The sequence below is a fragment of the Streptomyces sp. NBC_00490 genome, from assembly GCF_036013645.1.
Lineage (GTDB): Bacteria > Actinomycetota > Actinomycetes > Streptomycetales > Streptomycetaceae > Streptomyces > Streptomyces canus_F.
On the sequence record NZ_CP107869.1, the window covers coordinates 9,736,575 to 9,849,043 of the forward strand.

Genomic DNA, 112,469 nt, shown 5'->3' on the forward strand with positions numbered 1-112,469 from the left:
TCGCCCACTACTCGAACATCGCCGCCCAGGGCTTCCGCGAGCTTCAGGAAGGCCAGAAGGTCAGCTTCGACGTCACGCAGGGCCAGAAGGGCCCGCAGGCCGAGAACATCGTTCCCGCCTGACGCTGACGCGCACTTCGTAGCTGGGGCCCGCATCCTTCGGGGTGCGGGCCCCAGCTGCACGTATTTCCGCAGCGGTTCACCTGCCGGACAACGCGGGGGAATACCGGAGCTGCCTTCTTCTACTGTCGGCCGTACCACTAATTCTCCGCGGTGCCCATTGCTGCGGGGGTTTCTCTGGATATGTGCCGTATTGGTTGAAGGTTCCGCATGAACCGCACCTGCGCGAACGATCGTTTTGCCCGTCCCCGGACAGCGCGCTGAGCCTTGTCGGCCGTTGGGACCGATCGAAACTGACGCATCTTTGCAGGAGGCACCTTGTGACGCTGATCCAGATGCAGCCCCTCCCGGCGAACGCTGAGCCCACGCGCGCGACGGTGATCGAGGTCATGGAGACGGGCGGACCGCAGGTCTGTGACGACATGAGCGTCGAGGTGGCGCTGTCCGTCATGACCGCCGCCCGCACGGGTCGGCTGCTCGTCTGCGACCAGGACGGTCAGTGCACCGGCCTGGTCACCCAGACCGAGCTCACCGCCGTCCGCGACAGCGCCGACTCCACGGACCGCGTCCGCCTGCGCGACATCCTCGGTGACCCCGGGTCCTCCGTGTCGCCCGTGACCGCTGCGGCCGAAGCCGAGCACACCATGCGCTCCCTCCGGCTCGGTGCCGTGCCGGTGGTCGACGAGCAAGGCCGCGCTTTGGGCGTCCTCGCCCTCTCCCGCTGAACCGTCTCACCCTGGTCGTACCCGTCCCCCTTTCTTCTCCCTGTGAGGCCACATGCGCTGCGTCATCGCCCGCTTCCCCTTCGAGCTCACCAAGAGCGGCGTGCTGGAATCGATGAAGGGCATCAAGCCCGAGCCGGGCACCGGCGAATCGGTGATCGTCGGCCGCCGCCACTACCCCGTCAAGCAGGTCGGCCAGGTCATCACCCGTCAGGACCGCCGTGACTTCACCGCCGGCGAAGTCCTCCGCGCCATGGCCCAGCTCGGCTTCACGTGCCGCACCCTCCCCAAGGCCGCACCCGTCCGCGCCCTGGATGCCGTTCAGGAAGCTTCCGCGATGCTCGGTACCCCCGTATCCGTCTGACCGGGGGAGACAAGCGCACGCAGGGATTGAACAGCAGTGTGGGGCCGACCGGCGCATGCCGGTCGGCCCCACACTGCTGTTCAATCGCTGCGTTCTGGTTGCTCAGTGATCGGAATAGCTGAAGTCGCCCACGGTCCAGGCGTTGATGTCCTCGATCGCGACGCGGTACATCCCACCGGTTTCCGGGATCCCCACCGTGCCCTGCAGGATGCGGGCGACGTGGAAGTGCAGATGCGTGGGCGGCCCGTTCTTCTCCGCGGCGGTATCGAAGATGACGGAGAACTCCCCGAGATGGGTGGAGTCCGTCAGGACCTCCGAGACACGCTGGCGCCATGCTGTTTCGGGAGCCAGCCGACCGGTGATGACGGCGCCACCGGTGACGACGGTCAGGGACATCTGATTGCTCTGCCCGGACTCCACCAGGGCGGCGATGGAGACGAGCAACTCATCATGCTTCGACATGGGCGAAGTGTATTCGCCGATGCTCCAGTTGCTTCAGCGGTGGGTGCTACCGGACGAGACGCGCGCTCACGGTTCTGCCGCCGGAGGCCCTGCGGGTGACCGTGGTGAGGCGGGCGAGGCGGTGGCCATGGGTCGGCCCTGTCTGCCCTGGCCCTGTGTCCCGGCAGACAGCCCGAGGGCCAGGCACGGATGCCTTGCCGCCACCTCCGTCACTGTTCGAGGCCGATTGTCTCGCTACCGAACATGCAGAAATCTACATTGGCAAGAGTAGACATTGGGCGGTGCTGTGGTTATGGTTTCTCTCGTAGCCGAGATCAAGCAGGGCCCGGCAGAGATGAACTGCCGGGCAGCAGTACCCGCAAGTGCAGTAGCAGTACGCAGGACGGTGCGGTGGTGGAGTTCCGAAGCCAGGGTTGTTGCAGGACGGCGACGGGGCTGACGACCGGACCGGGTGGCCCGCAGTGATCAGGGGCCGCCGCGAGCAGAACCGCAGTTCACGCAAGTGCAGTACCTGATAGTGCAGTTCGCAGTACCCAGCAGCGAAGGCAAGTGAGCAGCACCTCGGTGAAGGCGTCGGCTGCGGGCGCGCGCACCGGGAGGTTCGGCAGTGGGGTTCTAAGCCAGAGCAGATGCAGTACGGGCGACGGGGCTGGCTGCCGGAGAGTGGCGCTTACTCAGGCCACCAGTAGTTCGCATCACCAGCAGGACAGAGCACCATGCAGTACCAGCACAACGCTGTCCCCCTTCGGTAAGTAGTTGATCAAGAGGGAAGAACGGAGCCTCGCGCCATCAGGATCGCCCGGGCGGAATGCAGAGCCCGGGTACCGCAGGACATCGATAGTGAGGTGGTCTCCGGTCACGCAACCGCGATCCCCGCATCACCCCCCTTCCAGGTGGATGTGCGGAAACAGAAGGCCGGCGCAGTAACAGGGCCGGCAGATGGTGTAGCAGTTCCTCCGGGGCCCGGGTGCCAGTTACAGCACCCGGGCCCCTCCGTGCGTTCCACAGAGAGGCGCAAGCGAAAGGCCGGCCATCGCGTCGGGTGGGCGTCGAGCCGGAAGTGCGTCAGTAGCCGGTGCCGCGCTTGACCTGCTCTCGCTCGATCCCGTGCGCCGCGCCCTTGTTGTCCAGCGTGCGGCAGGCGTCCTCGATGTCCTGGCTCAGGCGGTCGACCTGCTCGCGGCTCAGGGTCTCCTTGACCAGGGCGCGCAGGATCTTCACCTTCTCGGCGTTGGGCGGGAGCGTGTATGCCGGAACCATCCAGCCACGCTCGGCCGAGAGCTGCCAGGCGATGTCGGACTCGTCGTAGGCGTGCTGGCCGGCGAGACGGAAGGCGACCAGTGGCAGCTGTTCGAGATCGCTGCCGATCACTTCGAAGCGGCCGCTGCTGCGCAGGTTCTCCGTCAGGGCGCGGGCGTTGTCCTGCATGATCTTCATGACGTAGGTGTAGCCCTGACGGCCGAGCCGCACGAAGTTGTAGTACTGCGCGAGCACCATCGACGCACCGGTGGAGAAGTTCAGCGTGAACGTCGCGTCGGTCTTGCCCAGGTAGTTCTCGTAGAACACGAGATCCTGGGCCAGGTCGGCCTCCTCGCGGAAGATCAGCCATCCGATGCCGGGGTAGACCAGGCCGTACTTGTGCCCGGAGACGTTGATCGAACGGACCTGCTCGAGCCGGAAGTCCCATTTCGAGTCGGGGTAGAGGAAGGGCCATACGAATGCGCCGCTGGCGCCGTCGACGTGGATCGGGATGTCGAGGTCCCGCTTCTTGCGGACGTCCCGGAGAAGCTTGTCGATCCCGACGACATCGTCCTTGTGACCGGTGAACGTGGTGCCCAGGACAGCGACGACGCCGATCGTGTTCTCGTCGAGGTGGGGCTCCACGTCCTCCGGGCCGATCGTGTATTTGCCCTCCGCGAGCGGCACGATCCGCGGCTCGACGTCGAAATAGCGGCAGAACTTCTCCCACACGACGTGGACGTCCCCGCCGAAAACCAGGTTGGGCCGGTCGGCCGGCAGGCCGGCCGCCTGGCGGCGCTGGCGCCACTTCCACTTCAGCGACAGCGCCCCGAGCATGATCGCCTCGGAGGAGCCCTGGGTGCGGCACCCGGTCGTCCGGCCCGGTGCGTGGAAGAGGTCGGCGAGCATGCGGACGCACCGCTGCTCGATCTCGGCGGAAATCGGGTACTCCGCGTGGTCGATGAAATTGCGGTGGAGGTTCTCGGCGATCAGCCGTTGCGCCTCCGGCTCCATCCACGTGGTGACGAACGTGGCGAGGTTGCGCTGTGGGTCGCCTTCCATGGCGAGATCCACATCCACGAGCCTCATCGCGTCCGTCGCGGCCATGCCTTCCTCGGGGAAGGTCTCCGAGGGGGCGGGCACGGTCAAGAAGCGGTTCCCGAAAAGAGCTGCATCATCGCGCTTCGTCATGGTTCCATCAAACAGCGCCGCCGCTTGCCTTGACGAGAGATGCCCCGGGCGGGACGACGGGGCCCCACCCCTCGAACAGGGCTCGCGGAGCGGCGACCTGCATCTTCAGAGGTGTTGAGGTGCGTCGCGAACTACCCTGCCGCCGGTACTGCAATCGGATGGTTTCGTTCGGAGCTCGGCAGCGTTTCGGCTCCGGAGCGAGGCGGGTCTCACGGCTTGAGCACTGCCAAGACGTCGTCGAGCGAAACGTCGGCGGGGTCACTCATGTCGAGACCATCGAACGTCTGCCAGACATAGGACGCCGCGCCGCTCTCCCGCAGGGGATGCAAGTCGGCCAGGTCCGGATCGTCCCGGAAGCTGTTGAAAGCCTCTTCGGACTCCCATTCAACGACAAACAGAACCTGCCGCGGCGCGAGTTCACCGGCAACGCTGTCCCGGAACCGGCCGAACGCCACCATGCGGCCACCGTATTTCGGAGCAGCCTCCGGCAGGCGGCTGAAATACGCAAGGTACTTCTCCACGTTGACCACGTCGAACATATTCAGGGCGTAAAACTTCTTCTGCGAATTCGCAGTCATGGTCAATATCCTCTTGGGTCTCAGGGAACCGGTGTTGCTGCTCTGCGCGGGCGCGGGGTGCGGGGCGTGCTCGGGTGAAGACTGAGTACTCCTGCTGATCGGTCGGCACTTGCCCGCCTCCGCGACAAAAACCGATCGGTTTCCATCATCGTAAACCGATCGGTTTTTGCCCGCAAGCTCCGCCCTGACGGACGGGCTTCGCGGCCGGCTGCCTGAGCGGCGTCATCGGCGCCCCCTACGACGACTACCACCGGGTGAGGCTCCACCACCTCGGCGTGGGCCCTGACCCACGCCGAGGTGGTGGAACGCGGGCGCGGGTGTGTCACTGGAACTGTGCGAAGAACCTCCAGATCTCTCCCTTGGTCCAGGTGGTGACGCCGCTTTCGCCGGAGGAGCCGTCGACCGGACCGGGTATGTGGCCTCCGTCGAACGCGGCCCATTGGACCGGGTATCCGGCACGGCAGCCCGAGTAGGTGGTGGTGATGTGGGTTCGGCTGCCCGGAGCGGGCTCGCGCGGACTCTGCGCGGTGCACCCGTTGTTGCGGACGAATGTGTCGCGCAGGGAGCGCCCTTGCCCGATGTTGAGGACGTTGTCGCTGACTCCGTGGATCCCGAAGTAGGCGATGGGCTGGGTGCCGCCGCTGCATCCGCTGATCTGGGCGCCGGACATGACCGCGACGGCCCTGAAGACGTTGGCGCGGCTGCACGCGAGTGCGTAGCTCATACCGCCGCCCCAACTGAATCCCGTGGCGAAGCGCTGCGCCGGGTTGACACAGAGGCCGCCCTCGATGCGTCGGATCATGTCGTCGACGAAGGTGACGTCCTCACCGCCCGAGTTGGCCCAGCCGTTTCCCAGGCCCTGGGGGGCGACGAGGATGGCGCTGTTGTTGGACTGTTCCTGTTGGCCGTAGTAGGACCAGGCGGTCCCGCTCGTGCCGCCCGAGGAGATCTCGGCGGCGGTTCCGCCGCGCCAGTGGAACGCGAAGATCAGCCGGTAGCGGTGGCTGTTGTCGTAGTTGGCGGGGACCCTGAGGATGAAGCTGCGGCTCTTGCCGCCGCTCTGGATCGTGTGCGTACCGCTCGTCAGAGTCGGGGCGGTGCCGCATCCGCTGCCGTCACCGCCACCGGACGACAGCTTGACCATCTGCCACTGCTGGTTGGCGCCGCCCCAGTCGGAGTACTGGACGACGTTGCCGCCGTCGGCGGTGGAGGCGCCCTGCACCTCCACCGCCTTGCCGCTGGTGCGGTTGATCAGCCGGACGTAGCCCGCGTCGGAGTCCGCCAGGCGGAACTGCTGGTTGGCGCCGTTCTGGTCGGCCCACTGCTGGATCGCGGCACCGTCCGCGGTCGAGGCGCCGGCCACGTCGAGGACCTTGCCCGAGTGCCGGGCCTTGAGCCGGTAGAAGCCGCCGCCGGAGTCGACGAACTGCCACTGCTGGTTGGCTCCGTCGTGGCGCGTCCACTGGCTGACCCGCGCGCCGTCGGCGGTGGACGTGTCCGAGACGTCCAGCGCCTTGCCGCTGTTGCGGTTGACCAGGACGTACCAGGCATTGGTGTCCACCGTCGCCGCCTGGGCGGGTGCCGGGTTCACCACGGCGAGCATGCCGATCGCGAGGGCCGCCGCCACCACGGCGGCGATCCGGGACCACCAGCGATGCCTTGGTGGAGGGGCGGGAGCCGCACCGTAGGTCTTCATCGGTTCACCCTCTCGTTGGTAACAGGGGCCATCAGGTGCGGGTCCAGCGTTGGTTGCTGCCGCCCGAGCAGGAGTAGAGCTGGATCAGGGTGCCGTTGGCGGTGCCGGCCGCGACGGCGTCGAGGCAGAGGCCGGACTGGACGCCGACGATGGATCCGTCCGAGTTGAGGCGCCATTTCTGGTTGTCGGCGCCCCAGCAGCTGTAGATCTGGACCTTGCTGCCGTTGGCGGTGCCGCCGGCGTCCAGGCACTTGTTGCCGTAGACCCTGAGTTCACCGGCGGCGGTGTACGTCCACTGCTGGTTGGTGCCGTTGTTGCAGTCCCACAGCTGGATCTGGGTACCGTCGGTGGTGCTGCTGCTGGGCACGTCCAGGCAGCGGCCCGAGCCGACACCCTTTGTCTGTCCGGAACCCGTGGGGGGCGTGGTGGTGCCGCCGTTGAGTGCGTTGAGCACGGCGGTGTAGGCGGCCTTCTTGCTGCCGTCGCCGTTGAACAGCAGCGGCGTGTCCTGCGCTCGCCAGGAGTCGGTGTCGCGCACACCCCAGACGGTGATGCCGAGGCAGCGCGGGACGGCCAGGCAGTCGTTGGTCACGTTGGCGTACGTCGTGGCCGAGGCGCCCTGGATGTCGAGTTCGGTGATGGCCACGTCGACGCCGAGGGCGGCGAAGTTCTGCAGGGTGGTACGGAAGTTGCTGTTGTAGGGGCTGCCGCTGTTGAAGTGCGACTGGAAGCCGACGCAGTCGATCGGCACGCCGCGCTGCTTGAAGTCCCGGACCATGGCGTACATGGCCTGGGTCTTGGCCCAGGTCCAGTTCTCGACGTTGTAGTCGTTGTAGCAGAGCTTGGCGGCCGGGTCGGCGGCGCGCGCGGTACGGAAGGCGACCTCGATCCAGTCGTTGCCGGTGCGCTGCAGGTTGGAGTCGCGTCGGGCTCCCGAACTGCCGTCGGCGAAGGCCTCGTTCACGACGTCCCACTGGGCGATCTTGCCCTTGTAGTGGCCCACCACGCCGTTGATGTGGTCGATCATCGCCTGCCGCAGCGTGCTGCCGCTGAGGCTCTGCATCCAGCCGGGCTGCTGGGCGTACCAGGCCAGGGTGTGGCCGCGCACCTTCTTGCCGTTCTGCACCGCCCAGTTGTAGACGCGGTCACCGGCGGTGAAGTTGAACTGGCCCCGTTGCGGTTCAGTGGCGTCGATCTTCATCTCGTTCTCGGCCGTCACCATGTTGAACTCACGGCCGGCGATGGACGTGTACGCCGAGTCGCCCAGTCTGCCCGAGGCGATGGCGGTGCCGAAGTAGCGGCCGCTCTGCGCCGCCGCGGCGCCCAGCGTGCTCTCGGCGGCGTGTGCGGGCGGTGGCGCGGCCAGTGCGGCGACCGTGCCCAGGACGCCGGCGATGAGCGCCAGCAGCAGGCCGCGGATCTTCTGGCGGATAACGGGTCTGGGAAGGGCGTACGAGCCCATGACTGTGCCTCCAAGGGGGAAATCACGGAAGGACTGAAGCGCAGGGGAATGTGCCGTCCGCTCCCGCCGGGCAGACGGGCGGGGCGGGCCGGCACCCGGGATCTCAGCCGGGCGCGGGCGGCGCCCGGTCGGTTGTCAGGTGCCGTGTGGCGGGGCGGCGGCGTTTCGACACAGGCATGGGGTGCTCCATCGCGGCTCGATCGGGGGACCGTCACGCGCCATCGCGTACCTCTCCGACCGTGCGAAGAGCCAAGATGCGCTGGTGCGAACCTCACCGGAACGTGACGGGGTGGCGCAGGTGCTGTGGCGCGCGGATCTGTCGTGCAGCACAGATGGCCCAGAACCGCTGATGTTCGATATCCCGACCTGCAGCCGGTTTCTCGGGCGGGGGGTGATTGAAGGGATGATTGAGGCATTGATGATGGACCGTCAATACTCTCTGCAGAACAAATTTCGATTCTGCTTCCGAAACATTCGGAAATCGCGCCGTGAACTGGCGAGCTGCCTCGAACGCCCCTGGACGCTTCTGATCGGCGTGGCGGCTCGTCAGGCTCCAGGAGGGAGGCGCTGTTTGTAGACAGATCGGCTACAGGCCTTGACCGGAAGCCCTCACATTCCTAGCTTGTGGCGTCGAAGCATCCGGGAATTCTTCGAAACTTTCGAGATGCCTCTGGCCCCTACACGTCCCCTCTGCGCTTCACCGGGGTCAACTCACCACGCCCCCAAAGGAGACCCTCTGATGTGGTTTCGCCAACCGTCCCCGGTCCGCCTGAGACGCTTACTCGCCGTCCTCGCGCCCTTGCTGCTCCTGGCCACCTTCCTCGGTGCCCAGCCCGCCAGCGCGGCGAGCGTAGACCCCAACGCCTCGTATGTGCTGGTCAACCGCAACAGTGGCAAAGCCCTGGACGTCTACAACCTGGCGACCAGCGACGGCTCCCGCATCACCCAGTGGTCCAGGAACGATCAGGCCCAGCAGCAGTGGCAGTTCGTCGATTCCGGTGGCGGCTACTACCGCATCAAGTCCCGCCACTCGGGCAAGGTGCTGGACCTCTACAACTGGTCCACCGCGAACGGCGGTTCGATCGTCCAGTGGACCGACCTGAACGCCACCAACCAGCAGTGGCGGCTGGCCGACAGCTCGGACGGCTACGTGAGGCTCATCTCGCGCCACAGCAACAAGGCCCTCGAAGTGCAGGGCGCCTCGACCGCCGACAACGCGAACATCGTCCAGTACGACGACTGGGGCGGCACCAACCAGCAGTGGCAGCTCGTCAAGGTCGGCGCCGACACCCCCGGCACGTGTGATCTTCCGTCGACATACCGCTGGACGTCGACGGGCGCGCTGGCCCAGCCAAAGTCCGGGTGGGTCTCGCTCAAGGACTTCACCGTCGTCCCGTACAACGGCAGGCAACTCGTCTATGCGACGACGCACGACACGGGGACGAGTTGGGGTTCGATGAACTTCGGCCTGTTCACCAACTGGTCGGACATGGCCTCGGCCAGCCAGAACACGATGTCATCCTCCACCGTCGCGCCCACGCTCTTCTACTTCGCGCCGAAGAACATCTGGGTGCTCGCCTACCAGTGGGGCGGGACCGCCTTCTCCTACCGGACGTCGAGCGACCCCACCAACCCCAATGGCTGGTCATCCCCGCAGACGCTCTTCACCGGAAGCATCACCGGCTCCGGAACCGGACCCATCGACCAGACGCTCATCGCTGACGGCACCAACATGTACCTGTTCTTCGCCGGTGACAACGGCAAGATCTACCGGGCCAGCATGCCGATAGGGAACTTCCCGGGCAACTTCGGCTCGTCGTACACGACGATCATGAGCGACACGACGAACAACCTGTTCGAAGCCCCGCAGGTCTACAAGCTCCAGGGGCAGAACCGCTACCTCATGATCGTCGAGGCGATCGGCTCGCAAGGCCGGTACTTCCGCTCCTTCACGGCCACCAGCCTCAACGGCACCTGGACACCCCAGGCGGCGACCGAGAGCAATCCCTTCGCCGGCAAGGCCAACAGCGGCGCCACCTGGACCAACGACATCAGCCATGGCGAACTGATCCGCACCAGCCCCGACCAGACCATGACCGTCGATCCCTGCAACCTGCAGTTGCTCTACCAGGGACGCAGCCCCAGCTCGGGCGGTGACTACGGCCTCCTGCCCTACCGCCCCGGTCTGCTGACACTGCAGCGCTGACGGCACGACACGGATCCGGCTCCGGCAGGGAGCCGGCAGGGCGGGCTCGCCGGTAGGCGAGCTCGCCCGCGTGCTGCGCACTGCTGCCGGGGGTGCGGCCGTGGCCGTACCGTCAGCCCCGTCGGACCGCACCCAGTTGGGCCCGATGCAGGTCCGGGGCGGTGAATCGCTGCGCCACCGTGCGCAGGACGCGGGCCATCGCCTGGACGGGCGGGGTGGCGGGGCGTGCCGCGGCGCGGGCAAGGAGGATGCGGCGGGTGGGAGCCGGGACGTCGGAGGCGAACGGCAGGAGGCGTACGTCGCTGCGCCGGCTGGTGAGGGCCAGGCGCGGTGCGAGCGCGATACCGAGACCCGCGGCCACCATGGCCTGCGCCTCCTGGTAGTCGTGCGAGGAGTAGGCGATACGCGGTTCGAATCCCGCCTGGCGACAGCTTCGGCGCAGGACGTCGGCGACCGGGTGGTTGTCGGCGCGGATGATCCACTCCTGGTCGGCGAGATCGCCGAGGCGCACGGAGGGACGGGTGCGCAGGGGCGAGTCTGCGGGGACGACCAGCACCGTCGGGTCGTCCAGCAGGTGGGTGAGGACCAGCGCCGGATCGTCGAGGCGGTTCCATTCGTAGTCCCAGAGCAGCCCTTGGTCCACCTCGCCGGTGTGCAGCATCTCCCTGAGTTCCGCGAGGACTCCGGCGCGTACCTCGATACGGATCCCGGAATGGCGACGCCGGAAACGCGTGAGCGCCAGCGGGAGGAGGGACGCGCTCGCCGTGGGGAAGGAGCCGAGGCGCAAGGTGCCCTGGTCGAGGGCGGTGAAGGAGTCCAAGTCGGCCTGGGCGGCACGGAGTTCCCGGCGGATGGCGTGACCGCGTTCGGCCAGCGCGGCTCCCGCCGGTGTGGGGCGGATACCGCGTGGCAGCCGCTCGATGAGGGGCTGGCCCGCCTCCTGCTCCAGCAGGGACATCTGCTGGGAGGCAGCGGAGGTGGTCATGCCGAGGGCCTCCGCCGCGGCGGTGAGGGAACCGCGCTCGGCGGCCTCGGTGAGCAGCAGCAGGCGGCGGACGTTGAGCATGGCAACGACTTTAGCTGAGCTAAACCCAGGTGAAGCGAACTGCGATTGTTCCGAAGTCGTGCCTCTGCGAAGGTCTCCGCAATCGCCGAGCGGCGCACCGGTTCGCAGTGCGCCGGCATCCGCCGCCTCGGCCCCTTTCCCTCCCTCCGTTCATCCAGGAAGAGCCTCAGACGTGCACATTCCCGCGACCCTGGTGCGTGGCGGCACAAGCAAGTGCTGGCTGTTCAACCAGGTCGATGTCCCTGCCGACCGTGACGCCCTCGAAAGGCTGCTCGTCGCCGCGTACGGCGCCACCGACCCCGTGGAGCTGGACGGGGTCGGCGGCGCGACCCCCACCACCTCGAAAGCGGCCGTGGTCAGCGCCTCACCCGAGCCCGGCGTCGACATCGACTACCTGTTCGCTCAAGTCGGTATCGGGACCGGCTCGGTGGAGTGGACGAGCAACTGCGGCAACTGCGCCACCGGCGTAGCCCTGTACGCGGTCGCCAAAGGCCTCATTCCGGTCACCGGCGACGGGACGCGCGTGGTGATGCGCAACACCAATACCGGCGCGCTCCTCGAAGGGATCGTCGACACCTCCGGAGGCATGGTGCGCCACTTCGGCCGCCAGACGGTACCCGGCACCCGGGCCGGCGGGGTCGCGGTCGGTCTCACCTTCCGCGACCCCGCCGCCACCACCGCCCTTCTGCTGCCCACCGGCCGGAGCGCCCAGGACCTGCGGATCGGCGCCACCGAGCCGGTACGCGTGAGCATGGTGACCGCAGGAGCCCCGGTCGTCCTCGTCGACGCCGCCGGCGCCGGGCGCACCGGTGCCGAGTCACTGGAGCGGATGAGCGCGGACGTCCCTTGGCTGCGCACCGTCCGCCACACCGCGGCACCTCTGATGGGGCTGCTCCAGCCGGGCGGGGAACCCGGCGACGCGGTGCCCAAGGTGGGCCTGGTCGGCCCGCCGGTGCCGTACACCACCACCCTCGGTGAACGGATCGGCGCCGAGGACTACGACGTGTCGGTACGCATGCTCACCATGAACGCCCCGCACCCCGCCATCGGCCTGACCTCAGCCGTCGCCGTCGCGGCGGCCGGACTGGTGGAAGGATCCGTGGTCTCCCGGACCACGGGCGGCCCGACCGACGAATGGCTGCGCCTCGGCACGCCCGCCGGCGTCATCGCGGTCCGCTGCACCGAGGTGAGGGACGGCCTGCCGCACCGGGTCACCGTGCAACGTGCCGCTCGTCTGCTCGCCGACGCCCGCATCTACGTACCGGAAGCAGGCACGCAAGCCGCCTGAACCGCGACACGCCACACCTCGGTCACACCGGCTCCCCGCCCACCGGACCGGAACACCCTCGCGCCCTCGGGCGCGCCACCCCGTCCCCACCGCACCAAGGACAAAGATGTCTGCTGAAGTGATCTCCATAGGCGCCCTGTTGGTGATGTTCGTGGTCGGCACCATGCTGCCGATCAACCTGGGCATCCTCGCCTTCGTCGCCACCTTCACGGTCGGGACCGCCTCACTCGGCCTCACCGAGGACGAGATCTTCGAGGGGTTCCCGGCGAAGCTCTTCGTCACCATCGTCGGGGTCACGTACCTGTTCTCCGTCGCCCGTCGCAACGGCACCATCGACTGGCTCGTCGCCGCCGGCGTGAGGCTGGTACGCGGCAAGGTCGCGCTGATCCCCTGGGTGCTGTTCCTGGTCGCCGCCCTGCTGACGGCGTTCGGTACGTTCACCCCGGCCGCGGTCGCGATCCTCGCGCCGATCGGCATGAACTTCGCCTACCGCTACCAGCTCAACCCACTGGTCGTCGGCATGATGGTGATCAGCGGCGGACACGCCGGCGCGTTCTCCCCGCTGGCCGTCTCCGGTGCCCTCGTCCTCGGCCTCGTCGACCAGGCAGATCTGCATGTCTCCGCCGTGGCGCTGTTCAGCGCCAGCTTCCTGATCAACCTGGTTCTCTCGATCCTCACCTACGCCCTCCTCGCCAAGCGTCCCGCCCCGCTGGCCGAGGGCGCGCCGAAGGCAGCCGACGACGAGCACCTCGCCGTCTCCGGCAGGCCCGACTGGCGGCAATGGCTCACGCTCGCCTGCCTGATGGCCCTCGTCGTCGGCGCGCTCGGCTTTCACCTGGAGATCGGTTTCCTCGCGCTGGCTGCCGGTGCGCTGCTGGCCCTGGTGGACATGAAGCGGCAGGAGAAGGCCGTGGACGGCGTCAGCTGGTCCACTCTGCTTCTGGTCGCGGGCATGATGACGTACATCGCGATGCTGGAGAAGGCCGGCATCATCGAGGAGATCTCCGCCCACGCCGCGGGCCTCGGCGCCCCGGTCGTCGTCGCCCTGCTGCTGTGCTTCACCGTCGCCATCACCTCCGCCTTCGCCTCCTCCACCGCGATCCTCACAGCGATCATCCCCATCGCCGTACCGCTGCTCCTCGCCAGCCACCTCAGCGCCGCCGGACTCATCGCCGCGCTCGCCGTCTCCACGACGATCGTCGACACCTCTCCCTTCTCTACCAACGGAGCCCTCGTCCTCAGCAACGCCCGTGGGGTGGACACCCGCCGCTTCTACCGCCAGGTCATCGGCTACACCAGCGGAATCGTCGCCCTCGGCCCGGTCGTCGCCTGGGGCGCCCTGGTTCTGCCCTGGTCATAACGCAAAGACCGACGACGGGCGGCGGGGCATGTCGTAGTTGGCGGCGAGGGCGGGGGAGGACCAGCCGGCCGGGCTCATCGCAGCGCACCCCGGCTCAACAGCAGAGCAGGCCGCCGGAGTTGTACGACGCGATCGTGGAGGGGGGCGGTGACCGGCCATGTCCCTCGGACGACTATGAGCCGCCCTGACCCTCACGGTCACGCCGCTTCCTTGAGGGGCACACCCTCGGGCACAGGGGGCTGGCGTCGCGGCATGAACAGCATCGTCGCGGCGGCCAGTGCCACGGTGACGCAGCACAGGTTCATCATCGTCACGACGCCCAGCGCCTCACTCAGCAGCGAACCGGCCAGCATGCCCGACAGGGAGGCTGCCGCCTGGAGAAAACCGTTGGTGGCGCTGACTCTGCCCAGTACGGCGTCAGGGGTGTGACGTGCGACAAACGTCCCGCTCGTGATGCCGAAGCAGACCATGGGCGCCCCGATGGTGAAGAACAGTACGGCGCTCCACCCGATCACCGGGGTGTTGAACGTCGCGGCGAAGGCCACAGCGAGCGCTGCGAGGGAACCCACCAGCACCGTGCGGTCGGAGAGCTTCCGCGTGAGGGCGCGGTTGAGCGGCACCCCGAGCAGGAACCCCGCACCGAAAGCTCCGAAGAGCAGCCCGAGGATCTGCGGTGAGGCGTGCAGGACCCGGTCCATGTACGGGATGAGGCCGACGTTCACGGCGGACGTGGCGACCGCGAAGAGAGCACCGGCTGCCGCCAGCGCCGTCAGCCACGGGCTGTCGCGTATGTGCGCGACTCCCTCGCGGATCTCGGCGACCAGTCTGCGTACCCGTCCGTGTTCCGCCTCGGTGTCTCGGCGCTCGGTCGTTGGCGGCCGATAGCGGACCATCGTGAGGCACAGTGCCGAACACGCGTAGCTGAGCGCGTCGATGGCCACGACTGCCGTGAAACCCAGGCTGCCGTACACGACTCCGCCCAGCGGGCCGCCGACGAGCCGGATGGAGCCGACGATCAGGGCGCTCAGGGAGTTCGCCGCATGGAGGTCACCGTCGCGGCCGACCAGTTGTGGGAGAAGAGCGGAGGAGGCCGGGGAGAACAGCTGGCTCAGGGCCGATTCCAGAACCAACGCGACGTAGATCAGCCACACTTCGTCCGGACCGTCCACCCACAGCATCAGCGAGACCGCCACCATGCGCATCAGGTCCGCGGCGATCATGACACGCAGCCGGTTCCAGCGGTCGACGAGCGCGCCGGCGAGCGGGCCGAGGACCAGCGCCGGGACCGTTCCCGCGGCCAACGAGAAACCCGACGCCATGGCGGAGCCGGTCAACTCCAGGACGTAGTACGGGTCCGCGAGGAGCAGGAACCAGTCGCCGAGGCTGGACAGCAGTTGACCGGACGCGAGAAGCCGGTAGTTCCGGATCCGCAACACACTGAACAAGGCGGTCCCTTCGGGATGGAGGCCAGGCCCGGTCCGGCACCTGGTACGTCAGGCATTCGCGCGGCTTCGATCCCGGTCACCAGAAGGCGGCCGTGCACCTCGCTGGAAGCGCTTCAAGAAACGTACGGGATGTACAGAACGTAAGAAACATGGCTCGGCTCATGAGGTTCCCAGCGGGTGCGGCGTCGGCTAAACCCTTTGAGACGGTTCACGATCTCTCTTAGGTTGGCCCGGGTGACGATCGAGGTGCCCTACCAGCCCATTCCGGTTGACCAGTCGGACGTTCGCTACGTCCACGGTCCCGACTCGGCTCGTCAGCCGGACGTGCCCGTCGGGGAGACGACCGCGTTCGACTGGAACGACAGCGCGGTCTATCCGGGCACGTCACGGAAGTTCTGGGTCCATGTGCCCGCGCGGTACGACCCCGCCGAGCCGGCGTCGCTGATGGTGTTCCAGGACGGTTGGTGGTACCTGGACCCCGGTGGGGAGGTCCGCGGCGCGACGGTCCTGGACAACCTCGTCCACCGCGGGGACATCCCGGTCACTATCGGCGTGTTCGTCGACCCTGGCGTCTTTCCCGACGCTGGGAATGCGAAGAACCGCAACACCGAGTACGACGCGTACGACGATTCGTACGTCCGCTTCCTCCTGAACGAGATCATCCCCGAGGTCAGGAAGCACTACGCGATCGCCGAGGACCCCGATCGGTGGGGCATCTGCGGTGGCAGCAGCGGCGGCAACTGCGCCTTCACCGCAGCGTGGCTTCGCCCGGACAAGTTCCGCCGCGTCATCGGGTACCTGTCCAGCTTCGCGCAGATGCCGGACGGCAACCCGTACCCCGACGCCGTTGCCCGCGTTCCCCGCAAGCCGCTGCGGATCTTCCTGCAGGCCGGCCATCGTGACCTGCGCTGGAACGAGCCCGAGGCGAACTGGCTCGCCGACAACTTGCGTGTCGCGGCAGCGCTCGCAGAGGCCGGCTACGACTTCCGCCTCGTCCTGGGTGATGGCGGCCACAACCCCAACCACGGTGGCGTCCTGCTCCCCGACGCCTTGCGCTGGTTGTGGCGATCCGATGATCGACACGACCAGGCGGTGGCATCGGGCGGAGCGACTTCGTAGAAGGGGCCGTCCCGGATCAGGGCCCACAGGGCGCTGACTCTGCGGCGGGCGACGGCGTTCGCGGTCCTCTTGAGGGCCGGCGCGGTCGGGGCGTCAATGTCCGGCCCAGGGGCAGCGGCCCGCACGTCGACTCTGTCGGACCACGACTCGCCGTGGACGGGGGATGCTACCTGGAGTGCCTCCTGGCCTCGGCGCGTCGCAGTTTGTGGGTGAAGCGGTGCATGTGGGGGTCGAGCAGTTCGTGCGATTCCTCGAGGACTTGCTCGGGGGTCAGCCACCGGATCGCGTCGAACTCGTCTTCGTCGTAGGAGGTGATGGTTTCGGCGTCGGCGTTGAGGAGGTACCACAGTGAGACGTCGGTGTGGGTGCCCTGTCCGCGGGTTTGGGTGACGGTGAGGAAGAGGGGGAGCTCGCCGGTGATCGGCGATGCTTGTGCCTGGATGCCCAGTTCCTCATGGCATTCGCGGACGACCGTGGTCCAGGGGCCCTCGCCCGGCTCGACGTGTCCGCCGGCCGGTAGCCACAGGCCCGCCTTGCGGTGCGCGACGAGCAGCAACTGCCCGCGGATGTCGTCGAGGACGACGAAGTAGCTCACCAGGTGCATCGCAGGAACATCCGGCTTGCGCAGCCGGTAGAGCGGGGCTCCGCTGGAGATCCACTGCGTGGCGGTGGTGAGGTGGATGTGCTCCAGGTCGTCCCAGGCTTCGATCGCACCGACCAGCCCCAGAAGGTGGGCACGGGGCTGATCGTCGTGGTGGGGGAGCGGGGGGCTGGTTGGGGGCATCGGCGCATCCTGGCAGGCGGCACTGACAGACGATGCCGGACCTCGGGGTGCCACGGCGAGGCGGGCCGATCGGCCATGTCCAGCGACCGGAGGGGTCCGGGATGTCGACCACGGCGCGGCCATCGGCGGCCTCGGCAGGGTCGAAGCCGGGGTGCTCGTAGAGGACGTGTGCACCGCGGGTAGCGGCACCGGCGTGTTCGGCCTCGAAGGTGAGGACCTCAATGCTGCCCGGGCGCCTGCACGAACTCGCCAGGCCAGGGCGTTCGTCGCGGTCTCCTCGGGCTCTGATGTCCATGGCGTGGTCGTGGCGGGTCCGCTTCCGCCCAGCGCGTGGGCGGCTGGGCGGAAGCGGGGCGGTTTCCCCTCCGGTGGTTCTTGAGCACGAGGGGGCCGCGCGGCCTTCCAGACATGGAAGGTGCGACGCCGGGGGGCGTCCGTTCTTTATGGTCCGCCTTCCGGTGGGTGTCGCAAGGGGAAGTACGGGTTCGCCATCAAAAGGGTTCATTCAGGCATGATCTGGTGACAATATGGGGGCCGTTGCGGTAACGCGCCCTGGTATGCCGGGGGTTGACGGGGCGTCATCGACACCGTGCGGTCGCCTGGTGACGATGTGTTCACTCGGCAACATTGTTCCGCAATCCCATGATCACGTTGAGTGGCGGCCGTCTCACACAGCATGCTGTCGTGCAACCTCTCCGGGGCGCGTGAGCACCGCCTCGGAGGGGCCTTTCCAGACACTGGTATGTCCTCCCAGGGAAGGTGCCATGACAGGCAAGCAGGTGATGACCGTCCTCGTTCTCGCGGCGGTCCTCGCATGGAGCACGGTGATGACCGTGCTGGGCCAACTCACCGCGCTGATCGCGCTGTTGCCCACGCTGGGGCTCCTCGTCCAACAGATCGTCTCCGCAATCGGCGGTCCGGACCCCCGGGCCACCACGGCGGCCGCCGCACCGACTGCCGTACCGGCACCCGCGCCGGCCGCGGGGCCGGTGGAAAGTCAGGAGCCGCCCCAGTGACCACGTCCCCCATACCGGAGCGGCCCGCTGATCCTCCCCATCGCCGCGGCCGCCCGCCGGAGCCGATCTGCGCGAGTGCCGGTCTCGCGCACCGCACCTGGCTGGAGCCGGTCCGCAGCCGCTTCACCGCCAGTGGCCTGACCCTGGACGACCTCGTCGGCCGGTCCGGCTTCTCCAAGACCCGCTTGTCGGAACTGATGCGGGGCAAAGGCCTCTACCCCACCTGGGAGATCACCTACAGCGTGGTCCGCGCCCTGGACTTACCCGTCGGCCCGCTGCGCCGGCTGTGGAAGGTCGCCGCGATCGAGGCGGACAAGAAGCCGTCCTGGATCGACGACCGGCTCCAGGCCGTCCCGCCCGCCGACACCGACGAACGGCCCCTCGCGCACGTGGCGCTCTACCAGGCCATGGTCGTGCCCTACAACGCGTACGCCCAGGCCTTCCTGCAGTCCCTGCCCCGCGCCCGGCACGCGGTCGGAGAGGTCTTCGACCTGCTGTGGCTGACCTGGGACGACGCCACCTCCAGCCCGGACACGCCCCGGCACGCTTGGCAGCTGCTGCGCGCCACCGTCCTGTCCCGCGCCGCCCAGCGGCCCGCCGGCCACTACGACCTGCGCGCCGCCGCCTTCTCCACCGCCCACCAGGCCCAGGCCTCCCACCTGATCGAGCGTCTGGCCCGCATCGACGTCCTGGCCCGCTTCTTCGACGCGATCGCCCAGCTGCCGGACGACCAGATGGACGTCACCGTCCTGCGCTACCTGTGCGGTATCGACCCCGACGCCATTCCCGCCGTTGTCGGCCTGCCCCCGGCCCTGGTCCACACCCTGGACCACCACGCCCGCTGGGCCCTCAAGCAGCTCTTCCCCGACACCGAACCCCAGGAGTGATCCCGCCGTCATGAGCACCATCGACGACCTCCTCGCCCAGTCGCTACTGCTGCGTGACCCTCACGTCCCGGCCGACATCGTCCCCCACGACGAACCGGTCGACGACGACCTCCTGTTGGGGCGGCATCGGGCCAACGACACGACCGACGCCGGCGCCGCCCACAGCCTTGACGCCCTGTGTGAAACGGTCGTCAGCCACTGCACCCCCGACCAGCTCGCCGACTTCCTCACCGACCAGATCCCCCAACCCCCCACCGCCCGCATCCTGGGCTGCGCCCTGCATCTGGCCGGCATCGACATCGGCGCCCGCTTCTGGTGGCAGTACGCCGCCGGCGCCGAGGACGCCCCCGCCTCCTACTGCCTCCACCTCCAACACCTCGCCCACGGCGAAACCCACGCCGCCGCCCTCTGGCACGCCCAAGCCGACGCCTACACCGCCGACCAGGACAACACCGATACGCCCGAGTACGCGCCGGCCCTGCAGTCGATGAACGCCGACACCAGCCTGGCCACCGTCCTGCGCGTCCTGGCCCAGCTCACCCGCACCCTGCCCACCCGACGCCACACCCCGGCCGCCCGTGCCGTCATCGAGTTCGTCGCCTCCGCCGTTGCCGGCGGCTACACCCGCCACCCCGACCTCGAAATCCCCCTGCCCGGTACCTACTTCGCCGAACAACTCGAAATCGTCGTCGCGGCCACCACCAGCACCCAGGCGCACTTCCGACCGGCCCCCGTGCAAACCGCGCCCACGAACACGTCATCGCCGGCCGATGACCTGCCCAACCGGCTCGACCCCAACGAGGACCGCAAGCACATCCCCACCAAGGCCGCCCCCCGCGGACCCGAACACCTCCTGGTCCAGGTCACCGCCGCCGACCACGAACCCACCACCGCGCACACCTTCTTCGAGAACGCCGCAGCCGTCTGCTGGAAGACCGCCACCGTCACCGAGCAAGACACCCGCGGCAACTCCATGGCCTACCGCCTGCGCCGCTTCGCCCAACGCCTCACGCCGGCGCCCTCCGGCTTCGGCCAGCTCAGAACAGCGTCACCCTCCGGCGGCGCCCCGGCACCCATGTACCGGTTGTGAGCCGACACGCGAGCCACAGCACAACGCGCGCCATCGGGGCACGGACAAAGCTCGGGGAGTCGGCGGCACACTCTCAGGGCCGCCCGGCGGCTGTGCTGGAAGATCGGTTCGCGGGCGTGCTCAGTAGCCGACAGTGAAGCGGCGTTGGACGAAGCGGGGTAGTTCCGCCTCGTCGAGGAGGGCGATGGCCGCGTCCTCCGCGGAGATGCGGCTGCGTCCGTCCGCGTCGAGGACCGGCTGGTCGCCGCCGACTCGGAAGCGGCCCGTACGTTCACCGGGGGAGATGTCCTCCGCGGGGCTGAAGTAGGTCCATAGCCGGTTGGAGGTGCGCAGGACGTTCAGGGCGTCCCGGTGACCGCGCACCGCGGCGGCGTACTCCCGTGGCAAGCCGATCGCGTCGAGAGCTTCGTGCAGGAGCTCGTCGGAGTCGGCTCGTACGACTCCGGGCTCGATCTCCAGGCTGCCGGCGCCGCCGATGACGATGAGCCGGGTCCGGGGGTGACTCTCCAGCGCCTTGAGGAGTGCCCGTGCGGCGGTGACGTAGACCGTGGGATCGGCGATCGAGCGGGCCACGGTGTCAGCGATGTCGTTCGCGGCGTTCCCGGGCTGGAATCCACTGATCAGTACGTCGAGGCCGGGTATGGCGGCGGAGACCGCGTCGGCATCAAGGACGTCGACGCTCTTCCAGGTGATGTCCTGCCGGTCCTCCTCGATCCGGGTGGCGTCGCGACTGAAGGCCACGACCTGGTGGCCCCGGCCGAGGGCTTCGGTGACGACGCGACTGCCGATGGTGCCTGTGGCCCCGATGACTCCGATGCGCATAGCTCTCCCCTGGGTAGTGCCGACGATTCTGCGCGGCATGAAGAAACTATACGGCGTGAAGTAAAAATACGGGGCTCAGTATCGTGACGCTGTAGAGTCGGCGGTCATGGGAAGCGTGGGAAGCACCAAGGGGCGCCGCGAGCGGCTGCGCGCGGAGACGACTGCCGAGATCAAGAGGGTCGCGCTGGAGCTGATGGCCTCGGGCGGACCCGACGCGATCACGCTGCGGGCCATCGCTCGCGAGATGGGCATGACGGCCAACGCCATCTACGGGTACTTCGCCACCCGTGACGACCTGGTCACCACGCTGATCAACAGCGTCTACACCTCGCTGGCCGACGCGGTGGAAACCGCATGGGAGGCCACCCCCGCGCACGACCCGGCCGCCCGGATTCAGGCATGGGCCCGCGCCTTCAGGGACTGGGCGCTGACCAACCCGGAGGGATTCCGTCTCGTCTACGGCGATCCCGTGCCCGGCTACCGGCCCCCCGAGGGCGGTGCCGCCCCGGACGCCGCCCACCGCGTCTGCACCGGGATCACCGCTCTCGCGGCCGCTGCCTGGCCGAAGGCCGAACTCCGTTACATGGACAGCGGCTTCGAGTGGTCCGACTTCGACCCGGGCCTATTGGACAAGGTCCGCCCGGCCTTCCCCGAGCTGCCGCCGGCCGCCGTGGCCCTGGCCCTGCGCATCTGGAGCCATCTGCATGGCCTGGTGTCACTGGAGATCTACGGCCACCTGCAGACGCAGGCCCTCAACCCGGAGAAACTGTTCCGCGAAGAACTGACCCAGCTCATCCGCTCCTTGGGCATCACGCCGCGAACGTAACAGCCCTGTGTGACCGGCCATCCGTAGTGCCCCTGTCACCAGGACCCCTGTCACCGTGGCGGCCGTGCGTGCCAAACCCCCGGCCCGAATCCGGGCGGTTTGGGAGGCGACTGGCTGTTGATCGTGCAGCGACGGCAACCTTGCCGCCACGTCGATGGTCCAGTGTGTGTCTTGGCAACGTCTACGTATGAGGGGCCTGTGAAGGGGATGCTGCAAGGGCTGCGGAAGGCGGAGATGTTGCTGCTGAGAGCCAGCCTGAAAGTCGATCGCTGTCTCGGCAAGAACGAGAGGTACCGGCCTCCGGGGCCCCTCGCGGTTCGCGTCGCCAGCCATCCGCTGCGCTCCGCGGCTGTCCTGGCAGTGCCGATCGCCGCGCTGGGCGGCATGACCTTCGGGGCATTCACCGACGGAACACGGTTCTTGCAGGCGGTCCTGTTGGGCACTGGGCTGACGCTGGTCTTGGCGCTGGGCCTACGGCTGGAGCGCCTGACGCAACTGCAGTACGAGCGCGTCGGCCATCCCCCCGTCCCCCCTCAACCCGCAGACCCTCCGCGTCCCGGCGAGCTCAGACGGGTCCTTGCATACCTCTGCTTGGGATGGGGCGCGCTGTCGGTGCTCTTCTGGGGTGCGGAAAGAGCCAAAGGCACCCCGGTCAGCTGGCTCCTCAGTGGGGTTTTCACCGGACTCGGTCTCCTGGGCGTAACCGCCGCAGGCTACTGGATGGAGCGGAAAAGGCAGCGGGCAAGCCGTCAGGCGGCTGGTCCCGCGGCAGGCGACCTTCGCCCTGTCGACGACGACGCGTAGACGCAGGTCGTCGGCGTGACAGATTCGCCGGAGGGCGTACGGGCGGATCATGCTGACTTGTGGCGCGCGGCCCGGACAGCCGCCGGGCACCGTGGCGGCACCGATGTGTCACAGCTCCCGGCGCATGCAGGCCCGCGGCCACCGGTCCAGGCCCTGTGCCGCTTCACGCCGACGGATCTCCCGCAGACCAGGAGTCTGCCTGCTGTCGTCCAGGATCCGGAATCCCAAGCGCGCGTAGTACGGGGCGTTCCACGGGACCTCGGTGAACGTCGTGAGGGTCAGTGCGGGCACTCCCTGGCTCGTGGCCTGGGCTGCCAGATGGTCCAGCAGCAGCCGTCCGATGCCACGGCGGGCGCTGTCCGGGTGCACCGATACCTGCTCGACGTGGAGGTTGCCGTCGACACTGTCGGCGATCAGATAGGCGACCGGGGTGTCGGCGTCGTCGGCCGCGACCCAGGCCATCCCGGCGTGGCGGTAACGGGCGAGCTCATCGACCGTGAGTGGCTCGTCGTCGGCAATCTCCGGCATGCCGATATCTCGGAAACATTGGCCGGCGGCCCTCTCGATGTCCTGGAGGGCGGCCAGTTCGTCCAGGCGCACGGCTCGGATATGCATGAACGGCATTGTCCAAGGTCAGCCGGATACTGCCACCGAATTAAGGGGACCGTGAGGGCAGTTCACGGGCGTGCGCTCTACACGGTCCTGGATTGATGGGTGCGCTCGGTCCTGTGAAGCTGCAGTGCGACGGAGTTGAAGGCATGGGTGTCGGACATGGCGAAGCCGTGGACGGTGCCGGGATCTGGCCCCAACTGATCATCTGCTCCACGGCAGTGCCGTTGTGATGCCACGCCTGATCAGCGGGTGAACGCTTCGGTCAGGCGCACCCGGTAGCCGTCCTCCTCCATCAGTACGACGGTGACGCCGAACGGGTCGGGGTGGTTCAGCTCGATCGGAATGAAGGCGTAGTTCACTGCGGCTTGAATCGGTGGGACGAGCTCGGCGCCGGGCTGCGGCGCGGGGCTCGGCAGCCAGTCGGGAGCGACCGACGCCCAGCCCTCGGGGCTGCGGGACAGAAGCTGTTCCGTGTAGGGGAACCGGTGCAGCACATGCTGGTCGGGGGTGGCGAGGACCATGTTCAGGCAAGGGGCCGGGCTGACGATGGGCAGCTCGCAGGCAGTGGCGACGTCGCGGGTCTCCCACGTAAGAACGACCTCGTCCGCGCGGGCCGCCGCGGCGATGTTCGAGAGCTGCGCGATCCCGGTGAGCGCGTCTTCGCCGACCTTGAGAGGGCGGGCCCAGATCATCCCGACCAGCTCACCGCCTACGAGCGGCATGATGAGCGGCCGCGGCACAGAGCCCTCGCCCAGGCCGGCGGCGTAGGCGTCCTTCGCCACCTTGACCAGCGCGTCCCACATCTGTACTTCCACGGAAGCCCCCATCGTCTGCCGAATCCGATCACCGCACCCTGTCACGGGGGCTGAGGCCGTGTCAGCGAGAGGCAGCGAAAGCTCGGCGGCCTTGGTGTCCAGTGTGGTGTCGCTGTCCTTGGCGGTGGCCAGGACGGCGATGTGCCACAGACCGCGCGGGGAGGTGTCGGCTTCGTCGCGGGTGACGGGGACCTTGTAGGTGCAGTGCACGGTGTCTGCGCCGCTGCAGACCACGCCTCGGAACAGGCCCAGAAGGTTTCCGAGGCGTCCGTTGAGGTGGTGGGGGAGGGCCCTGAGCGGGAGAGGTTCGCCCATTCTGATGTCAGCGGTCTGCTCGAGCAGCAGCACCGGTCAGTCCGAGGACGGCGTCGGCCAGGGTCGCGCCGCGGGCGCCGAGGTGATCGGTGACGTGGAGGCCTGCGACGGCGGAGTTGCGTGTGGCTCGGCGGCTTCGGTGTGGAGTTGGTGGAGAGCGTTGAGCAGGTTGGTGCGGTAGTGGCTGCCGTAGGCGAGGGTGTCGGCGAGCCAGGGGGCCGGCGGCTGCGCGCGCCGTCGACTGGGCGGGTCATGCCATGCTCGCTGCGGCCATGCGCGTCGCCGCACCGTAGATCGGCCGGGCGTCCTCGGTGGTCACACGCGGTCCGCGCAGCGGTCGGGCGAGGCGGAACCAGATCTCGGGTGGATCTGGCGGCCGCCGCGCTGGGCCCGTATGTCCGGTTCGGCACCCGCATCCCTTGGCGGAGCCGACTGGAGGCGAACGTGGCGCATTCCGGGGTGAGGGACCTGGTTTCCATGCTTCGGAGAGCCGTCAGGAGGCTTCTGCGGAACACGTCGTCGATGAGGCGCCACGGTACCGACCGATCGCGCTGTCGGATTCCTTTCCGTGGCACTCTGCATGCTGTCCGCTCTCACTTCCGTGGCTGGTCAGGGCTGTGGCGGATCGAAAAATCCAGGTGTGTATGAGCCGGTGATCGCTCGTATACTCGTCCGGGCTCATGGAGGGGGAGGTGAAGACGGTGAAGCTTGCTGAGGCACTGGCAGAACGTGCGGAAGCGACGCGCCGCGTAGAACAGCTGCGGGCGCGCGTCGTCAGCAGCGCGCGGTACCAGGAGGGGGAGACGCCCGCCGAGGATGCAGCGCAGCTATTGGCTGAGGCCGGTGAGGTGCTGGATGCTCTGGAAACGTTGATCCGGCGGATCAACCGGACCAATGCCGCTGCGGACATGGGTCCGGACGGCACGCTCACCGATGCCCTCGCACGTCGGGATGTCCTGCGGTTGCGTCACTCGGTGCTCACCGCGGCGGCGGACGCGGCGGCGGGTACGGGCGAGCGCGGATACGGCAGGCAGCTCCGGTCCGAGCTGATGATGCTTTCCGCGCTTCCGGTCGCGGAACTGCGCGGTCAGGCGGATGTCGTCGCCCGGGAGATCCGCGAGGTCGATGTGCGGATCCAGCGTACGAACTGGGAGGTCGATTTGCTGGACTGAGGAGTCCAGCAAGTTGGAATGATGTGGAGCAGGTAGCTGCTTCGGAGGCGTGCACACACCGAGGGCCGGCGGTATTCCAGCCCACTCCTGGCGCGTGAAGAGCAACGCGGGGGTTCGACTCCCCAACAAACAGTGCAGCTCAGCACCGCGTACAGGTAACAGTGCACATCGCACAGCACATCACCACGTGCAGATCCGAGGCGGCGAGGGCGGGTTCGGGGCTTTCCACATCGCAGCACCATAGGGCGACCGGTATAAGGATGGTTGTCGCGCAAAGCCAGTTCGCTACATGTGGAACGGAAGCTCGAGTATCAGCTGCCCTCGCTGCTCCGGCGCGGCTATACCGAAATCGGTGCCAGGGGGTTCGGGCCCGAAGGAGGCCGCCTCCCTGGCGCCGCACCGCATTCCGCACTGGGCGTCATGCCCGCCGCGCCCCCTGCGAGGATGCGCAGCCTATCCAGAACGGAGGTCAGACCTGCCAGTCCAGTTGCGGCTCGGGGACGCCGACGGAGCGTCCGTATTGCTGAGCTTCGCTGCGGCCCTCTGCCTGCCCGCGGGGGTAGCGGAAGACCTTGTTGGCAAAGATCACGAACGTATCGTCAGCGGTGTGGAAGTCGGTGTACCAACCTCCGGATGAGGCGAGGCAGGAAGCGAGCTGATCCGCGAGCCGCTGGGCGTCGGACTCCTCGGCGGAAAATTCCAGGAGTGTCCAGTGCCGTGGCTGCTGATCCCCGGGGTCTGTCATCTCGACCCGCGACAATTTGGTGATCTGCAGAGGAATCCCAGTCAGCTGGGCTCCGACTCGTAGGCTCTCGGCGATCAGTACGCCTTGCAGCATCCGACCCTCCTTGGTGTTGGTGTTGGTGTTGGTGTTGGTGTTGTGAGACTAACTTCCTTTCCTGGGGCGCTCGTTGGTCGTAGCTGGGGCCGGTGATGTTGACTGCTCTGGGGCTGGGCTCCGTCCACTACGGCGGCCAGGGCGACCACGCGCCCATCGTGCCGGATCAGCTCGCGTCCCTCTGGACCGAGCCGAGCAGACGGGTGCGCAGTGCGCACGCCGAACCTTCCGTCGTTCGTACTCGTCCCCGCTGAGGGCGTGCCGACGTTCCTGCGCGCGGGTCGTCATACGGTGGCGGTCGGCGGGATCCACCGGTGGGTACGGGGCACGGCGCTGGTGATGCCGTAGTCCTCCTTGAGAGTTTCGGGGATCGCGTAGTGCATGACGCGTCCCCGGGTGAGAGAGGACAGCTCAAGGACTGTGGTGAGGTGGCCGAGGCGGTCCAGTGCCCAGGCGCCGAGCGGGGAGCGGTCCTCGATGGTCTCCAGGACGCCGAGGAGATGGGGTACGGCCTTGACGAGGGTGTCCCATGACGTGCGCGGGACGTGGAGCCAGTCGGCGCAGGTGTCGCCGACGAGGTGACGGATCAGGGCGGAGACGATCGGGTCGAAGAAGGTGCCGGGTACCACCTCCTCGTAGAGGTCGATCAGCTGCCGGGTCAGATGGGTGCCCTCCTCGGAGGGCCCCATGTGCCGGAGCATGTACAGGTCGAGGAACTGGCGGGCCTCGTCGAGGGTCTCGGGAACGGCATCCTGGTCCACGCCGAGCATGGCGCCGACGACGCGCCAGGCGTAGTAGTAGGCGTCCGCGCCCTCCGTCGACATGTGGATGCCCAGGCGGTGCAGGCTGTCCAGGACGAGCAGGGAGAAGAACATCTGCCCGCCGATCATGTCCTCCTGGCAGATCGGCGTTCCGTGGGCCGCGGTGTCCCAGCGGTTCTCGCGGGTGAGGTGGTGGCGGATGGAGGCGTGCAGGAGGCGGACCTTCTGGGCGGCCGGGATGAAGCGGCTGCCGGCCTCGAACGCGTCGGGCTGCATCAGATGGACGGTGAACTGACCCGTCTCCGCCATCCGTTTGGACGGGTACTTCAGGCCGTGGGAGGCCGACAGCAGCTTCGCCACGTGCGGGACGAGGTAGCAGGCGGGCATGGAGGCGAAGGACAACGCGGTGGAGATGTGCACGTTGTTGTCGATGAAGAACAGCCGGGCCCTCTCCATCTCCGCCCAGTCCACCCAGGCCGGCGGGGTGCGGGTGGCTTCCAGGTACTCGCGCGCGACGTCGGGCAGTCCTTCCGGCAGGGGCGCGCCGGCGGTGGAGACGTAGCGCATCAGGGTGTTGAACTTGCCCACCTCCCCGCGCTCGAAGAGCTCGGCGACGGTTCGGTCGGCGAGCTCGTCTCCGGTCTGCCGCAGGGTGTCCAGCGATGCGTCGGTGTAGATCATGGCGGGGGTTCCTTGTCTTCGTCGAGATCGTCCGCGACGGGCGGTAGGGCCGGCAGCCCGGGACGGGGCGGCGCGGGCTTGCCTCACCTGGGTGCGGGGTCAGGACAGGCGTACTGCCGCGGAATGCGCCAGCGCGGTCAGTCCGGTGGCGGCGTGCGCCGGTAGATCCAGTTCGTGGAGGGCACCGAGAGCCTCCTCGACCCGTGCCCTGATCATGTCCTCGACGCGGTCGGGCGCCCTCAGCCGGCACATCACCTCGCGCACCGCGTCCAGCCCGTCGCCGTCCAGGTCGCCCCGGCCCAGCAGGGAGTTCAACAGGTCGCGCTCGGAGTCGTCGGCGAGGCGCCAGGTCTCCGCCAGGAGCGCCGTGGGCCGATGGCCGCGTACATCGTCGGCATTGGCCTTGCCGGTGTGCGAGGGGTCTCCGAACAGCCCGAGCAGATCGTCACGGAGCTGGAACGCCTCGCCCAGCGGCAGCCCGTACGCGGAGTAGCCCTCGCGCAGCCGGGTGCCCGCCCCGGCCAGGGCACCGCCGATCAACAGAGGCTGTTCGACGGTGTACTTGGCCGTCTTGTACCGGATCACCTTCAGCGACGTCTCGGTGTCCGGGCCCGATCCGGTGCGCAGGATCTCCAGACACTCGCCCGCGATCAGCTCACGGGCCATCACCGCCCACAACGGGCGGGCTCGGGCGAGATACGCGGCGGGCAGACCGCTGGTGGCGAACAACTGCCCGGCCAGCGCCATCAGCAGGTCCCCCACCAGCATCGCCAGCGACCGCGCGGCGGTGTCCGCGTCCGGACGCGCCGCTACGGCCCCGCGCAGGGCGACATGGGTGGTGGGTCGCCCGTGCCGCAGCGGACTGTCGTCGATGAGGTCGTCGTGCACGACCGCCGCGGCATGCACCAACTCCATGGAGGCCGCCGCCCGCACCAGCGCGTCACTGTCCGGCTGTCCCACCGCACGCCAGCCCCAGTAGCAGAACGCCGCCCGCAGCCGCTTGCCGTCCGCGACCGCCGCCTCCAGCCTCTCGGCGACCGTGCCGAGTATCGGATCGATCGCCGCGAACTCGTCGGCCTCCCGGGCGACGAACTGCCGCAGCACCTCGTCCACTCGGACCTTGAAGACCGACCATTCCCACCGCTCAGACGCCACCGGCGGCCTTCCTGGCCAGGACGCGCCGGGCGAGGATCTCCAAGTGCGGCGGGGGTGCGGCCGCGTACCTGTCCAGCACCAGACGTCCCCGCGCCGCGAGTTCGTTCTCGGCGTCCGCAGCCAACTCCGCGGCGTCGGACCGGCGCAGCAGCCCACGCACTGTCCCCAGGACCGAACCCACCGTGCTCACCGCCAGATCGGCCAGTCCGGCAGCCAGTAACAGCGTCTGCCCGTCCAACCCTGCGCGCCGTCCCGCTTCTTGCGTCACACCATCTCCCTCACCCGTCGTACATCCCGGCAGCCCGGGCGCACACCGCCCTTCCGAGCATCGCGTCCGACCGGGGGTGCCAGCGGAAGAACTCACGATCGAGTGATCCATCCGCTCGACCGTGCGGATCGTGGATGCTGCCGTCCCAGATCAGCTGTCCAGGCTGCTCTGCGCAGCAGGCCGAGCGGCTGCGGACCGTCACGGCGCTAGGAAGAACGTGGGCTTCCTGGACGCGGCCCACTTCAGCAAGGGGTGCAATCGAGCGTACGGAATCTCGCCTCGGGCCTGGCGCGATCAGAACCACCCCTCCAGTTGATGGTCTCCGCGCGGCCGCTTTTCGCGTGACCGGCCCTGGCGCTGGGTCCGTCCCGTCCGCTCAGTCGCGGCGCGGCACGGATTCGCTCCTTCCGACCCCAGCGGCGAGCAGGGCGAAGCCCAGTGCGAAACCGAGCATTGTCCAGACGCCGCGGGGCCAGAAGATATGGCTGTCTGTGAAGGACCAGCCGGCCACCAGGAGAACCACCGTTCCGGGAATGACTCGCGCGCCGTGTTGCGGGAAGAGTGCGACGGCTGTGGCCACGACAGCGACGAGGAGGGCGTAGGCACCGACCTGCCCTAGTGACTCACCTGTGTCGTAGAGCGGGTACTTGATCGGCCGTATGTCCCCTGTCCCGGGGGCATGCTCGACCGCGGTCCCCGCCGCGATACCGGCCACCGCGTCAAGACCGGTGTAGAAGGCCGCGTATGCGAACGCACTCGTCCAGGCCACCACCGTGGCGAAGCCCGCGAGGTCTGGTCGGGGGCGGTGCCACAGCGGGACGAGGAGGCCGAGGGCAAGCAGTGGAAAGACAGGCAGCAGCGCGATGTGCAGATGCGTCCAGTCCGCGGCTGTCGCTCTGGACAGGCCGTGCGGGTGTGCGGCACCCGCCGCAGCCAGCACGAGGGGCGCGACCGTACCGAGGGTCATGTTCCGGATCGTCAACACACCGTGAGCGTAGGGGCGTCAGGCTATTCGCGATGGCTGCGTAAGGGCTTCGTAAGATCTCGCGCGGTGCCGTGGAACCGTGGCAAGCGCCGGCTGGGTGCGGCGACTCCGACGCGGCATCGGCCTCGCGGAGCCTGAACCGAGACCAGCAGAGGACCATCAACTCGGTGGAGCGCGAGGGCAAGCCGTGCCTGAGTGGCGCTCGGTCCTTCGGTGCGTTTGCGTGCTGCGGAGCGCTTGACGCGGTGTTGGCCTCGGGGTGTCGTCCCGGGCGAGGGGTGCAGATCTTACGAGAACCTGACGCGGTCGGGAAAGCCTGCCGCCCCGGGCGCCTCAAGGGCAACTCTGGTCACATCCGCCGCCGGCCCTCCCGGGCCGTCCAGCTACTTACGGAGTGACGCATGAGCAGGCACACCAGGCGCAGGTCCCCGTTCCAGGTCCGGCTGCTGACCGCCGGGGCCGGGATCGTCGCCACGGCGGCGGCGGTCGCGACGGTGACCGTCGCCTCGGCCCACGAGCCCGGCGGGCAGGCCGCGCAGTCGGCCAAGGCGGGGGCGGATCACGCTGTGTTCGTCCAGGGCAACGAACTCGACGGCAACACCATCCACGTCTTCAAGCGCGGCGAGAACGGCGCTCTGAGCGCGGCCGGCGACTACGCCACCGGCGGCTCGGGGGGCGACCAGGTCGATGCCCCCACCGATTCCCTCGCCTCTCAGGGCTCCCTCGTCTACAACGATCTCTCGGGGCTGCTGTTGGCGGTCAACGCGGGCAGCGGCACCGTGACCTCCTTCCAGGTCCACGGGCAGAAGCTGACGCACCGCCAGGTTCTGGATTCCGGCGGGGACTTCCCGTCCTCCATCACGGTGCACGGCAGTCTCGCCTACGTCATGAACGCGGGCGGTGAAGGCAGCATCCAGGGCTTCAGGGTGACGGCCAAGGGGCTCAAGCCGCTCGATGGCTCGCACCGCTCCCTGGGTCTGGACAACGGCACGGTGCCGTTGTTCAGCAGCTCGCCCGGCCAGGTCGCCTTCACCCCGGGCGGCCGGGCCCTGGCGGTGACCACGAAGTCCGCCAACACCATCGAGGTCTTTCCGATGCGGCCGGACGGACGCCCCGCGCACCGGGCGACGGTCAACGACTCCGCCGGCGGTGTGCCGTTCGCGATCACCTTCGACGGGAGCGGGCGGATGCTGGTGGCCGAGGCCGAGAAGTCGACGGTCAGCACGTACAAGGTGCGCGCCGACGGACGACTCAAGGTGGTCCAGCGGCCGCTGGCCAATGGTCAGGACACGCTGTGCTGGCTGGAGCGAGCCGGAGACTTCTTCTTCGGCGGCAACACCGGTAACTCGACCGTCACCGGCTACCGCACCGACTCCCGCGGCAGGCTCGCGCTCACCAACGACGTCGGGGTCGCCGCGCCCCCGTCGGCCAAGTCGCAGGGGGTCATTGATCTGGCGGTGACTGACGACGAGAAGTTCCTATACGTGCAGAACGCGGTCTCCGGCACGGTCGACGGTTTCCGCATCGGACACGACGGATCTCTGGCCAAGATCACCACCGTCACGGGACTGCCCGCCTTCGCCGAGTCCGGTATGGAGGGCATCGCCGCGGTGTAAGGAAAGCGGCCACCGCGGCCCGACGCCCGGGACATCCCGTCCGGGGCGTCACGCGTGTGGACGTCCGTGCTGAGGGTGCCCGACGGGGGCGCCGCGGCGGACGAAGGGAAGGAGCGGTCAGCGTCGCGACCGGTCAGGGACTGGCCGGCGAGGTGGGCCGGTCGGCGGGCTGGAACAGCTCGATGAGGTTGCCCGCCGGGTCGGCCAGCAGGATCTGGCGTCCGCCGGGACCGGAGACAACCTCGCTGCGGAAGGAGAGACCGGCGTTGCGCAGTCGAGCGATCTCGGCATCGAGGTCGTCGTACGTGAGGTGGATGCGATTGCCGCCCGCGACGGCAAGTTCCTTCGGGGTGACGCGGGTGCCCGAACTCGCCCCGCCCGACAGCAGCAGCCGCAGGCGGCCGCGGACCACGTCGGCGAAGGCGGGGACGGCGCTGGAGTGCAGGGTGAAACCGAGGTGGGCGGTGTAGAAGTCGATGGCGGCCTGCACGTCATCGACGAGGTAGCGGACACTGACGTATTCGTCGTGAGTGGTCATGGCTCGGACCTCGTAACGGTCTCGGGGGTCTTCAGGACCGGCATCAGGTGCTTGATGCGGGTGTCGATGTCTGCCGCCGTGTGCTGAAAGGCCGCATAGCCGGCCTGGCCTGTGTCACCGCCGGCGCCCGGGTCGGCCATGCTCCAGTGGACGTGCCGTGAGCCGAACTCCGGGCAGACTTCACGGGCTTTGTCGCACAAGGTGATCACGTGGTCGAAGCGGCGGCCGACCAGATCGTCCACGTGCTGGGTGCGGCGGCCGGACAGGTCGATGCCGAACGATTCGCGCAGCACCTGGACAGCGTGTGGGTGTACCTGGGGCTTGGGACTGGTGCCGGCGCTGGCGGCGGTTATGCGGCCGGCGGTGTGGTGGTGCAGCAGGGCTGCGGCGATCGGCGAGCGGGCACTGTTGCCGGTGCACACGAAGAGCACTGCAACACGGCGGGTACGCGAGTGGACGACCGGACGGCCCGGTGGGGAGGGGAGCTGGCGCAACGACGGATGCAGGGCGGAACCGCTGGCCGCCAGTGCTTCGGCGCAACGCTCCAGGTCCAGGCGGTAGTAGCTGTCCCGCCCGTCGAAGCTGCTGCGCCTGGCCGTGACCAGTCCGCCGCCGCGTAGCAGCCGCAGGTGATACGAGACCAGGTTCTGCGGCTCCCCGACGCGTTCCACCAGTTCACGGACCCGCAGGTCGCCGTCGCCGAGTTCGGTCAGCAGCCGCCAGCGCAGCGGATGCGCAGCCAGCCGGACGAACTCCGGCGGCGCTGCGGTCGCATCCGTGGACCGGGATCCCATACGTCGAAAATACATCAAGGCAGATTGATGGACCAGTCGACTGTCCCCACCCCGGCCCTGAGCGCAGCCACACGGCCGGTTTGGCTACAGCACTCGGCGGAACGCCACCGCCTGTTCGGGCAAGACGCTTTGCCGTCTGACGGGGAGGGCGAGCGGGTGACCTGCCAGCGGCGTCACCAGCACACAGCGGGCCACCGGCATTCGCTGAGGGGCCTGGCGGTGATCCGAGTGCGCTTCAGCCCGGCCGACTGCCGCACCGGCCTCCACCTGCGTCACCGCGTATCAGCTCGCCGAAGGCCGCGGCGCGGTGTCCCTGCGCCACCGCCCCGAGCACGAAGCCGTCCAGGCGGCCCGCGCCAGGCGGCAGAGCGACGCTTGAAGGGGCCGCCACGGTGCTGCGGCCTGCGCAGATCCCGCTGCCGCGGCCTTGCCCGGACGAGTCTCCGACACCACCTCACCGGCGCTTCCCCGGATCAGGATGGGCGAGCGGGATGCGGTGCTGCGGGCGCGAAGGTCGTCCGGGCCCGTCGGAGCGACGACCGGGGGAGGCCGTAGTGGAGCCCCTGCTCCTGCACCGCCACTGTGCCCGGTCACTTATCTCGCCGTAGAGCTCAAAGAAATCTGTTCTGGCTGGAGTAGACATTCGGTGGTGGATCTGGCTATGGTTTCTCTCGTAGCCCAGAGAGACAGCAGGGCCCGGCAGACACGAACTGCCAGGCAGTAGTACGTAGTTGAGTAGTACGTAGTTGCAGTACGCAGGACGGTGCGGTGGTGGAGTTCCGAAGCCAGGGTTTTGCAGGACGGTGACGGGACTGACGACCGGACCGGGTGGCCCGCAGTGATCAGGGGCCGCCGTGAGCAGTAACCAGCAGTGAAGTCAGTGAGCGGTACCTCGGTGAAGGCGTCGGCTGCGGGCGCGCGCACCGGGAGGTTCGGCAGTGGGGTTCCAAGCCAGAGCAGACGCAAGACAGGCGAACGGGGCTGGCTGCCGAAGAGCGGTGCTGTCACAGGCCGCTGAGCAGGTCGCATTACCAGCAGTACCCAGCAGTACGCAGTCCCCTGAGTAAGTGATTGATCCCAGAGGGAAAGAACGGAGGAATTGGACACCATCAGGATCGCCCGGACGGCTAGTGAGTCCGGGTACCGCAGGACATCGATAGTGAGGTGGTCTCCGGTCAGGCAACCGCGATCCCAGCATTCCCGGCAGCAGCTCGGCCGGGTGTGCGGTGACAGAAGGCCGGCGCAGCAACAGGGCCGGCAGATGGTGTAGCAGTTCCTTCGGGCCCTGGCGCCGTACGGCGCCAGGGCCCTCCACGTGGTCCAGAGAGGTCAGATGACAGCAGACGATTCGTACCGCCGACTCGACGATGACGACTACCCCGCCTACACCATGGGTCGGGCGGCCGAAATGCTAGGCACTACCCAGGGCTTCCTCCGCGCCATCGGAGACGCCCGCCTCATCACCCCGCTGCGCTCCGCGGGCGGACACCGCCGCTACTCCCGCTACCAGCTGCGCATCGCCGCACGCGCCCGCGAACTCGTCGACCAGGGGACCCCCATCGAGGCCGCCTGCCGCATCATCATCCTCGAAGACCAACTCGAAGAAGCCCAGCGCATCAACGCCGAATACCGCCGCACCGCACCCCGGCACCCGGCCGACGCCTGACCCGCCTCCACGGCGACAGCGCCGGACCGCACTCTCCCCCCAAATCAAGAATATGAGCGCATGATCGCCGACGATGCCCAGCAGCCGGTACACGGACGGGACTTCGAGTCCCGCCCCGGCACCCCGCCCGACACCCTGCCTACCCCCGCGACTGCTGGGCCTGCCGACGCGACCGACCGGCCAACCGCCGGTCAGACCGTCAGCAAGCTGGAAGGCGGGGTGGAGCGGGCGGCCGCTGCACTGAAGCCGAGGATGCGCGGCTGGCTGCACGCCGGCGTGTTCCCCCTGGCGTTGGCCGGGGGCATCGTCCTGATCGCCGTTTCACGCACCGGCGCGTCAGTGGCGGCCTGCTCGGTGTACGCGCTGTCGGCCTGTCTGCTGTTCGGTACCAGCGCGGTCTACCACCGCGGCACGTGGGGCCCGCGCGGGGAGGCGGTGCTCCGGCGGCTGGACCACGCCAACATCTTCCTGATCATCGCCGGCACCTACACCCCGCTGGCGGTACTGCTGCTGCCCGGGAGTCAGCGGCTGGTGCTGTTGACCGTGGTGTGGGCGGGCGCCCTGGCAGGCATCGCTTTCCGCATCCTGTGGATCGGGGCTCCCCGCTGGCTGTACACCCCGTGCTACATCGCCCTGGGCTGGGTAGCCGTCTTCAACCTCCCCGACTTCGCCCGCACCGGCGGCACCGCGGTAGTCGTACTCGTCACCGTCGGTGGTCTGCTCTACACCGCGGGCGCCGTCGTCTACGGACTCAAGCGCCCCGACCCCTCACCGGCCTGGTTCGGCTTCCACGAGGTCTTCCACACCCTGACCATCGCCGCCTTCACCGCCCACTACACCGCCATCCTCCTCGCAGTCACGTGACGGGGTCGGCGGGCAGACGCCGGGTCCGGGCGCACTTGTGAGTGAGCGTTCGTTGTCGTCAGCCTGGCTGTCTTCGTGGGCGAGTGCCGTCTCGGGCGCGCTGGGCGAGATGACGGACGAGTTCGAGAGCAAGCACGGATTCCCGCCCGGAAACAACCAGATCCGCCTGGCCGACCACGGCGATCAAGAAGCGGTGCGTGTTCTGCGCAGCGATGCCCGAGCGTCCGCAGACCTGGTCACCTTCTACGGCAGCATCGGCGAAGTCTCCTGGGAGGACGTCGGCAACGGCTACTTCATTGATCCGCCGCGCGACGTCCTTGAGCACTTCGCGATTTACGGGGCCGTCCGGGTGGGCGATCACCAGGAGCCGTGCGGATTGGTGATTGGATCGGACGGAGGCGGCCTGTTCTACGTCGTGGGCCCTGAAGGCTCGGTCCACCGGACGCGGGCAGCCACGCGGGATGACGCTGAACTCGACACAGTGGCGGACGATCTGCGCCACTTCCTAGGGTTGCTGGAGCGGTCTTTGGCCCGGTTCGTTGCCACGGGAGAACAATCCTCCGCCCCGGCATCGATTCTCATTTGGGAGCTCGTAACACCACCTCGTTGAGGTGTGCTGGTAGGCCGTGACCGCTCCGATTTCTGAGATGCGTGTCAGGCGTCCGCCGCGTACCGCCAGAACTCCCTGATGACCGGCGCAGGCGTCGGACCCATCGCTGCCACCTGAGTCAACAGGATGGTGACCGTACCCTTGGCCGGGACGATGTGCGCCGCTGTGCCAGTGCCGCCGACCCAGCCGTAGCGGCCGGGGACGTTCCACGGATTGGTCCGCTCGATGTCGACCGAGCCGCCGAAGCCCCAGCCTTGGCCCTCCAGGAACAGCCGGCCGATGTCGCGGTGCGCCGGATTCGTATGGTCGCTGGTCATCATGCGTACGGAGTCGGCCGACAGCACCCGGCGGCCGTGGGCCGCCACCCCACCGGCCAGCAGCATCCGGCAGAAGGCCAGCCAGTCGTCGGCGGTCGAGGCCAGCCCGCCGTTGCCGAGCGGCAGCGCGGGCGGACTGCTCCATTCGCCGTCCGGGCCGTCGGCGAGCTCCAGGCTGCCGTCGTCGCCTGGCCGGTAGAAGCTGGTGAACCGGTCCCGCTTGGCGGCCGGCACCTCGAAACCCGTGTCCACCATGCCCAGCGGTCCGAAGATCCGCTCCGCCAGGAACGTAGGCAGCGGCTGCCCGGTGACCCGGGAAATCAGCACCCCCTGCAGTACGGAGCAGGTGTCGTACAGCCAGGCAGCGCCCGGCTGGTACAGCAGCGGGATGCGGCCGAGCGCCGCCATCCACTCGTCGGCCGGTGGGAAGTTGCTCGGCACCCGGCCGTCCTTTTGCACCGTGAACAACTCCTGCACCGCCGGCAGGGTGAAGTCGGAGGGGAATCCGTACCCGGCCTGGGAGGCCAGCACGTCGAATACGGTGATGGGCCGGTCGGCCGGCACAACGTCGTCCACCGGGCTCGCCGGTGTGCGTACGACCATCGGCTTCGCCACCTCCGGCAGCCACATGCCGATCGGGTCGTCCAGCGCGACCCTGCCCTCCTCCACGAGGATCAGCAGTGCGGCGGCCGTGACGGACTTGGTGATCGAGGCGACCCGGAAGATGGAGTCCCTCGCCATCGGGGTGCCGTCACCGGCGTCCTGCGCGCCGACGGCCACGGCCTCCACCTGGTCGCCCCGGGCCACGAGGCCAACCGCTCCCGGCAACGTACCGGCACCGACGTGGGCTTCGAGCAAGTCGAGCAGGGTAGTCATGAGGCCGCCTCCCAGGAGATTGCTGTCGAGAGCTCAGACTCCCGCACGGGCCGGGAATCATCGGCGTCGACAAGTGGGAGACGTTTTTTCCTCAGGCATGGTGCCGTGCCATGGATCGTAGAGCGTAGCGGCGGGCGGTCGGCGGAAGGCCTCCTCGATCTCCGGGGACGCCCGGGCCAGAGTGCTGCCGTGACAACCCCGCACGGCGATGCGGCCCTCGGCCCACCGGCCGGCCAGCGTCCGGTGGCCGTCCAGCTTCAACAGCGCAGCCCACCCCGCGGGCAGCGTCGGCGTGTTGTCCGGTACGGCGTGCATCGGCTTGGGCAGTGACCGGCCGGGGGATGGTGAGGGCGTGGCCACCCCCTTCCATCACCAGAACCGCCTCCCGGCAGGCCGCGCTTCAGGCGGCCTATGAGATTCGCGCGCTGGCTTGTTGACTACGGGTCGGACGGCACCTGGCTACCAGGCCTTGGCGCTCGACAGTCGGCTGGCCAATGGACGGCAGTCCCATGTTGTCGAAGAACGCTCGGTTCGGCGCTCGGCGGCCGCATTGACGAGACGACCGAAGCTCATCACTTCGACCTCACTGACTGGAACAATGAAAGATCTTGCACACGTCACCGGGGAGATGCGGCTGTGAAGGTCGGGCTGGCACGTTCCGCCGCGATCCAATGGGTTGCGCAATACGCCCGACCCGATGCCGACTTCCGAGGGGCATACTTCAGCGGCTCGACCGTCGGGCTGCCGGACGACGCGGAGCTGTCGTCCTCCTCCGACGTCGACATCTTCGTCGTCACCGCCCGGGAGGACCCACCGGCCAAGCCGGGGAAACTTCGCTTCCAGGACGCCCTGCTGGAAGTCAGCTACCTTCCCTGGACTGAACTCGCGTCCGCCGACGACGTCCTGGCGTCCTACCACGTGGCCGGCAGTTTCCGCACTGGCGCGATCATCGATGACCCCACGGGCGAACTGCACAAACTGCAGGCACACATCTCGCGCCACTTCGCCGCACGGACTTGGGTCCGCCGCAGGTGCCAGGATGCCCGGCATCGGATCGAAACCCGCCTCGCCGCGATCGACACCTCGGCGCCGTTCCACGAGCAGGTGCTCGCTTGGCTGTTCCCCACCGGCGTGACCTGCCACGTCCTCCTCGTCGCCGCCCTGCGCAACCCCACCATCCGCCTGCGCTACCTGGCCGCTCGCGAGGTCCTCACCGATTACGGCCACCTCAGCCTCTACCCGGAACTCTTGAACCTTCTCGGCTGTTCACAGCTACCCGCGCCGCGTGTCCAGCACCATCTGCGTGAACTCGCCGCGACGTTCGACGCCACCGTCCAAGTGGCGCAGACCCCCTTCTTTTTCAGCAGCGACATCACGCCCGCCGCACGGCCGATCGCGATTGACGGAAGCCAGAGGCTCATCGACTCAGGCGACCACCACGAGGCTGTCTTCTGGATCATCGCGACCTTCGCCCGCTGCCACACCATCCTGGCAGCCGATGCCCCCCAGCTGCACAAAGCCCTCGCGCCAGCCTTCCAGGCAGCCGTCACCGATCTCGGAATCAGCTCCACCCATGACCTCATCCACCGGGCCGAAGAGGTGACTCGGTTCCTGCCCCGGCTCTGGCAGACCACCGAGGACATCCTGCGCAGCAACCCCAACATCACCGAATAGCAGAGGAAAGACATCAACCCAGCCACCGGCGGTGTCAGTTCGCATCGAAGTTTCACGGCTTGGCGATCGACGATTGCTGTCCGAAGTCGGATTCTGGTTCACTTCGTGCGATCGTGTACGTGGCGCGACTGTCGATCTCCTAGTGAAGCTGGCTGAGGTAGCCCGTGAACCGCGAGCGTCCTGAGGTGATCGCTGCGTGAGCCCGCCATCGCACGGCATGCTGCATCACCTTGAGCTGTGGGTGCCGGACATTCATCGCGCGGTCGCTTCTCTCGGCTGGCTGTTGGAAGCGCTGGGGTATGCCCTCTTCCAGAGCTGGGAAGGCGGACGCAGCTGGCGGCTCGGGGCGACCTACCTGGTCATCGAGCAGTCGTCGGCCCTCACCGCCGCAGACCACGATCGCCTGCGCCCAGGGCTGAACCACCTGGCCTTCCACGTCGAAGACGCCGCCACGGTCGAGAAGCTGGTCGCCAACGCCGCTGGGCACGGCTGGCACCTGATGTTTCCCGAGCGGCATCCCTACGCGGGCGGGGGACAGCACTATGCCGCCTACCTCGAGAACGACGACGGCTTCGAAGTCGAACTTGTCGCGATCAACTCACCTGAACGAAACTGAGATCGACAGGGTCGGCAGCCGCCCCGACGAGGGCAGCACCGGCTTCCATGCCGACGTGGTCGCCCAGGGCGAGACGGCCTACGTCTTCTACTTCGCCCGTCCGGGCCGCGTGGCCCCGGTCACCGACGATGGCGGAATCTACGCCACCCGCCGCTCCTTCCTCCCGGTCGTCGACGGCGGGCTGCTCTGCGACCGCGGCGAGCCTGTACGGCTCTATCTGAATCCTGAGTCCCGGGCGGTCGGTGCAACGCCTCCGTCCGTCGCCACCGACAGCAAAGGAACTTGAACGACACATGCGTTATCGCGAACTCGGCCGTACCGGACTGAACGTTTCTGAAATCGGCTACGGAGCCTGGGGGTTGGGCCAGGGGGCGTGGGTCGGCGCCGACGACGACTCCGGCGTCCGTGCCCTGCACCGGGCCCTCGACCTGGGCGTCAACTTCATCGACACCGCCCGAGGGTACGACCGCAGCGAACGCGTCGTCGGCCGTGCGCTCAGGGAGCTCCCGGGCGGCGGCGACGGTGTGTACGTCGCGACGAAGGCCGGGCCCCGTGTCCCGGTTCCGCTGGAGTCCAGCGGACTCGACGTCACGGAGACGTTCCCCGGCTGGCATCTGCGCGAGAGCGTGGAGACCAGTCTGCGCGAACTGGGCCGGGATCACGTCGACTTGCTTCAGCTGCATACCTGGGAGGACGAGTGGACCGGCCGCGGCGACCTCTTGCAGACTGTTGACGCCCTCAAACAGGAGGGCAAGATCAGGTTCTTCGGGATCTCCGTCAAGGACCACCAGCCCGACAGCGTGCTCACCGTGCTGCGGACCGGGGTGCTGGACACGGTCCAGGTCATCTACAACATCTTCGAACAGGCCCCGTCGGACGCGCTGTTGCCGGCCTGCGAGGAGTACGGCGTAGGCGTGATCGGACGGGTCGTCCTCGACGAGGGCGCTCTGACGGGCTCGGTCCGCTCGGGGGTCACCTTCCCCGAGGGGGACTGGCGCAACTGGTACTTCCGGGAGGACCGGCCCGCCCAGGTCGAGAAGCGGGTGGACGCTCTCCTTGCCGATCTGGGAATCGCCGTCGAGGAACTCCCGTCCACCGCCCTGCGGTTCGCGCTCGCCGGGCCGGCGGTCTCCACCGTGATCGTCGGGATGCGGTCGCTGACGAACGTGGAACGCAACGCGGCGGTCGCCGAGGAACCTCCGCTGTCCCCCGAGCAGCTCGCGCTGCTGTCCGGGCACCGCTGGCAGAAGAACTTCTACAGCTGAGCCGGTCTCGGGGCGACATCAGTTGCCGGTCGAGGTCATGACGGTCGGCCGTACGCAGCGGCGTCGTGCGGTCGATCAGGGGCAGCGCGACACGTCGCAGCCATGTGTCTACTTCGGTGTCGGCGTCCGGTCGTCGCGGCGGAGAGGGAGGCCGTCGGGATGGCGGACCGCAGTGAGGACGGTGAGCAGCCCGCCAGGCCGGTCGCGCTCAAAGCGGCGATTGCGGTCAGCATCGCGCCGCGCAGCACGGTGCGCCAGCCCCGTGGCTCCTGGTGAACCATGGAAGCCAGGCGGGTGCCCCGGGCATTCGCTTGAGGGCACCCGCAGCCGGTGAGGCGTTCAGCTGTCGAGGCGGTGCCTTGCGAGCCTGGTCACCATCTCGGGGTCGTGGTGGTCGAAGAACAGGGAGCTGCCGGTGTCGAGGGTGGCGATCTGGGCCATCTGTTCGTCGGTGAGCTCGAAGTCGAAGACGTCGATGTTCTCGGCCATGCGCTCGGTACGTACGGACTTGGGGATGGCGACGACGCCGCGCTGGGTGAGCCAGCGCAGAACGACCTGGGCGACTGACTTGTCGTATGCCTTCCCGATCTCGGCGAGCAGCGGGTTGGTGAACAGGTCGTTCCTGCCTTCGGCGAAGCCGCCCCAGGACTGGATCCGCACCCCGTGCTCGCGCATGAGGTCCTGGTAGTCGGCGCGCTGGAAGAAGGGGTGGGTCTCGATCTGGTTGACCTGCGGGGTGATCTCGTTGTTGATGATCAGGTCGATCAGCCGGTCGGGGTAGAAGTTGGCGACCCCGATCGCCTTCGTCAGGCCTTCGTGGTTGAAGGCCTCCATGGCGCGCCACTGGCCGTAGACGTCGCCGAAGGGCTGGTGCATCAGGTACAGGTCGAGATGGTCCAGGCCCAGCTTGTTCAGGGACGTCTCGAACGCGCGGCGGGTGTTGTCCTCGGCGGGGGCGTCCTGGACCCACAACTTGGTGGTGACGAACAGTTCCTCGCGCGGGATGCCGCTGGACCTGATGGCGCGGCCGACGGCTTCCTCGTTGCCGTAGGCGGCGGCGGTGTCCAGCAGGCGGTAGCCGGCGGCCAGTGCCTCGGAGACGGCGCGCTCGGTGTCCGCGGCGGGGATCTGGTAGACGCCGAAGCCGAGGATCGGCATCTCGACGCCGTTGTTGAGGGTGACGGTCTGCATGAGCGGGAAGTCCTTCGCTGGAGGCCGGGGACCGGTGGTCAGGGGCGGATGAGGGCCTTGAGGACCTGGCGGTCGGCCATGGCCCGGTAGGCGTCCGGTGTCCGGTCGAGGGTGAATGCCTGGTCGAAGACGCGGCCGGGGGTAATGGTGCCGTCCAGGACGTCGGGCAGCAGCTGCTCGACGTAGGCGCGGGCTGGGCTGGCGCCGCCGGTCAGGGTGATGTTGCGCATGAACTCGGCCCGGCCGATCGGTCCTTGCTCGTACTGGGGGACGCCCAGGCGGCTGATGGTGCCACCGTCCAGGACCGCCCCGAGCGCGGTGTCGAGAGCCTGGCGGGTGCCGACGGCCTCGATCACCTTGTCCACGCCGCCGGTCAGCTCGCGGATGCGGGCGATGCCCTCCTGGCCGCGCTCGGCGACCACTTCGGTGGCGCCGAACTCGCGGCCCAGGCCGGTGCGGGCTTCGTGGCGGCCGGCGAGCACGATCTGCCCGGCGCCGAGCCGCTTGGCGGCGATCACCGCGCACAGGCCGACCGCGCCGTCCCCGACGACCAGCACCGCGTCGCCGCGGCCGATCCCCGCGGTGACGGCCCCGTGGTGGCCGGTGGTCATCACGTCGGAGAGCGCCAGCAGCGACGGCAGCAGCGCGGAGTCGGCGGCCACCGGCAGTTTCACCAGGGTGCCGTCCGCGTACGGGACTCGGACGGCTTCGCCCTGCCCGCCGTCCACGCCGTCGAAGCCGTACCGGCCACCGTTGCGGCACGAGATGTGCAGGCCCTTGGCGCAGTAGTCGCAGGTGTTGTCGCTGTAGGTGAACGGGGCGACGACCAGATCACCGGACTTGAGGCCGGTCACGTCCGTGCCGGTCTCCTCCACGAGGCCGAGGAATTCGTGGCCCATGGGGCGGCCGGTGTCGGTGGCGGACATCGACTGGTAGGGCCACAGGTCGCTGCCGCACACGCACGCGGCCAGCGTGCGCACCACCGCGTCGGTCGGCTGGACGATTTTCGGGTCGGGCCGGTCCTCGACGCGGACGTCTCCGGCTCCGTACATCACTGCTGCACGCATGAAAGGTGTTACTCCAAACGAGGGGCGGGGGGCCACGCGTAGCCCGGCGTGCCGGGGCGGGGTCAGCGTTCGAGCATCCGCGCCTGGGCCTCGGTGTGGGTGTCGCCGGCGGCGGGCGGCAGGCTGGTCAGCGTGTCGAGCTGTTCGGCGGTCAGCGTTACGGCATCGGCGGCGGCGTTCTCCTCGACCCGGCTGACGCGCTTGGTGCCGGGGATCGGGGCGATGTCGTCGCCCTGAGCGAGCAGCCAGGCCAACGCCACCTGACCGGGCGTGGCACCGGCCTTGTCGGCCAGGGCCTTGACCTCGTCAGCGAGCGCCAGGTTGTGCCGGAAGTTCTCGCCGGTGAAGCGCGGGTTGTCGCGGCGGAAGTCGTTCTCGTCGAACTGGTCGATGGAGCGGACGGCGCCGGTCAGGAAGCCGCGGCCGAGCGGGGAGAACGGCACGAGACCGATGTTCAGCTCCCGCAGGACGGGCAGGACACGGTCCTCGATACCGCGGGTGAACAGGGAGTACTCGGACTGCACCGCGGTGACCGGCTGCACGGCGTGGGCGCGGCGGATCGTGTCCGGGCCCGCCTCGGAGAGGCCGAAGGCGCGGACCTTGCCCTCGGCGATCAGCTCGCCCACGACGCCGGCAGTCTCCTCGATCGGCGTGTTCGGGTCCACCCGGTGCTGGTAGTACAGGTCGATGTGGTCGGTGCCCAGCCGCTTCAGGGAGCCTTCGACCGCCGTGCGGATGTTGGCCGGACTGGAGTCCAGGTTCCACGCGCCCTCGCCGGTGTGCGAGACCAGGCCGAACTTGGTGGCCAGCACCACCTTGTCCCGGCGGCCCTTCAGCGCTCGCCCGAGCAGTTCCTCGTTGGTGTAGGGGCCGTAGATCTCGGCGGTGTCGATGAGGGTGACGCCCAGCTCCAGCGCCCGGTGCACGGTCCTGATCGACTCGGCGTCGTCGGTGCCGGAGCCGGTGTAGCCGTGGGACATGCCCATCGCGCCCAGCCCGATCCGGGAAACTTCCAGGTCACGCAGCTTGATGTACCGCATCTCGCCCTCTTTCGATCATGGTGTTGCCTGGCCCCTCGCGCTCACCCGGTCCGGCAGGTCGTGCCGGTCGAAGCCCGGGCGGCAGCCACGGGGCCCGGCGTTTTCCTCATTCACCTTCGCCCGGATTGGTCCGGTGTGGCAGGGCGGGCTCTTCGGGGGTAACGACAGGGCCCCCCTCCCGCCCGCGAAGCGGGTGCCCGGCGGGTGAGACTGGAGTCATGGCATCGACGAGCGCGCACAGCGAGGGCGCCGAGCTGGGCAGCTTCCTGCGCGCCCGCCGCACCCAGACCAATCCCGAACACGTCGGCCTCACCGTCGGCGCCGGCATTCGCCGCACCCCCGGCCTGCGCCGCGAGGAGCTGGCCACCCTCGCCGGGATCAGCATCGACTACTACGTGCGCCTGGAACGCGGCAAGGAGACCCGCCCCAGTCCCGCAGTCCTCGACTCGCTCGCCCGCGCACTGCACATGGACGACCAGGAACACCAGCACCTGCGTGAACTCGCCACCCGTGCGGCCCGCTACGCTCCCCAGCCGCCGCCGGCCCCGAGCCGTACCGTGCGCCCCCACCTGAAGCTGCTGCTGGAGTCACTACGGCCCAACCCGGCCTACGTCATCAGCCGCAGCATGGAGATGCTGGCCTGGAACCCGGGCGGCCTCGCCCTGTACGCGGGCCTGGAGGACTGGCCGGCCAAGCATCGCAACCTAGCCCGCTATCTCTTCCTGCACCCGGCCGCGCGGGATCTCTTCGACGACTGGGACCGCCGGGTCACGGGCTGCGTCGCCCGGCTGCGCGCTGTCGCCGGCACCGCCCCCGACGCTCCCGACCTGACCAACCTCGTCGGCGAGCTCCTGCTCAAGAGCCCCGACTTCGCCCGGCTGTGGGAGCGTTACGAGGTCACCGGCCGCAAGCCCGCGCAGAAGACCTTCCAGCATCCCCGCGTCGGCACGGTCACGCTCACCTCCCAGTCCATGCACCTGGAAGGCACCCCTGGCCAGCGCATCGGCGTCTACACCGCCGAACCCGGCACACCCGACCACGACGCCATGACGCTGCTCGACATGACCGAGCCCGTAGCCGCGCCCAGCCGGGAAATTCCGCACACGTCACCCTGACCGTCGTTCTCACAAACGGTGTCGAGCTCGGTCTTCGATGCCGTCGGCGGCGTGGTGGGCGAGCCGCACGGCCGCCTGCTCCGGGTCGGTGGTGGGTCGGGCACAGTCTGCAGCGCGGCGTAGCGTTCGCTGAAGGGGCGACCGGGGACGCTCGAACGTGAGTCGGCCCGGCTTCCGCACGAGCAGCTCGCCGTCCGGCGCCGTCGTGTCCGGCAGCCGGCTGTTCCCGGATTCGGTCGCAGGGAGCGAAGCCACCAGGCTCGTGCCCCGCAGAGGGAACGGGCGGTGGGCGGCGCACCTGCTCACCTTGGCAGTAGCGCGGTCGAGGGCGTCCTGGCAGGTGACAAGCCGAGTGCGCGTGCGCCCCCGGCTACTGTGCTGACGCGGTAACCGGGGGCTGTGTGTGTCGTGCGGTCTGATGCCGTAGTCGTGGTCGCTCACCGTCCGCAACAGATCTCACCGCCCCGGCGCTGGCGCCGGGGCGGTGAGAGGTCTGGACCGATTCCGGGAATCAGACGGCGACGAGTTCCGGCTCGCGTTCCAGTGCCGGGACCGTGGGCTTCTCGTTCGGCTTGCTCGGCTTGTTCGGCAGGGAGAGCCGGACGACCCTGTGCCACGCGGAGAACACCTGCTTGGGCAGCGGGCCGGTGACGTAGTCCAGCTCGTACTTCTCGAACAGTGCGCGTACCTTCACCGCGACCTCGGCGTACCGGTTGCTGGGCAGGTCCGGGAACAGGTGGTGCTCGATCTGGTGCGAGAGGTTGCCGGTCATGAAGTGCATGGCCTTGCTGCCGCTGATGTTCGCCGAGCCCATCATCTGGCGCAGGTACCACTGGCCGCGCGTCTCGCCCTTGATGGAGCGCCGCTCGAAGACCTGTACGCCCTCGGGGAAGTGCCCGCACATGATCACCGAGTGGGACCAGACGTTGCGGACCAGGTTCGCGGTGAACGTGGCGGCGAGCGTGGGGAGGAACGAGGGGCCCGACAGCAGCGGGTGGATGACGTAATCCTTGAGGACCTGCTTGCGGATCTTGCGGCCCACGGCCTTGGCCCGCGCGCGGAACTCCGGGTTCTTGCGGCGGCGCTTGTTCAGGTTCTTGCCGAGCTCCAGGTCGTACGCGGCGATGCCGTACTCGAAGAAGCAGGCGTTGAGGAAGTTCCACAGCGGCTGGCCGAGGTGGAAGGGGTGCCACTTCTGGTCCTCGTCGACGCGCATGATGCCGTAGCCGAGGTCGTTGTCCTTGCCGATCACGTTGGTGTACGTGTGGTGCAGCTCGTTGTGCGAGTGCTTCCACTGGTCGGCCGGCGAGACGTGATCCCATTCCCAGGTGGTGGAGTGGATCTTCGGGTCCCGCATCCAGTCCCACTGGCCGTGCAGGATGTTGTGGCCGATCTCCATGTTGTCCATGATCTTGGCCACGGACAGTCCGGCGGTGCCGAGCACCCACGCGGGCGGGAAGATCGAGAACAGCAGTACGCCCCTGCTGACCAGCTCGAGCGTGCGCTGCGCCGAGATGACCTTACGGATGTAGGCGGCGTCTTTCTCGCCGCGGTCGGCGATCACCTCGTCGCGGATCGCGTCCAGCTCGCGGCCGAGCTCTTCGATCTGCTCCGCGGTCAGGTGGGCGGTGGGGTCGATGGCGGTCACGGTGCTCCTACCGTTCGATGTCGCAGGGGCCCGCCGCGGCGGACACGCAGGTCTGGATGAGGACGCCCGGTTCGGCCTCGGTGATCTCGCCGGTGCGCAGGTCGCGGACCGCGCCCGCCTTGAGCGGTGTGACGCAGCCGAAGCAGATGCCCATGCGGCACCCGGAGGGCATGAGCACACCGGCCCCCTCGCCGACGTCCAGCAACGGCGTGGCGCCGTCCGCGTCGACGGTCTTGCCGGTGGTGCTGAACGTGACCTCGCCGCCGTCACCGGTGACGACGATGCTGGGACGGAAACGTTCGATGTGCAGACGCTCGGGGACGCCGTGCTCGCTCCAGTGCTTTTCTGCGGCGTCGAGCAGGCCCGCGGGCCCGCAGGCCCAGGTCTCGCGCTCGGCCCAGTCGGGCACGAGTTCGTCGAGACGGGCGATGTCGAGGATGCCGTCGGTGTCGGTGTGCACCTCGGTGAGCTGCAGCTTCTTGTCCGCGACCAGGTCGTGCAGTTCCTTGCGGAAGATCACGTCGTGCGGCTGTGGCGCGCAGTGGACCATGACCACGTCGTCGAACTCGGTGTCGCGCAGCATCCCCATCACGGGCGTGATGCCGCTGCCGGCCGTCAGGTAGAGCACCTTGGCGGGCTTGGTCTTCGGCAGCACGAAGTCGCCGGTCGGGTGGTCGAGGTGGATCAGCGTGCCTGGCTTCGCTCTGCGGACCAGGTGGTTGCTGACCTTGCCGTCCGGGATCGCCTTCACGGTGATCGTGACGCGGCCGTCCTGGCGATTGGTCGGCGAGGTGAGGGAGTAGGCACGCCACAGGCGGACCCCGTCGACGTCGACCCCGATCCGCACGTACTGACCGGCCGTGTGGCCGCGCCAGCCTCGTCCCGGCCTGATCACGATCGTCGCGGCGTCACCCGTCTCGGGGTGCACGGCCTCGATGCGCCCACGCAGGTCAGCGCCCGCACGCAGCGGACTGACCAGGTCGAGGTAGTCCGACGGCAGCAACGGCGTCGTGACCATCTCCAGCAGTTTCCACGCCCTGCTGCGCAGAGCTGTACTCGTCATGACTCCAGCTTGCTGCGCCTCAAGGCGTAAAGTCCTGACCGTAGGACGTAAATCTGGCTGACTGAATTGTTCGCAGGGAATAGAAACGTGAGCCACGCAACCCAAAGAGCCAGCGAACTGGCCCTGGACGAGACGACGGTCACCGCACTTCGGGCCGCGCTGAAGAGCACCGCCGACGAAGTGGTCCAGGCGATCATCGACGAGGTCCCTCCCTACGCCAACGCCCTGTCGGGCCACATGGGCGCCACCATCCGCCGAGCCGTCCGCACCGCCCTGGGACACTACCTGGACCTCGCGAGCGGGAACGCGACCGGCGGCGACGCCGGTGACGCGGCCTACGAACTGGGCCGCGGCGAAGTGCGCGACGGCCGTTCGATGGACGCCCTGCTCAGCGCCTACCGCGTCGGCGCCCGCGTGGCCTGGCGATGTCTGGCAGCGGGTGCCGTACCCGCGGGCCTGCCCGCCGCCGAGGTCGCCAAGTTCGCCGAGCTGACCTTCGCCTACATCGACGAGCTCTCCGCCGCGAGCGCCGCAGGCCACGCCGACGAACTGGCCGCCCGGGGCAGGGACCAGGAACGCCACCTGGAACACCTGGCCCGCGACCTCCTCGCCGGCGCGAGCCCGGACGTACTGCTGGCCTCCGTCCAACGGGCCGGGTGGCAGCCTCCGGTTTCGCTGACCGCGGTCCTGCTGCCCGCCGCCCAGGCCCGGCCCGCCTACCGTGCGCTCGACCCGAACACCCTCGTCCTCGACGATCTGCCGGATGCCACCGGTGTGCTGCTCGTCCCCGACGCCGACCGATCACATCTCCTACGGCAGCTGACCGACCGCAGCGCCGTGGTCGGCCCATCCCGACCTTGGACGCGTGCGTCCGCCTCCTACGCGCGAGCCGTACGCGCGCGTCTGCTCTCCGCTGACATCCGCGACACCGAGGATCACCTGCCCGAGCTGGTGCTGAGCGCCGACGCGGACGCCTTCGCAGACCTGCGTGCCCGCGCCCTCGCACCGCTGCGGACCCTGCCTGCCGCGACCGCACGGCGGCTGGAGGAGACGTTGCGGGCGTGGCTGCTGCATCAGGGCAGGCGGGAGGAGGTGGCGGCGGCGCTGTTCGTCCATCCCCAGACGGTCCGGTACCGGATGTCGCAGGTGCGGGAGCTGTTTCCGGATCTCGCATCGCCGCACCGGGTCCTTGAACTGACGCTGGCGGTCGGTCTGGGGGTCAGCTGACGCGTACGCCGACTGTGCATGACCGCGCGTCCGTGGGCGGTCCAGGAAGCGTGTCTCGCTTCCCAGGGAAGCCCATTGGGGGCGCTGTCTTTGGGAACCGCGGTGGCGGATACGCCTCGGCTGGATCCGGTGGACGACCTTCATGTCGTCGTGGAGGACGCTGTCCCGGTAGGAGCTGCCCCACGGGCGCGCGGCGCGCTGCATCGGGGTGACCGCGTGGCGGCCGGGCCGGGTCACCAAGGGCCGAGGGCCGGGCCGCTCGCCTCTGGTGACCACCTGGTTCTGCCGCGGCCCCGCGCTTCGCCTCCGGCAGGTCAGCCGGACGACCGACCGTGCCGGCCTGGCACACCGTGCGAGGGATGATGGGGAGGGAATGACGGAACATGAGGGCAGGAGCTTGCATGGCACAGCGGGAGCGGGTTCACCGACCCCGTGAGGACGCGGAGTTCGATTTCATCCTCAGGGTGAGCAAAGTCCCGGTCCTCGCCTACTTCACCGGGACATGGCCCAAGGCCATCGAGCCCTGCCGGGTGATGGACCTCGTCGTGGGCGGCGTCGCTGACGAATACGCGGGTCGCCTGACGGCTGTCCGCGCCGACATCACGCGTTGTCCGGCCGCAACCGAGCGATACGGGATCACCGGAGCCCCGTCCTGCGTCCTGGTGAAGGAGGGCGAGGCGGTGGCGCACGCCACGGGGCCCATGACCACCGCCGAGGTACGGAAGTTCCTGGACGACCATTTCTGAGCGGCCGCAACCGCCCCTCACGTCTCGTCTCGACCGGGGGAGCTGCGCCGCCCTGAGACACCTTGAGGCTGGGGCACCGATCGCGAATGCGGTCGCTCGGGTGCCGAGGGAAGTCGTCGGCTGTCTGTGGGACGGCGTGCCGGGATGCGGCTGTGATGGTGGAAGGGCTGTACCGGTCAACGACCCGGCGCTGCCCGCGGGGTGGGCGGTGCAGTTGGAGTGCGATGGCGACCGCGCGCTGGCCGACTGGTGGGCCCGACGACGCCGTATCCACGCTTCCAGCCCTCGCGGCTGGAGCAGGTCGCCCCTACGAAGAAGCTGAATCACCCATATGCCTGCCCCGCGGAAGCCTCTCTACGGTGCAAGGCCAGGTCCTACATTCTCCGGGTTGGGATCAGTCGACGGTGAAGTCGGCGGCCTTGGTGTCCAGTGTGGTGTCGCCGTCCTTGGCGGTGGCCAGGACGGCGATGTGCCACCGACCGTGCGGGGAGGTGTTGGCTTCGTCGGGGGTGACGGGGACCTTGTAGGTGCAGTGCACGGTGTCTGCGCCGGAGGGCTTGCAGTGGGCCGACTCGACGGCGGCCATGTCCTTGGCGGTCAGCCCGTTCTTGGCGAAGGAGGAGTTGGCGGGCCAGGCCAGGACCTTGACGTCCTTGATGCCGGAGGAGGCTGTGACGTCGGTGGTGAAGGTCAGGGAGCCGCTGTGGTCTTCGGTGGGGGTGGTGTAGTGGGCGGTGCTGTGGGCTATGGCGGGAGGCTGTTCGCCGGCGTAGGCGAGGGCGTACGCTCCGGCGCCTGCGAGGACGGCGACACCTGCGGTCACGGACAGGACGACACGTCGAGACATGAGGAATTCCCCTATTCGATATCCGGTGCGGTTAACCGGCGCTCTGTGCTGCGCCGTTGCCCCAATCCTGGCCGCGCGGCGGGCGTGGGGTATGGGCGGACGTACTCAACTCCGGTCTGAGTAGGGCCAGTCCGGACCGCTGGGTGTCGTTGCGGCAGGCACGTTCTGCGGATCGGTTGGAGTGTGGGCCGACGCCGTACAGCTGCGAATACGGGCGACTTTGCTCGGCGTGGGATGCGTGCGTCTCTGCTCGCGGTCGGCGATGAGGCGCTTGCATTCTGGAAGGCGCGTGGCCGAGGTCTTGCCCGCCACGTGACAGTCCGCAGTCGTGGGGACGTCGTGGCGTTCCGCGGGACGGACTTGGCGGCGCGCGGATCGCTGGCAGTCGTGAGAACGGGGAAGGACCGTTTGACCTCCCCAGGTCACGGTCCTTCCCCGTCCAGCGCCGTCCATCTACCCCGTCGAGCCGGTCCCATGCTCACGTACCGACCCTCGCGCATCGCGGCAACCTGGTGATCCAGCAGCCTCTCGGGAAAGGGTTCGCTGCCCGTTACCGCCGCCCGCTTTGCCGAGCGTCAGGTGCGCGTTGGTGCAACAGCCCTTTTGTGCCGTGCCGTTGAAGCCTGCGGGGTGCCGGCCGTGGGCGTAAGGGACGGACTCGCCCAGCGCACGGTCCCGCCGTTCGCACGGCTTTGCTCGGACTGGCGGCCTGCCGATCGGACATCCGGCTGCGCCCGGTACCGTCACCGGGACGTATCGACAAGAGGGGTGGGCCACGGTTGGATCTGGGCATCGTCGGTCAGGCGGCCGGGCTTTTCGCCGTCACCAACATCGACGACATCGTGGTGCTCTCCCTGTTCTTCGCCCAGGGCGCCGGGACCCGTGGCTCCACCCGGCGGATCGTGCTCGGGCAGTACCTCGGCTTCGCCGCGATCGTTGCCGTTGCCGTCGCCGCGGCATTCGGAGCCACTTTCCTGCCCGAGTCCGCTGTCCCTTACCTCGGTTTGTTGCCGCTCGTTCTCGGGCTCAAGGCGGCCTGGCAGGTGTGGAAGAGGCGGCGCGGCGGTGAAGACGGCGACGACGATCAGGTGGCGGAGGGCGGCCCCGGCCCATGGGAGGTCACTGCGGTCACCTTCGCCAACGGCGGCGACAACATCGGCGTCTACGTTCCGGTCTTCGCCACCGCCGGCGTCGGCGGCATGAGTGTGTACGTGATTGTGTTCCTCGGGCTGGTCGGTGTGTGGTGCTTCACCGGCAGGTACTTCGCCACCCGACCGGTCATTGCAAGAGCCCTCAGCCGATGGGGCCACATCCTGCTTCCGCTGGTACTCATCGCCATCGGACTGCTGATCCTCATCGAGGGCGGTGCGTTCGGCCTGGACGGCTGAGGAGCATCACCTCGCCGGGCGCAGGCCGGCTCGCCGACATGCCGGGGCGGGCTGTGGCAGGGCTTGCAACCTGTACCCAGGTACAGGTTTACCGTCGGAAGTGTTCCCAGCGGGGGACGTGACGTCAGGAGCAAGCGCGATGACTGACTCGGACTGGGTTCCGCAGTCCTGCGCCCTGCCCACCGAGGAGCGGCCCTTGCGGGTGGCGCAGTGGGACGGGCTGTTCGCCGGGCGGCTCAGGGAGGTTTCCCGGCCCGGGCCGGGGCGGCTGCGACTGGACCTCGGCACTGACACCAGCGTCGAAGGACAGGTCCGTGACCTGGCGGACAAGGAGAGCGGCTGCTGCTCGTTCTTCACCTTCACCGTCACTGTGGACACCGGGCACCTGCTGCTGGACATCTCGGTGGACGAGGTGCACGCGCCGGTGTTGGACGCCCTGGCGGCCCGGGCGGGCGCCGCCGGTGGGGGAGTGGCGCGGTGAGTGGCGATCTCCTGCGCAGCGGGCAAGTCGCCCGGGCGGCCGGGGTGAACATTCAGACCCTGCGCTACTACGAGCGGCGTGGCCTGCTGGAGGAACCCGAGCGCAGCCCTGGCGGTCACCGTCTGTACGAGGGTGAGACGGTGACCGCGCTGCGGGTGATCAAGGCCGCCCAGCGCCTGGGCTTCACGCTGGAGGAGGTCGCCGAATTGCTGGAAACGGGGCGCCACCGCCACGGCCGCCCGGTCGCGGGCCTCCAGCAGCGCGCGGCCGCGAAGCTCGCCGAGGTCGACGCGAGGATCGCAGACCTGACCACCATCCGCACCGCCCTGTCCGCCGCCGTGGAAGCGGGCTGCGACGACCTCACCTTGTGTGCGTCCAGTGCCTGCTGCCCCATTCCCTTCACCGACCTCGCCGAGGAGAACCGGCATGCCGGACCCTGCTGCTGACCCCCGTCCCCACCGCGCCCCGAAGGCGCTCGGGGGCCTGGCGGCCCTGGCCTGCGTGGCGTGCTGCGCGCTGCCTGTCCTGATCACGGCGGGTGTCGTCGGGGCCGGCGCCGGGGCGGTGGTGGGCTGGCTGCCCGTCCTCGCCGTCGTGCTGGTCGTGCTCGCCGGCGGATCCTGGTGGCTCGGCCGACACCGTCGCCCCTGCACCTGCGCGCCGAATACCGCAGGTGAGGGGGGATGCGCCTGCCAGATGTCCAAGGACCCGATGACGATCACCGACACGGTCCCTCGGTAGGGGCAGCTGCTGTGACTGTCGCCCGTTCCGTTGCCCTGTTCGCTGTCGCCGCCCTGTTCGAGATCGGCGGGGCCTGGCTGGTGCGGCAGGGCATCCGCGAGCACAAAGGCTGGATCTGGATCGGCGCCGGAGTGATCGCCCCCGGGCTCTACGGCGTCGTCGCGACCTTCCAGAGCGACGACAACTTCGGGCGGATCCTCGCCGCGTACGGCGGCAACTTCGTCGCCGGGTCGATCGCCTGGGGGATGGCCGCCGACGGTTACCGCCCCGACCGCTTCGACGTCATCGGCGCGCTGATCTGCCTCGCCGGCATGGCTGTGATCATGTACGCGCCCCGCAGCCACTGATCGCTCAGAACGTACTCCAGCGGTCAGGGGTGCTGTTTCCCTGGTTCAGGGTGCTCTTGGTGGAGGGAGTGTTCACGGACTGCGGCGTGGTGCACATTGTTGCGAGAACCCTGGACGGCACGGCTTCATACCCGGACTGCGAGCTTCCGTCGAGCAACGTGCGCGGCTGGTACGAACGCTGGCTGGCCGGCACTCCGGCCGGTGACCAGCCAGTGGTGATCGCACTGATCGTGCGGACGGCTGTATTGCGATAGCACCTGGTGCGGGCGTCGGCGGGCCGTGGTCCTTGCGCTTGTCGGGTCTGCCCAGCAGCGGTTGCGGGGCGTGAACGCACCCCACTCCGTCGCCCTGGCCCGTTCAGGGGCCCGCTTCGAGCGCGGCCACCTCGTCGGACGTTCCGAGAGCCACGCCACCTGAACGACTTGATCTGCGGGGCATGCCCCCTCAACCCTGCAACAGGTCGACGCGTCGGCCGATGAGTTTGCCGACTGTCTGAAGTCTTCCTTATGACGAGGAGAGATGGAGGCAAGGGTGAAGAATCCGATTCGGCTGTACATGTCGATGTCGCTCGACGGCTATATCGCCGGCCCGGACGATCGGCCAGGGCAGGAGCTCGGACGCGACGGTGGACGGCTGTTCAACTGGCTCGACGACCGGGAGTCCGACGGTCCGAGCGGCCAGGTCTACGGCGAAGCGCTGGCGACCGGCGCGGTGATCTCCGGCCGTCGGACCTTCGAACTCGCCCGGCGCTGGCAGGGCGACCACCACGACGGCGTGCCGATCTTCGTCCTCACCCACCAGGTGGATGACGGGGACGTGCCGCCCGGCCACGCGCGGTTCGTCACCGATGTCGAGGACTGCGCCCGTCAGGCTCGCGCGGCCGCAGGGGACCGGCCGGTCATGGTCCACGGGGCGGGGGCAGCCCAAGCACTGCTCCGAGTCGGGCAGTTGGACGAGATGGAGATCCACCTGGTTCCGGTCCTCCTCGGGAACGGCCGACGGCTGTTCGACCACCTGGGCAGCGATCACATCGAACTCGACCTTGTCCGACGGCTCGAGGACCGAGACGTAACGCATCTCCGCTACCGGGTGCGTCGATCCGAGGAGGGCGCGTGAAGACGCTCTTCGTCTCTTACCGTGTTACCGACCTGGACCGCTCGCTCGGTTTCTACACCGCCTTGGGCTACGCCGAATTGGGCAGGGTCGAGGTCGGCGACGGGGCTCGCCTCGTGATCCTCAAGTTCCCCGACGAACCGGCGGCCTCGCTCGAACTGGTCCACCGGCCCGGCGATGGACCGGTCGACGTGGGCAGCGGTTTCGACCACCTCGCGATCCAGGTGGAGAGGCTTACCGTCACCCTGGAGGCGCTGACCGAAGCCGGCCTGGCGCCCGAACCCCTTCAGTACCCGGGCGGCCCCCACGGCCCGAAGACGTCGTGGCTCACGGACCCGGACGGTTACCGGATCGAGTTGGTGGAGTGGCCGTCCGGCCATCCCGACGGCATCACCGCAGCAGACTTCGCCTGAGGCCCGCCTTTCCTTCTCCTCGGGCGGCACCGGTTCGTCGGCCTTCGCTTCGTGATGGGGGACCGGGATACCGGGACCGAACCGCCCCCACACGCCCCCGACTTCGTCGTGCCGCCAGACACACCGGCGACCGAACGCCCGGCTCTCCTTCTGGACCTGCTCACCGAACGTCGCTTTGTCGTACGGCGTCCCTTGGAGAACCACTCTCAGCCCAGCGTGCCTCGGCAACCTCGACGTACACCACGTTCGGGGACATGACCGTGGCGTCAGGTGAATGCGGCTGCGGGCAGTTCTGCTTCCGTCTCTTCCCAGGGGAGCCAGAGGCCCAGTTCGTCCTCCAGGAAACGCAGGAAGGCTACGTCGCCCGGCTCGTGTCCGGTGTGGACGAAGCCGAGCGCCGCTTCGGCTGGTGTCCCGTGTGTGAGGTGTGGCAGGCCGGGCTCGAACGAGGTCACCAACTCGCCTTGGAGGGCATAGTCGATACAGCTGAAGCCCTTGGCGTTGCGGTGGATGGTCCATGCCCGCCCTCGCCGGGACAGCGCCGCGAGGTGGGCCCCCGTACGGCAGTGGAATTCCTCCAGCGCATACGCCCAACCCGGCACCGCGCCCGCCCGGACGATCGTGTCCGGCGGGGCGGGCAGAAAGCCCCCGTCCGTCAGCCGGGCAATCGCCGTTTCGTCTTCCCAGTCCAGGAAGTCGAGGTCACTGATGTGGTCCTCCGCGTCCCTGATCAGCAACTCGAGTGCCGCGGAGCGGGTCAACGGAACAACATGCTCCTCCTCGGCGCCGACGTTGCGCAGCAGCTCCTGCGGCGAGAGCCCCTCGCTGAGGGTGAGCGCAAAGCTGTCGGGATAGGCGTCGGTTATCCAGCGCAGCCCGTTCTGTTCATGCCCTCGGTCCGCCAAGGCGCCCCCCCCGCATGGCGGTCCGCCGAGATGGCGGAGCCCTCACGAGCAGAACCTAACGCTCGCCACTGACATCTCGGGGCGGACCCGGGGTCCACGCTGCTCTGTGAGCTCCTGGAGCGGCATCGCCGTGATGCGACGCATGCGGCGAGTTCCCGCTGGACATCCCGGATAGCCGGCCGCACCTTGTTGATCCGCCGACCGATCCGGCCCTTCTCCCCGGAGCCCGGGCCCGGCTCGTCCTTCGGCTCGTCGAGCCAGCCACATCCCTCTGCGCTCCGCTCGGTTGGTCTTCAAGAGCCTCGGCGCGGTCGGCGATCGCCTGACACGGCGCGGGGAGGGGCGGCACGGGCTGACCTCCTGGGCGCAGGGATCCCTGCGCCGGCGTATTACCGGCGCGTGCCCCTGGCCAGCCTGGACGTCGTGGTTCCGGCGGTGGCCGAGGAGATCGGCGGAACGCCGGCTCACCGCAGCGGTGCGGGGCACGGTAGTGGTGAATGCTTGACCCATATCCGATCTCTTGAGGCGGGAGCCGCATACCGTGACCGATCTCGATCCTTTCACCGACCTGCTCGACTACCCGATGTACGTCGTGACCGTGGAGGCCGACGGGGAAAAGGCCGGATGCCTGGTCGGATTCGCTTCGCAGTGCTCGATTCAGCCCGCCCGGTTCATGGTCTGGCTGTCCAAAGCCAACCGGACCTACCGGGTGGCCGAGCGCGCCGACCGACTCGCGGTCCATCTTCTGCGCCGTGACCAGGGCAGGCTGGCCCGGCTCTTCGGCGGTGAGACCGGCGACCACACCGACAAGTTCACCGAGGTCTCGTGGCACGCAGGACCGGGCGGCCTACCGATCCTGGACGAGGCTCCCGCCTGGTTTGTCGGGCGCGTGGAGAACCGGATCGACGGCGGCGACCACACCGGTCTTCTGCTCGCCCCGGAGGAGGCGGACAGACTCACGAGCAGCCACACTCCCGTGCTGACGTTGAACGACACGCACGACATCACTCCAGGCCACCCAGCGAACTGAGCGGCACTCCGGCCGGGCTACTGTCGCCGCAGTCTGCCGCCGGAGTCGAGGCTGTCAGGAAATGCCCCAGCTCACGCATTTCCCTCAGTCCTCCGCCCCGCATCACGACGGCGCCGGTCGCCGCGCGTCACGTCACGCGAACGCCCTCGCGGTCTTCGAGGGCGCTGATGGCGGTGGCGGTGAGGCTGTGGGTGATGTGGCCCCGCATCAGCTGGGCGGCTTCGGCGGCGCGGCCGTCCACGATGAGGGAGACAAGTCCTGGGCCGGCCCATCGCCAAGGCGTGGAACTCGATCGGAGTCGATTCGTTCGCGCACAGGAACAAGCCGGCGGGAAGCGCGGACCGCATCGCACTCCCCGCCGCGGCCTACAGCCCGCGAGAACGCGACCTGGCCATGGCACTCGTCGAGGACACCGGGTTCGACGCCTTCGATGCGGGGCCGCTCGCGGAATCGTGGCGGCAGCAGCCCGGCACACCCGCCTACTGCACGGATCTCACCCGTCAGGAGCTGCCGGACGCACTGGCGACGGCCGACGCGGCGCGATCACCGAAGCTGCGCGACCTCGAGCTCGCGGTGGTCCAGGAACGCTTCGGGGCCGGCGTGCAACCAGACGCGGAATACCTTGTCCGCCTGAATCGCGCAATTTCCATGTGAGGCGGGACGGCGGCTGACGGGGTGGCCCGTGAGAGGCCTCCCTCGAACGCCGCCACCCTCGGCGGCACGACGGCCGACGCCGACAAGAAGATGCCCAGCCCAGCCGGTTGTGAGACCGGCGCTTGGCCGGGCCTGTTCCAAGGCCACCACGCTCAGCTAGCGATCTTCAGGGGCCTCCTAGAAGCGTTGTGGCCAAGTGAGGTGGATGACCCGCCGGGAAATGCGCCACCCATCATCGGTGCGTCGCAGGTCGTCGGCGTAGACGACGCTGGCGATACCGCCGCCCTCCAACAGACTCAGGCCTTTGGATCGGGCCCGCGCTTCGTCGCCCGGGCCTTCCGACACGACGATGTTCGTCGTGTGGTGGGCCTTCGCATGTCCGGGGGCGTTCACGAAGGCGGCGATCGCGTCCAGCCCGACGACCGGGTCGCCGCCGAAGACGCTGCCGTCCCACACCGCGTCTTCGGTGAGGCATTCGCCGAGACGGTCCAGTTCGGGGTCGTCCATGATGTGCGCCCACAGCGCCAAGGCCCCGCTGATTTCGACGATGTCGTCATTCGTGGGTTTCACGTCGGCTCTCCATTTTGGGCGTTGCTGGATCAGGCCTCGGCGTCGCTCAGCATGCCGAGCACCTGGTCATAGGCGCCGGTGTCCTCGGCCGGTCCGCTCCTTCGCCGCGGCGGCCGGGCGTACCCGGCGGTCTCGACTATGGGGGAGTAGCGGCAGGGGCGGGAGAGGAGCACATATTCATGGACTGGCGATCCTCCCCAGCCGGCCACCATGGAGATCGCGCACAAGACGGAGCTGCGGAGCCTGAGGCTGTCCCTCAATGACCGCTCAGAGCTGTGGAAATGGCGGAACCTCGTCCATGACCCGCAGAAGCTCGCGAGCAGGAGCCGCCACCTCCGGCCGCACGGATGCGGCAAGACTTTCGATGACTGGCCGGCCTGCGGTTACTGCTGCCCTGGCAGCCGCCTCCCAGCCGGGTTGCTCCCTGTAGCTCGTGTAGTACTTGCTGTCCCTCGCCGCAGCAGCGGCGGAGTGCCATTGCTCGGCCCGGCAGATGCTTCCCAGCAGGTCCAACACCTCGGCCTTGCAGGGCACATGCGGGGCTCCGGCCAGTTCGAGGAGGAACGGAACCGTTGGAGCGGTCGCCTCGCCGACTACGAAGCCCAACGCGCAGACGGCGTCCGCTAGTTCGTCCACGGCAAGACGTGCGGTGTCCTCATCGGCGTACGCGATCCGGGACAACAGAGGGGGGATGGTTCCAGCCGGCGCCTGCTGTGCGTCACGGAGTTCGTTCCAGTGGGTCACCGAGACCCGCTTCAAGGGACTACCCATGCGCCGCTTCCCCCTCGTCGGACTCACGTGGGCTCCGTCAACATCCATTGTGGCTGGCGTCCGTGACGGCCCTGGTCGTCGATCCCAAGCGTGGCCCCTGCGTCCGGTGACGGTTACGAGAGGACTTCTCTCACCTGGAGCGAGCCGATCAGCTCGTGGCCGCGGTGCCTGGCGGAGGATGGCAGCTGCATTGGAAGGACGAGGGCGCCGACGCCTTCATCCCACCGGGAGAGGACCCGTTGTCTTGGTCGCAGCCGGTCAGGCCACGTCGTTCTCTTGCTCGATGGCGTTGAGGCGGTTTCTCAGCCGGTAGCTGGGCCGTTTGATCAGCGGATTCCGGAGTCGGGATGTTCGGCATCCCATTCCTGGCGTGATCGAGCGATGACGCCGCGGTGTTCTGACGACCAGTCGGCGAGGGCTTTCACCAGATGCGTGAGGCTGTGGCCCATCGCTGTGAGCTCGTACTCGACCTGCGGAGGCACGGTCGGATACACGGTCCGGCTGACAAGCCCGTCCCGTTCCAGCCGACGCACGGTGAGCGTCAGCATCCGCTGTGAGATACCGGGTACGGCGCGTTGAAGCTGCCGGAAACGGCGTACGCCCTGGGCCAGTTCGACCACCACCAGGACCGACCACTTGTCCCCGATCCGGTCGAGCACCTCGCGGATCCCGCAGTCCTCGTGCTCGTCGCCGCAGCTGACGACGGGCTCGGTGGTTACCTCTGTGTGCCCCACTGACATTGAAGTGCCTCCTTACGTGCCCTGACGCAAACCCGCAGGATGATCCCGGTTACCGCAGAGAACCTACCGGAACGGGAAGACCTTCATGATCCTGGTCACTGGAGCCACGGGCGCCCTGGGCGCACTGATCGCCGAACGGCTGGCCGACCGCGACGACACCGTCCTTGGAACGCGCGAACCTCAGCGATTCAAGGCTCCGCTGCCTGTCCGCCGCATCGACTTCGACGCCCCCGACACGCTGATCACGGGCTTCCAGGGCGTGGATGTACTGCTGATGGTCTCGGCAGGCTACGGCGAGGACGACACCGTCATAGCCCGGCACGGCAATGCCATCGAGGCGGCCCAGGAGGCCGGTGTGGGGCATGTCGTCTATACGAGCTTGACCGCCGATGGCGACCACCTTCCCTATGCTCTGCCGCACCGCTGGACCGAGCGTCGTCTCCAGCAGAGCACCATGGGCTGGACGATCCTGCGCAATGGCCTCTACGCCGAGTTGTTGGCCTGGCTGGCGTCGCCGTCGGAGGACGGGCGGATCACTGCCCCGCTCGACGAGGGCCGACTGGCGGCCGTGGCACGCGCGGATCTGGCCGATGCGGCGGTACGGGTGACGGTGGACGCTGCCGCTCATGCGGGGCGTATCTATGAACTCGTCGGTGAGCAGGCCATCGGCGGCACTGATCTGGCGCACGCCCACGGGCCGCACGTCGCCTACGAGCCGGAGACACTTGCCCAGGCCCGCTCCCGCCTCTCCGCTTCCGGCGCCGAGCCGTTCCAGGTGCCGATGCTCGTGGGCACCTACTCCGCCATCGCCGCCGGATTCCTGTGCCGCACCGGCGGTGACCTGCGCCAACTGCTGGGCCGCGAGCCCCGTTCCCCGCTCGCAGCGGCCCTTGCGTAGTCCCCGGAGCTAGGAGCCGCGCGGCCAACGGAAAGTCCCATGCCTTGTGCCACCAAGGCGGCTCCGGCGGCAGTGGTGCTGAAACTTGCCGAGCCGGCGCGAGCGCGTCTGCGGCAGGCGCTGCGGGCGAAGAACGTCCCCGCGGCGGCCGACGGTCCGGTCAACTCCGCGATCGCACGTGAGCCGAAGGCCAGCGTCACCACGGTGCGCAGGTGGTGGGGCCGCTTCGTCTCCGGTGGCCGGCCACTCTCCACGACGCGAAACGGTTGGGCGGGCCTCGTACCTATGGGCCCCAGGTGGGCGTCCGCGTGGGGACCGCAGCCACCGGCGCGCCCGCGCATCCCTGAGTCGCCCAGGTCCCATCGCAGGATCGCCGCGCAGGTGGCGGGGACAGCCTTCGCCGCGATCTCGATGTCCCGCGTCAACACCGCGACGACCTGGCGCCGAAGCGGTCCTCCCAGCTGCGCAGGAGCGCACCCGACAAAGTCAGCGCTGCCTGCGCAGACCGACCGATCAACGCCGGAGCACCGCTGCCACGTGCCTTACGCGGCGGCCTCGATCCCGTACCTGACCAGCGGAATCCGCACACTGGGTGCGGAAGAGAACGCGCTCCAAGGCTGTGGCCCGGCGCAGGAAGGCTGCGAGCGTCTGTTCGGTCCGACATGCGGTTGGCTCTCGCCGCTCCTACCGTGGATGAGTAAACGGCTGGCGCGGGAGGGGCCCCGTGGCTGAGGAACGAGGAGTGTGTCGGCTCCGAACACCACCGGAAGGCGGCCTCGGGATGGCCATGCAGTCAGACACTCCCGTTCTCGACACGCTCGTAGCCATGACGGTCGACTCGATCGAGCGCTGCGGCCTGGACGAGAAAACGTTCATTCTCACCCGCCTCGCCGCGCTCGCGGCCATGGACGCCCCGGCCATCTCCTACCTCGCGTATGTCGACCCTGCCCTCAAGGCCGACCTGACCCCCGAGGAATTGCAGGACGTTCTCGTCGCCATCGCGCCAGTCGTCGGCACCGCACGCGTCATGTCGGCCGCGACGCACATCACCGAGGCACTCGGCATCACCATCGCGCTGGCCGAGGCCGAGGCCCAGTCGATGGCCGAGACGGAAGCCCAGACCCGGAGCAAGCCCTGACCTGCTCTCTCGCTCTGTCTCGATGAACCATCACTCGATACCTCCGATACAAGAAACGGGGGAGCCGACATGTGCCGCTGGATCGCCTACTCCGGTACGCCCGTCCTTCTCAGCCAAGTCCTGTTCAAGCCGGAACACTCCTTGATCGACCAGAGCCTGCACTCCCGTATGGGGGTGGAGACGACCAACGGCGACGGTTTCGGCGTCGGCTGGTACGCGCGGGACACGGACACTCCGGCAGTGCTGCGGGAGATCGGTCCGGCTTGGAGCAACCGCAATCTGTCCGAGGTCGCCCACCACGTCCGCTCGGGCCTGTTCTTCGCGCACGTCAGGGCTTCGACCGGGACCGCCGTGCAGCAGACCAACTGCCACCCCTTCCGCCACGGTCGCTGGATGTGGATGCACAACGGGGCGATCAGCGGGTTCCACCTGTTCCGGCGTGATCTCGCTCTGGCCGTCGACCCGGCCCTGTATCCCGAGATCGAGGGTTCCACCGACTCCGAGGTGATGTTCTTCCTGGCCCTCACGTTCGGCCTGGCGGAGAACCCTCCCGATGCCGTGGCGCGTATGGCCGCCCTGGTCGAGAAGGTGGGGCACGCGCACGGCATCCGTCACCCGCTGCAGATGACCCTCGCCGTGGCCGACGGGGAACGTGTATGGGCCTTTCGCTACTCCAGCGAGGGCCGCTCGCGGTCGTTGTACTTCAGCACCAAGGTGGACGCCCTGCGTGCGCTCCACCCTGATGCCGCGTTCCTGCGGGACATCTCCGACGACACGCGCCTGGTCGTCTCCGAACCGCTGGGCGCCCTCTCCGGCGCCTGGAACGAGGTGCCGGAGAGCAGTTTCGGCATCATTCAGCCAGGCGGAGACGCGCTCCATGCCTTCCGGCCCTCCCTGCAAGGCGCACCGGCCTGAAGCTGACCAGCAGGCCGGTGAACGGGCCATCGACCCGGTGGCGAGACCGTGGGCGGAAGGGTGGTGAGCTTGATGGCCGGGACCCACGACAACGTGCAAGGGCCGACTGTTCCGGCCGTTCAGTGCGCCGATCCCCTCGGAAACCCGCTCCTGCGCACCCGGCTCGCCCTCCCCGCCAGGCCCGCGACGTTCCTTCGCCGGCAGCGACTGGTCCAGCACCTCGACCAGGCTCTGCGGACGCCGCTGACACTGGTCAACGGTGCGGCCGGAGCCGGTAAAACCCTGCTGGTCGCCGACTGGGCTGCCGGACTGCGCCCGCCGGTCGCCTGGCTCACCGTCGAAGTCGGGGACCGGCGACCGGGGGTCTTCTGGGCTTACGTCCTTCAGGCACTGCGCGCCTGCGGTGCACCGGTGTCCGAGGCGGTCGGGACCCCCGCGGACGCGGCCGGGGTGGACCAAAAGCTGCTGGCGGCCCTCGCCGCCGAGCTGAACGACCGCAACCGGCCCCTGGTCCTGGTGCTCGACGAATACGACCGCGTGACCGCCCCGGAGGTCGCGGAGCAGCTGGAGTTCGTCCTGCACCACGCGGGGGGCGGCCTGCACCTCGTCCTTGTCACCCGCACCGAGCCGCTGCTTCCGCTGCACCGCTACCGCGCGGCCGGCGAGCTGACGGAGATCCGCGGCGCTGAGCTGGCCTTCACCGCCGAGGAGGCCGTCGCCCTGCTGGATCTGCACGGTCTGAGCCTTCCGCTCCACGCCGCAGGGGCTCTGGTGGACCGACTGCGAGGCTGGGCCGCCGGCCTGCGCCTGTCCGCTCTGGCTGCTCGGGAGAGCGCCGACCCGGAGCTCTACCTGAAGGAGTTCGAAGCGGACCGCAGTACGGTCGCGGATTTCCTGCTGGCCGAGGTTCTCAAAGGACAGCCGGACGAAACGCAGGACCTTCTGATGCGGGTGAGCGTCCTGGAGCGTTTCTGCCCGGACCTGGCCAACGCCCTGACCTTGCGTGCCGATGCCGAGCCCATCCTCGCCGGGCTGCATCGCGACAACGCTTTCGTCGAGCACCTCGGGCATACGTGGTACCAGCTGCACCCCCTGTTCGGGGAGATACTCCGGGCCCACCTGCGGGTGCGCCTGCCCGGGGTCGAGCCGGAACTGCACCGGCGGGGCGCGCGATGGCTGCGCCGGCACGGCTTCCTGACGGAGACACTCGCCCACGGCGCCGCCGCGGGAGACTGGAATTTCGCCGCCGGCGCGCTGATCGACGACCTGGCGATCGGGCAGCTCTTCACCGGCCTGCGCTCGGATGACCTGACCCAGTTGTTCTCCCTCATGGGGCCCGAGGCCAGGGGTCCTGCGACGGACCTCGTGCGCGCGGCGCACGACCTGTCCCGGCGTGACCTCGACCGCGGTCTGGCCCGCCTGCGCCAGGCTGAGGAGCACCTGGCCGACGACCCGGGCAGCCTCGCGGCGGCCCGGCTGAGCTGTGCACTGCTGGAGGCTTTGGCGGCCCGGTTCGCCGGGTGTCCTCCGCAGGCCGAGAAGGCCGCCGCGGCGGCCGACGAGCTGCTGCGGGAAGTCCCCGGGCACCTCCTGGACAAGCATCCTGAACTGCACGCTCTGCTGCTGACCCATCTGGGCTCGGTGCGCCTGTGGGCCGGGCGTTTCGATGACGCGCGCGCTGCCCTGACCGTCGTGGCCGCTACCGACGACGGAGCCTGCACCGGGCTGCCTCGGGAAGAGTCGATGGGGCACCTGGCCCTGCTGGACTACCTGAACGGCTGGCTCGGCCGGGCGGAACGCAAGGCCCTGGCGGCGATGTCCGAGGCGGAGCGGATCGGTCTGCCCCGGTCGGCCGGATCCGGCATCGAACGGCTGGTCCTGGCCGCCGTGGCCGTCGACCGCCATGAACTGGCCCGGGCCCAGGCCCTCCTCGACGAGGTGGACCTCCCCTCGGGAGCGCATGATCCGGTGCTGACGGCGGGACAGGCGCTCGTCACAGCTCGTCTGCTGCTGGTCAGGGGCAAGGTACGAGCCGCCGTCGAGGCGGCGAACCCGGCCGTTTCCACCGCCGTGGCATCACCTTGGGCGGCAAGCCATGAAGCACTCGTGATCTCCGCCGCCCATCTGGCCGAAGGACGGCCGGACGAAGCCGGCGCGGTGCTCGAGCAGGTGTCCGTCGACCAGCCGGCGTGCGCGGTGGAGGCCGCGGGGCTCCAGCTTGCCGCAGGGCGTTCCGAGGCGGCCGTCGACCTGCTCGACAGCATCCGCGCCCAGGGCGGGACAGGTCCTGCCGTGACGGTGCGGGCAGCGCTGGTGAGGGCTCAGGCCGCGGAGTGGGCGGGAGACACCGCCACCGCCCGCAGACTCCTGGCCCAGGCGCTCCTCGACGCCCGGCGTGAGCGGCTGAGGCGTCCGTTCCTCGATGCCGGAGCGTGGATCCGGCCCCTTCTGGCGACGGCCTCTCTGAACGAGCTGGCAGCGGGCTGGCTCACGCCCGGTCCGGCTCCGGCGCGACGGGGCGGGCGGTCCGGCGCGGATTCGCCGTCCTCGCCGCTTGTCGCGGTGGAGCTGAGCGGACGCGAGCGGGATGTCCTGGAGCGGCTGGCCGGGATGATGTCGACGGAGGAGATCGCCGCTGATCTGTACGTGTCGGTGAACACGGTGAAGACTCACCTCAAGAGCGTGTTCCGCAAGCTCGCGGTGAACCGGCGGGGTGACGCGGTGCGCCGCGCACGCGAGCTGCGCCTCTTGTGACCGTTCAGGGAACGGGCGGCAGCGTCTGCTCGGTCCAGATCGTTTTGCCCGGGGCCGCGTACCGGGTGCCCCATGCCTGGGCGAGCTGGGCGGCGATGAACAGGCCGCGTCCACCCTCCTCCGCCGCGCCGGCGTGCCGCAGATGGGGGGAGGCCGAGCCGGCGTCCCGCACCTCGCACGTCAGGCTGCGGTCAAGGATCAGGCGGAGCTCGATGGGCGGGCTGCCGTAGCGCACGGCATTGGTGACGAGCTCGCTGATGATGAGCAGGGTGTCGTCCGCGGTCTCGTCGTCCACGTCCCACGCGGCGAGCCGTTCGCGGGTACGGCGCCGGGCGACGGCGACGGCCGCGGGGTCGGGGTCGAGCTGCCACGCGGCGTATCGCTCGGGTGGAAACGACCGGGTGCGCGCGACGAGCACAGCCGCGTCGCCGATGCCCAAGTCCGCCGGAAGCGCGTACACGAGTGCGTCGCACAGGTCCTGGAGCGTGCGGTCGCGCAGGTGGGGCGCCAAGGGCAGCGGTCCTGAGACTTCTGCCAGGTACGAGGTGAGAATTGGATCGCTGGTGAAGACGAGCACGCTGCCGTCCGGCACTTCCACCTCGCAGGCCGCGAAGGGCGCGTCCTGAGCTGTGCCCAGGCGAGGCCCGGCCGTCGTGGCGGGGACGGCGACGGTGGCGTCGGGGCGTACGACGAGTGGGGTGAGATCGCCGGCCGCGGCCAGGGTGCAGGTGCCGGTGAGGGGGTCGTGGACCGCGTACACGCAGTCGGCGGTGAGGGCTTCGCGGCGCAGCGGATCCGCGAGGGGGAGGTTGGCGCGTTCGGCGGCCAGCTGTCCGGCGGTGCCGTGCATCCGCGCCAAGAGTTCCTCGGGGGGCAGGTCGAACGTCGCCAACGAGCGTACGGCGGTGCGCAACTGGCCCATGGTCGCGGCGGCGTTGAGGCCGTGTCCGGACACGTTGCCGACGACCAGGGCGGTGCGGGCGCTGGAGAGGGCGATCGTGTCGTACCAGGCGCCGGGGTTGGCGCCCGTGAGGGAGAGGTAGGCGGCCTCGAGCCAGGCGTGGGTTTCCGGGCGGCGGGGCAGCAACTGCCGCTGCACCGTTGCCGCGACGGTGTGCTCGCGCGAGTAGCGGCGCGCGTTGTCGATGCACAGGGCCGTGTGGGCGGCCAGTTCGACGGCCAGTTCCTGGTCGCCGGGGTCGAAGGCGGGCGATTGCCCGGCGCGATACAGACTGACCAGGCCGAGGGCCGCGTCGCGCAGTGCCAGGGGGACGACGAGGAGGGAGTGGGCCTGCGTCGAGCGGATCGTCTCCGCACGCGCGGGATCGACGGACAGCCACGGGGCGGCGGCATCCAGGGGGACCACGCGGGGCCGCAGGTCGGCGAGGGCCTGGGTGAAGGGCGTGGGGACGGGCAGGCCGCATACGTCCCCCACCAAAGGGGCCTGGGGTGGGTGCGTGCGGCTGCTGCCGAACGCGGTGCGCATCAGGGGTGTGCCCGGCGGCAGTGGGGCCAGCGGCGGGTCGTTGCCGCGGATCACCGCGTCCACCACCTCCACGACCGCGACATCGGCGAATGCGGGGACCACGGCGGTCACGAACTCCTCGCCGGTCACCGTGGGATCCAGCGTGAGGCCCACGCCCCTGCGTACGGCGTCGAGCACGTCGGCACGGGCCCGGGCCCGCTCGCGTGCGGTGACGTCGACCACGGCGACCGCCACACCGAGCACCGGTCCGTGCGGACTGTGCAGGCGTAGCGCGGTCACCTCGTAGTCCCGCGGATCTCCGTCGACGCGGGCACGGACGATGCGTCCCAGCACCGGCACGCCGGTGTCCAGGACCTCGTTCAGCAGTGCCTCGACATCGGCATCGACCATGTCGTAGACCTCTCGGGCCGGGCGCCCGGTCAGCTCGTCCGCGGCCAGGCCCCGCATCGCGGGAGTCGCGGTGTTGACCCGTACCACCCGCAACGCGGTGTCCAGCAGATGCAGCCCGATCGGTGACTGCTCGAACATCGCGTCCAGCATCGCAAGGGCCGTCTCCGCCGCCAGCCGGCCGGCAGCGTCGTGTGCCATGAAGATCGCCTCCCGATACCGTCGCGCGCTCGCTCCGGCCCGCCGCCGCCGCGCACCCGGACGTCTTCCAGCGTCCCCCGCACACCGGGCCCCTGCATCCGCGGGCGCGAGCCGTGGCCGCAGGACGGCAGTCCTCGGGAGGACTCACCCGCAGCGGGGGAGGCCGGCACGGTCCGAGGTGGCCATGGTGGGCATACACCGGGCGCTCCATGGCGACCGGCACGTGCCGCCGGAAGGAGCACCGATCATGCGACGCTATCCCCCGATCGCCGATCACGGGATGGTCGGCGACTTGCAGACCGCCGCACTGGTCTCCTCCGACGGCACGGTCGACTGGCTGTGCTCGCCCAGGTTCGACTCGCCCAGCGTGTTCGCCTCGCTGCTCGACCACGACCGCGGCGGCCACTTCAGTATCCGGGCCGACACTCCACGGCCTCCGATCCAGCTGTACCTGCAGGACACCGCTGTGCTGGTGACGCGGTTCCTCGCGGAGGAAGGCGTGGGTGAGGTGGTCGACTTCATGCCGGTGGAGAACCCGGAGCGGGCGGCGGGGCGGCATCGGCTGGTCCGCATCCTGCGGGTGACGCGCGGCCGGGTCCGCTTCACCCTTCAGTGCCGCCCTCGCTTCGACTACGGCCGTGCCGGACACCGGCTCGATCTCGCCGAGGACGCCGTCCGTTTCGACGGGCCCGCCGTCCGGGCCACGCTGCAGACCGTCGGCCCGGTGATATGGACCGGGGAGGGCGATGACGCCCAGGGCGAGGTGTTCCTGGGCCCGGACGACTTCGCCGCCGTCGTCCTGACGATCGAGGACTCGCCCGATGCCCCGCAGCCACCGGTGAGCCGGGCGGACGTGGTGACGCTGTTCGAGCAGACCCGGGACTTCTGGCACGCGTGGGTCCGCCGCAGCCGGTACCAGGGACGCTGGCAGGACATGGTGAACCGCGCGGCCATCACACTCAAACTGCTCACTTACGCACCCACCGGAGCACCCGTCGCGGCCCCCACGATGGGACTGCCGGAGCAGATCGGCGGCGGACGCAACTGGGACTACCGCTACACGTGGGTCCGGGACGGCTCGATGTCGGTCGGTGCGCTGCTCGGGCTCGGCTATCGCGAGGAGGCGCACGCCTTTCGCAGCTGGCTGGGTGACCGGCTGAAGGCGAACGGTACGGTCAGTGGTGAACCCCTGCAGATCATGTACCGGATCGACGGCGACCCGAACCTGCCGGAAGAGGTCCTGGACCACCTGGAGGGCTACCGGGGATCGGCACCGGTACGCGTGGGCAACGGCGCGGCGGGCCAGCTCCAGCTCGACATCTACGGAGAGGCGGCCCTCGCCCTGTCCCAGGCGGTCCAGGACGCCGGCGAGATCCCGCCGTACGACGGCTGGCAGTCCCTTGCCGGTGTGCTCGACTGGCTGGTCAAAGCGTGGGACCGGCCCGACGAGGGAATCTGGGAGACGCGGGGCGGGCAGAAGGACTTCACCTACAGCCGGCTGATGTGCTGGGCGGCCTTCGACCGGGGCATCCGGATGGCCCGCGAGTTCGCCCGTCCCGCCGACATCGCGGGGTGGAGCGCGGCACGGGACGACATCCTGCGCCAGGTGATGGAGCGAGGCTGGAGTCCCGGGCGCCAGGCCTTCGTCCAGCACTACGACGACGTCACCCTCGACGCGTCCCTGCTGCTCATGCCCTCCGTCGGATTCATCGCGCCGGACGATCCGCGCTGGCTGTCCACGTTGGACGCGATGGACCAGGAGCTCGTCTCCGACAGCCTCGTCTACCGCTACGACCCCGAGGCGTCCCCGGACGGCCTGCGCGGCAGCGAGGGCACCTTCTCGCTGTGCAGCTTCCTCCACGTGGACGCGCTCGCCCGGGCGGGACGGCTCGGGCAGGCCCGGTACGCCTTCGACAAGATGCTGACGTACGCCAATCACGGCGGTCTGTTCGCGGAGGAGATAGGGCCCACGGGAGAGCAACTCGGCAACTTCCCGCAGGCTTTCACCCACCTCGCGCTGATCACGGCCGCTCTCTCCCTCGACGAGCAGATGGACACCGCTCGCTGAAGCATCACTTGGGACCTACCTGGCGAGGTGGACAGCGTGAAGCACTGGCGGGCTCTGATCGTCCTCGGTACGGCCCAGTTCCTGATGGTTCTGGACACCTCCGTCATGAACGTGTCCATCAGCCAGTTGGTCGAGGACTTCGACACAGAGGTCACCGCCATCCAGGCCGTCATCACGCTGTACGCGCTGGTCATGGCCGCGTTCATGATCATCGGTGGCAGGTTCGGGGACATCCTGGGGCGCCGCCGCATGTTCCTTACGGGGCTCGCCGTCTACGGTGTGGGGTCCGCTCTGACCGCGGTGGCGCCCACGCTGTGGGTGCTCACGCTGGGCTGGTCGGTCATCGAGGGGCTCGGGGCGGCCATGGTGCTGCCGGCCATGGCCGCCCTCGTCGCGGAGGCGTACCGCGGGCGGGACCGTGCCATCGCCTACGCGGTCATCGGCGGGCTCGCCGGCGCCGGAATCGCGGTCGGTCCGCTCCTGGGCGGCTGGGTGACGACGTATCTCACCTGGCGGCTGGTCTTCGCCGGCGAGGTCGTGGTCGTCGTGGCCGTCCTGCTGTGCCGCGGGGTGATCGCGCCGTCCGCCCCGACCGGCCCGCGTCCCCGGCTGGACTGGGTGGGGGCGGTGCTCTCCGCGACCGGGCTGGGGCTGGGTGTGCTCGGGGTCCTGCAGAGCAGCACCTGGGGATGGGTGCAGCCGCGCAACCCACCCTTCACCGTCCTCGGTTTCGCCCCGACGCTGTTCGTCGTCGGCCTGGGAGTGGCCGTCCTGGCCCTCTTCCGGTGGTGGGAGCGGCGGCGGGAGCTGCACGGGGCCGACCCCCTGATGCATCTTTCCCTGCTGGGCAGGCCCGTGCTGCGGTCCGGGCTGATGACGCTGCTGAGCCAGAACCTCATCCTGCTGGGGCTGTTCTTCACCATCCCGCTGTACTTGCAGGTGGTGCAGGGGTTCGACGCGTTCGAGACGGGGCTGCGTCTGCTTCCGGTGTCCGCCACCATGCTGGTGACCTCCCTGTCCGCGTCCTCGCTGGGCCGGAGGTGGGGCGCTCGCCGGGTGGTCCGGCTGGCGCTGGCGACCCTGACGGCGGCCATCGTGTGGCTGCTGGCCACCATCGACCCGGTCATCGACGACGGGCAGTTCGCCGGAGCGATGGCCCTGCTGGGCGTGGGCGTCGGCCTGCTCGCCTCACAACTGGGCAACGTCGTCCAGTCCGGCGTCGGCGAGGCGGAACGCAGTGAGGCGGGAGGGCTTCAGTTCACGGCACAGAATCTGGGTTCCGCGCTGGGCACCGCACTCATCGGCTCGATCCTGATCGGTGCGCTGGCCCACGCCTTCACCTCGCAGGTGACCGACCATCCGCAGCTGTCCGAACAGACCCGTGACGAGGTCGGTGTCGCTCTCGAGGCCGGAGTCACCTTCGTCCCCACCGATCAGGTGCGCTCGGCGGCCGAGCGTGCCGGGCTGCCGCCGTCCGAGGTCGACGCCGTCGCGGACTCCTACGCCTCCGCGCAGCTGGACGGCCTGAAGGCGGCGGTCCTGGCCACCGGTGGGATCGCCCTCGCCAGTTTCCTCGTCACGCCGAACCTGCCGACCGCCCGGCAAAGCCGTCAGCGGCAGCCGGATACCGATCTTCCGGCCGGTACGGCCGGAGAGACGCGCTGAGTCCGGAGGGGGCACCAGTGTCCAGGATGAGAGTCACGAGCGGCCCGGCCCGGCGGGAGCACCGTGCCGAGCGCCGGGCCCGCGCGGACTACACGGGCGGCGTCTACGGATCCATGCTGGCGGCCTCCGTGGTGGTCGGCGCCGGTTCCCTGGGCTCGTACCCCCGCGCCGAGTTGGTGTTGTTGCTGCTGCTCACCGGCGTGGTGTTCTGGATCGGGCACGTGCATGCCCAGCTCTTCGGGGCGCGCCTGGCACAACAGGCTCCGGACCGTCGGGTCGTATGGAACGTGTGCTGCGAGGAGTGGCCGATCGTCAAGGCGGCCATCCCGCCGGCCGCCGCGATGCTTGCCGGTCCGCTCTTCGGTCTGGACGTGCGAGGTTCCCTCTGGCTGGCTCTCTGCGTCGCTGTGGCCGGCCAGGTGGGCTGGTCCGTGGCTGCGGCACGCCGCGCCGGCGCTTCGCCACGGCTCATGGTCGTCACCGCATCGGTCAACCTGCTGCTCGGCCTGCTGATCATTTCCTTCAAGATCTTTCTGAAGCATTGAGCCCCGGCGTCCTCTCGCCGGGCGACGCTCACCTGTACCGGGTGAGGCCCCAAGCAGCACAAACACCGACGATCGGTAGGGAAGGGGCGCCGTCCACCTGTTCGAGACAGTCCAGGAAGGACCGTTCGTGCGCTACGAGATCCGAGTCGAGGGACACCTGTCGGAAACGATGGCCAAGGCGTTTCCGGAACTTGGTCATGTGGTGATGTCCGGCCAGACCATCCTGTTCGGACCCGTCGTGGACGAAGCGCACCTGTACGGACTGCTGGCCCGCTGCCAGTCACTGGGACTGCGGGTATTGGAGATGCGCCCCCTGCCGGAGTGACGGGGTGGGCCGTGCTCAGAGCCGCTCCGTCTTGATCCGACCGACCTGGTGGGCGGCTCACACCAGCAGCACCGTCAAGCAGGCCGCCCAGGAGCAGAGCCGACGCTCCAGCCGTACGGTGCTCGTTCGGAGGCGTCAGGGAGTAGGCGGTCGACCAGGCCGACCTCGGGCGATGGCGACGATCGCCGCCTTCCGACCGGCCAGAAGGTGCCAGCCGGGCGCCGGGGCCCTCCACCCCTCCGCCGTGGCGGAATCGATGGCTCACCCGTGGTGGGTGAGCCGGTCACCGAGCAGCAGCCTGACCCTGGAGCGGTCAGGCGCTCGCACACTGCCCTCCCCCCGCCTCGTCAGCTTGCGGAGGCGACGGCTGATCACGTGAGGAGGAGCCATGTCCATGCCGCATGGCCCGGCATCACATACCCGGCAGGAACACAGGCCCGACGGCGCGGCCCCCGATCCGATGGGCGACTCCGCGGACGTACTCGGGCGGCTCGGCCGTTCCTGGACCTGGATCTTGGGCGCGGCCCTGGCGACATTGGTGCCGGGCCTGCTGATACTCGTCTGGCCGGACGCGACCCTGCACGTCGTGGCGGTCCTCATCGGCCTGTACCTGTTGGTGACCGGGGCGTTCCGGTTCGTGGGCGTCTTCGCGCGGGCGGCGGACGAACGGCTGCCGGGGCTGCTCCTGGCCGTGCTGTACGTCCTTGCCGGGGTGCTCTGCCTGCGCAACCCGCTGCAGACGATCGCCGCGCTGTCATTGATCACCGGGGGTGTCTGGCTCGTGTCCGGCATCCTCACCCTCTACACGGCCGTCGCCGTCCAGGACCTGCCGCACCGTGGCGTCGTCATGCTCGTCGGGGTGCTCGGGATCGTCGCGGGGATCGTGGTGCTCGCCCTTCCTACCGAGTCGGCCCGCGCGCTCACGCGGCTGCTCGGCCTGTGGCTCGTCCTGCTCGGCCTCGGCGAGGCGCTGGTCGCTTTCGCGTGGCGGGCCGCGCTCGCAAAGACGTCCGCGGCAGGACCGCGCGCCCCCGCCGGCAGCGCCTGACACCGTGCCCGCCGCTCCGGCGGGCGTGACAGACGCACCGGCCCCGCACGGTCTTTCCCGCTGCGTCACCCCGAGCGGCGACCGTCGCGGCCGGGGCGGCGCACTCACGGACAGGGAGTATCCATGAACCCGGCCGCCACCCCGGACCCGCCGGATCCCGGCGGAGCCTCCCATCAGGAACAGGTCATGACCGCCGAGGAACGAGCGGAGTACGAGCGACTGCGCCGTCACGCGGCGACACGCCACCGGCGGCTGCGCCAGGTCGGCTCCTCGGTCCTGCTCCTGCTGGCCCTGCTGCTCGCGCCTCTGGCCGTCGCCGCGGCCTGGGTCCAGGACACGGTCTCCGACACCGACCGGTACGTCGAGACCGTCGCTCCGCTGGCGTCCGATCCGGCCGTGCAGGAGGTCGTGATCAACCGGCTCACGAACCGCGTCGTCGACAACGTGGACGTCGCTGCGGTGACGGACTCGCTCAGCAAGGCGCTCCAGGAGTCCGGTGCGTCACCGCGCGTCGTGGCGGGGGCAGACTCCCTCGAAGGGCCGCTGCGCAGCGCGGTCAGAAGCGTCGTCGACCGCATCATCACCCGTGTGATCACCGGCGATGCCTTCCAGCAGGTGTGGGAGGGCGCCAACCGGCGCTCGCACGCCGCGGTGGTGAACATGCTCACCGGCCAACGCGAAGGTGCCGTGCGCGCCGAGGGCGACACGGTCCAGCTGGACGTGGGAGAGGTCATCAACGAAGTACGGGAGCGGCTCGTCGACGCGGGATTCGACAAGGCAGCCGCCATCCCGAACACGGACCGGACCATCACGCTCTTCCAGGCCGAGGAACTGGGCAAAGCACAGGACACGATGCGGCTGCTGGACATCCTCGGTACCTGGCTGCCCGTCCTGACCGTCGCGCTCGCCGCGCTCGCCGTCTGGACCAATCCGGCACACCGGGTGATGGTGATGATCACCGCGATCGGCGTGGGCGTGATGATGGGGGTGCTGCTCGTCGCGCTCGTCGTCGCCAGAAGGGTCTACCTGGACTCGGTCCCGCCCACGGCACTGCCCACCGACGCGGCCGCGGCGATCTACGACACGTTCATCCGCTTCCTGCGCGACAGCGCGCGCACCCTGCTGGTCCTGGCAGTGATTACCGCGCTGGTCGCCTACCTGTACGGTCCCGGACGCCCCGCCCGCGCCCTCCGCACGGTCACGGACCGGGGAACGACGGCCGCTGGCCGCGGTCTGAGCCACGCCGGACTGCGCACCGGGGCCACCGGCCGCTGGCTGACAGACAACCGGGCATGGACCACCGGTGCCGTCATCGCGGCCGGAGGGCTCGCCCTGGTCCTCTGGAACCACCCCACGGTCGGGGGAGTGGTGCTCGTTCTCGGCATCGCCCTGGCGGTCGTGATCATCCTGGCCATCCTCGCGGCGGCCGCCGGACCGGCCGGCCATGCGGGGGACCGGGCGACGGAACGGGCGGCCCCATGAGCCATGAGCGGGAAACCCGGCCCCAGACACGCATCCCGAGGCCGCACGGTCGCACGGGTCGCGGCAGCCCTGCAGTCCGGGGGCTGGAGCGCGTCAACCGGGACTGTGGAGCTGCCGCAGGCTCACCCGCGTCGGGTGAGGCGCAGCGGTCCTTGTCCTGCGCACGCTGAACACAAGCAGGCTACGGCGGCCGGGCGGACGCCCGGGACGGAGGAGAGACATGAGCACGCAGACGTACCTGGCGTACGACTATCCCCTGCTGAGCGTTTTCTGGAGCATGCTCCTGTTCTTCCTGTGGATCATGTGGTTCGTCCTGCTCTTCCGGATCATCACCGACATCTTCCGTGACGACACCATGAGCGGCTGGGCGAAGGCCGGATGGATGGTGCTCACCATCCTGCTGCCCTTCCTGGGCGTCTTCATCTACGTGATCGCCCGCGGCAAGAACATGGGCCGCCGGGAGGTGGCGCAGGCGCGTGCGCAGCAGGAGGAGTTCAACAGCTACATCAGGCAGACCGCGGCCGGCGGCGGGACCAGCAGCGTCGACGAACTCGCCAGGCTGTCCGAGATCCGCTCCCACGGCGACATCACGGACGAGGAGTTCCGCAGGGCGAAGGAACTGGTCCTCGCCGGCCACGGCCCGACGGAACCCACGGGCTCCACCTCCCGGACCGCCCCTCACTGAGCATCCGGACCACACGAAACGAGGCTCAAGATGACCGCCACACACACCCGGCCGGCACACACGGCGAAGCAGGAATGGGCAACCGGACTGACAGCCTTCGCGGCCGTGATGCTCTTCCTCGTCGGCCTGCTCGACCTCTTCCGGGGCATCATGGCCATCGCCGAGGACGACATCTTCCTCACCACACGCAACTACGTGTTCGAGTTCGACCTGACCGGCTGGGGCTGGATCCACCTCGCGCTGGGCGTGGTGGCCGTGCTCGTCAGCATCGGGCTGCTCCGGACCGCGACCTGGGCGCGCGTTCTCGGCGTGGCCATCGCCGGACTCGTCATCATCGCCAACTTCCTCTCCCTTCCGTACTACCCGGTGTGGTCGGTCGTGATGATCGCCATCTCGGCCTTCATCATCTGGGCGCTGTGCGTGGTCCAGCGCGGCAACCTCTACGACCTGTCAGAGGAGCGCCCGCTGTAGCACGAGCTGCCGAACTGCCGTCCTGGTCGGTGAGAGCCCGGTGATGAGAGAACCCGCCCCTCGTGATCTTCGATACCCAGTCCGTGCACGCGGCCGCGGGTGTCCCGAAGACCACGAGGGGGCGGCATGTCGGCGAGAAGGCGTCGGGGCGCGAACGCGGACTTGCCGTGAACGTCCTGGGACCGGTCATTGGTGCCGTGGTGCCGGCTGCATCCTGGGAAGCGGTGGTCCGGAGGCGCCGCGAGCCATCAGTTCAGTTGTCGCGCTGGTCACGCAACGTCCCGTCCTGCGACGAACTTTCCCTTGTGAGTGTCAGCCCACCACGCCCGTCGCATAAAGCAGCCCGAGGGCGGCCATGGCCGTCCCGATCAGGCGAAAGGCGAGCGCGTTGGACGTTTCGAATCGCCCGTTGGACCGGCCGCTGAGTGGTTCAGCGACGATGTTTGGCGTAGATGATGCCGACGAGGATGACGGCCGCGACGAACAGGCCGACAGGCTCCGGCCCGCTTGGGGTTCAGGAGCGGGTCTTGCGGTGGGCGAGGAAGGCAAGGGCCGCCAGAATCGCGCCGCATGCTGCGCCAACTGCTCCGAGCACTATCGGCACCGTGTCACCGGTGACCACCCCTGCCACGCACCCGCAGAGTCCTCCCAGGAGCGCAATCGCGGCAAAATTCCGCGTTCCCCTAATTGCATCCTCCATCGACGTCCTCCTTCGTCGCATTGCGTTCCAATTCCCTTCTCCGCCGCTGCCGCCAGCGGATGGCGAGGAGAGCAAGGTAATGGCCGAGTGACGCGAAGAAGAGCACACTGACCGTGAGGCGTGCCGCCCTCCACACTGTCCCGTTCGGATGCCAGATGGCAGCGGCAAGGTTCATGGCGACGGCGACGGTGAAGACGACGTTGAGGAGTTTGGCAGCCCCCGCCACTTTGCGAGAAGACACATTCCGCATGGTCATTTCCCTGGTGCCAGCTCGTGATGTCCGGTCTCTCTTACCTGCTGCGGCTCCGCCAGACGACCGCACAGACTACGAACACGAGGATCACCACGACTCCGAACACCCAACTGCTCCATGGACCGCCGCCGGTGATAACGGCAGCGATACTGGATCCCGTTTCCTTCATCTCAACTCCAGTTAGGAGAGCCGGTGTTGAGGCCTGTGACCTCGGGGCCTGATCCGCAGCGACAGCAGCCTGGTGGGGTCTCTGCTGCTGATGAAGGCGCCGTTCGCGGACAGGTAGGGGTGGGACTCCTGTCCCGACGGCGCGGGTTGGGTGAAGCGGCCGAGATGGGCGTCGTAGGCGCAGATGCGGGTGCGCTTGCCCGAGTCGTCGACCAGGCCCAGGTCGTGTCGGCGGCGTCGGTGAGGTAGTAGTAGGACTTCCCCCCCCAGTCGTCATGGAATTCAAGTGCCCCTGGGTTCGCGGATGAATCCGGTGCCCACACCGGCAGCAAGTATGTGCGCCCGTTCCACCCAGTCTTGCGGCACGCGCTGTCCGGCCGGCCCGCCGATTGGGGGTAATCGAGGCGAGGCGAAGACACCTGACCCAGCGAGATCAGTGTGCCGCCTCGACGCACACGCCTGGTGGACTGCAGGAGCCAAGACCAAATGCCGCGGGGTCGTACGGGCGATCCGGTGCCGGACCACGGAAACCGACTTGAGGAGACGCAGAGCCAACAACCTGTGTACTCGCTGCACACGACACACCAAGGTCCCCTTCCTCATACTGGTCGAGATTTTCCGCAGGCCGCGTGTCGAATTGCTGACCCTGGAGAGACCCATGTCCCTTGTCCTGAAGGCGGCGCGAAGAGCCGGCGCCGTGGCACTTGCGCTCGTTTCCCTCATGTTCCTGTCGCCGACACCGGCGCAGGCCGCCACGTACGTGGAGTTGCGCAACGACAAGACCCTCAAGTGCCTGGCCATTCCCGGTTCCGACGACAGCTTCGGCGTCGCGGCCGTCCAATGGACGTGCAACGACAACGACGACCAGCGTTGGGAGCTGCGCAACAAGGACCAGGGGGACAATGAGGTCTGGCTGGTCAACAAGGCAACCGGCAGATGCCTCGGCGCCGGCAACGCCGACCGCATGGCGACCTTCCAGTACTCCTGCGGTTCCGGCTCCGAATTCCTGTGGATCTACGACAGCATCGGCCGCCTGCGTCACCCGTACGGCGACTACTGCCTCGCCGTTCCCAACTCCCAAACTGCCAGCGGCGTCCAGCCGATCCTGTGGACCTGCACCCTCAACCAGGACCAGCGGTGGAGCTGACCCGCCCTCAGGCCGCAGCTTCGGTCTCATCGTCGGCCACAGTTCCACCTGGACGTCCGGGTCGCCCAAAGAGCGGCTCAGGAGGGTTGCGACGCCGCGGATGAGGTAGCCCAGGGTGTGGCGGTGGACGCCGAAGTCGACCGCCGCCGCGTCCTATCGGCCGTGGCGGGCGAGCCGTCTGCGCAGGGAGACCGCCGATCGCCACGGCCCCGTCGCATCGCCTTCGTGCATGGTGTCCCGCTGGGGACACCGTTGGCGAATGCGGGCGTGGTCGCAAAATGACCTTGCGTGGTGGGATGACGGCCGGGCACGGCGTGAGGACGCGAGCGTCGGGTGATCGGAGTGCCGCTGTCCACGTCTGCCGGGTGGAGGGACAGTGATCGGGCCGTTAGGAACTGTCCGATGGGTGATGTGAGCTGGTCAGAGCCGTGCCCTAGTGTTCGATGCTGAACGAAGGGGGCCGCTTGTCACCCGATACGGCTGAAGCAGAGGCGGGGATGAAGGGGATCACGTTCCCCGCCTGGCAGGGAAAGCACTACGTGACCCTGGCTGAACTCCTGGTTCGCCTCGGCAGCTTCGGCCTGGACCTGACGTGGCGCGTCGAATTCGACGAGATCGTCGACCCTCGCTGTGCCGAGTTGGAGAGACTGTCTGCCGACGGCGGCATGGACACGTTGACGCTGTTGTCGCTGACGACCCCTTTCCTTCAGTTGATCGACGCCGAAGCGCGCGGGTTCGCCGGGGACGAGGTGCAGGTCGTCCTGACTGAAGCAGACAGCTCGTTGTGGGACGTCCGGGCTCTCGACGAGCGCGTTCTCACGGAGCTACGTCGCCACTACCCGGATGCAACGGACCTCTGAGCGGGGCGTTTTGCTTCCCGTGGAGCCACAGACGGATCGAGGCCACGGCCTCCGTGCCATGAAAGACGTAGGCCCTCTTGTCGGCGGAGGCCGCTCAATAGTGCGCCCGGTCCGAGAAGTTGGCATGTGGCGCCGGCAACAGGGCCGACATCCGTCGTCTTATCGCCCGTGTCATGAACATCGCGCGGTCCGGTAAACGCCGAACCGCCGACGTTCCTCGGCCATTGTGTTGCTGTCCGCTCCTCGAGCTCGTGCCCGGCGCCAGGATCCACGCCCAGAGGAAGCCTGTACACAGGCCAGGCGGCGAAAGAGCTGGATGTGCCCGGGCACACCTCTGGTACTCAGCTCGGCAGGGACCTGGTGAGCACCAGATATACGGAATCCCCGGTGCCAGGACGGAGTTCCCCGAGCGGCTCCCAACCCCATGCCCGAAGGGCGGCCTGCGCCACCCTGTTGGCGGGGTCGACCAGGATGACAGCCAGTTCCGCGTGGCTGGCGGAGAGCAGCGTTTCTACAAGGCGACCGCCGATTCCGCGACGACGGTGCTCCGGCAGCACCATCAGCTCGGCTATGACGAACGCCTTGCCAGAGGCGGTGAGTTCCTCGACCTCGTCGGGAACGACACCGACGAACCCCCGCCACCACGAGCCGTCACGGTGCAGCGGATACCCGTACGTCACCCCCGCGGGTTCGTCGTCATCGCCTTCCTCATCGTCAGCCGCCACCATGGCGAAGCCCTGACGTTGGACATCCTCCGCGAGTCTGGCCAGGAACCGTTCGCGATTGCGGTACTCCTCACCCGGGGGTTCCTCATAGGCAGCCACGTACAGGTCCGCCAGCTTTTCCCGGTCACCGTCAGCCTGCCACCGGCTCAGCTTGCGGAAGAACACCTGCCCCATACCATTCCCCTCGCCCACGGCTCCCGGCAGTCAGACTGCCCCATCGCCGCTGATCCTATGCGGGGGCGCCAGGCACACTCGATGGCCATGCCCCTGCTTTACCCGCCGCAGCGAGGTACCTCTTTTCGAAGGCCGTCAGCCTGGGTCAACCTTCTCACCGGCATCGTCATCAACGCCCTCGGCGAAGCCCGCGAACTCGAAGCAGCAACCCTCCAGCCACAGGAACAACCCGCCACACCCGACGCCTGTACGAGCGCAACGCAACAGCTCGCCACTCGACGCCCGGAAGCCGAGTCGGCCGCTCTGCCCGGGCCCCGGCCCTCGCGAACAGGCGGCCCCATCGCGACACCCATCGCGCCGCGCCTCGAAGCAGACGCTCAAGGATCGTGTCGCCGCAGGCTGCTGTCCACCGTGCACCGCCAGATCGACGCGGCCGAAGCGGGGCGGAACCTCACCGCTGCCCGACCGACGGTGAACGCGGCCTGGGCAGAAGCTGTTTCGCACGGGCCGTGCCAGTGGCCAGCGGAGATCTGCCGGACGAGCAACGGGCCGTGCTGGAGCCACAGTTACCGAACGACAGGCAGCCTGGCCGCCCGCCGAAGTTCAACCCACATGTCTTCCAGGATCGGCACGCCGTCGAGTGCGGCATCAATCGACTCAAAAGGCACCGCGTCGTGGCCGCGAGGGACGGACTACCAGGAGCAGTCCGCTACGAGGCAACCGTCCTTGTCGCGGCCATCAACGAATTGCGGTGACCAGCGTCATCGAGAGCGATCCAGTAGCGACGCTTGACCCCGATTTCGGTGCTGCGCACGTCTTCGAGGACGCCGCCATTGCTTTCGATGGTGCGCGCGGAGCCGACGTTGCCCTCGTCACAGGTGAGGAGGACCCGGTCCAGACCGAGCGCAGGTGCCTTGAGTAGAACCGTTCCCAGCGCCCACGTGGCCAGTCCGCGTCTCCTGGCAGAAGGCCGAATGCTGTAGCCGATGTGTCCGCCGCCTTCCAACAGAAGGGCGTTCAGATAGTGCCGAAGGTCGATGGCCCCGAGGTACGTCTCGCCGTCGACGATCCACCAGTGGGTGGCGTGGACGCGCCCTTCCCCGACCGGCAGCGACCGGTCCGATTGCTGCCGCAGTCGCTCGACCCATGAGGCGAACTCTTCCGGGCTGTCCAGATCACCGTCACCAACCAGCCGCAGACCGGCCCCGTCCTGGTGAGCACCGGGCTGCCACTCGTCACGCGCCGTGAGCCACGAGGAATGCAGCCGTCCAGTGGGCGCGATCAGTTCAGCCATGCGAGGGACGATAACACCCGCACCCCCTATGTGATCAGGCACTTTTATGTCAGATCGGAAGCCTGGGCCGTCGGATGGAGTGCAGCGGGTAAGCGGGCTCGAGGCGAGATCGGCTCATCGGGTCTGTCCTTCGTGGATACCCCGGCCTTCAGGCCGGGGAGGAAATGAAGCTCCTGCGGAGCAGGGCAGGGAAAGCCGGTTGGCCGCCGCGGCGGACCGGGGTCCACCGCCCCCCGGACGACACCCGCTGCCCATACGGAAGTTGATAGAGTGTGAGACGTGACGCGGCAGGTCAAGCGGGCGTTCAAGTACCGCTTTTATCCCACCGGCGTGCAGGCGGCTGAGTTGTCGCGCACGTTCGGCTGTGTCCGCCTCGTCTACAACAAGGCCTTGGAGGAGCGCACCCGGGCCTGGTACGGCGAGCAGCGCCGCATCTCCTACGTGCAGTCCTCGGCCGCGCTGACGCAGTGGAAGAAGACCGAGGAACTGGCCTTCCTGGCGGAGGTGTCCTCGGTTCCGTTGCAGCAGGCGCTGCGCCATTTGCAGACGGCGTTCGGGAACTTCTTCGCCCAGCGTGCGAAGTACCCGCGCTACAAGTCCCGTAAGAAGTCCCGCGCGTCGGCCGAGTACACGCGTAGCGCCTTCACCTGGCGCGACGGGCGCCTGACGCTGGCGAAGATGGCCGGCCCTTTGGACATCCGCTGGTCGCGCCCGCTGCCCGAGGGGACGGAGCCGAGCACGGTGACGGTGTCCCGTGACGCGGCGGGTCGCTGGTTCGTGTCCCTGCTGTGCGAGGACACCATCGCCCCGGCCCCCGCCACCACGGCGGCCGTCGGCCTGGACGCCGGGATCACCTCCCTGGTGACCCTGTCCACCGGGGAAAAGGTCGCCAACCCGAGGCATGAGAGGCGGGATCGAACACGGCTGGCCCGTGCGCAGCGGGAGTTGTCGCGCAAGGCGAAGGGCTCGGCGAACCGGGAGAAGGCCCGCCGCAAGGTCGCCCGCGTGCATGCGCGGATCGCCGACCGGCGCCGCGACGTCCTGCACAAGCTATCGACTCGACTCGTCCGCGAGAACCAAACGGTCGTGATCGAGGACCTGAGCGTGCGCAACCTGCTGAAGAACGGCACGCTCGCACGCGCCATCTCGGACGCGGCCTGGACGGACCTGCGTTCCATGCTGGAGTACAAGTGCGCCTGGTACGGGCGCGAGCTCGTCGTGATCGACCGATGGTTCCCCAGCAGCAAGCTGTGCGGGAACTGCGGCACGGTCGCGGCGAAGATGCCGCTGAACGTCCGCGAATGGACGTGCGCCTGCGGCGTCGTGCATGACCGTGACGTGAACGCGGCACGTAACATCCTGGCCGCCGGGCTGGCGGCATCTGCCTGTGGAGACGGTGTAAGACCTCAACGGGAGTCCTCCCGGACGGGGCAGTCGTCGGTGAAACAGGAACCCCAGCGGGCGACCGCTGGAATCCCCCGCCTTTAGGCGGGGGAGGAAGTCAATTGGCCGCGATTGCTCGTGGGCGCTGGACGGGCTTTCGGCGGTGCCTCGTCTATCGGGTGTTGTCGGGGCTGCCTGCCAGAGAGCCGCCTATCCAGAAGGGCAGTGCCTTTTGATCTTTGCTCAGGGACCGGCGTATGGCGTTGACCAACTGCACCTGCGCCTGGGCGGGTGCCCTGCTGGCCTGGGCGAACTCTTCCTGGCTCAACGGATCACGCGCCGGGTCGCGTGCCGGGTCACGCGCCACCTGGTCCAGGAAGACGCCGATGGCCTTGCCGAAGCTGTCGATCTCCGTCGCGACGGCCGCGGGAGCGACCAGGCTGGCACGGGTCAGGGCCGCGCTCCACTCGCTCCAGTCGTAGTCCCATCCCTGCCGATCGGCATGGGCGCGACTGATGACCATCGTGAACTTCGTAGTGGCTGATCAGTTCCTGATAGGCGAGCAACTGCTTGTCCCGCAGCCACTGACGGTCCTGAGCCCGGTGCGTGACGATGCCCCCGACCAGAACCCCGACCGTGGCGGCCAGCGCCCCAGCGGCTGTGGTGACCAGTGTGTCCAGCAGCGCCACCCCAGGCCCCGCATTCCCCGTCGCTTGAACAAAAGCGGATCGAACCTACTGGCAACCAACCGCTGATGACAATCCTCAACTACGGTCACAGGAGCCAGATCGGCGGGTCCGCGAGCAGGATCATCTCCGCAACAGGTTGACTTCGGTACGGAGCCCAGGGGGCACACACCCCGAGGGTCACCTCGGTGGAGGTCACGTCATCCTTCGGAGGCGTGGTCACCAGGGTCGGCCTGGAAGCCGGCGATCAGGGTGTCGATGAGGAAGTGGAAACTCCGCGTGACGTCGCGGGCCATTTTGAAGCCGTCGGCGCCTTCAAGGGTGACGAACCCGTGAAGTGCTGATCGCATTGCCCGTGCGGAGTCGACTACGCGGGCGTCGGGCAGGCCGAAACCGGCGAGGACGTCGAGCAGAACCTGCAATGCCGCTTCGCTGACGCGGCGGTCCTCCTCGTCATCGGGCGCTGGGGCGGGGAGGGTGGCGGCGTAGCGGCCGGGATGCTCCAGGGCCCAGCGGCGGTAGCTGTCGGCGAACGCCCGGACCGCGTCCGGGCCGGAACGGCCGACGGACTCCCGGGCCAGTTGATGGGCGAATTCGCGCTTGGCCTGGACGGAGATGCCGTGCCGCAGTTCGTGCAGGGAGCCGACGTGCTTGTACAGGGACGGCGGCCGTACGCCGAGCCTGTCGGCCAGCAGCCCCATGGTCAGGCCCGCCAGACCGACCTCGTCGGCGAGCTCCGCTCCTGCCGCGACGACGGAGCTCGTATCGAGGCCCGCTCTAGGCACGGGCGTGTGCTTCCAGGAAGGCCAGCAGCAGGGACACCGTCTCCTCGGGGTATTGGTCGTGCGGGTAGTGGCCGGCTCCCTCGATCACCGCGAGCTCACCGACACCGGCCGGCATCGCGGCCACGATCGCCTCGCCCTCGGCGCGCGGATCGACCCAGTCGGGGTCGAGCGAGCCCTGCACGATCAGGGCAGGGCACCGTACGTTGCCCAACTGGGCGCCGGCGTCGGTCGGCGCCGACTGCCCCATCTTCTGCAGCGCCCGCATCCGGCCGGGCTCACCCAGCATCGCCTCGATGCGGGCCAGCCGGTCGGTCCAGTCGGCTGGCTTGCGGCCCGGGTAGGCGTGGTCGAGGTAGCGGGACCACAGTCCCACGCTGCCGAACAGGCTGGCGCCGAGCAGCCGGAAGGCACCCTTGCGGTAGCTCTTCGAGCGGAAGTCGCCGAGCCTGATCGACTGCGCGCGCGTGAAGGGGGCCAGCTCGATGATGCCCCGGACCAGGCCGGAATCCTGGGCGGCCGCGATGGTGGCGGCGCCGCCGGAGATCGAGTGGCCGACCAGGACGGCCGGGCCGCTGTCGATGTGGCGGATCACCGCGAGCAGATCGCCCGCGATGTCGGTGCGCGAGTAGGAAGGCCATTGCCCGCTCGACTCACCACAGCCCCGCAGGTCGACCGCGGCCACCCGGTACCCCGCCGCCACCAGGCGCGGCAGGACGAACCTGTACGCGGCGCGGCTGTCCCCCATGCCGTGGGCCAGGACGATCAGCGGCCCTTCTCCGGCGACCTCGTAGGCGATGGTGCCGTCCGGGACGGAGACAAACTCAGCCATGACATCTCCTGCTCGTTCAAATGCAACAACGGTTAGCTAATCTGATTAGCTAGAAGCTAACGCCAATAGCCAAGGGGGTCAACCCAGGTCGGGTATCAGGTGAGGGGGAGGGCGAGGGGGAGGACATGGCCGAGCCGGTGACACTTCAGGAGCCGGTGGAACCCTCGACGAGGTGCGGGTGATGGGGGCGATCAGGGTGTCGCACTGGCGGGAAGGTCTCACGACGGACGTCCTGCCGATGTGCACCAGGACATCGTGAAGGTGATCGCGGACGCGTGAGGGTCGATGCAGGCTCATCAGATCGCGACCCGGATCGGGCTGCCCTCGGTGACCGCGAAGATGGAGGGGGCGCGGGGGAACTGAAGCGGTTGGTAGCGCGGGGCTGGCTGATCAAGGACCAACCCGGACGGTTCGCGCCGGCTCACCCGGCGCCGGACGGGGAATCGGTGAACTCGCGGGACGACAAAGGCTCTTCTCTTTGACTTCGGAGGTACCACACCAAGCCGAAGCCGCAGATGGAAGAGTCGGCGTGACGGTTCGGCAGGTCACCATCGCGCGGACCGCACGGCGGGCAAGGACCAGACCAACGTCCACCCGGCAGGCGCGGAACTCTCACTGCCCGCCCACCTGCACTCCCACGGCCCGCGTCGACTCGCCGTCCTCGAAGCCGTCGTACCGGCGCTCTGACTCGGTCCGCGTCCGCGGCCAGCCGCCGAAGCGGCCCCGCGCCTGGTCCCGGCCTCGTACCGCCGACAGTACGAGGCCGGGGACTCTCGGCCGGCGTGCGGACGCAGCCGGATCATGGCGGAACCATCGTGGCTGGCGGCAGGTTGCATCACCGTTGCAGGAGCGGGCGCCGGGGCTACCGGCCCATCCGTCCCGTCACCGTCGCGTGCACCACGTGCGCGGCGGCGACGTCGAGGGCCGCGTGTCCGGTGGACTTGAAGACCGTCAGGGCCTCGGGGGAGTGCCGTCCGGGGGCTTCGCCGGCCAGGACTGAGCCGAGGAGGGTGATTCGGCGTTCGGTCGGCAGGTCCTGCAACTCGTGGGCGCCGGACGGCGGCGGGGTCGTGGCGGCGCCGGGCCATTCGGTGAAGAGGTCGGCGTCGTGGACGGTTTCGGCGTCGAGTTCGGGGCCGTGGGAGCCGCCGACGGAACTCACGTGGGTGCCCGGAGCGAGCCAGGCGCGGCGTATGACCGGGCGGGTGGCGCCCGTGCAGCAGTACACCGTCGCGGCCTGGCGCACGGCGCCTTCGATGTTCGGCGCCGCCTGACCCTCGGGATGCAGTGCGGCGGTCGCGCGGGCCGCCTCGGGGTCGCGGCCCGCGACGGTGACGGGTACGCCGGGCCGCACCACGGCCAGCAGGGAGACCTGCGCGCGGGCCTGGGCGCCGGTGCCGACCACCACGACAGGGCCGGGAGCGGCGAGGGCCAGGGCGCTGTGCGTGGCGGAAGCGGCGGTGCGCCAGGCCGTGATCGGCTCGGCGTCCAGGACCGCCAGCGGGCTGCCGTCCTCGGGGGCGAACAGCACGACCACCCCCCGGTGGCTGCTGCGGCCGGGCCGGTCGGGGTCGCGGAACACCGACACGAGTTTTGCCGCGAGGCCGAGGCCGGGGACGTATCCGGGCATGGCGCCGAGCAGCCCGTTCGGGGCGAAGGCGGCGGTCCGTGCCGGGGCGGACACCCGGTCCTGGGCCACGGCGACGAGGGCGTCGGAGACGGCACTCATGAGCCGGTGCGGGTCGAGGGCGGCGAGGGTGGCGGCCCGGTCGAGGACGAGGACGTCGTTCACGCCCCGACCTCCTGGTGTGACCCGGAGAGCAGGCCTGCCAGCGTGTCGACCGCGGCGGCGAGCTCGGAGCGGAGCCGTCCGAGGCGGTCGTCGTCGATTTCCGCCGACGGTCCGACGACGGTGAGCGCGCACACGGGCACTCCCTCGGCGGGTACGACAGCCCGACTGAGCGAGGCGACGAACTGGTCGTTGCGCCCGTCCTCGGCCGCGAAGCCGTCGGCCTCGGCGCGTGCGAGGTCGGCGAGCAGCCCCGCGTCGCCGTCGAGCGGATGGCCGGCGTCCACGGCGGGTTCGAGGTAGGGGGCGCGGGCCTCCGGTGGCAGGGCGGCCACCAGGGCGAGTGGTCCGGCGAAGCGGTGCACGGGCAGGGTCTCGTCGAGCAGGGTGCTGATCATCGCCAGCCGGTCGGGCCGTACGACGTCCACCACCCGGGAGCCGGTGCGCTCCAGCACCTGGAGGTTGACCATCAGACCGGTGTGCCCGGACAGGTCCTCCAGCACCGGACGGGCCAGCGTGGTCAGCGAGTTGTGTGCCGCGCGGGCCGACAGGAGCAGTACGGCCGTACCGGGCAGATAGCGGTCGTCCGCGCGCAGCACCCAGCCGCGGCGCACTAGGTCCACCAGGATCCGGTAGGCGGTGGCGCGGTGCAGTCCGACCGTCTCGGCGAGATCGGTCAGCCGCGGCGGCCGGGGGGCGCGGGCGACCGCCTCGACGAGGTCCAGCGCTTTGTCCACGGCCGTGCGCTGCGCTTGCGGCATCGAAACCCTTCCGGAACGTCGGGCGAGAACGGCCCGGTGCGGCGTGTGCACCGCCCGGATCCGGAGGTAGGGTACCGGTTGTTTCGTTCAGCGAGAGCGATGTTACATACACCGTAACAAGAGAGGGGTGTTCATGACGAGAGACAGTGCCGGGGCGGCCACGCCGTACGCGCCGCCGGAGCGGGGCACGGGTCCGACGGTGGTCTACCGGGGCGCCACCCTCTTCGACGGGACGGGCAGCCCGCCCCGCGCCGGGATGTCGATCGTGGTGGACGGCCCCCTGATCCGCGCGGTCGTGGCCGACGCGGAGGCCGACGCACTCGCCGAGGGCGCCGAAGTCGTCGACCTCACCGGGCACTTCGTCACCCCGGGGCTCTTCGACGCCCATCAGCACCTCGCCACCCCGCCCGACCGCCCGGCCGCCGAGGCGGTGCTGGAACGGCTGGTGCACAGCGGTGTCACCGGCATCCGCGACATGGCCGACGACCTCCGTCAGATCGGCGACCTCGCCCGCGCCACCCGCGTCGGGGAGATCGCCGGTCCCGACATCCACTACGCGGCGCTCATGGCGGGCCCCGGCTTCTTCGACGACCCCCGCACCCACCAGGTCAGCCAGGGCGCGGTGCCCGGTGAGGTCCCCTGGATGCAGGCCGTCACGGACACGACCGACCTGACGCTCGCGGTGGCCGTCGCCCGCGGGACATACGCGTCCGCGATCAAGGTGTACGCCGACCTCGACGCGGGGCTCGTCGCGGCGATCACCGCGGAGGCACACCGGCAAGGGATCGCGGTCTGGGCGCACGCCGCCGTCTTCCCCGCCACGCCGGGCGAGGTCGTGGAGGCGGACGTGGACGCCGTCTCGCACGTGACCCTCCTCGCCCACGAGGCGGCGACCGAGCCGCTGACCTCGTACCGGGACAAGCCGCCCGTCGACCACGCAGCCCTGGTCACCGGGGAGGACGAGCGACTGGAGAAGCTCTTCGCCCGGATGCGGGAGCAGGGCGTCGTCCTGGACGCGACCGCCGGACTGTACGCCTCCCGCGAGTTCGCCGGCGACGACCCCGAGACCGCCGAACGGGCCGCCCGCAACAACGAGTTGGCGATCGCCCTGACGGCACAGGCGCACCGGGCCGGCGTCGAGATCGCCACCGGCACCGACTACGAGACCCCGCCCGAGGAGCCCTTCCCCGCCCTCTACGAAGAACTCGCCTTCCTGGTACGGCAATGCGGCATCCCCGAGCACGACGTCCTCAGGTCCGCCACCCTGATCGGTGCCCGCAGCGCCGGAGTGGGGGACCTGACCGGCAGCGTTGAACCGGGCAAGCTCGCCGACCTCGCGGTCTTCGCGCGCGACCCGCTGGCCGACATCGACCACCTGCGCACCATCACCCTGACCGTCAAGCGTGGCCGGCGCTTCCCACGCTCCGCCCACACCCCCGACCGCCCCCGGGAGAGCCGATGACCGGCACACCGATGATCATCAACGCACTGGGTCAGCTCGACAACCCCAACGACCCGCGGTCGCAGGCGGCGGCGAGCGAACTCAACGCCACCAGCGAACAGTTCACCGTCGACGCCCGCACGCTCACCGAGGCCCGGGCCTCCGGCCTGACCGCCGTCAACATCACACTCGGCTACGTCATGGGCGACCTCCCGCCCTACGAGCACACCCTGCACGAGATCGGCGTCTGGGACGGCATCCTCGCCCGCCACCCCGACGACCTGCTCAAGGTCACCTCCGTCGCCGATGTCGAGACCGCGGCACGAGAGGGCCGCGTCGGCGTGATCTACGGCTTCCAGAACGCCGAGGCCGTCGGCGACGACGCCGGCCGCATCGCCGTCTTCGCCGAACGCGGCGTGCGCGTGGTGCAGTTGACGTACAACCAGGCCAACCACCTCGGCGGCGGCTCGATGGCCCCCGCCGACACCGCACTGACCGACTTCGGGCGAGAGGTGATCGACGCCCTCAACGACCGGCACCTCATGGTCGACCTCTCACACAGCGGCGAACGCACCTGCCTGGAAGCCGCGCGCCACTCCCGCGTCCCCATCTCGATCAACCACACCGGATGCCGGGCACTGACCGACCTGCCACGCAACAAGACCGACGAGGAACTGCGACTGGTCGCCTCCCGGGGCGGGTTCGTCGGCATCTACTTCATGCCGTTCCTGAGCCCCACCGGCCACGCCCGCGCCGCCGACGTCGTCGAGCACATCGTCCACGCCGTCAACGTCTGCGGGGAGGACCACGTCGGCATCGGCACCGACGGACCGGTCACCGCCATCGACGACCTCGACGCCTACCGGGCCCACCTGGCCGAGCACGTCGCCCGGCGCCGGCAAGCCGGGGTCTCCTCCGCCGGGGAGCGCGCGGACACCTACCCCTTCGTGGTCGACCTGCGGGGCGAGGACCAGTTCCGGGAACTGATCCGCCTGCTGGAGCGGCGCGGATTCTCCACCGAGCGCATCGAGAAGATCATGGGCCGGAACTTCGTCGACTACGCGCGACGCGTCTGGGCGGAGTGACCGGCCGAGTCGGGGGCGCCGATGCGGTGTGACGCAGGTACCCGTCTCCACTGGCCCAGTTCGATGCGCATGCTGTCTGCCGGCGGTGGGGTCGAGTGCTCCTGGCGCACAGGGTGTCGATCTCGGCGTTGTCCTCCTCGCAGTGATGAACTCGTAGCCCAGGTCGGCCAAGACGTGGTGCCAGACTCCGACGGCCGTCTCCCCTTGGGACAGACCACCATCCGCACCGTCGCCGTCGAACACCGCCGGACCTCGTACGCCCTGGCCCCTCCCGACGTCGCCGCACTGGTCCGCCTCGAGTTCATAGGTGACGCCGGGTCCCAGCTTTTGGGGCCGTTCCGGTGGGCAGCTCGGGTCACTCGGGTCTGTGTCCCGAGGCGGAGTTGATAGCCGCATGTACCGCTTCCAGTAGCGCGGCCAGGCCGTGCGCTTGCTCCCACTCCGCGGCCGTGTACCTCCAGATGTGGCTTCCGCCCGGGAGTTCCGGCCGGCCATGTGCGATCTCCACTACCCGCTTCCCCTTCCGGTCCGGACCGGTCACGCGTAGGTGCAGGTGCCGTATGTGGAAACGGACAGGGTGACCGCCGAAGATCTCCAGTATCCGCCCGTCAAACGAGTAGAACTCTCTGCCGACCGTGGTCGTGATCTCGTCGTCCATGCGGGAACCCTATGCATGGTGATCAGTCGGTGCGAGGACTCTTTCACGGGCCAGTCCACTGTCGGAGAACTCGTCCAGCCAGAACGGCAGGGGGTCGGCGTCACGGTTGTTGAGCACGGCGGCGAACCGGCGGACCAGGTCGTGGGCGTCGTGGACCGCAAGACTGTACACAGGTATGCACACGCGCCTACCGTCCGGCAGGTCACAAGCCGGCTCGCCGCCACCTCGCCGATCCCGGACACACACGCGGCTCACCTTGATCTTTAATCTCTGGTCGTTCGTGAGGTCGGCGGGCGTGCGGGGATATTTGTTCGCGGTGCCTTGCGACGGCGGATTAGCGTCTGGCGCGTGGACATCTCAGATCCCAAGGACGTGGTCCGGCGTGGCTACGATGCGGTTTCCCTGCGTTATGACGAGGTGTACGGCGCTGAGACGAAGTATCAGTCGTTGCTCGGTGACCTGTGCCGCCGCGTCCCGGCCGGCGGGACGGTGCTGGACGTGGGCTGCGGAAGCGGGGAGCCGGTCGCACGTACTCTGGCCGCCGCCGGCTACCGGATCACCGGAATCGACATCAGTGAGGTACAGGTCCGCCGCGCCCGCGAGCGGGTTCCCCACGCAGATTTCATCCCTGATGCCACGGCTGCGTGCTTCGATGACGCTTCCTTCGACGCCGTTGTCTGCCTCTTCGCCCTGATCCATATTCCGCAGGCCGAGCAACCGCCCCTGCTGCGCAAGATCTGCGGATGGCTGCGCCCGGGAGGCTGCTTCGTGGCCACCACGGGACACAGCGAGTGGACCGCGACCGAGGAAGACTGGCTCGGGGGCGGTGCTCCGATGTGGTGGAGTCATGCGGATGCTGCCACCAACCGTCAGTGGATCGAGCAGGCAGGTCTCACGGTTGAGCGGGAGGAGTTCGTCCCTGAAGGTGCCGGCGGGCATGCCCTGTTCTGGGCGAGCCGTCCCTGAATGATCAAGGAATGAATATGAGTGGTTCTGACGTACCCATGATCGCTAACCTCACCGGCTATGAAGCAGCGGCAGCAGAAGAAGCTCTCCCACCGCCTTTTCGGGGCAATCCTGTCGGGTGACGCCGAGAGCGTGAAGGCACTGCTGCGCAGTGGAGCAAGTCCGGAGAGAAGGAACACTGACGGCACCACTCCTCTGTACCTGGCTTCGGTGCAGGGGGAGGCCGAGGTGGCCCGCTTGCTCATGCAGGCCGGGGCTTGCCCTGACACTGAAAGCAGCGGCCCCGGCTCGGAGGGCACACCGCTGTGCGCGGCTGCGTGCTGGGGACACACCGCAACGGTGCGGGAACTGCTGGCGCATGGCGCCGATCCCACCCTCCGCGAAGACCACGGCACAGGCTGGTCCCCGCTGGACTGGGCGGACCATGGCCCCCACCCCGACACTGCCGAAGTCCTCAGAGCGGCAGGAGCGCGTCCGCCTGGCTGAAGCGTGTGGAATCCGGTCCGAGAGCCGGGGCCTCTCCGTCTGGCAGCGGACGCCGACTGATTGCACTCACTGCTCTTCGAGTTGGAGGGTCAGCCGGGCGGCGGCGGTGACGGTGGAGTCGAATTCCGGGCAGGCGACCACGGCGTGTGTCAGGACAGCCACTGGCCTGGGTCGATCCAGGGGCGCCGACGGAGGCCCATCTCCAGTCCACGACGCGCACCGCCGGCGACTTCGAACTCTGGACACTCAAGGCCACGAGCTGCCCGCCACGAGGGAAGCAGGCGGGCGGCTTCGTCACGTACAGTCCCACGTTCTGCGGCTACACCAGCGAGGCCGACAAATGGACGGATGCCGCACTGGGGACACCGGGCTGTCCGCTTCACCAGAGCACCCTCGGTGGCCTGTCGTCCGCGGAACACTGCCTGCTTCGAGTGGTGGAGGGCGGGCCTTTCACAGGGCAGCCGTGCCCCGGGGCGCCGTGCCGTGTGTATGCGGGAAGCGTTCTACCGCTCCCGGTGCGGGAGAGGTACTGGTGTCGGTCGGGGCTTCCAGCGTGAACGGCCACGACGTGCTGGTCCGCGCCGGGGAGTTGAAGATCGTGTCGGGACGCTGGTTCCCGATCGGTGTGGGGCTGTACTTCGCGGGTGTCGTCGCCGCGACCGGCGCCGATGTCGAGGACTACCAGGTCGGGGAGCGGGTTGGGGCACGGGGCATCCCCGGCAGCGGCACAGCACCGGTGCGGCGGCCGAGTACGTGGTGCTCCCTGCGGACCGCATCGCGCCCGCCCCGGCGGGCATCTCGCCGGTTGACGCGGCCTCCCTGGTCGTCGCGGGCGCGACGGCACTGATCGCGCTGCGGGACATCGTGCACGTCGGGAGCGGGGAGCGGGTCCTGGTCCGGGGCGCGGCGGGCGGAGTCGGCACAGCCGCCGTGCAACTGGCACACGCGCTGGGCTGCCACGTCACCGCGCTGGCCCGCGACCGTCACGCCCAGGCGCTCGCCGACCTCGGTGCCGACGAGGTCCTCGACTACGGCTCCACCACCTCGGACCAGATCGGACCCTTCGACGTCGTCGTCGACACGGTCGGCTCTGAACTGAACTGCTACCGAAGCCGGTTGGCCAGGGGCGGCCGGATGGTCACCATCGGGCCGTGATCGCGGCGTCGAGCGTGTACGGTGCCCGCCGCATCCGAACTTTCAGCGCCAACCCCGACACCGCCGTGCTGCGTGATCTGGCGGATCACGTCACTTCGGGAGCACTGCGCCCGGTGGCCGACAGCGTGTACCCGCTCGCAGCCATCGCCGCGGCGCATCAGTCGTTCGAGCGAGGCGGCGCCGTGGGCAAGCATGTGGTCGCCGTGTCCGCGTAGCTCCTCATGGATCGGGCTCAGAGACCGGTTACCTTGCCGCTCGCCGAGAGTTCGTAGACGAGGGTGACGGTGCGGCGCCCGTTCGGCGGCAGGGCTACGTCCCAGCGGGCGATGCCCTCGGCGTCGACCGTGTCGGGGGCGGGGGAGCAGGCCTCCTTGCGCAGCCTCACGTCCACCGCGGAGACCTCGGAGACCGGGATGCGTTCCCGCAGCGCCACCACCTGCTCGCCTTGTTCCCCGGGGGCGGAGAAACGGGACAGGTGCAGGCGCACCGTGCGAGTGACGGTGGTGCGCTGGGTCATGGTTGTGGTGTCGCGGTACTCCTCCGTGTCGCGGAGCACTCGATAGTCGTCGTGGCTGCCGAAAGCGAGCTCGAGGGGCGCGCCGGGTGCGGTGAAGTCGAGCGTTGCGCGGCCGCCGAACCCGCCGACGCCGACGAGGTCCACCGGGCCTGCCAGGAGCGCGTGACCGGTCGGGTTGTGGCAGCGCACCACGTGGGTGACGAGGGGGGACAGCTCCGGGGAGCAGGTGTATTCGCTGCTGACGGTCGTGGTGGTCGTGGAGAGCGGCACCCGGTGGGCGTGGCCATCCGCGGGGACGGAGACGGGGGCGGGGGAGCGCAGGACCCGCGTGCTGCCGCCGTCGTCCACTCCGGGCAGGCCGAGCACCGGCGCCGGGCCCAGCTCCGCGATCTCCTCGTTGCGCAGTTCGACGGCGACGGTGCGGCGTTCCTCGGGGGAGCGGTCCGTGAGCGTCAGGCGGTCTTCGTCGAGACGGGGTGGTTCTGTGGACAGTGCCGTGCGGGCCGTCGACAGGGTCAGGCGTACGTCGGACCAGTCCTCGCCGGTGCGCTGCCAGACCATCGCGTCGCTTTCCAGGGTGAGTGAGTCCCCGTCGAGTACGGCCCGGTAGGCGGGGCGCCACAGCGCACACGCGGTGAGGTGGGTCAGCCGCAGTCGGGCCGGTCCGGCGACGGCGGCTTCCACGGTCAGTTCGACGTGACCGACCAGTTCGGTGGGACGCTGTTCGGAGAGCTCGACGGCGCGTTCGGCCTCTCGGAGTTCGGTGGTGAGGGCCTTGAGCCGGGCCTCGGTAGCCCGTAGATGTTCGGCGTGTGCGTCGCGCTCCTCGTCGACCCGGTCCAGTTCGGCGTTCCAGCGTGCGGTGTCGGTCTCTCCGTGTCCGGTGCCTTCGCCGATCTCCCGCAGCAGGTCTGTGGCGAGGCGGCCGAGGAGGTCGAGGCGGGCGCGCAGTCGGTCACGTCGCCGTTCCAGCGCGGTCTGTTCTTCTGTGATGTCGTGGACGCGCAGGCGTAGAGCCGAGTCGTCGGCGCCGGGCAACGGTTCTCGCGGCGTCCACGTGCGGACGATCCTGGCGTCGAGGACGGTTGCCCGGTGGTCGCCGGTCAGCTCGGCGTGGAGGGTGCGGTCGACCGCCAGGGCGCTGATCGGCCCGAGGCGCAGTCGTTGGACGCCGGCCCGCAGGTCGAGCGTGGTGGATCGCTCGATCTGGGAGCGGTCTTCCAGACAGGTCACGGCGGTGACGGGAAGGGGGATCGGCTCGAGGTCCGTGGACATGATCTGTCAGCTCCTGCGGTTGCCGCCGACCAGGGCCTTTGCGGCCGGGATGCGGATCTCGTAGCCGCCGTGGCGGGCGGCGGTGGCTCCGGCGGGCAGGTCTACGCGCCACACGCGGGTGCCCGGGCCGAGGTGATCGGGCCCCTCGTTGTCCAGGGGAACCGTCCAGTCGGCCCGTTCCTCGATCCGTACGTCGGCTTCGGAGGTGACCGGTACTTGTTCGCGGACCTCGACCGTGACGGCTCTGGTGAGACGGTTGGCCAGCTCCACGTGGACGCCGTGGTCGAGCACGCTGATGTTGTTGCGCAGCCCTGCCGTCGACTCCTGCAGGCTCGTGCGCCGGGTGACCTGGATGCCTTCCGCCGGTCCGAGCCCCATCCGGCGGACGCCGCCGGGGGCGAGGGTGGGCAGGGCGGCGGTCAGTACGAAGTCGTCGTCGACGCCGACCTCCACGGGGCCGGCGAGCAGGGCCTGGTCGGTCGCGTTGGACAGCACCAGGGTCTGGTACACCCGCTGCTCCACCGACGGCACACAGACGTACTCGGTGCGCAGACCGACCGGGATCTCGGTCACGGTGACGGTGTGCCAGGTGTCGTCCGAGGGAATGTCGGCGCGGGCGACGGCGTCGTAGCGGTGGTCGAAGGATCCCGCTGATGCACGGGGCCGCACGGCGTGGCCGGGCAGTGGCAGCGCGGCCACCGCTTCGGCCCGTCGGCGGTGTTCGACCGCCACCGGGTCGAAGCCTGCGGCGGGGAACAGCCTGCCCCTGCGGGCGGCGGGCTCGTCGGGACCGTTGAGGATGAGCGCGGCGTAGTCGAGTTCGTCGCCGCTGGGTTGCGGAGGACCGGCGGCCGGCGCGGGTGGGAGGGAACCCGGCGGTGCTGCCCGTCGTGCGGCCGGAGCACCTGCGGGTGCGCCGCCGCGCGGTGGCCCGCTGGGTCGGGGCCGTTCCGCTGGTGCGAAGGCGGGCATCGCGTCGGCTTGTCCGAAGACGGGCATCGCTTCCATGCCGCCAGGGGCAGCCGGCGCGGGTGGCGGGCCGCCGTAGGCCGCTGCGGCCGGGGGCAGGGGGACGGGAGGAGGTGGGACGGGGGCGCCGGTGGCGGGCGGGGGAGCGGACCCGACGGATACCGGTAGGGCGGTCGAAGTCTGGCGTGTACCCGCCGCGTCGTAGGGGGTGAAGAGGTCGGCGAGTCCGGCCGGAGGTTCACGCCACCCGGCCGGTTCGGGGGCGGGCTGACGGCGCCCGATCCGCAGCGAGCGCAGCCGCGGCACCTCTGTGCGGCGCTTGAGATCGGCGGTGGCCAGGCCGATGCGCACCCCGGTCCAGTCCTCGCCGGTGCGCTGGGCCACGGAGGCGCGCAGTACGAGGGCGCCGCTGCCGTCACCCTGACGGTAGGAAAGCCGGTAGGCCGGTACCCACACGGCGCCCGGGACCGCGTACTCGATCTCCAGCTGTACCTCGCCGGTTCCGTCGAGGCTCAGGGCCGCGCAGACCGTGGTCTGCAGCTGTCCTGACGGTGTGTCGGTGGAGGCCCGGTTCCAACGGTCCTCGGCTACGGCGAGATCGTGCTCGAGGCGGAGCAGCTCCTCTTCCTGCGCGGCGAGACGGTCGTGGAGGCCCGTCAGCCGCTCGTCGACGAAGTCCGCGAGCGTCAGCCAAGCTTCGGCAGGGGTGCGGCGGTGCGGGTTCTCACGCTTTCGGGCCGGGGGGACGGGGTGGAGATCGGTCATCTCCTTGATCCGCTGGAGGAGTCGGTCGCGCCGTCCTCGGGCCGCGGCGCACGCGTCCTGTGCCCGTTCCATGGTCTGCCGCAAGCCGTCGGAGGGCCCCGGACCGGACGGCTCGGCGCTCACCTCCACGCGCACCTCGGTGACCTGTGCACCGGAGTCGCCCACGACGCGGGCGCGCACCGAACCGGCGTCCAGGGAGCGGGGCAGCCCCGTCACCAGCACCCGGCCGCCGGACGGCACTGTGCCCCGCGCCAGACGGCTGCACAGCGCACCTTGCGCGTAGACCACGACCTTGTCGAGGGCCGACGCCCATCGCGGTGCCTCTTCGGACTTCATGCGCTCTACCCCCGTCGTGTCCGTGCCGGGCGAAGCCTACTGACTTCCTCGGGGTGTTGTCGGGGGTGGGGACGGGTGGTCCCTGCGGTAGGCCGGTGGTTTGCGGTACGCGCAGGGTGGCGGGCTGCCCGCCGAGAGGCGGCTGCTTCGTGAGCGGATCGAGTAAATGGCAGGTGGTCAGTTCGGCCGTCATTACCTGGACCGGCGCGGCTCCCAGGCCTTCGCCTGGGAGCCGCGCCGGTCCCGCCGCCTCAGTCGAGGCGGCGGTGGTCCTCCTCGTCCCACTTGCGGGTGTCCCGCGGCTGCACGTAGGGCTCCTGTCCGGCCGGATGGCCGCCGGCGACGGCCCGCTGGCGGTGCATTTCGGCGTCGAGCTCCAGACCGAGCAGGATCGCCAGGTTGGTGATCCACAGCCACACCAGAAAAATGATCACGCCGGCGAAGGTGCCGTAGGTCTTGTTGTAGGAGGCGAAGCTCGCCACGTACAGGGCGAACCCGGCCGAGGCGATCATCCAGATCACCAGTGCCAGGAAACTGCCCGGCGTGATCCAGCGGAAGCCACGCACCCGGGCGTTCGGCGTCGCCCAGTACAGGATCGCGATCATGACCGTGACCAGGAGGATCAGCACCGGCCACTTCGCGATCGACCACACCGTCAAGAACGTGTCGCCGACCCCGAGCGCGGTGCCCACCTGGCGGGCCAGGCCGCCGGTGAACACCACGATCACCGCACTGATCACCGCGAGGACCATCAGGACCACCGTCACGCCGACGCGCACCGGCAGTACCTTCCACACCGGGCGGCCCTCCGGGATGTCGTAGACGGCGTTCGCGCTGCGGATGAACGCCGCGACATAGCCCGACGCCGACCACACCGCGAGCACCAGACCCACGATTGCCATGACCGAACCGATCCCGGCGTTGCCCTGCACCTGCCTGACCGCGTTGCTGAGGACGTCTCGCGCCGCCCCTGGGGCGAGCTTCTGGATGTTGTCCAGAACCTGCTGCGTCGCCGACTGCCCGACGATTCCCAGCAGTGAGATCAGCGCCAACAGTGCCGGGAACAGCGCCAGGATCCCGTAGTAGGTCAGGGCCGCCGCCCGGTCGGTCAGCTCATCCTTCTTGAACTCCTTCACGGTGCCTTTCAGCACCGCCCCCCAGGAGTGCTTGGGCAGATCCGTCGGAGTATCCGGCGCCTGCCGCTCCACCTGCGCATCCGGCCCGGCCTCAGGCACCCGCCCGGTCCCGGCCTCCTCGCCGGTCACCTCGTGCCCGCCGTGCCTTCCATGCCGTTTCACAGTCCGCACCATGGCGTACGGGTAGCCGGTGTCCGCATGACCCACACGCGCATTCACAACAAAACGCAAGATTTTCGTGTGTTCTGTCGCAAACGCCGTGACGGCGGTCGTGACCGCCCACCGGCATCAGCCGACGCCAGGTGGTGGGTGCGGCACTCCTAGGAAGATCCCGACCTTCTCCCGTCCTCGAAAACACGGCAAGTTCGCAGGTGAACGAACCGTCGACGGGGCTTGAGCCCTGACCGGACCAGGAGGACGCCGTGACACGGACAACGTCTCAGACCACTCAGACCACAGACCAGGGCGACCGCAAAGTTGTACTCGTCACGGGTGCCACGAGCGGCATAGGCGAAGGCATCGTCAGGCGGCTCGCCGCCGAAGGGCACCACCTCGTTGCCGGTGGGCGTCGGGAGGATCGGCTGACCGACCTGGCCAAGAGCATCCGAGCTGACGGCGGCAGCATCGACGTACGCCGTCTCGACGTCACCGACCGGGCCGACGTGGCCAGGTTCGTCGACGAGACGGTTGCCGCTCAGGGGCACATCGACGTGATCGTCAACAACGCCGGTGTGATGCCGTTGTCGCGTCTCGACTCGCTGCTGGTGGACGAGTGGGATCGGATGATCGACGTCAACGTCAAGGGTCTGCTGCACGGCATCGCCGCGGCCATGCCGCACTTCCAGCGCCAGAACAGCGGGCACTTCATCACCATCGCGTCGATCGGTGCCTACTCCGTGGTCCCCACGGCCGCGGTGTACTGCGCGACGAAGTACGCGGCCTGGGCGATCACCGAGGGCCTGCGGCAGGAGGCCGAGCCGTTCATCCGGGTCACGACCGTCTCACCGGGCGTCGTCGAGACCGAACTGGCCGACACCATCACCGAACCAGGAGCCGCGGCGGCGATGAAGGCCTACCGCTCGGCTGCGATCCCGCCCGATGCCATTGCCCGTGCGATCTCCTACGCGATCAGCCAGCCCGCCGATGTCGACGTCAACGAGATGGTCATCCGGCCCGCGCGGCAACGGCCGTAGCGGCGCGGCCGTCGGCGGCGCTGCGGACCGGTTGGCTTTTCGCGGACGGCGTGAACTACCGCCCAGCGACGCGCCTTTCAGCCCGCTCTCTGGGTGACAGGGGGGCGCTGTGCGGAGACCGCGCGTTCGTCGGGCGTGCGGCGAATCGGGCCCTGGTCCGGTCCACATTGGACCAAGACCCCGGTTCTTCGCCCGTGTTCTATCTGCAAGGGCCCGGCGGCATCGGCGAGTCCACGCTGCTGAGGCGGTTCCTCTGGAGGCGCGGGAGGCTGGGCTGGTCGTCGAGGCGGAAGGACGGCCGGACGGGGTCCGCGACGCTGGAGGACTTCGAGAAGGCTGCAAGTAAGGTGCCGTGACTCCCGCTGGGCGCGGTAGTCGCCGGACGTACGGCCCCCGACCCGCGCTGGGTCGCGGACCCGGGACGGGTTGGACTGCTGCGCGTGGTGCCGCTGCGGAATCTGGCCCAGGACGACGCCACGACGTTCCTGTACGCACCGGGAGCCCCGGCCGGGGCCACACCAGGCGTGCTGTCATTCACGGGCGGCAATCCGCTGGCCCTGCCCCTGGCGGTGGCGATCGCCGACCGACAGGACGCGAACGGGACACTCCGGGGGTCCGACTGGCCGCCCGGCCTGGACATGACCGCGACGCTGCTGCCGCAACTCGTGGGTGATCCTCCGAGTCCTGCTCCGATGATCGCCAGGATGGGCATGGGCCTCCAGGGAGGGGCCGTTCGTGTCAGACGGTGGTGCGCTCGTCGGGGAAGTCGGCGCTGAGGGTGACGTCGCGCCAGGCGGTGAAGTTGGTCCGGAGGGTTTCGAGCCGGGCCAGGGCCACGTCGAGGGCGACCTTGCCCAACAGCAGGCGCAGCGGCGGGTTGTCGGACCGCACCGCTTCGATGATGGCTGCGGCGGCGCGGTCCGGGTCGCCGGGCTGGTGGCCGTAGGTGTCCAGGGTGCTCCTGCGGCGGGCGCCGGCGGTGTCCGCGTAGTCGTCGATCCGTGTGGCCGACTGGCGCATGGAGGGGCCGGACCAGTTGGTGCGGAAGGCTCCGGGCTCGACGATCGTCACGTTGATGCCCAGCGGTGACACCTCGGCCGCGAGCGACTCGGAGAGGCCTTCGACGGCGAATTTGGTGGCGTGGTAGTAGCCCGTGGCGCCGAAGGCGGCCAGGCCGCCGAGTGAGGAGACGTTGACGATGTGTCCGTGGCGGCGGGCGCGCATGCCCGGCAGGACACCGCGCGTGACGTCCACGAGACCGAAGACGTTGGTGTCGAACAGGGCGCGGATCTCGTTGTCCTCGCCCTCCTCGAGAGCGGCGAGGTAGCCGTAGCCCGCGTTGTTGACGAGTGCGTCTATGTGGCCGAAGGTCTCCTGCGCGGCCGCGACGGCCTGGTCGATCTGTTGGGCGTCGGTGACATCGAGGGCGAGGCCCAGCGCTTGGTCCTCGTGGCGGGCGACGATGTCCGCTATGGACCGCGGGTCGCGGGCGGTGACCACCGCTCGCCAGCCCCGCTCGAGGACCGCCTCTGCCAGGGAGCGGCCGAGTCCGGTCGAGCAGCCGGTGATGAACCAGACGGGCGTAGCATCTGCAGACATGGGGGATATGTTCCTTCGTGACGTGCGTGGTTGAGTGAGGCACCGCGGCGTACGGGCGCGGCGAACTCCAAGGAATGGCGGTCGTGGTGAGGCCGGTCAGTCCGTGGTGACGTCCTGTTGCGCGGAATCCGCAGCCCGCGCCGTCTCCGTCGCGGTGAGACTGCCGAGCAGCGACAGCGCGTGGGCGGATGGGCCGGCGGGCTCGGCCTGGTAGACGACCAGTTGCTGCCCCGGCGCGCTGTTGATGGTCAACGACTCGTAGGTCAGGGTGAGTTCGCCAACTACCGGATGCCGGAAGCGTTTCGTCTCGTGCCTCTTCTGGCGGATGTCATGGCGCGCCCACAATCTGCGGAACTCTTCGCTCTTGAGCGACAGTTCGCCCACCAGCTCGATCAACTGCGGGTCGTCGTAGTCGGTTCCCGCCGCCTCGCGCAGACCGCCGACCGTGTTCGCGGCGACGCGGTCCCAGTCCGGGTAGAAGTCCCGGGCGTCGGGGTCGAGGAAGACGAGCCGCATCAGGTCGCCGCTGTAGGTGTGTCCCGCGAACAGGGCGCCGCCCAGGGCGTTGTGGGCCAGTACGTCCATACAACGCCCCAGGATCACGGCAGGTGTGTCGGTCCAGCCGTTCATCATCTGCAGCAGAGAGGGACTGACCCGCTGGCGCCGGGTGCTCCTGCGGGAGCGTCCCGGCACGGGCCGGGCCAGCTGGTGCAGATGGGCGATCGCTTCGTCGTCCAGCATCAGCGTGCGGGCCAGCGCGTCGACCACCTGCACCGACGGGTTCCTCTCGCGCCCCTGCTCCAGGCGCACGTAGTAGTCGGTGCTCAGCCCGGACAGCATGGCCACTTCCTCCCGGCGCAGGCCCGCCACACGGCGGTGGCCGGAAACGGGCACGCCCTGGTCCTCGGGCCGCACAAGGCCGCGTCGAGCTCGCAGAAACTGCCCCAGGAGGTTGTCGCTGTCCATGCCATCGACGGTAGCCCCGCCGTACGTCCGAAGCAGCAGCGCAAGGTGGCCGCGATACTCCTAGGCTCCTCGGACTCAGGCTTGCGGGCGTCCGAGTTCGTGCGCGCGGGGAGTTGTGTCCTGGGCGCCGATGGCGGACAGAAGCTTCTCGTCCACCGAGTGCAGGCCGAAGACGTCGTAGACCGTCTCGATGAACAGCGGGTCCGTCGACAGCTCGAAGGTGTCCGCCCGATGCGCCTTGAGCGGGAACTGCCGCCAGCTCCGGCCCACGGTGAACTGCGACAGGCCACTGTGCTCGGCCATGGCGACCTGGTCCGCACCGACGCACTGCCGCAGTCATGAGCAGTGCCCGACCGCCTCCTGCGGACCGTGCCCGACCGCGGCCGCAACCGACTGCTGAGAGGCCTGCCCCGCCCACCCCGAGGACGTTCCGGGCCTTGGGTGAACCGAGCGCCGGGCGATCACACGTCCGAGCAGGCGAAACCACGGGAAAGAGCCCGGCCCCGGGGGTGCCGGTTGGACTCGCCAGGCTCGGGCACTCGGGGCACCGCCGACGGGCAACCCGCTCCGGACAGTCCCTTGGAGGTATCCGTGGCCGTTCGCCACCGTCTGATCAAAGTCAGCCCGAGCGCTGTGTGGGCCGTCCTCGCCGACGGCCACCGGTACGCGGAGTGGGTGGTGGGAACCTCCCATTCCGAGCCGGTTCGCGGGCAGTGGCCGCACCGGGACGCGGCGATCCGCTTCCAGGTCCCGCTCGGCCCGCTCAAGCTGGTCAACGAGACAGTCGTACGCCGCTGCGAGGAAGGCGTGGACCTGGAACTGGAGGCCCACGCCGGACCGCTGGGCACCGCACGCATCGCGATCGAACTACGGCCGTGGGGCGAGCACTGCCTGGTGATCGTGGACGAGCACCCCCTCCAGGGCGCGGGCGGCCGGCTGCACAACGTCGGCTTCGAAGCGCTGATCCAGATGCGCCACCGCACCATGCTGGCCCGCCTCGCCCGGCTGTGCGAGAACGAGGTGCGAGAAGCCCGGGAGGCTCCGCGACAGGCGTCGGTGCAGGGTGTGGCGGGAGCCGGGCATGCCTGACGCCGTGGTGATCGGAGCGGGCCCCAACGGCCTGGTCGCCGCCAACCTGCTCGCGGACGCCGGATGGAGCGTCGAGGTGCTGGAGGAGCAGCCGGAGCCGGGCGGCGCCGTCCGCCACGACCGAGGCGTCGATCCCGCCTACGTCAGCGACATCTTCAGCGCCTTCTACCCGCTCGCGGCCGCCTCGCCGATCCTGACCGCACTGCGCCTGGACCGGTACGGGCTGCGCTGGAGTCACGCGCCCAGCGTGCTCGCCCACCCGCTCACCGACGGCAGCTGCGCCCTCCTGGACCGTGACATCGACACCACCGCCGCGTCCCTCGACGCCTTCGCACCGGGCGACGGGGCCGCCTGGCGGCGACTGCACGACGTCTGGGAATCTCTGCGCCCCGACATCCTGGACGCCCTGTTCACGCCCTTCCCGCCCGTGCGCGCGACGGCACGGCTGGCCCGGCGGCTGCGGGTCGCGGGCGGACTGCGCCTGGCACGCACCCTGGTCCTGCCGGTGCGCCGCATGGGCGAGGAGGAGTTCCGCGGGCAGGGCGGCCGGCTGCTGCTGGCCGGCAACGCCCTGCACGCCGATCTCGCCCCTGAGTCGGCCGGCAGCGGCGGCTTCGGCTGGCTGATGGGCATGCTGGGACAGACGTACGGCTTTCCTGTCCCGGTCGGCGGTTCCGGCGCCCTGATCGAGGCGCTCGCGCGCCGCCTGGAGGATCGGGGCGGGCGGATCCGCTGCGGGCAGCGCGTCGAGCGGATCGTCGTGCGCGGCGGGCGGGCCGTCGGCGTACGGACTGCGACCGGTGATGGGGTGGTGGCTCGCCGGGCGGTGCTGGCGGACGTGTCGGTGCCCGCCCTGTACGGCGATCTCCTCGACCCCGAGCACCTGCCCGCGCAGCTTCAGGAGGACCTGCGCCGCTTCCAGTGGGACTTCGCCACGTTCAAGGTGGACTGGGCGCTGGACGGCCCGGTGCCCTGGCAGGCCGAGCAGGCGTCCCGGGCGGGCACCGTGCACCTCGCCGACGGCGTGGACGAGCTCACTCGTTTCGCCGCGCAGATCGCCATGCGGGAGGTACCGGACCGGCCCTTCCTGCTGTTCGGCCAGATGACCACCGCGGATGCCACCCGTTCCCCGCGGGGCACCGAATCGGCGTGGGCCTACACCCACCTCCCCCACGAGATCCGCGCCGACGCCGGCGACGAGGGCATCACCGGCCGTTGGGACACCAAGGACCAGGAACTCATGGCCGACCGGGTCGAACGCCAGGTGGAACGCTTCGCGCCCGGCTTCCGCTCCCTTGTCCGCGCCCGCCGCATCCTGGCGCCCCCGACCCTGGAGTCCCTCGACGCCAATCTGCACGGCGGCGCCATCAACGGAGGCACGACCGCGATCCACCAGCAGCTCGTCTTCCGCCCCGCCCCCGGCACCGGGCGCCCCGAGACCGCCGTCCCCGGCCTCTTCCTCGCCTCCGCGGGGGCCCACCCGGGCGGCGGCGTCCACGGCGCACCGGGCGCCAACGCCGCCCGGGCCGCACTGAACCGCCACCGGCCACCCGGTCTGGCCCGCGCCCAACGCCTGCTGACCCGCCGCGACCGCACCGGAGCCCGCCGCTGACGCCCAGGAGAACCCGTGAACCACGACCAGGAAGCCCCCGACAGCCCCGACAGCCCGGACGGCCCCGACCGCGACCACCGGCGGCCGCCCGGGGTCGACGACAAGACCGTCGAGGCCCTCGGCGCGCTGTCCAAGGCCCTGGAGACGACCGAGCGGGCCAGAGGCAGTCTGTACGCCTTCCACCAGCTGACCGGTGGCGCCGACCTGGAGCTGGACCGTGCCGTCCGGCTGCTGCGCGAAGCCGGCCACCCCGAATGGGCCGAGAAGGTCCGCGCGGAAATCCTGGGACGCAATGTCATCCCCGGGCACTGGACCTTCCAGATCGTCGAGGCCTACAACGCCACCTACTACCGCCCCTTCCAGCAGCTGGAGTCGAGCGCGGTGGCGGAGCTCGCGCAGGGCCGCGACCACCTGTACGAGGCCGAGATGAAGGAAGAGCGCCGCACCCCCGGCCACCCCGACCACGCCGCGTGCCCACCGGGCCCGCAGTCCTGAGGTGCATCCGAACACCCCGTTGGCACGGAAGTGTCGGCAGAGGCACAGTCCGACGGAAAGGAAGGTCAGCCCGTGAGCAGTCCGCTCGCCGGCCGGACGGTCGCCGTCACCGGAGCAGCCCGTGGTCTGGGCGCGGCCATGGCCCGCGAGATCGCCCGCCGCGGCGCGAGGGTCGCGCTGCTCGGTCACGAGAAGGCCGCCCTGGACACGGTGGCCGCGTCCCTGCCGGGCCCGGCGCTGGCCATCGAGGTCGACGTCACCGACCCGGCCGCGCTCGACGCGGCGGCCGCCGCCGTGCGAGCTCATCTCGGCCCGCCCTCGGCCGTCGTGGCGAACGCGGGCATCGCGGAAGGAGGCCCGTTCCTGGCCTCGGATCCGGCTGCCTGGAGCCGCGTCATCGACGTCAACCTCACCGGCAGCGCCCACACAGCCCGGGCCTTCCTGCCGGACCTCCTCGACACGGCCGGCTACTTCCTCCAGATCGCCTCGCTGGCATCGCTGGGAGCCGCTCCGCTGATGAGCGCCTACTGCGCATCCAAAGCGGGGGTCGAAGCCTTCGCGCACTCCCTGCGGGCGGAGGTGGCGCACCGGGGCGTCGCCGTGGGCATCGGCTACCTCAACTGGACCGACACCGACATGATCCGCGACGCCGACCGGTATGCGGTGCTGCGCGAACTGCGCACCCACATGCCCCCGCCGGCCCGCCGCGTCCACCCGGTGGAAACGATTGCAGCACGCCTGGTGACAGGTCTGGAGCGGCGCCGTACGACCGTGTACGCGCCGGCCTGGCTGCGGCTGGCCCAACCGGTGCGCGCGGCCCTGCCACCCCTGGTGCTGCGGGTGTCACGCCGCGCGCTGCCCCGTCTGGAGGCCGAGGAGCCCGTCCAATACACCGGCCCCCTCGGCGCAGGAGGCCTCGCCGACCGCGCGGCCCGCGCGCCGGACACGAAGTGAGCAGGTGAGCCATGCAGACCTTCCTGCCCCACCCCGACTTCCGGGAGACGGCCCTGGTGCTGGACCGGCGCAGGCTGGGCAAACAGCGGGTCGAGGCCCTGCAGGTGCTGCGCGGCCTGACCGTCCCCGGATACGGCTGGCGCAGACACCCGGCCGTACGGATGTGGACGGGGTACGAGGAGGCACTCGTACGGTACGGCCTGGAGATCTGCCGGGTCTGGCGCGCGCAGGGACACCAGGACAGCTGTGCCGCCTCGCTCGTCGCCGGCCTGGCCGCACACCGGCCCGGCGCCGCGGTGCGCGAGCAGTCGCAACTGGCCGCCGTCCGCGAACTGCCGCCCTGGCTCGGCGACGAAGCCTTCCACGAAAGCCACCGCTCGGCACTAATCCGCAAGGAACCGGAGGTGTACGCCGCTCTGTTCCCCGACACACCAGCTGACCTGCCCTATGTGTGGCCGGCATCGGACCGTGAGCCGCAGCAGGCACCCGTCGGCGGCCGGTAACCCCATGCACGGGCCCGCGCACACTGGAAAGCAGCAGAAGAGGGGAGGCCGACCATGCTGACGACAGTCCGTGAACAGTTGGGCCAGGCCCTGTTCCGCCGCGTCGCGGGCCCCGACGGACCGGCCAACCGCGCCCGCATCCATGACACCCCGGGCCCACGCTGGTTCGCACCCGACCACCCGATCCGCACCGTCCACGGCGACGCCTCCATGTTCATCGGCGGCCTCAGCGCACTTCTCCTGCAGTCCCTGCACCCCCTCGCCATGGCGGCGGTGGCCGGGCACTCCGGCTACCGCGGCGACCCATGGGGCCGCCTCCAGCGCACCAGCACCTTCCTGGCCGTGACGACCTACGGCACCGCGCAAGATGCCCAGCGGGCCGTCGACCACGTCCGCGGCATCCACGACCGCATCCGCGGGACGACCACCGACGGAACGCCGTACCACGCGGCCGACCCGCACCTGCTCGCCTGGGTTCACGCCGCCGAGACGGACAGCTTCCTGCGCGCCCACCAACGGTATGGAGCCCACCCGCTGGACCCTGCCGGCTACGACGCCTACGTCGCTGACACCGCACGGGTCGCCGAAGCACTGGGCGTCATCGCGCCACCCCGAGACCGCCGCGAACTGTCGGAGCGCCTGGCCGCCTACCTCCCCGAACTGCACGCCACCCCGCAAGCCCGAGCCGCCGCCCGTTTCCTCCTCCTCCGGCCCCCACTACCCCTGGTGGTGCGCCCGTTCTACGGCGGCCTCGCCGCCAGCGCCGTAGCTCTCCTGCCTTCCTGGGCCCGCGACATGCTGTGGCTGCCACGCCTGCCCTTGCTGGACGACCTCGCCGTGCGTCCCACCGGCCAGGCCCTGACCCGGACCATCCGCTGGGCCATGACCCCACGAGAGGCCCGCGGCTAGGGTCGGCTGGGACGTGTACCGAAGGGGTTCGGGTTCGCACCGGCATCCCCTGGCGGACCTGCCAGCTGAGTTCCGACCGTGGGGCCGGACGTACGACCTGTGCAGGCTCGGGCCGACGCGAACGAGGTGATCACCTGGGACATCAGCGTCGGTTGCACGGTGTACCGGGCCCACCAGCACGCCGCCGGGGCGAGGGAAAGGGGGAACTGCAGACGGAGCCGCCCGGCAGCGTCGCCGTCGAGCCGGATGACCACGGCCTCGGACACTCGCGCGGTGGCCTGACCACCAAGCTGCACCTGACCGTCGAACGAGGCCGAAAGCCCATGTCCATCGTGATCACGGCCGGACAGCGCGCGGATTCCCCGCAGTTCGACTCGGCCCTGGGGGCCGTAGCCACGAGGTACGAGAAACTCGCGGTCCGCGACGACGCCCCTGTCCTCGCCGCCGTCAACGAGTGGTGCTGACGTACTGGTCCGACGACAACTCGAACACCCGCACCCGCCGGCCCCCGGTGGGATTGACCGTCTCACGAACCGGATGCATCCCCAATTTGGTCATGATTCGTTCGGAGGCCTCATTGCCGACTTGAGTGATGCTGACGATCCGCTCCAGCCCTCGCTCCTCGAACCCGAACCGGACAGCAGCCGCAGCGGCCTCGGTGGCCAAGCCCTGCCCCCAATGGGAACGCCCCAGCCGCCAGCCGACCTCAACCGCCGGCAGTACCTCCGGCAAGAAGTTGGGCACCGACAGGCCGGTGAACCCGGCAAGCTGGCCAGTGGACCGGATCTCCACGGCGAACAGGCCGAAGCCCTGCGACTCCCACTCGCTCTCCCATGCCCGGACCCGGACGCGAGTCTGCTGTTCGTCAAGGACGCTGCCGTCACGGATCCACCGCATGACGGCGGGGTCGGCGTTGACGGCAGCCATGGGCGCAACGTCTTCCTCGCGCCAGCGACGCAGGATCAATCGGGGAGTCTCAAGCGTGACCATCCAATCATTCTGGATCACTCATGAGCTCTCCAGGGCTAGATGGGGCGCCTGCCTGCCGTGGCCGTCAGTCGTCCCCGGCCGGTCCGCCGTCCGGGTCCGCAGTACCCGGTCCTGACGGGTGGGTTCCGGGCCTCGGTGGCGTCAGATGCAGGCTCTTGGGCAGGGCCCGCTGTCGGCTGGAGCGTGACCGGGGGCGGGCAAGTGTGTCGGAGCCTTCCTGGGCCTGGGCCAGGTGGAGCAGGTGGGCCCGTTCGACCTCGTCCAACTGGAGTGCGCGGGCGATCGATTCGAGCACGGCGGGGGAGACGCCGGTGAGGTTGCCGCGCTCCAGGGGCAGACGCCCCTTCGCCGCCGCGGTCTGAACGACCCGGCGAACCCATGCGCTCACAGCACTAGCCAGCCGAACTGACCAAGGTCTCGAAACCTGAGCTATCGCAGTAGGACACTGCACGACCCTCAGCCCCGATGTCGCCGCCGACCGCGTTGACGGTGTCATCGAGGATGTCGGTGCCACCGTGTTCCAGGCCTGCCCGGTCAAGCCTTTTCGAGGCCTCGATGACCGCATGCCCTGCCGATTCGGTGTTATCGAACTCGGGCGACTGGACACTCTGTCCGTCACCGGCATCGGCGTCTGGCTCGCCGGTTGTTGTGGCGTGCGCCGCGTCCTGCCAGGACCCCAGCTTGGTGCAGTAATCCCGTTGCCGCTCCTTGGCCTGCGCTGGATCGTCCGACGAACAACTGCTCATCAGGACAGCGGCAACGACAACGGCCGCTGCTCGCCTGACTGCTCGTGTAATCCCACCGCTGTGCTGCAAGGACATGCCCTCCCCGAAGCTTCCGCCACAGAGTATGGATCACGAAGGTGTCGCCTTGCGCAGATCTCCGCGCATCATCAGCAACGGATCGGCGAGGAGCTGAGCACACGACCACCCCGGCGAGGCAAGGTGCCTGGGCACCGAGGCGGTTCTCCACAGGACCTCGCCCTCCTCGATGACCTCACCCTCTGGCAGAACATGTTCATCGGCCGGCAAGCCCGCCGCCGAGCGGCCCCGCTGACCCTGCCGGCCAAGTGGGAGACGGCAGGGCGCGCCGACAAGCCGACAAGAGGGCCAGCCGACTCAGTGGCAGCGTTCCCAACGCGAGGCGCGCGGTGCGCTCGATATCCGGTGGCCATGGCCCGGGCCCTCGCGCGGGGCTCCGGAACTCGTCAGCACGGAGGTCGGGGAGGTCATCCTCGGCCTGCGTACCGAGCAGCGCTCCCACTGCCAATCAGCCACCGCTTCGACCGAGGAACTCGCCCCCCTGGTCATCGGCGTCAAGCGCGCCGAGCGGTGACCGACGGGCCAGCCGATACCCGTACGCACGCAAGGAGTTCTGTGAGCATCCTGCCTCCCACCCCCACCAAGCCCGTGGTGGTCCTGCGCCCCGCCCCACAGTGCACGGACCGTATCTTCACCTCCGCCGCCCTGGAGATGCTGTGTTCCTGTACGCGAGGTTGCGGTCGGGCCTCGAGTGGAAGCCAGTGGTTCCGGCACGCTAGACTTGATCACGAGCTGGTGGCCGCAACTCGGGCCAACCGGTGTTGCGTTGGTGGTCCAAGGAAAGACGCCCCGCTTCCTGCGGGGAGATGCAGGTGCAAGGCCTGCCCGGCGCTCGAGTGTGGGGCCCGTCCGCAAGCGCGGACGGGCCCTGCGGCTTTCTCGGCTCACGGCCCGGGGCCAGGCCCGGCCCTGTAGGGATGTCGCCGACGCTGTGAGGCACTACATCCCCGGCACCAGCGAGGCACTGCACGCACGCCGACTTTTGTTCCCGGACCCGTACGGCTCAGGCTTTGGCCACGCTTGAACCGGCCGGGAGGCAGCCCAACGGCAGACCGGTGACAGGCTGTTCACACCCGGGCGGCTCGCTGGCCGCGTGCGGCGGCCGCGCGCAAGGCGTAGATCTCCAGGGAGCGCCAGCGGTCAGGAAGAGCGATGGGCCGTCACCAGAAGGGTGGCGGCGCAACGAGGCCCAGCGGCCGGCGAGGGCAGGAGGTCCACGTCGATGCCGGCGAACCCGGCCTCGCCCAGGAGCTTCACCCACACATGTTGCTGAAGCACCCAGCGACGCATCGTGGTCTCCGTCCCCTCGGGGGTCCGCGCCGGGATGTCGGCAGCCACGACGTCAGGCTGCGCGGGCAGGCCGCTTAGACAGTGCGCCAGGGTGGAGAACACCAAACGGCCACCCGGGCGCAGAGCAGCTGCGGTTGCTGGCAGCAGCGAACGCGGGTCGGTGAAGTCGACGGCGCCGAAAAGACGCTGTACAGCACGTCGTAGGTGTCAGGATGCGCTGTCAGATGACGTACGGCGTCGGCTGAGGCAATGCGCAGCCGCGGTGCGAGGTGGCCGAACAGCGTGGCAGGCCTGTCGTACTGGGCGGGTGAGCCGTCGACGGCGACGACGCCGGCGGGGAGGTGGTGAACCGCCAGATGGGCGGCGTGCCGGGCAGATCCGGCCCCCAGGTCGCCGACGATGCGGCCCGTCAGATGGCCGAGGGCCTCCGAGCCGGGACCGCCGTCTTGACTGCAGGTCCAGTGGAAGGTTTGCGGGACGGCGCGATCGCGTTCGGCGCGGACGCGACCGTAGTGGTGCGAGAGATCTGCGGTACTCGTCACTGCCTCATCCTGGTGGCGACGGCCGGCCGGGTGGCAGCTCCCGGGGAATCTCACCTCGAAGGACACTTGACGGCCAGGCCGCCCGCCAAGGAGGACCCGATGCACCGCCGCCCGCTGCGCACCGCCACAGCGACCGCCGGGCCTGTGGTCCTGGTGCTCGGCGTGGACCAGACACCAGCCGCCGCTCCGCCACCGACCGGTAGGGTCGCTGGACGCCCGCATGGCCACTGTCCATGACCCTGTACGACCACGGCACGTTGCCACTCTGGAGGTCATGCCGACCTCCCCGCCGCGGAGGAAAGCTGTCCGCGCCATCCTGGTGGACGGCGACGATCGCGTCCCTGTCGGCCGGCTCGTCTCCGCAGGCAGCCCTTGGGCCACACCACCAGGAGGAACCAGTGTCATATCCGCAAGTGCTCACCCCTGAGGAGAAGCTCGCCGAGGCGAAGAAGCTGTTGAGCCTCCCGCGTATCGTCGTGATCTGCGGTTCCACCCGCTTCATGACCGAGATGACCGAGGCCGATCTGCGGGAGACCAAAGCCGGAAAGATTGTCGTCAAGCCGGGCTGTGACATGAAGTCGCCGCACGCACTCTGGTCCGGTCCTGTCGAGGCCGAGGCGCTGAAGGTTCGACTCGACGATCTGCACCGGGCGAAGATCCGGCTTGCTGATGAGGTGCTCGTAGTCGGCGGCTACATCGGAGACAGCACCCGAGCCGAAATCGCCTACGCCCGGTCGCTGGGCAAGCCCGTGCGGTTCACGCACCCCGAAGTCGACCCTGACGCCTGACCGCCTGCTGCTACCACGAGAACCACGACCGGCAGCCCGCCGCCTGAGGGTCTCGCGGTGGCTTCGGCCGTCGACCACCTCCAGGCATCCTTTGGAATCGATCATTCAGGGACACTGCCGCGTGTTGGCTGCTGTGAAGGCGGTGCAACACCCGGAGCTGGTGCGGCCGATATTTCACCGCCGCAGCCCCTCTCGTCGGGTCTCGTCGGGCTTCCCAGTGCACCAC

111 protein-coding genes and 4 pseudogenes (1 of these 115 only partly in view) are annotated in these 112,469 nt (G+C 69.2%); 64 read left to right on the forward strand and 51 right to left on the reverse strand.

All coding sequences use genetic code 11. The features are described from left to right. The 3 genes from OG381_RS44375 to OG381_RS44385 all read left to right on the forward strand — a co-directional run. Positions 1-122, forward strand: partial view of a cold-shock protein gene (locus tag OG381_RS44375; protein ID WP_034275260.1) — the 3' portion only. The gene continues 82 nt to the left of window position 1, outside the view; 122 of the gene's 204 nt are visible here — the last part of the coding sequence; its start codon lies beyond the left edge, outside the window; the stop codon is at positions 120-122. 317 nt (positions 123-439) lie between these two features. Beyond that, positions 440-844 (forward strand): CBS domain-containing protein, encoded by a 405-nt coding sequence (locus OG381_RS44380; RefSeq protein WP_327721668.1) that lies wholly within the window; start codon positions 440-442, stop codon positions 842-844. A 52-nt stretch (positions 845-896) separates the two neighbouring features. Beyond that, positions 897-1,205 (forward strand): SCO5918 family protein, encoded by a 309-nt coding sequence (locus OG381_RS44385; RefSeq protein WP_327721669.1) that lies wholly within the window; start codon positions 897-899, stop codon positions 1,203-1,205. Between the two features lie 102 nt (positions 1,206-1,307). On the opposite strand, the gene OG381_RS44390 is transcribed toward OG381_RS44385, so the two are convergent. The 5 genes from OG381_RS44390 to OG381_RS44410 all read right to left on the reverse strand — a co-directional run bounded on the left by OG381_RS44390 (position 1,308) and on the right by OG381_RS44410 (position 7,833). Next, entirely contained in the window at positions 1,308-1,667 is a 360-nt protein-coding gene (locus OG381_RS44390) for a hypothetical protein (protein ID WP_327721670.1), read from the reverse strand. A gap of 1,065 nt (positions 1,668-2,732) precedes the next feature. Further along, a complete protein-coding gene (locus tag OG381_RS44395) occupies positions 2,733-4,097 on the reverse strand; it encodes a glutamate decarboxylase (RefSeq protein WP_327721671.1) in 1,365 nt (454 codons plus the stop codon). Positions 4,098-4,306: 209 nt separating this feature from the next. Then, positions 4,307-4,675, reverse strand: a complete 369-nt coding sequence (locus OG381_RS44400) for a DUF1330 domain-containing protein (protein ID WP_327721672.1) — start codon at positions 4,673-4,675, stop codon at positions 4,307-4,309. Positions 4,676-4,997: 322 nt separating this feature from the next. Next, positions 4,998-6,305, reverse strand: coding sequence for an RICIN domain-containing protein (locus OG381_RS44405; RefSeq protein ID WP_443062068.1), 1,308 nt, complete (start codon positions 6,303-6,305; stop codon positions 4,998-5,000). Between the two features lie 97 nt (positions 6,306-6,402). Further along, positions 6,403-7,833 (reverse strand): endo-1,4-beta-xylanase, encoded by a 1,431-nt coding sequence (locus OG381_RS44410; RefSeq protein ID WP_327721674.1) that lies wholly within the window; start codon positions 7,831-7,833, stop codon positions 6,403-6,405. 289 nt (positions 7,834-8,122) lie between these two features. Here OG381_RS44410 and OG381_RS44415 point away from each other — a divergent pair, with 289 nt between their 5' ends. Both OG381_RS44415 and OG381_RS44420 read left to right on the forward strand, forming a co-directional pair. After that, a complete protein-coding gene (locus tag OG381_RS44415; RefSeq protein ID WP_327721675.1) occupies positions 8,123-8,410 on the forward strand; it encodes a hypothetical protein in 288 nt (95 codons plus the stop codon). Between the two features lie 162 nt (positions 8,411-8,572). Further along, entirely contained in the window at positions 8,573-10,039 is a 1,467-nt protein-coding gene (locus OG381_RS44420; protein WP_327721676.1) for a non-reducing end alpha-L-arabinofuranosidase family hydrolase, read from the forward strand. Positions 10,040-10,151: 112 nt separating this feature from the next. Here the strand turns inward: OG381_RS44420 and OG381_RS44425 are convergent, their stop codons facing one another. Beyond that, entirely contained in the window at positions 10,152-11,105 is a 954-nt protein-coding gene (locus tag OG381_RS44425) for a LysR family transcriptional regulator (RefSeq protein WP_327721677.1), read from the reverse strand. Between the two features lie 172 nt (positions 11,106-11,277). On the opposite strand from OG381_RS44425, the gene OG381_RS44430 reads away from it, so the two are divergent. Continuing rightward, positions 11,278-12,393: a PrpF domain-containing protein gene (locus OG381_RS44430; RefSeq protein WP_327721678.1), complete on the forward strand. Its 1,116-nt coding sequence runs from the start codon at positions 11,278-11,280 to the stop codon at positions 12,391-12,393. A gap of 106 nt (positions 12,394-12,499) precedes the next feature. Next, positions 12,500-13,753: an SLC13 family permease gene (locus OG381_RS44435; RefSeq protein ID WP_327721679.1), complete on the forward strand. Its 1,254-nt coding sequence runs from the start codon at positions 12,500-12,502 to the stop codon at positions 13,751-13,753. Positions 13,754-13,950: 197 nt separating this feature from the next. Here the strand turns inward: OG381_RS44435 and OG381_RS44440 are convergent, their stop codons facing one another. After that, a complete protein-coding gene (locus OG381_RS44440) occupies positions 13,951-15,189 on the reverse strand; it encodes an MFS transporter (RefSeq protein ID WP_327722715.1) in 1,239 nt (412 codons plus the stop codon). A 243-nt stretch (positions 15,190-15,432) separates the two neighbouring features. Between OG381_RS44440 and OG381_RS44445 the strand changes: the two genes are divergently transcribed. Next, entirely contained in the window at positions 15,433-16,317 is an 885-nt protein-coding gene (locus OG381_RS44445) for an alpha/beta hydrolase (RefSeq protein WP_327721680.1), read from the forward strand. 166 nt (positions 16,318-16,483) lie between these two features. Here OG381_RS44445 and OG381_RS44450 read toward each other — a convergent pair whose 3' ends face one another. Then, positions 16,484-17,101, reverse strand: a complete 618-nt coding sequence (locus tag OG381_RS44450; protein ID WP_327721681.1) for an NUDIX hydrolase — start codon at positions 17,099-17,101, stop codon at positions 16,484-16,486. A gap of 764 nt (positions 17,102-17,865) precedes the next feature. Here OG381_RS44450 and OG381_RS44455 point away from each other — a divergent pair. Genes OG381_RS44455 through OG381_RS44465 form a run of 3 tightly spaced genes read left to right on the forward strand, consistent with a single transcriptional unit; the run spans position 17,866 to position 20,094 of the window. Further along, a complete protein-coding gene (locus tag OG381_RS44455; protein ID WP_327721682.1) occupies positions 17,866-18,117 on the forward strand; it encodes a hypothetical protein in 252 nt (83 codons plus the stop codon). Then, positions 18,114-19,004, forward strand: coding sequence for an XRE family transcriptional regulator (locus OG381_RS44460; RefSeq protein WP_327721683.1), 891 nt, complete (start codon positions 18,114-18,116; stop codon positions 19,002-19,004). The genes OG381_RS44455 and OG381_RS44460 overlap by 4 nt, the downstream gene beginning before the upstream one ends. 10 nt (positions 19,005-19,014) lie before the next feature. Next, positions 19,015-20,094: a hypothetical protein gene (locus OG381_RS44465; protein ID WP_327721684.1), complete on the forward strand. Its 1,080-nt coding sequence runs from the start codon at positions 19,015-19,017 to the stop codon at positions 20,092-20,094. Positions 20,095-20,214: 120 nt separating this feature from the next. Here the strand turns inward: OG381_RS44465 and OG381_RS44470 are convergent, their stop codons facing one another. Beyond that, positions 20,215-20,916, reverse strand: a complete 702-nt coding sequence (locus tag OG381_RS44470; protein ID WP_327721685.1) for an NAD(P)-dependent oxidoreductase — start codon at positions 20,914-20,916, stop codon at positions 20,215-20,217. A gap of 106 nt (positions 20,917-21,022) precedes the next feature. Between OG381_RS44470 and OG381_RS44475 the strand changes: the two genes are divergently transcribed. Both OG381_RS44475 and OG381_RS44480 read left to right on the forward strand, forming a co-directional pair. Then, a complete protein-coding gene (locus OG381_RS44475) occupies positions 21,023-21,742 on the forward strand; it encodes a TetR/AcrR family transcriptional regulator (protein ID WP_327721686.1) in 720 nt (239 codons plus the stop codon). 198 nt (positions 21,743-21,940) lie between these two features. Continuing rightward, positions 21,941-22,546, forward strand: coding sequence for a hypothetical protein (locus tag OG381_RS44480; RefSeq protein ID WP_327721687.1), 606 nt, complete (start codon positions 21,941-21,943; stop codon positions 22,544-22,546). Positions 22,547-22,654: 108 nt separating this feature from the next. Here the strand turns inward: OG381_RS44480 and OG381_RS44485 are convergent, their stop codons facing one another. Next, positions 22,655-23,161, reverse strand: a complete 507-nt coding sequence (locus OG381_RS44485) for a GNAT family N-acetyltransferase (protein WP_327721688.1) — start codon at positions 23,159-23,161, stop codon at positions 22,655-22,657. A gap of 239 nt (positions 23,162-23,400) precedes the next feature. Then, positions 23,401-24,288 (reverse strand): DUF5707 domain-containing protein, encoded by an 888-nt coding sequence (locus OG381_RS44490; RefSeq protein ID WP_327721689.1) that lies wholly within the window; start codon positions 24,286-24,288, stop codon positions 23,401-23,403. 701 nt (positions 24,289-24,989) lie between these two features. Between OG381_RS44490 and OG381_RS44495 the strand changes: the two genes are divergently transcribed. Further along, positions 24,990-25,460 (forward strand): DIP1984 family protein, encoded by a 471-nt coding sequence (locus OG381_RS44495; protein ID WP_327722716.1) that lies wholly within the window; start codon positions 24,990-24,992, stop codon positions 25,458-25,460. A gap of 469 nt (positions 25,461-25,929) precedes the next feature. On the opposite strand, the gene OG381_RS44500 is transcribed toward OG381_RS44495, so the two are convergent. The 5 genes from OG381_RS44500 to OG381_RS44520 form a co-directional block, all read right to left on the reverse strand. Then, a complete protein-coding gene (locus OG381_RS44500; protein WP_327721690.1) occupies positions 25,930-26,298 on the reverse strand; it encodes a hypothetical protein in 369 nt (122 codons plus the stop codon). 284 nt (positions 26,299-26,582) lie between these two features. Beyond that, on the reverse strand, positions 26,583-27,740 hold the full coding sequence (locus OG381_RS44505; RefSeq protein ID WP_327721691.1) for an oxygenase MpaB family protein: 1,158 nt from the start codon (positions 27,738-27,740) through the stop codon (positions 26,583-26,585). Positions 27,741-27,839: 99 nt separating this feature from the next. Next, positions 27,840-28,895: a polyprenyl synthetase family protein gene (locus OG381_RS44510; protein WP_327721692.1), complete on the reverse strand. Its 1,056-nt coding sequence runs from the start codon at positions 28,893-28,895 to the stop codon at positions 27,840-27,842. After that, positions 28,885-29,163, reverse strand: a complete 279-nt coding sequence (locus OG381_RS44515; protein WP_327721693.1) for a polyprenyl synthetase — start codon at positions 29,161-29,163, stop codon at positions 28,885-28,887. Before OG381_RS44515 ends, OG381_RS44510 begins: the two co-directional genes overlap by 11 nt. A 376-nt stretch (positions 29,164-29,539) precedes the next feature. Continuing rightward, positions 29,540-30,130: a hypothetical protein gene (locus tag OG381_RS44520; RefSeq protein ID WP_327721694.1), complete on the reverse strand. Its 591-nt coding sequence runs from the start codon at positions 30,128-30,130 to the stop codon at positions 29,540-29,542. A 419-nt stretch (positions 30,131-30,549) separates the two neighbouring features. Between OG381_RS44520 and OG381_RS44525 the strand changes: the two genes are divergently transcribed. After that, the gene (locus OG381_RS44525) at positions 30,550-31,764 is read left to right on the forward strand and encodes a lactonase family protein (RefSeq protein WP_327721695.1); all 1,215 of its coding nucleotides are present in this window, start codon (positions 30,550-30,552) and stop codon (positions 31,762-31,764) included. A 133-nt stretch (positions 31,765-31,897) separates the two neighbouring features. Here the strand turns inward: OG381_RS44525 and OG381_RS44530 are convergent, their stop codons facing one another. Together OG381_RS44530 and OG381_RS44535 are read right to left on the reverse strand one after the other, a co-directional pair. After that, positions 31,898-32,302 (reverse strand): VOC family protein, encoded by a 405-nt coding sequence (locus tag OG381_RS44530; protein ID WP_327721696.1) that lies wholly within the window; start codon positions 32,300-32,302, stop codon positions 31,898-31,900. Then, positions 32,299-33,096, reverse strand: a complete 798-nt coding sequence (locus OG381_RS44535; RefSeq protein WP_327721697.1) for an arsenate reductase/protein-tyrosine-phosphatase family protein — start codon at positions 33,094-33,096, stop codon at positions 32,299-32,301. The genes OG381_RS44530 and OG381_RS44535 overlap by 4 nt, the downstream gene beginning before the upstream one ends. Before the next feature lie 1,333 nt (positions 33,097-34,429). On the opposite strand from OG381_RS44535, the gene OG381_RS44540 reads away from it, so the two are divergent. The 3 genes from OG381_RS44540 (at position 34,430) to OG381_RS44550 (ending at position 36,236) form a co-directional block, all read left to right on the forward strand. Beyond that, positions 34,430-34,762, forward strand: coding sequence for a MerR family transcriptional regulator (locus tag OG381_RS44540; protein ID WP_327721698.1), 333 nt, complete (start codon positions 34,430-34,432; stop codon positions 34,760-34,762). Positions 34,763-34,822: 60 nt separating this feature from the next. Further along, entirely contained in the window at positions 34,823-35,626 is an 804-nt protein-coding gene (gene trhA, locus OG381_RS44545; protein WP_327721699.1) for a PAQR family membrane homeostasis protein TrhA, read from the forward strand. Positions 35,627-35,735: 109 nt separating this feature from the next. Then, a complete protein-coding gene (locus OG381_RS44550; protein ID WP_327721700.1) occupies positions 35,736-36,236 on the forward strand; it encodes an SMI1/KNR4 family protein in 501 nt (166 codons plus the stop codon). Positions 36,237-36,280: 44 nt separating this feature from the next. Here OG381_RS44550 and OG381_RS44555 read toward each other — a convergent pair whose 3' ends face one another. Continuing rightward, positions 36,281-37,429 carry a serine hydrolase domain-containing protein gene (locus tag OG381_RS44555; RefSeq protein WP_327721701.1) on the reverse strand — a complete coding sequence of 383 codons (1,149 nt, stop codon included), beginning with the start codon at positions 37,427-37,429 and terminating at the stop codon, positions 36,281-36,283. A gap of 636 nt (positions 37,430-38,065) precedes the next feature. Here OG381_RS44555 and OG381_RS44560 point away from each other — a divergent pair. From OG381_RS44560 to OG381_RS44575, 4 genes are all read left to right on the forward strand, one after another. Next, positions 38,066-39,103: a hypothetical protein gene (locus OG381_RS44560; protein ID WP_327721702.1), complete on the forward strand. Its 1,038-nt coding sequence runs from the start codon at positions 38,066-38,068 to the stop codon at positions 39,101-39,103. A 217-nt stretch (positions 39,104-39,320) separates the two neighbouring features. After that, positions 39,321-39,719, forward strand: a complete 399-nt coding sequence (locus tag OG381_RS44565; protein ID WP_327722717.1) for a VOC family protein — start codon at positions 39,321-39,323, stop codon at positions 39,717-39,719. Then, positions 39,688-40,005, forward strand: coding sequence for a hypothetical protein (locus OG381_RS44570; RefSeq protein WP_327721703.1), 318 nt, complete (start codon positions 39,688-39,690; stop codon positions 40,003-40,005). The genes OG381_RS44565 and OG381_RS44570 overlap by 32 nt, the downstream gene beginning before the upstream one ends. A gap of 7 nt (positions 40,006-40,012) precedes the next feature. Next, on the forward strand, positions 40,013-40,984 hold the full coding sequence (locus OG381_RS44575; RefSeq protein ID WP_327721704.1) for an aldo/keto reductase: 972 nt from the start codon (positions 40,013-40,015) through the stop codon (positions 40,982-40,984). 339 nt (positions 40,985-41,323) lie between these two features. Here OG381_RS44575 and OG381_RS44580 read toward each other — a convergent pair whose 3' ends face one another. From OG381_RS44580 to OG381_RS44590, 3 genes are all read right to left on the reverse strand, one after another. Continuing rightward, positions 41,324-42,175, reverse strand: a complete 852-nt coding sequence (locus OG381_RS44580; protein ID WP_327721705.1) for an aldo/keto reductase — start codon at positions 42,173-42,175, stop codon at positions 41,324-41,326. Between the two features lie 38 nt (positions 42,176-42,213). Beyond that, entirely contained in the window at positions 42,214-43,242 is a 1,029-nt protein-coding gene (locus OG381_RS44585; protein WP_327721706.1) for a zinc-binding dehydrogenase, read from the reverse strand. Between the two features lie 62 nt (positions 43,243-43,304). Further along, positions 43,305-44,282 (reverse strand): aldo/keto reductase, encoded by a 978-nt coding sequence (locus tag OG381_RS44590; RefSeq protein WP_327721707.1) that lies wholly within the window; start codon positions 44,280-44,282, stop codon positions 43,305-43,307. Positions 44,283-44,500: 218 nt separating this feature from the next. Between OG381_RS44590 and OG381_RS44595 the strand changes: the two genes are divergently transcribed. Beyond that, positions 44,501-45,397 (forward strand): helix-turn-helix transcriptional regulator, encoded by an 897-nt coding sequence (locus OG381_RS44595; RefSeq protein WP_327721708.1) that lies wholly within the window; start codon positions 44,501-44,503, stop codon positions 45,395-45,397. Positions 45,398-45,908: 511 nt separating this feature from the next. Here the strand turns inward: OG381_RS44595 and OG381_RS44600 are convergent. After that, the gene (locus OG381_RS44600) at positions 45,909-47,045 is read right to left on the reverse strand and encodes a fatty acid desaturase family protein (protein ID WP_327721709.1); all 1,137 of its coding nucleotides are present in this window, start codon (positions 47,043-47,045) and stop codon (positions 45,909-45,911) included. A 7-nt stretch (positions 47,046-47,052) separates the two neighbouring features. Further along, entirely contained in the window at positions 47,053-48,108 is a 1,056-nt protein-coding gene (locus tag OG381_RS44605) for a ferredoxin reductase (RefSeq protein WP_327721710.1), read from the reverse strand. Between the two features lie 87 nt (positions 48,109-48,195). On the opposite strand from OG381_RS44605, the gene OG381_RS44610 reads away from it, so the two are divergent. Next, positions 48,196-49,335 carry a PucR family transcriptional regulator gene (locus OG381_RS44610; RefSeq protein WP_327721711.1) on the forward strand — a complete coding sequence of 380 codons (1,140 nt, stop codon included), beginning with the start codon at positions 48,196-48,198 and terminating at the stop codon, positions 49,333-49,335. 401 nt (positions 49,336-49,736) lie between these two features. Next, the gene (locus OG381_RS44615) at positions 49,737-50,081 is read left to right on the forward strand and encodes a thioredoxin family protein (protein ID WP_327721712.1); all 345 of its coding nucleotides are present in this window, start codon (positions 49,737-49,739) and stop codon (positions 50,079-50,081) included. A gap of 394 nt (positions 50,082-50,475) precedes the next feature. Here OG381_RS44615 and OG381_RS44620 read toward each other — a convergent pair whose 3' ends face one another. Beyond that, positions 50,476-50,928, reverse strand: a complete 453-nt coding sequence (locus tag OG381_RS44620; protein ID WP_327721713.1) for a DUF5707 domain-containing protein — start codon at positions 50,926-50,928, stop codon at positions 50,476-50,478. A 779-nt stretch (positions 50,929-51,707) separates the two neighbouring features. Here OG381_RS44620 and OG381_RS44625 point away from each other — a divergent pair. The 8 genes and pseudogenes from OG381_RS44625 (at position 51,708) to OG381_RS44655 (ending at position 55,411) form a co-directional block, all read left to right on the forward strand. Then, positions 51,708-52,316, forward strand: a complete 609-nt coding sequence (locus tag OG381_RS44625; protein WP_327721714.1) for a cadmium resistance transporter — start codon at positions 51,708-51,710, stop codon at positions 52,314-52,316. Between the two features lie 139 nt (positions 52,317-52,455). Further along, positions 52,456-52,797: a hypothetical protein gene (locus OG381_RS44630; RefSeq protein ID WP_327721715.1), complete on the forward strand. Its 342-nt coding sequence runs from the start codon at positions 52,456-52,458 to the stop codon at positions 52,795-52,797. Continuing rightward, positions 52,794-53,243, forward strand: coding sequence for a MerR family transcriptional regulator (locus OG381_RS44635; protein ID WP_327721716.1), 450 nt, complete (start codon positions 52,794-52,796; stop codon positions 53,241-53,243). Before OG381_RS44630 ends, OG381_RS44635 begins: the two co-directional genes overlap by 4 nt. After that, a complete protein-coding gene (locus OG381_RS44640; protein WP_327721717.1) occupies positions 53,224-53,538 on the forward strand; it encodes a hypothetical protein in 315 nt (104 codons plus the stop codon). The genes OG381_RS44635 and OG381_RS44640 overlap by 20 nt, the downstream gene beginning before the upstream one ends. A gap of 11 nt (positions 53,539-53,549) precedes the next feature. Beyond that, positions 53,550-53,885, forward strand: coding sequence for a YnfA family protein (locus OG381_RS44645; RefSeq protein ID WP_327721718.1), 336 nt, complete (start codon positions 53,550-53,552; stop codon positions 53,883-53,885). 276 nt (positions 53,886-54,161) lie between these two features. Next, positions 54,162-54,302 (forward strand): annotated as a pseudogene (locus tag OG381_RS49735) (IS256 family transposase); the annotation flags it as partial. A gap of 114 nt (positions 54,303-54,416) precedes the next feature. Beyond that, complete coding sequence (locus tag OG381_RS44650) at positions 54,417-55,001, forward strand: dihydrofolate reductase family protein (RefSeq protein ID WP_327721719.1); 585 nt, start codon at positions 54,417-54,419, stop codon at positions 54,999-55,001. After that, positions 54,998-55,411 (forward strand): VOC family protein, encoded by a 414-nt coding sequence (locus OG381_RS44655; RefSeq protein ID WP_327721720.1) that lies wholly within the window; start codon positions 54,998-55,000, stop codon positions 55,409-55,411. Before OG381_RS44650 ends, OG381_RS44655 begins: the two co-directional genes overlap by 4 nt. Before the next feature lie 266 nt (positions 55,412-55,677). On the opposite strand, the gene OG381_RS44660 is transcribed toward OG381_RS44655, so the two are convergent. Beyond that, positions 55,678-56,316 carry a DUF6461 domain-containing protein gene (locus OG381_RS44660; protein ID WP_327721721.1) on the reverse strand — a complete coding sequence of 213 codons (639 nt, stop codon included), beginning with the start codon at positions 56,314-56,316 and terminating at the stop codon, positions 55,678-55,680. A gap of 541 nt (positions 56,317-56,857) precedes the next feature. On the opposite strand from OG381_RS44660, the gene OG381_RS44665 reads away from it, so the two are divergent. After that, positions 56,858-57,346: a flavin reductase family protein gene (locus OG381_RS44665; protein WP_327721722.1), complete on the forward strand. Its 489-nt coding sequence runs from the start codon at positions 56,858-56,860 to the stop codon at positions 57,344-57,346. Positions 57,347-57,739: 393 nt separating this feature from the next. After that, positions 57,740-58,000, forward strand: a complete 261-nt coding sequence (locus OG381_RS44670; RefSeq protein WP_327721723.1) for a hypothetical protein — start codon at positions 57,740-57,742, stop codon at positions 57,998-58,000. A 177-nt stretch (positions 58,001-58,177) separates the two neighbouring features. On the opposite strand, the gene OG381_RS44675 is transcribed toward OG381_RS44670, so the two are convergent. From OG381_RS44675 to OG381_RS44690, 4 genes are all read right to left on the reverse strand, one after another. Then, positions 58,178-58,570: a nuclear transport factor 2 family protein gene (locus tag OG381_RS44675; protein WP_327721724.1), complete on the reverse strand. Its 393-nt coding sequence runs from the start codon at positions 58,568-58,570 to the stop codon at positions 58,178-58,180. Between the two features lie 29 nt (positions 58,571-58,599). Continuing rightward, positions 58,600-58,743, reverse strand: a complete 144-nt coding sequence (locus OG381_RS44680; RefSeq protein ID WP_327721725.1) for a hypothetical protein — start codon at positions 58,741-58,743, stop codon at positions 58,600-58,602. A gap of 94 nt (positions 58,744-58,837) precedes the next feature. After that, positions 58,838-59,341: a hypothetical protein gene (locus tag OG381_RS44685; protein WP_327721726.1), complete on the reverse strand. Its 504-nt coding sequence runs from the start codon at positions 59,339-59,341 to the stop codon at positions 58,838-58,840. Between the two features lie 326 nt (positions 59,342-59,667). Beyond that, on the reverse strand, positions 59,668-60,081 hold the full coding sequence (locus OG381_RS44690; protein ID WP_327721727.1) for a winged helix-turn-helix transcriptional regulator: 414 nt from the start codon (positions 60,079-60,081) through the stop codon (positions 59,668-59,670). 85 nt (positions 60,082-60,166) lie between these two features. Between OG381_RS44690 and OG381_RS44695 the strand changes: the two genes are divergently transcribed. From OG381_RS44695 to OG381_RS44710, 4 genes are all read left to right on the forward strand, one after another. Next, positions 60,167-60,979 (forward strand): NAD(P)H-binding protein, encoded by an 813-nt coding sequence (locus tag OG381_RS44695; protein ID WP_327721728.1) that lies wholly within the window; start codon positions 60,167-60,169, stop codon positions 60,977-60,979. Between the two features lie 781 nt (positions 60,980-61,760). Next, the gene (locus OG381_RS44700) at positions 61,761-62,117 is read left to right on the forward strand and encodes a carboxymuconolactone decarboxylase family protein (RefSeq protein ID WP_327721729.1); all 357 of its coding nucleotides are present in this window, start codon (positions 61,761-61,763) and stop codon (positions 62,115-62,117) included. A 69-nt stretch (positions 62,118-62,186) separates the two neighbouring features. Then, positions 62,187-63,032, forward strand: coding sequence for a class II glutamine amidotransferase (locus OG381_RS44705; RefSeq protein ID WP_327721730.1), 846 nt, complete (start codon positions 62,187-62,189; stop codon positions 63,030-63,032). 72 nt (positions 63,033-63,104) lie between these two features. Next, positions 63,105-65,786 carry a LuxR C-terminal-related transcriptional regulator gene (locus OG381_RS44710; RefSeq protein ID WP_327721731.1) on the forward strand — a complete coding sequence of 894 codons (2,682 nt, stop codon included), beginning with the start codon at positions 63,105-63,107 and terminating at the stop codon, positions 65,784-65,786. Between the two features lie 4 nt (positions 65,787-65,790). On the opposite strand, the gene OG381_RS44715 is transcribed toward OG381_RS44710, so the two are convergent. After that, positions 65,791-67,860 (reverse strand): SpoIIE family protein phosphatase, encoded by a 2,070-nt coding sequence (locus tag OG381_RS44715; protein WP_327721732.1) that lies wholly within the window; start codon positions 67,858-67,860, stop codon positions 65,791-65,793. A 247-nt stretch (positions 67,861-68,107) separates the two neighbouring features. On the opposite strand from OG381_RS44715, the gene OG381_RS44720 reads away from it, so the two are divergent. The 8 genes from OG381_RS44720 to OG381_RS44755 all read left to right on the forward strand — a co-directional run bounded on the left by OG381_RS44720 (position 68,108) and on the right by OG381_RS44755 (position 76,149). Next, positions 68,108-69,928, forward strand: coding sequence for a glycoside hydrolase family 15 protein (locus OG381_RS44720; protein ID WP_327721733.1), 1,821 nt, complete (start codon positions 68,108-68,110; stop codon positions 69,926-69,928). 36 nt (positions 69,929-69,964) lie between these two features. Continuing rightward, positions 69,965-71,593: an MFS transporter gene (locus OG381_RS44725; protein WP_327721734.1), complete on the forward strand. Its 1,629-nt coding sequence runs from the start codon at positions 69,965-69,967 to the stop codon at positions 71,591-71,593. A 26-nt stretch (positions 71,594-71,619) separates the two neighbouring features. Continuing rightward, positions 71,620-72,138: a hypothetical protein gene (locus OG381_RS44730; RefSeq protein ID WP_327722718.1), complete on the forward strand. Its 519-nt coding sequence runs from the start codon at positions 71,620-71,622 to the stop codon at positions 72,136-72,138. Positions 72,139-72,265: 127 nt separating this feature from the next. Next, positions 72,266-72,463 (forward strand): hypothetical protein, encoded by a 198-nt coding sequence (locus OG381_RS44735; protein WP_307021709.1) that lies wholly within the window; start codon positions 72,266-72,268, stop codon positions 72,461-72,463. 388 nt (positions 72,464-72,851) lie between these two features. Beyond that, positions 72,852-73,511 (forward strand): HdeD family acid-resistance protein, encoded by a 660-nt coding sequence (locus OG381_RS44740; protein ID WP_327721735.1) that lies wholly within the window; start codon positions 72,852-72,854, stop codon positions 73,509-73,511. A 123-nt stretch (positions 73,512-73,634) separates the two neighbouring features. After that, entirely contained in the window at positions 73,635-74,993 is a 1,359-nt protein-coding gene (locus OG381_RS44745) for a hypothetical protein (protein ID WP_327721736.1), read from the forward strand. Positions 74,994-75,213: 220 nt separating this feature from the next. Next, entirely contained in the window at positions 75,214-75,678 is a 465-nt protein-coding gene (locus OG381_RS44750; protein WP_327721737.1) for an SHOCT domain-containing protein, read from the forward strand. A gap of 30 nt (positions 75,679-75,708) precedes the next feature. Then, positions 75,709-76,149 carry a DUF7144 family membrane protein gene (locus tag OG381_RS44755; RefSeq protein ID WP_327721738.1) on the forward strand — a complete coding sequence of 147 codons (441 nt, stop codon included), beginning with the start codon at positions 75,709-75,711 and terminating at the stop codon, positions 76,147-76,149. A gap of 683 nt (positions 76,150-76,832) precedes the next feature. Here the strand turns inward: OG381_RS44755 and OG381_RS44760 are convergent. Beyond that, positions 76,833-77,090, reverse strand: a complete 258-nt coding sequence (locus OG381_RS44760; RefSeq protein ID WP_327721739.1) for a hypothetical protein — start codon at positions 77,088-77,090, stop codon at positions 76,833-76,835. 838 nt (positions 77,091-77,928) lie between these two features. Here OG381_RS44760 and OG381_RS44765 point away from each other — a divergent pair. Together OG381_RS44765 and OG381_RS44775 are read left to right on the forward strand one after the other, a co-directional pair. Continuing rightward, a complete protein-coding gene (locus OG381_RS44765; RefSeq protein WP_327721740.1) occupies positions 77,929-78,417 on the forward strand; it encodes an RICIN domain-containing protein in 489 nt (162 codons plus the stop codon). Positions 78,418-78,860: 443 nt separating this feature from the next. Beyond that, complete coding sequence (locus OG381_RS44775; RefSeq protein ID WP_327721741.1) at positions 78,861-79,277, forward strand: hypothetical protein; 417 nt, start codon at positions 78,861-78,863, stop codon at positions 79,275-79,277. A 341-nt stretch (positions 79,278-79,618) separates the two neighbouring features. Here OG381_RS44775 and OG381_RS44780 read toward each other — a convergent pair whose 3' ends face one another. Both OG381_RS44780 and OG381_RS44785 read right to left on the reverse strand, forming a co-directional pair. Continuing rightward, positions 79,619-80,176, reverse strand: coding sequence for a GNAT family N-acetyltransferase (locus tag OG381_RS44780; protein ID WP_327721742.1), 558 nt, complete (start codon positions 80,174-80,176; stop codon positions 79,619-79,621). Between the two features lie 709 nt (positions 80,177-80,885). Beyond that, positions 80,886-81,470 (reverse strand): GNAT family N-acetyltransferase, encoded by a 585-nt coding sequence (locus tag OG381_RS44785; RefSeq protein WP_327721743.1) that lies wholly within the window; start codon positions 81,468-81,470, stop codon positions 80,886-80,888. A gap of 279 nt (positions 81,471-81,749) precedes the next feature. Here OG381_RS44785 and OG381_RS44790 point away from each other — a divergent pair, with 279 nt between their 5' ends. Continuing rightward, positions 81,750-82,958, forward strand: coding sequence for an RNA-guided endonuclease InsQ/TnpB family protein (locus OG381_RS44790; RefSeq protein WP_327721744.1), 1,209 nt, complete (start codon positions 81,750-81,752; stop codon positions 82,956-82,958). Between the two features lie 67 nt (positions 82,959-83,025). On the opposite strand, the gene OG381_RS44795 is transcribed toward OG381_RS44790, so the two are convergent. The 5 genes from OG381_RS44795 to OG381_RS44815 all read right to left on the reverse strand — a co-directional run bounded on the left by OG381_RS44795 (position 83,026) and on the right by OG381_RS44815 (position 87,703). Continuing rightward, entirely contained in the window at positions 83,026-83,376 is a 351-nt protein-coding gene (locus tag OG381_RS44795; protein WP_327721745.1) for a hypothetical protein, read from the reverse strand. Between the two features lie 363 nt (positions 83,377-83,739). Beyond that, entirely contained in the window at positions 83,740-84,324 is a 585-nt protein-coding gene (locus OG381_RS44800; protein ID WP_327721746.1) for a TetR/AcrR family transcriptional regulator, read from the reverse strand. Beyond that, entirely contained in the window at positions 84,317-85,153 is an 837-nt protein-coding gene (locus OG381_RS44805; RefSeq protein ID WP_327721747.1) for an alpha/beta fold hydrolase, read from the reverse strand. Before OG381_RS44805 ends, OG381_RS44800 begins: the two co-directional genes overlap by 8 nt. An 862-nt stretch (positions 85,154-86,015) precedes the next feature. Further along, positions 86,016-86,945, reverse strand: a complete 930-nt coding sequence (locus OG381_RS44810) for an ornithine cyclodeaminase family protein (protein ID WP_327721748.1) — start codon at positions 86,943-86,945, stop codon at positions 86,016-86,018. After that, entirely contained in the window at positions 86,942-87,703 is a 762-nt protein-coding gene (locus OG381_RS44815; protein WP_327721749.1) for an IclR family transcriptional regulator, read from the reverse strand. Before OG381_RS44815 ends, OG381_RS44810 begins: the two co-directional genes overlap by 4 nt. A 133-nt stretch (positions 87,704-87,836) precedes the next feature. Between OG381_RS44815 and OG381_RS44820 the strand changes: the two genes are divergently transcribed. Further along, entirely contained in the window at positions 87,837-89,165 is a 1,329-nt protein-coding gene (locus tag OG381_RS44820; RefSeq protein ID WP_327721750.1) for an amidohydrolase family protein, read from the forward strand. Continuing rightward, complete coding sequence (locus tag OG381_RS44825; RefSeq protein WP_327721751.1) at positions 89,162-90,229, forward strand: dipeptidase; 1,068 nt, start codon at positions 89,162-89,164, stop codon at positions 90,227-90,229. Before OG381_RS44820 ends, OG381_RS44825 begins: the two co-directional genes overlap by 4 nt. Before the next feature lie 355 nt (positions 90,230-90,584). Here the strand turns inward: OG381_RS44825 and OG381_RS44830 are convergent, their stop codons facing one another. Beyond that, a complete protein-coding gene (locus OG381_RS44830) occupies positions 90,585-90,887 on the reverse strand; it encodes a hypothetical protein (RefSeq protein ID WP_327721752.1) in 303 nt (100 codons plus the stop codon). Positions 90,888-90,896: 9 nt separating this feature from the next. Continuing rightward, positions 90,897-91,070 (reverse strand): hypothetical protein, encoded by a 174-nt coding sequence (locus OG381_RS44835; RefSeq protein WP_327721753.1) that lies wholly within the window; start codon positions 91,068-91,070, stop codon positions 90,897-90,899. 165 nt (positions 91,071-91,235) lie between these two features. On the opposite strand from OG381_RS44835, the gene OG381_RS44840 reads away from it, so the two are divergent. The 3 genes and pseudogenes from OG381_RS44840 to OG381_RS49740 all read left to right on the forward strand — a co-directional run bounded on the left by OG381_RS44840 (position 91,236) and on the right by OG381_RS49740 (position 93,709). After that, a complete protein-coding gene (locus OG381_RS44840) occupies positions 91,236-91,853 on the forward strand; it encodes a class I SAM-dependent methyltransferase (RefSeq protein ID WP_327721754.1) in 618 nt (205 codons plus the stop codon). A 60-nt stretch (positions 91,854-91,913) separates the two neighbouring features. Further along, complete coding sequence (locus tag OG381_RS44845; protein WP_327721755.1) at positions 91,914-92,339, forward strand: ankyrin repeat domain-containing protein; 426 nt, start codon at positions 91,914-91,916, stop codon at positions 92,337-92,339. A 463-nt stretch (positions 92,340-92,802) separates the two neighbouring features. Further along, positions 92,803-93,709: pseudogene (locus tag OG381_RS49740) on the forward strand (NAD(P)-dependent alcohol dehydrogenase). 17 nt (positions 93,710-93,726) lie between these two features. Here OG381_RS49740 and OG381_RS44865 read toward each other — a convergent pair. From OG381_RS44865 to OG381_RS44875, 3 genes are all read right to left on the reverse strand, one after another. Next, positions 93,727-95,286, reverse strand: a complete 1,560-nt coding sequence (locus tag OG381_RS44865; protein ID WP_327721759.1) for a mucoidy inhibitor MuiA family protein — start codon at positions 95,284-95,286, stop codon at positions 93,727-93,729. A 6-nt stretch (positions 95,287-95,292) separates the two neighbouring features. After that, positions 95,293-97,356: a DUF4139 domain-containing protein gene (locus OG381_RS44870; protein ID WP_327721760.1), complete on the reverse strand. Its 2,064-nt coding sequence runs from the start codon at positions 97,354-97,356 to the stop codon at positions 95,293-95,295. 251 nt (positions 97,357-97,607) lie between these two features. Then, entirely contained in the window at positions 97,608-98,666 is a 1,059-nt protein-coding gene (locus OG381_RS44875; RefSeq protein ID WP_327722719.1) for a YihY/virulence factor BrkB family protein, read from the reverse strand. A 248-nt stretch (positions 98,667-98,914) separates the two neighbouring features. On the opposite strand from OG381_RS44875, the gene OG381_RS44880 reads away from it, so the two are divergent. Continuing rightward, positions 98,915-99,685, forward strand: coding sequence for an SDR family oxidoreductase (locus OG381_RS44880; protein WP_327721761.1), 771 nt, complete (start codon positions 98,915-98,917; stop codon positions 99,683-99,685). A gap of 738 nt (positions 99,686-100,423) precedes the next feature. Here the strand turns inward: OG381_RS44880 and OG381_RS44885 are convergent. From OG381_RS44885 to OG381_RS44895, 3 genes are all read right to left on the reverse strand, one after another. Continuing rightward, positions 100,424-101,284, reverse strand: a complete 861-nt coding sequence (locus tag OG381_RS44885) for an oxidoreductase (RefSeq protein WP_327721762.1) — start codon at positions 101,282-101,284, stop codon at positions 100,424-100,426. A gap of 96 nt (positions 101,285-101,380) precedes the next feature. After that, positions 101,381-102,250: a helix-turn-helix transcriptional regulator gene (locus OG381_RS44890; RefSeq protein WP_327721763.1), complete on the reverse strand. Its 870-nt coding sequence runs from the start codon at positions 102,248-102,250 to the stop codon at positions 101,381-101,383. A gap of 75 nt (positions 102,251-102,325) precedes the next feature. Next, a complete protein-coding gene (locus tag OG381_RS44895) occupies positions 102,326-102,553 on the reverse strand; it encodes a hypothetical protein (RefSeq protein WP_327721764.1) in 228 nt (75 codons plus the stop codon). A gap of 288 nt (positions 102,554-102,841) precedes the next feature. On the opposite strand from OG381_RS44895, the gene OG381_RS44900 reads away from it, so the two are divergent. The 7 genes from OG381_RS44900 to OG381_RS49745 all read left to right on the forward strand — a co-directional run bounded on the left by OG381_RS44900 (position 102,842) and on the right by OG381_RS49745 (position 108,276). Beyond that, complete coding sequence (locus tag OG381_RS44900) at positions 102,842-103,339, forward strand: SRPBCC family protein (protein WP_327721765.1); 498 nt, start codon at positions 102,842-102,844, stop codon at positions 103,337-103,339. Then, entirely contained in the window at positions 103,332-104,951 is a 1,620-nt protein-coding gene (locus OG381_RS44905) for a phytoene desaturase family protein (protein WP_327721766.1), read from the forward strand. Before OG381_RS44900 ends, OG381_RS44905 begins: the two co-directional genes overlap by 8 nt. 15 nt (positions 104,952-104,966) lie before the next feature. Then, a complete protein-coding gene (locus tag OG381_RS44910) occupies positions 104,967-105,446 on the forward strand; it encodes a hypothetical protein (RefSeq protein WP_327721767.1) in 480 nt (159 codons plus the stop codon). A 72-nt stretch (positions 105,447-105,518) separates the two neighbouring features. Then, complete coding sequence (locus OG381_RS44915; protein ID WP_327721768.1) at positions 105,519-106,400, forward strand: SDR family oxidoreductase; 882 nt, start codon at positions 105,519-105,521, stop codon at positions 106,398-106,400. Between the two features lie 11 nt (positions 106,401-106,411). Beyond that, positions 106,412-106,903 (forward strand): MSMEG_6728 family protein, encoded by a 492-nt coding sequence (locus OG381_RS44920; protein WP_327721769.1) that lies wholly within the window; start codon positions 106,412-106,414, stop codon positions 106,901-106,903. Between the two features lie 54 nt (positions 106,904-106,957). Then, positions 106,958-107,812 carry an oxygenase MpaB family protein gene (locus tag OG381_RS44925; RefSeq protein WP_327721770.1) on the forward strand — a complete coding sequence of 285 codons (855 nt, stop codon included), beginning with the start codon at positions 106,958-106,960 and terminating at the stop codon, positions 107,810-107,812. Between the two features lie 323 nt (positions 107,813-108,135). After that, positions 108,136-108,276 carry a hypothetical protein gene (locus tag OG381_RS49745; RefSeq protein WP_443061991.1) on the forward strand — a complete coding sequence of 47 codons (141 nt, stop codon included), beginning with the start codon at positions 108,136-108,138 and terminating at the stop codon, positions 108,274-108,276. Here OG381_RS49745 and OG381_RS44935 read toward each other — a convergent pair. The 4 genes and pseudogenes from OG381_RS44935 to OG381_RS44950 form a co-directional block, all read right to left on the reverse strand. Continuing rightward, the gene (locus OG381_RS44935) at positions 108,260-108,802 is read right to left on the reverse strand and encodes a GNAT family N-acetyltransferase (RefSeq protein ID WP_327721771.1); all 543 of its coding nucleotides are present in this window, start codon (positions 108,800-108,802) and stop codon (positions 108,260-108,262) included. The two genes, OG381_RS49745 and OG381_RS44935, sit on opposite strands and share 17 nt — an antisense overlap. Positions 108,803-108,941: 139 nt before the next feature. Then, positions 108,942-109,133 (reverse strand): annotated as a pseudogene (locus tag OG381_RS44940) (transcriptional regulator); the annotation flags it as partial. Positions 109,134-109,194: 61 nt separating this feature from the next. After that, positions 109,195-109,623 (reverse strand): hypothetical protein, encoded by a 429-nt coding sequence (locus OG381_RS44945; RefSeq protein WP_327721772.1) that lies wholly within the window; start codon positions 109,621-109,623, stop codon positions 109,195-109,197. 1,140 nt (positions 109,624-110,763) lie between these two features. After that, positions 110,764-111,455: pseudogene (locus OG381_RS44950) on the reverse strand (class I SAM-dependent methyltransferase). 398 nt (positions 111,456-111,853) lie between these two features. On the opposite strand from OG381_RS44950, the gene OG381_RS44955 reads away from it, so the two are divergent. Continuing rightward, complete coding sequence (locus OG381_RS44955; RefSeq protein ID WP_327722720.1) at positions 111,854-112,243, forward strand: hypothetical protein; 390 nt, start codon at positions 111,854-111,856, stop codon at positions 112,241-112,243. Positions 112,244-112,469 lie beyond the last annotated feature (226 nt).

Bases quoted from the DNA above. Each gene is read 5' to 3' on its own strand.
- OG381_RS44385 (WP_327721669.1), top strand. From the start codon at position 897: ATGCGCTGCGTCATCGCCCGCTTCCCCTTCGAGCTCACCAAGAGCGGC.
- OG381_RS44390 (WP_327721670.1), bottom strand. From the start codon at position 1,667: ATGTCGAAGCATGATGAGTTGCTCGTCTCCATCGCCGCCCTGGTGGAG.
- OG381_RS44395 (WP_327721671.1), bottom strand. From the start codon at position 4,097: ATGACGAAGCGCGATGATGCAGCTCTTTTCGGGAACCGCTTCTTGACC.
- OG381_RS44400 (WP_327721672.1), bottom strand. From the start codon at position 4,675: ATGACTGCGAATTCGCAGAAGAAGTTTTACGCCCTGAATATGTTCGAC.
- OG381_RS44410 (WP_327721674.1), bottom strand. From the start codon at position 7,833: ATGGGCTCGTACGCCCTTCCCAGACCCGTTATCCGCCAGAAGATCCGC.
- OG381_RS44420 (WP_327721676.1), top strand. From the start codon at position 8,573: ATGTGGTTTCGCCAACCGTCCCCGGTCCGCCTGAGACGCTTACTCGCC.
- OG381_RS44425 (WP_327721677.1), bottom strand. From the start codon at position 11,105: ATGCTCAACGTCCGCCGCCTGCTGCTGCTCACCGAGGCCGCCGAGCGC.
- OG381_RS44435 (WP_327721679.1), top strand. From the start codon at position 12,500: ATGTCTGCTGAAGTGATCTCCATAGGCGCCCTGTTGGTGATGTTCGTG.
- OG381_RS44450 (WP_327721681.1), bottom strand. From the start codon at position 17,101: ATGCCCCCAACCAGCCCCCCGCTCCCCCACCACGACGATCAGCCCCGT.
- OG381_RS44455 (WP_327721682.1), top strand. From the start codon at position 17,866: ATGACAGGCAAGCAGGTGATGACCGTCCTCGTTCTCGCGGCGGTCCTC.
- OG381_RS44465 (WP_327721684.1), top strand. From the start codon at position 19,015: ATGAGCACCATCGACGACCTCCTCGCCCAGTCGCTACTGCTGCGTGAC.
- OG381_RS44470 (WP_327721685.1), bottom strand. From the start codon at position 20,916: ATGCGCATCGGAGTCATCGGGGCCACAGGCACCATCGGCAGTCGCGTC.
- OG381_RS44475 (WP_327721686.1), top strand. From the start codon at position 21,023: ATGGGAAGCGTGGGAAGCACCAAGGGGCGCCGCGAGCGGCTGCGCGCG.
- OG381_RS44485 (WP_327721688.1), bottom strand. From the start codon at position 23,161: ATGCATATCCGAGCCGTGCGCCTGGACGAACTGGCCGCCCTCCAGGAC.
- OG381_RS44490 (WP_327721689.1), bottom strand. From the start codon at position 24,288: ATGGGCGAACCTCTCCCGCTCAGGGCCCTCCCCCACCACCTCAACGGA.
- OG381_RS44500 (WP_327721690.1), bottom strand. From the start codon at position 26,298: ATGCTGCAAGGCGTACTGATCGCCGAGAGCCTACGAGTCGGAGCCCAG.
- OG381_RS44505 (WP_327721691.1), bottom strand. From the start codon at position 27,740: ATGATCTACACCGACGCATCGCTGGACACCCTGCGGCAGACCGGAGAC.
- OG381_RS44520 (WP_327721694.1), bottom strand. From the start codon at position 30,130: ATGACCCTCGGTACGGTCGCGCCCCTCGTGCTGGCTGCGGCGGGTGCC.
- OG381_RS44525 (WP_327721695.1), top strand. From the start codon at position 30,550: ATGAGCAGGCACACCAGGCGCAGGTCCCCGTTCCAGGTCCGGCTGCTG.
- OG381_RS44530 (WP_327721696.1), bottom strand. From the start codon at position 32,302: ATGACCACTCACGACGAATACGTCAGTGTCCGCTACCTCGTCGATGAC.
- OG381_RS44535 (WP_327721697.1), bottom strand. From the start codon at position 33,096: ATGGGATCCCGGTCCACGGATGCGACCGCAGCGCCGCCGGAGTTCGTC.
- OG381_RS44540 (WP_327721698.1), top strand. From the start codon at position 34,430: ATGACAGCAGACGATTCGTACCGCCGACTCGACGATGACGACTACCCC.
- trhA (WP_327721699.1), top strand. From the start codon at position 34,823: ATGATCGCCGACGATGCCCAGCAGCCGGTACACGGACGGGACTTCGAG.
- OG381_RS44550 (WP_327721700.1), top strand. From the start codon at position 35,736: ATGACGGACGAGTTCGAGAGCAAGCACGGATTCCCGCCCGGAAACAAC.
- OG381_RS44555 (WP_327721701.1), bottom strand. From the start codon at position 37,429: ATGACTACCCTGCTCGACTTGCTCGAAGCCCACGTCGGTGCCGGTACG.
- OG381_RS44565 (WP_327722717.1), top strand. From the start codon at position 39,321: ATGCTGCATCACCTTGAGCTGTGGGTGCCGGACATTCATCGCGCGGTC.
- OG381_RS44575 (WP_327721704.1), top strand. From the start codon at position 40,013: ATGCGTTATCGCGAACTCGGCCGTACCGGACTGAACGTTTCTGAAATC.
- OG381_RS44580 (WP_327721705.1), bottom strand. From the start codon at position 42,175: ATGCAGACCGTCACCCTCAACAACGGCGTCGAGATGCCGATCCTCGGC.
- OG381_RS44585 (WP_327721706.1), bottom strand. From the start codon at position 43,242: ATGCGTGCAGCAGTGATGTACGGAGCCGGAGACGTCCGCGTCGAGGAC.
- OG381_RS44590 (WP_327721707.1), bottom strand. From the start codon at position 44,282: ATGCGGTACATCAAGCTGCGTGACCTGGAAGTTTCCCGGATCGGGCTG.
- OG381_RS44595 (WP_327721708.1), top strand. From the start codon at position 44,501: ATGGCATCGACGAGCGCGCACAGCGAGGGCGCCGAGCTGGGCAGCTTC.
- OG381_RS44605 (WP_327721710.1), bottom strand. From the start codon at position 48,108: ATGACGAGTACAGCTCTGCGCAGCAGGGCGTGGAAACTGCTGGAGATG.
- OG381_RS44615 (WP_327721712.1), top strand. From the start codon at position 49,737: ATGGCACAGCGGGAGCGGGTTCACCGACCCCGTGAGGACGCGGAGTTC.
- OG381_RS44620 (WP_327721713.1), bottom strand. From the start codon at position 50,928: ATGTCTCGACGTGTCGTCCTGTCCGTGACCGCAGGTGTCGCCGTCCTC.
- OG381_RS44630 (WP_327721715.1), top strand. From the start codon at position 52,456: ATGACTGACTCGGACTGGGTTCCGCAGTCCTGCGCCCTGCCCACCGAG.
- OG381_RS44640 (WP_327721717.1), top strand. From the start codon at position 53,224: ATGCCGGACCCTGCTGCTGACCCCCGTCCCCACCGCGCCCCGAAGGCG.
- OG381_RS44670 (WP_327721723.1), top strand. From the start codon at position 57,740: ATGGCACTCGTCGAGGACACCGGGTTCGACGCCTTCGATGCGGGGCCG.
- OG381_RS44685 (WP_327721726.1), bottom strand. From the start codon at position 59,341: ATGGGTAGTCCCTTGAAGCGGGTCTCGGTGACCCACTGGAACGAACTC.
- OG381_RS44690 (WP_327721727.1), bottom strand. From the start codon at position 60,081: ATGTCAGTGGGGCACACAGAGGTAACCACCGAGCCCGTCGTCAGCTGC.
- OG381_RS44695 (WP_327721728.1), top strand. From the start codon at position 60,167: ATGATCCTGGTCACTGGAGCCACGGGCGCCCTGGGCGCACTGATCGCC.
- OG381_RS44700 (WP_327721729.1), top strand. From the start codon at position 61,761: ATGGCCATGCAGTCAGACACTCCCGTTCTCGACACGCTCGTAGCCATG.
- OG381_RS44705 (WP_327721730.1), top strand. From the start codon at position 62,187: ATGTGCCGCTGGATCGCCTACTCCGGTACGCCCGTCCTTCTCAGCCAA.
- OG381_RS44710 (WP_327721731.1), top strand. From the start codon at position 63,105: ATGGCCGGGACCCACGACAACGTGCAAGGGCCGACTGTTCCGGCCGTT.
- OG381_RS44715 (WP_327721732.1), bottom strand. From the start codon at position 67,860: ATGGCACACGACGCTGCCGGCCGGCTGGCGGCGGAGACGGCCCTTGCG.
- OG381_RS44720 (WP_327721733.1), top strand. From the start codon at position 68,108: ATGCGACGCTATCCCCCGATCGCCGATCACGGGATGGTCGGCGACTTG.
- OG381_RS44730 (WP_327722718.1), top strand. From the start codon at position 71,620: ATGAGAGTCACGAGCGGCCCGGCCCGGCGGGAGCACCGTGCCGAGCGC.
- OG381_RS44740 (WP_327721735.1), top strand. From the start codon at position 72,852: ATGTCCATGCCGCATGGCCCGGCATCACATACCCGGCAGGAACACAGG.
- OG381_RS44745 (WP_327721736.1), top strand. From the start codon at position 73,635: ATGAACCCGGCCGCCACCCCGGACCCGCCGGATCCCGGCGGAGCCTCC.
- OG381_RS44750 (WP_327721737.1), top strand. From the start codon at position 75,214: ATGAGCACGCAGACGTACCTGGCGTACGACTATCCCCTGCTGAGCGTT.
- OG381_RS44755 (WP_327721738.1), top strand. From the start codon at position 75,709: ATGACCGCCACACACACCCGGCCGGCACACACGGCGAAGCAGGAATGG.
- OG381_RS44765 (WP_327721740.1), top strand. From the start codon at position 77,929: ATGTCCCTTGTCCTGAAGGCGGCGCGAAGAGCCGGCGCCGTGGCACTT.
- OG381_RS44775 (WP_327721741.1), top strand. From the start codon at position 78,861: ATGCTGAACGAAGGGGGCCGCTTGTCACCCGATACGGCTGAAGCAGAG.
- OG381_RS44780 (WP_327721742.1), bottom strand. From the start codon at position 80,176: ATGGGGCAGGTGTTCTTCCGCAAGCTGAGCCGGTGGCAGGCTGACGGT.
- OG381_RS44785 (WP_327721743.1), bottom strand. From the start codon at position 81,470: ATGGCTGAACTGATCGCGCCCACTGGACGGCTGCATTCCTCGTGGCTC.
- OG381_RS44795 (WP_327721745.1), bottom strand. From the start codon at position 83,376: ATGGTCATCAGTCGCGCCCATGCCGATCGGCAGGGATGGGACTACGAC.
- OG381_RS44805 (WP_327721747.1), bottom strand. From the start codon at position 85,153: ATGGCTGAGTTTGTCTCCGTCCCGGACGGCACCATCGCCTACGAGGTC.
- OG381_RS44815 (WP_327721749.1), bottom strand. From the start codon at position 87,703: ATGCCGCAAGCGCAGCGCACGGCCGTGGACAAAGCGCTGGACCTCGTC.
- OG381_RS44820 (WP_327721750.1), top strand. From the start codon at position 87,837: ATGACGAGAGACAGTGCCGGGGCGGCCACGCCGTACGCGCCGCCGGAG.
- OG381_RS44825 (WP_327721751.1), top strand. From the start codon at position 89,162: ATGACCGGCACACCGATGATCATCAACGCACTGGGTCAGCTCGACAAC.
- OG381_RS44830 (WP_327721752.1), bottom strand. From the start codon at position 90,887: ATGGACGACGAGATCACGACCACGGTCGGCAGAGAGTTCTACTCGTTT.
- OG381_RS44845 (WP_327721755.1), top strand. From the start codon at position 91,914: ATGAAGCAGCGGCAGCAGAAGAAGCTCTCCCACCGCCTTTTCGGGGCA.
- OG381_RS44865 (WP_327721759.1), bottom strand. From the start codon at position 95,286: ATGTCCACGGACCTCGAGCCGATCCCCCTTCCCGTCACCGCCGTGACC.
- OG381_RS44870 (WP_327721760.1), bottom strand. From the start codon at position 97,356: ATGAAGTCCGAAGAGGCACCGCGATGGGCGTCGGCCCTCGACAAGGTC.
- OG381_RS44875 (WP_327722719.1), bottom strand. From the start codon at position 98,666: ATGGTGCGGACTGTGAAACGGCATGGAAGGCACGGCGGGCACGAGGTG.
- OG381_RS44885 (WP_327721762.1), bottom strand. From the start codon at position 101,284: ATGTCTGCAGATGCTACGCCCGTCTGGTTCATCACCGGCTGCTCGACC.
- OG381_RS44890 (WP_327721763.1), bottom strand. From the start codon at position 102,250: ATGGACAGCGACAACCTCCTGGGGCAGTTTCTGCGAGCTCGACGCGGC.
- OG381_RS44895 (WP_327721764.1), bottom strand. From the start codon at position 102,553: ATGGCCGAGCACAGTGGCCTGTCGCAGTTCACCGTGGGCCGGAGCTGG.
- OG381_RS44905 (WP_327721766.1), top strand. From the start codon at position 103,332: ATGCCTGACGCCGTGGTGATCGGAGCGGGCCCCAACGGCCTGGTCGCC.
- OG381_RS44920 (WP_327721769.1), top strand. From the start codon at position 106,412: ATGCAGACCTTCCTGCCCCACCCCGACTTCCGGGAGACGGCCCTGGTG.
- OG381_RS44925 (WP_327721770.1), top strand. From the start codon at position 106,958: ATGCTGACGACAGTCCGTGAACAGTTGGGCCAGGCCCTGTTCCGCCGC.
- OG381_RS49745 (WP_443061991.1), top strand. From the start codon at position 108,136: ATGTCCATCGTGATCACGGCCGGACAGCGCGCGGATTCCCCGCAGTTC.
- OG381_RS44935 (WP_327721771.1), bottom strand. From the start codon at position 108,802: ATGGTCACGCTTGAGACTCCCCGATTGATCCTGCGTCGCTGGCGCGAG.
- OG381_RS44945 (WP_327721772.1), bottom strand. From the start codon at position 109,623: ATGTCCTTGCAGCACAGCGGTGGGATTACACGAGCAGTCAGGCGAGCA.